Genomic DNA, 110,296 nt, shown 5'->3' with positions numbered 1-110,296 from the left:
GACGCGCTCCTGGATGTCCTCGCTGAGGATCTTCTGCTGGTCGGCCGAGTCCACCTTGGCCATCGCGCTGGCAGCCTGGTCGATCGCCTCGGCGGCCTCGAGGATCTGCTGGGTCGCCTGCTCGGTACCGCCGACGACGGCGCCGAGCTCGCCGTTGACCTTGGCCATCTCCTCGCCGTTGAAGCTCTTGGCATGGAGCGTCGCGATCTCGCCCTTGGTGCGGTTGATCGCGTCGTGGATCAGGTCCAGCTCGACCTTGAGCTTCTCGCATTGCTCGATCTGGGCGCGATAGGTCTCGAGCAGCGCACGCGCCTCGGCGACTTCCTTGGCGGCCGATTCCTGGATGGCGGCATTTGCCGTGTTGCTACCACCGCCACCGCCCCCGCGCATGGCGTTGGCCATCTGAGCCCGGATCGCCCGGAGCTCGTCCATGATTTCCTTGTGGTTGGGGCCGATCTCGCCGCCGACGAAGTCGGGCTCCGGCATATGGCCGACGATGGCTTCTTCGATACGGAAACGCTTGCGAACCGGCATGAGAGTATCCCTGACCTTTTACTCAAGCTACTTCTACTCGGATGCTATTTAACATCGCGTTCACGCCAGGAACCGCGATCCGCAACGCCTGCGTGCGCGTGCATCAACGATTAACCATGCGCCTGCCGCCTTCACGCAAAATAAACGCTAGCGATCAATTCCGCGGCGCTCTGCAGCAATGGTGAATCCCGGCGCCGTTCTCGTTTACCAAAGCGATCGAGTTTTGCTCTTTATTGACGATACGCGAGCCGCCTGGTGGCGTCGTGCGACGAACAGTCTCCAGACGAAACAGTACAGAGTACGTCGATGTTCAAATCATTCTCCACAGCGCTGCTGGCCGGCGCATGCATCTTCCATGCAGGTCTGGATCGGGCTGCGGCCCAAGGATATGCCCAAGGATCGGCCCAGGGGTTTCAGCAGCCGACCGTGATCTACAGCGGTCCGCCGCAACAGAGCGCGCCGGTGCGCACGGCCTATGTCGAACGATCGCGGATGGGCGGCGGCTTCATCGAATTCCTGTTCGGCGATCCGCAGGGCGGCCGCGGCGCGCCGCCGTCGGGACAGCCGATGTACCAGCAGCAGCCGTCCACCTATGAGCCGCAGCGTCCGGGACTTCCCGGGTCGGCGCCGCAGCCGCAGCCGGACGAGCAGGCTTACGAGCAGACGCAGCGTCCGCTCGATCCGAAATACGAGAAACAGATCGTTGACTATGACGGCAGAGAAAGGGCCGGCACCATCGTCATCGATACGCCCAACAAGTTCCTGTATCTCGTGCAGGGCGAGGGCAGGGCGTTGCGCTACGGCATCGGTGTCGGCCGTCCGGGCTTCACCTGGTCGGGCGTGAAGACAATCTCGGCCAAGCGCGAATGGCCCGACTGGACGCCGCCGCCGGAGATGCTGGCGCGCCGTCCGGATCTGCCGCGCCACATGGAGGGCGGGCCGGAAAACCCGCTCGGCGCCCGCGCGATGTATCTCGGCTCCTCGCTCTATCGCATCCACGGATCCAACGAGCCGTGGACGATCGGGACCAACGTGTCGTCGGGCTGCATCAGGATGCGCAACGAGGACGTCATCGATCTCTACAGCCGGGTGAACGTCGGGACGCGCGTGATCGTGCTCTGACGGGCAACGGTCCAGATGACCACCAGATTGAAGCGATGATTATGCAAGACGGCCGCCCGAATGGGCGGCCGTCTGATGTCGGATAGGCGCTTACGACGATTGTGCGTCAGGCGTAGTCGCTGCCGCCGTCGTCATCGTTGCCGCCGTCGGAATCAAAATCCGCCGGGTCGCCGTCATTGTCGCTGTCGTCATAGGAGGCCTGGTCGAACAGCCCGGCGCGGCCGCCGCCGTCGCCGGAGCGGCCGATGTCGTCGAGCCCGGCATCGCGCGCCAACGAGCCGCCGGACTGATCGCTCCACGGGCTGCCGCCGCCGCCACGCTCCTCGATGATGGTGGTGTCGCCGAAAGCCTGGTGCGAGCCGCCGCCCATCATCGACCGGATCCCGCCGAGCAGCAGCGAGCCGCCGACCATGCCGGCCGCCGCGGCTGCCGCCGTTCCGAGGAACGAGCCGCCGCCTCCGCCGAACATGCCGCCGCGCGGCTGGCCGAAGCCGCCCTGGTCATACGGACCAGGTTGAGGGCCGGGCTGGTTCTGGTAGGCCGGCGGCATCGCCTGGCCGCTGTTCCAGACCGGACGGCTGGCGGGCGGCGGGACGTTGGGAACCGAGCCGCGGCTGCTGCCTGACCCGAAGATGCTGTCACGCATCGAATCGAGGAAGCCGCCGGACTGGGCCTGCGGGGCCTGGGCGTGCTGGAGCTCCTCGATGCGGGCATTGGCGCGCCTCAGAGCCTCGTCCTGCACTAGCACCGTCTGGACCAGCGCATAGACGGCATTGGGGGCCCGCTGCAGCGCCTGCGAGATCGTAGTGGCGGCCTCCGGATCACGTGGCGCACTCTCCAACCTGGCGAGCCGGTCGAACAGATCGTCGATGAGTTGGCGTTCTTGCGGTGTCATGTGGTTCTCCTGCTGCCTGCCGGTTCCGGCGAAGCGCGGCCAAGACGTAGGGATACTTTGTGGTCGGGCCAGTCGGGCCGCGGATTAAATTTCCGTATGCGACAAAGCGTCGTCGGACGTGCGGCAATCGCGACGTCCATGCCGGGGTCGATTTGCAGATGAAACGCCGGCCGGGGGCATTTTGTTCGTTGCCGGCAGGAGCCGTTCAGGCCAGCGTCACCCGGCGGCGGTCGAGCAGGCCGGGAAAGTGCTCGCCGGCGAGATAAGCGTGCTCATGCTCGCGCTGCACCGTCAGAGGGTCGAGCTCGACCAGGACGTCGTCGACGAAGCCGGGATGGCACATCACGAGACCGTTCTCGGGCAGCTCGTTCAGGAAGCCGTCCATCAGGGCCCCGAAATCCGCCGTCTTGGTGAAGTCGTAGGCGCCGGCGAAAGCGGGGTTGAAGGCGATCCCGGCGCGCGCCGCATGACGGCGGAATTGCGAGCTCAGCGCATCGAGCAGCAGCGCCTTCGGCGCCGACAGCCGCTGCCGCAGCGGCAGATTGCGGCCGCCCTGGCGGACCCAGGCGGAGGGCGCAGTTTCCTTCACCGCGGCAAGGAAGCCCTCGCGCACCTGCGGATAGAGCTGCGCGTGCTGGTGGCCGTCGACGAAATCGGGCGCGCGGCCGAACAACTCGCCGAACGCTGCCAGCTGGACCTGCACCTCGGCACGAATCATTTCGGGATCGAGCCGCCGCGTCAGCCCGGCGCGCAGCAGCTTGGGAAACGGCAGGAACATGCCGCCTTCGGCGGGGCGAAAGTGCATCGTCAGTGGCCGGAACGGCGCCGTCAGCGTCACGTGCAGGCCGATGGCGCAGCGCGGACTGTCGGCGGCGACCTTGGTGAGCTCGGCGACCTCGTCACGGCCGATCGCCGCGCCCACCGTCATCACCGACGTCGCGTTCAGACGGCCGCGCGCGATCAGATCGCGGATCGCGTTGTTGACCCCGGGACTGATGCCGTAATCATCCGCGCACAGCCAGATGCGCCGGTGCGGCGCCTCGCTCATTCGGCGGCAGTCCTCTCGTCGCTGCGCGCTTCGAGCGCCGCGCGTTTCTCGCTGTGCTCGGCAACGAAGTAGATCGGCCGCGCCTTCAGCTCGGACAGGATCTTGCCGATATACTCGCCCATGATGCCGATCATGATCAGCTGCACGCCGCCGATCGTCATCAGGCCGACCATCAGCGACGGATAGCCGGGCACCGACTTGCCGCTCACGACGGTCTCCCACAGGATGGAGAGGCCGAACAGGAAGGCGGCCGTAGCCAGCAGGATGCCAAGCAGGCTGGCGAAGCGCAGCGGCGCCACCGAGAACGAGGTCAGGCCCTCGATCGACAGGCCGAGCAGGCTCGTCACGTTGAAGGTCGTGACGCCGTGCGCGCGGGCTGCCGGCTCGTAGTCGACGCGGATCTGACGGAAGCCGATCCAGCTCGCCAGGCCCTTGAAGAAGCGGTTGCGCTCGGGCAGCTGGCGTAGCGCGGCGACCGCGCGCGGCGAGAGCAGGCGGAAGTCGCCGGCGTCCTCCGGAATCTTCTGCCGCGCGCCCCAATTGATCAGCGAGTAGAAGCCGTGCACCGCGACGCGGCGCAGGAACGGCTCGTTGTCGCGATGCGCCTTGGCCGTGTAGACGACATCGTAGCCGTCCTTGATCCAGTGCGAGACCAGCTGCTCGACCAGGGCCGGCGGATGCTGGCCGTCGCCATCCATGAACATCACAGCGCCGCGCCGGGCATGGTCGAGGCCGGCCATCAGCGCCGCCTCCTTGCCGAAATTACGCGACAGCGAGACCAGCTGGATGTCGAGCGAATCCGCCTGCAGCGTGCGCGCAACCGCGAGCGTATTGTCGCGGCTGCCGTCGTCGACATAGACGAGCTCGCAAGTGAGGCCGAAGCGCTGCCGCAGGGTGCGTGCGAGATCGTTCAGCCGCGCGTGCAGCGCCGCCAGTCCCGCGCCCTCATTGTAGACGGGGATAACGATCGACAGTCCCTGCGACGCGGCATCGGCCGCGGTCGTGGTCAGGTCGGACACGTCAGTTCCCAGCATCGCTTTCGAGTCCTCGTTCTCATACCAACATATGGTAGCCGCAGCCGCCTGTCGCTACGATGAACGGCGATTTATGATCGCAGGAAGGCCTCGAGACGGGCAAACAGCGGATTCTCGCGGTCGAGCACGTAGTCGAGCGACGCGACGGACACCGTCTCGGCGCCAAGCGTTCGCAAGAAGCTGCCGAGCGCGTAGATCTGCGCCGGCGGGCAGTGCAGGGTCAGCATCCCCGACGACGTTGGACCACCGAACGGCGCCACCACGCCGAAGCGGTTGTGCGCCTCCGTCAGCATTGCTGCGTCGCACCCTTTGAAGCGGGTGCGGACCTCGCGGTATTTGCTGGCGCGGGCGCGCGCATGGATGTGGTCGAGAATGATACGGGCGCTCTCGCGCGGGCCTTCCGACCAGTCGGCATCGCGCGAGGCGACCAGATTGGCCTGGCTGCGCAGGATCACGCCGTCGTCCAGCACCTTCAGCCCGTTGGCAACCAGCGTCGAGCCGGTTGAGGTGATGTCGACGATCAGCTCGGCGGTGCCGACGGCCGGCGCGCCCTCGGTGGCGCCGGCGCTCTCGACGATGCGGTAATCGACGATGCCGTGAGATGCGAAGAAGGCGCGCGTCAGGGTGATGTATTTGGTCGCCACGCGCATGCGCCGATTGTGCTGGGCGCGGAAGCCGGTGGTGACGTCGTCGAGATCGGCCATGGTGCGGACGTCGATCCAGGCCTGCGGCACCGCGACCACGACATTGGCGCCGCCGAAGCCGAGCGAGTCGATCAGGAGCACGCGCTGGTCGGCATCGGCGATGCCCTCGCGCACGAGGTCCTCGCCGGTGACGCCGAGATGGACGGTGCCGCGCGCCAGTTGCGAGACGATTTCACTCGCAGAGAGATAGGCGATCTCGACATTGTCGAGGCCGGAAATCGTGCCGCGATAGTCGCGCGCGCCGCCCGGCTTGGAGAGGTTCAGCCCGGCGCGGCCGAAGAACGCCTCGGCATTCTCCTGCAGGCGTCCCTTGGAAGGGACGGCGAGGACGAGGGGGCCGCTCATGATGCTCTCCCGCGCAGGGTCTTGCCCGCGGCGCTGCTGTTGGCCAGGCCCTCGACCCAGATCGAGAAGCCCACCGCGGGAATAGGCTCCGCCGAGCCGAGCTGGCTCAGCAGCCCGTCATAGCGGCCGCCGGCCACCAGCGGCTCGTCGCCATTGTCCTTGCGATGCAGCTCGAACTCGAACCCGGTGTAGTAGTCGAGGCCGCGCCCGAACGATGTGGCGAAGCGCACTTTCGCGAGGTCGATGCCGCGCCTGGCCATCAATCCAGCGCGCGCGTCGAGCGCGTCGATCGCCGCGGAAATGTCCAGCCTGGCGTCGGCGGCGAGCGCGCGAAGCTGTTTGACAGCCTCCGGCGGCGTGCCGGCGATGAGCAGGAAGCGCTTGATCAGATCGAGCGCGTCGCGCGGCAGGGCGCCGCTCTTCAAGGTGGATTGCTCCAGGAAACGATCGGCGATCTCCGCGACCGTGCGGCCGCCGACCGCGGTCGCGCCGGCGATCGACATCAGGTCGGTGACGAGCGCGAGCGCCGCCTTGCGGTCGGAGCCGGCCAGCGCCGCGAGGACGCCCTCATATTCGTTGCGCGGCGCCACCTCGGCGATCGCCAGCCGCTCGAGGTCCTGCGCCAGCGTGCGCTTGCGGTTGAAGTCCTTGATCAGCCGGCGCCGCCAGACCGGATACAGCTCGAGCGCGTCGATCAGCGCGGTGAACAGCGCGACGTCGCCGGTGCGGATGTCGACCTCGGCGAGGCCCGCCGTTGCCGTCGCCTCGATCGCCAGGGCCAGCATCTCGGCGTCGGCCGCCGGATGATCCTTGCGCCCGAATGATTCGATGCCGGCCTGCTGGAACTCGCTGGGGCGACCGCCGCGGTAACGAAATACGGGGCCGAGATAGCTGAATCCGGCCGGCTGGCCCGCCCGGGATGACGCCAGATAGTCGCGGGCGACGGGAATGGTCAGGTCGGGGCGCAGGCAGAGCTCCTCGCCGCCGGGGTCCGTCGTCAGATACAGGCTCTTGCGGATGTCCTCGCCGGAGAGGTCCAGGAACGGCTCGGCGGGCTGCAGGATCGCCGGCTGGGCGCGTTCATAGCCGGCGTCGGCGAACGACTGCAGCAGCGTGTCCGCCCACGCGGCGGGTCCGGTCGGAGCGGGTCCGGTCATGTCGATGTCGGTTCCAAATGGGGATGCGCGCCGCCCCGGAGGGCAGCGGCAGCCCCCTTAGCATGGCCATTCCACGGTTTCGACTGGCAATGGGCGGGACGCGCCAGAATCGCTGCGGGGTCTTAACGGCCCGGTTCGCGCCAGTCCCCCAGGGTGGCCTGCACCACGGCAAGCGCTGCGACGGCGGCGGTGTCGGCCCGCAGGATGCGCGGTCCGAGCGCCAGCCGGACCACGCGCGGCTGGCGCAGCAGCAGGTCGCGCTCGTCAGCGGAGAAGCCGCCCTCGGGGCCGATCACGATGTCGATGCCGGCGTGTCCGGCCTCGACGCCTCTCAGCGCCTGCAGCGGGTCGGCGACGTCGGCGGCTTCATCGCAGAACACCATCAGCCGCGCCGGCGCGCGCTGGGCCAGAAAGCGCTCCAGCGGCATGGGTTCCCTCACCTCAGCAAGGCTGAGAATGCCGCATTGCTCGGCGGCCTCGATCACATTCGCGCGCATCCGCTCGCCGTTCACGCGGGAGACCTGGGTGTGGCGGGTGAGGATCGGGGCAAGGCACGACACACCCATCTCGACCGCCTTCTGCACCATGTAGTCGAGGCGCGCGTGCTTGAGCGGCGCGAACACATAGGCGATGTCGGCGAGCCGGTCCTGCGGCCGGACCTGGTGCTCGAGAATCAGGATGTCGGGCCGCTTGCGGCCGCCGATCACGCCCCGCCATTCGCCGTCGCGGCCGTTGAAGACGAGCACGTGATCGCCGGCCGCGAGCCGCAGCACGTTGCCGAGATAGTTGCTCTGGTTGCGGTCGAGCGCGACCGGGCTCGCGGCCTGCAGGGGCGCGTCGACGAACAGGCGCGGGGCGTTGAAATCATATTCGGGCATGGTGCGACGAGTGATCAGGGGACGACGAGCGGCGGAACGCACAAGTCGCGCCGCCGACTGCATTGGCGATGGCCGGTTTTGGTCGCGCTGTCGACAGATTTCACCGGTTGACTGCTGTCGACGTGGCGGCCGTCGGTTCGGGCGGGATCCGGGCGGTGCCGGAAACCTTCGCGAGGAGAACAGCCGTGATCGACAACAACAGGACCTGGGCGTGCGCCGCCGTCATCGCGCTGGCGCTCACGGGCGCATGCCTGGCCAATGACAAGGCCGCCGCACCGACTGCCGATCCGGTGTCGCCTCCCGCCGCCGGGACGGCTGCCGGCTTCAGGCCTCCCGAAAGCTGCCTGAAGGAGTTTACGCCGCTTCGCGACGAGACCACCCGCCGCGCCAAGCTGATCAAGGCGGCGAAGGAACGGCGCTTCGGCCCCGGCGAGGCCTGCCAGCTCGTCCACGACTATGAACTGGCTCAGACAAAGATGATCGATTACGCGGTCGCGCACGCCTCGATGTGCGGAATTCCCCCCACGATCACCGATCAGCTAAAGGTCCACCACGAAAACACCCTGGCGCTGATGCGCAAGGTCTGCACGGCGACCCACAACATTGACCGCTCGAATCGCCTGGGTCCGGGGAACGGGTAGAGATGAACAGGCGACGGAACCGCGCAGCAGGCTGCCGGCGCCGTTGCCATCTACTCGCATCAAGGTACGAAGACCGCCCGCGGGGCGCAGCCGCGGGCATTTTGAGGCAACGCTGCGTCCCTGCGCCGCAGAGGTGCCAAATTCCGCGGTTGTGCAGGACGGGCGGGAATCGTAAAAGCCCGTGATCGGATCGTGCTTTCGTCCGGAAGTGTTGATGAATCCCTGGTCTTGCCGGAGAACCAGCCTTGATCGTCCGTCATTCATTCTTGTCGCTCGCCATCGTGATCGGCCTCTCGTCGGGGCCGGTGCTGGCGCAAAGCGCGTTCCCGGCGCTGCCGGGTGAGAGCCGCGGCAACGCCTCCGCCTTTCCGCCGATGGGTGGCTCCGCGCCCACCGCTACCGCCGCGGCGCCAAGCGCCGGCTTTCCAGGTGCCAGCGCTCCGCCGCTCGGCGGCGGCGGTGGCGGTTTCGCGCCGCCGGCGATGGCCGCGCCCGGCGGCGGCGCGGCAGACGCCTGCATGAAAGAGTTCGTGCCGCTGCGTGAGGAGGCCGAGCGCCGCGGTAAGCGGCTTCAAGCCGCGGGCAAGGGAAAAACCACGCCGATTGAGGCCTGCAAGCTGTTCAAGAGCTTCAGCGAGGCCGAGGTCAAGATGATCAAATATGTCGAGGCCAACGCGGCACGCTGCGGCATTCCCGGTCAGATCGGCGATCAGATGAAGACGAACCACAAGGGCACCGAAGGCGTCCAGCAGAAGGTCTGCAACGCCGCCGAGCAGATGCAGAAGGGCGGCGGCCCGGCGGCTCCCAGCCTCAGCGATGTCCTGGGTTCGTCGGCCGCGCTGCCTGAGGCCAATACCGCCAAGAAGGGCGGCTCGGCGTTCGACACCATGACCGGCAACGTGCTCACCCGATGAGCGACACCGCCGTCCGCGTTGCTGACGCGACCGGCAATTGGGTCGACACGCTGGCGCCGGTCTGGAGCCGGCCCTATCTGCGGCTCGCCCGCTACGATCGCCCGATCGGATCCTGGCTGCTGCTGATGCCATGCTGGTGGTCGGCCGCGCTCGCGGCCGGCATCTCGGGACAGCTGTCCATGCTGCCGGCCTGGGTCGCGCTCTATTTCGTCGGCGCCTTTGCCATGCGCGGTGCCGGCTGCACCTGGAACGACATCACCGACCGTGACCTCGACGCCAAGGTGGAGCGCACGCGCTCACGGCCGATTCCGGCCGGGCAGGTCGGCGTCAAGCAGGCGCTGGCTTTCCTGGTGGCACAGGCCCTGGTCGGTCTCGTGGTGCTGCTGCAGTTCAATCGCTTTGCGATCGGCACCGGGATCGCCTCGCTGGTGATCGTTGCGATCTACCCGTTCATGAAGCGCATCACCTGGTGGCCGCAGACGGTGCTCGGGCTCGCCTTCTCCTGGGGCGCGCTGATGGGATTTGCCGTCGCGTTCGGCCGGCTCGACACCACCGCGCTGCTGCTCTACGCCGGCTCGATCTGCTGGGTGATCGCCTACGACACGATCTATGCGCATCAAGACGCCGAGGATGATGCGCTGATCGGCATCAAGTCGACCGCGCGGCTGTTTGCCGAGCGCACACACCTGGCGCTGGTCATTTTCTACGGGCTGGCCGTGGTCTTGATTGGAGCCGCGTTCCTGACGGCTCACGTGCATGTCGCGGCGTGGCTCGGGCTTGGCTGTTTCGCTGCCCATCTCGGCTGGCAGGTCCGCCGGCTGGATATCGCCGATCCCGCGCTGTGCCTGCGCATCTTCAGATCGAACCGCGACGCCGGACTGCTGCTGTTCGCTGCTCTTGTCGTCGATGCCGTGCTGCGCGCAACCTGATCAGTCGCGCGCGATGATCTCGCGCTCACCGCGATAGACCGATGCGGGATTGAGCAATTGGCCGACGCGGCGGCGCATCAGGAAACGCGGCCGGCGTGAACGGATTGCATTGCGCCGGCGGCGGCGCGGCGCGGCGTCGCGCTTGGGCTCTTGAAGCTGGGGCAGCGCAAAGGTCTCGCTCCACATCGCCCAGGTGGCAATGATCTCGTCATGGTCCTCGCTGACGCACAAGGGAATGCTCAGCGAAGGATCGCGGTGAAGCAGGATCAGCATCATCTGCGTGTCGTCGATCTCGCGCAGCGCGATGCCGAGGAAATCGCTGACGCGGAGGTTCAGGGCCATGCGCATGCCGCTGACGGCACGGCGCAGCACCACGCGCTCCCGGTGCAATTCGACCTGCCGGATTCCGCCATCGGCACGGGTGTCGTGCGCGCTGAACGAGACGGGCAGGGAAAGAGGGTCGAGCCGCACTGCGCGGCTCGACCCAGCGGAATTGCTTCCGCCTGTTGCTGTTTGACGCCTCACGGCCTGGTCTCCCCGCCGGGATTATGTGCCCGGTCGATACGTGAGACCTTGCCACGCGCCACGCCCGTATCAGCTTAAGAAGGCTGGTTAATCAGCCCTAACGCATGATCCTCTTACCGTCATGATTGACAATCGCTTGCCCCGCATGATTGACGAGACCTTGCCGATTTGCCGACAATCCAAGGCGCCTCAAATCCAAGGCGCCTCCGCCGTCCTGCTTGAAGTTGGCGTGAGCAGGTCACATTTCGTGTGGATTGAGCCGTCCTGCCGCCACCTGCCATCGATCGGAATCTGTTCGTGACATCCTCCCCCTCAGCTCCTGCTTCATCGACATCCGCCCATTCCGATCTTCTCGATCAATCCGCCCTCACCGCGCTCGCGGAGCGGCTGGTCGAAGCGGCACGCAAGGCGGGAGCCGATGCCGCCGATGCGATCGCAGTGCGCGGCATCTCTCAGGGCGTCGAGGTCCGCGACGGCCGCGTCGAGGAATCCGAGCGCTCGGAAGGCGACGATGTCGGGTTGCGGGTGCTGGTCGGCAAGCGCCAGGCGGTGGTCTCGACCAACGACGTCAGTGGTGACGGCGTGGCACGGCTCGCCGAACGCGCCGTGGCGATGGCGCGCGTGGCGCCCGACGACAACTTCGTCGGCCTCGCCGACCCGGCATTGCTGGCGCGTGAGATTCCCGAGCTCGACCTGCTCGATCCGAACATTCCCGCGACCGCCGAGCTGGAGCGGCGCGCGCAGGAGGCCGAGGCTGCGGCGATGGCCGTGAAGGGCGTCACCAAATCCGGCGGCGCATCGGCCTCGGCCGGCATCGGCGGCATGGTGCTGGTGACCAGCGGCGGCTTCCGTGGTGCCTATCTGCGCTCGAGCCAGAGCATCTCGACCACCGCGATATCAGGCGAAGGCACCGGCATGGAGCGCGATTACGACTACACGGCGGCGCCGCACGGCGCCGATCTGCTGTCGCCCGCGGCGGTCGGGCGCAGCGCCGGCGAGCGCGCGGTGGCGCGCGCCAATCCGCGCAAGGTTGCCACCTGCCAGGTGCCGGTGGTGTTCGATCCGCGCGTGTCGGGCTCGCTGGTCGGCCATCTGGTCGGGGCCATCAACGGCGCATCGATCGCGCGCAAGACGTCCTTTCTGAAGGACAAGCTCGGCGCGCAGCTGTTCGCCAAGGGCATCCGCATCATCGACGATCCGCTGCGGAAGCGCGGCCTGCGCTCGCAGCCGTTCGACGCCGAAGGCGTCAAGGTGAAGCAGACCGCCCTGGTCGATGATGGCGTGTTGACGACGTGGCTGCTGGATTCGGGCACCGCCCGCGAACTCGGCATGGTCACGACCGGCCACGCACATCGCGGCGTTTCTTCGTCGCCCTCGCCGGGTCCCTTCAACCTGCATCTCGAAGCGGGCGTCGTCACCGCCAAGGAGCTCATCTCGGACATCAAGCAGGGCTTCTACGTCACCGACCTGATCGGCTCCGGTGTGAACGGCGTGACCGGCGACTACAGCCGCGGTGCCTCCGGCTTCTGGATCGAGAATGGCGAGATCGGCTATGCGGTCAGCGAGGTGACCATCGCCGGCCACCTGTTCGAGATCTTCAAGTCGATGACCCCCGCGAGCGACCTGGAATTCCGCTATGGCGTCAATGCGCCGACGGTGCGCATCGAAGGATTGACGCTTGGCGGACGCTGAGATCGACAAACCGAGCACGACCGGCCCGGCGGCCGATGCCGGGCTTCTGAAGCAGGCGGTGCGCGAGGCGGGTGAGCTGGCGCATGCGATGTTCGGCACCGAGCTGCGCAAATGGACCAAGGGCGCATCATCGCCGGTGTCCGAAGCCGACATGGCCGTCAACGACCTGCTCGAGCGCCGGTTGAGATCGGCGACGCCCGCCTATGGCTGGCTGTCGGAGGAGAGTGCTGACGATGCCGCCCGGCTCGGCCGGTCGCGGACATGGATCGTCGACCCGATCGACGGCACGCGCTCCTATCTCGGCGGTCGCCACGACTGGTGCGTGAGCGTCGCGCTGGTCGAGGACAATGCGCCGGTGCTGGCCGCGGTCTATGCCCCCGTGACCGGCGAGTTCTTCTTTGCGGCGCTGGGCCAGGGGACCACGCTCAACGAGCAGTCCGTCCGCGCGGCCGAAGGGACGGCGTGGGACTTTTCCCGGGTGGCCGGACCCAAGCCGCTGATCGAACGGCTGGCACCGGATTCGACGGGGCTCGAGCTGCATCCGCGAATCGGCTCGTTGGCGCTACGACTGTGTCGTGTCGCGCACGGTGCGCTCGATGCCGCTTTTGCAGGCGGGCAAAGCCGCGATTGGGATCTTGCGGCGGCGCATCTGATCGTGCAGGAAGCGGGAGGTAAAATGACCGCGTTGTCCGGCGAGACGATCCTCTATAATCGTCCGGAAGTGGTGCACGGGGTGCTGGTGGCAGCGGGCCGCGACCGACATGCTGAGATCGTCGCGCAATACCGCAGATTGCCGCCGGCCTGAACGGTCCCCGATCGCCGCTTCACGTCGCCTGCAAGGCGCTGATTAGGAACGATACCGATGACAGAAAGCGCCTCGCAGCAGCTCCTTCACCTCGTGATCGGCGGCGAGCTGATCAACCTCGAAAAGAACGAGTTCAAGGATCTCGACAAGGTCGATATCGTGGGCGTCTATCCCAACTACGCATCGGCCCACGCCGCTTGGCGGGCCAAGGCGCAGATGACGGTCGACAACGCCCATATGCGCTACTTCATCGTGCACCTGCACCGGCTGCTCGATCCCGCTCACGACGTGAAGTAAGACGTAAAGCGCCCGACTTGAAACATTTCGTCCGCAATATGCTGCGTAGCGGCTGGTTCCAGCGCGCCGTCGGGTTCCTCGCGGCCGAGTACCTGCGCCTGGTGTGGCTCACCAACCGCTTCACCTATGAGCCGCCCGAGGTCTACGACATCGTCGAACCGCAGATGCCGGCGATCTTCGCGTTCTGGCACGGCCAGCATCTGCTGACGCCCTTCATCCGGAACAAGCCGAGCTACCGCGCCAAGGTGCTGATCTCCAGGCATCGCGACGGCGAGTTCAACGCCATCGCGGTCGAGCGGCTCGGCATCGGAACCATCCGTGGGTCCGGGGACCACGGTTCGGCATTCCACCGCAAAGGTGGGGTCGGAGCGTTCAGGGAGATGGTGCAGGCGCTCGAAGACAACTATAACGTGGCATCGACCGCCGATGTGCCGAAGCGCGCGCGGATTGCGGGTCTCGGCATCATCATGCTGGCGCGCGAGTCAGGACGTCCGATCATGCCGTTCGCAATGGTCACGAGCCGCTTCATCCGCCTGAAGAACTGGGACAGCACCACCATCAATTTGCCATTCGGCCGCGGCGCATTGGTGGGGATCAAGGAAATCAGCGTGCCGCGCGATGCCGACGCCGCTGTCATGGAGCAGGCGCGCCTCGACCTCGAGGCGACGCTGAACGAATGCATGCGCCGCGCCTATGAGATCGTCGGCCGTCCCGAGGCCTGTCCGCCACCGATCGCGGGAGCGTCCGGTGCCTAACACGCTCCCGATGGCCCTGCGCGTGTACCGCGGGTTGTCCTCGGCTGCGGTCCCGCTTGCGCCGGCCCTGATCCGGCAGCGGCTCAAGCACGGCAAGGAAGATCCGGAGCGCACCGACGAGCGGCGTGGTCTGAGCCATGACACGCGCCCGCTGGGGCCGCTGGTCTGGATCCACGGCGCGAGCGTGGGCGAGGTGCTGGCGGCGGCGGCGCTGATCGAACGGTTGCGCGCGCTGAACATCCGCATCCTGATCACCTCCGGCACGGTCACGTCGGCCGCGATTGTGGCCAAGCGCTTCCCGCCCGACGTCATCCACCAATACGTGCCGTATGACACGCCGCGCTTCGTGGAGCGGTTTCTCGACCATTGGCGGCCTTCGCTGGGGCTGTTCATCGAATCCGACCTGTGGCCCAACCTGATCCTTGCCGGCGCATCGCGGCGGGTGCCGATGGTCGTGATCAACGGCCGGATGTCGCCGCGCTCGTTTCCACGCTGGCAGCGGATGTCGGCCACGATCTCGGCGCTGCTCGGTCGCTTCGACCTCTGCCTGGCCCAGTCGCAGGCGGATGCCGAGCGGTTTTCGGCGCTGGGCGCCCGGGACGTCATCACCACCGGCAACCTCAAGCTCGATGTGTCCGCCCCGCCGGCCGATGCGGTCAAGCTCGAGCGCCTGATGGCGATGACGCGGGGCCGTCCTGTGATCGTGGCGGCCTCGACGCATCCGGGCGAGGACGAGTTGCTGATCGCGGCTCACAAGGCGCTGTCCGGTTCGTACCCCTCGCTTCTCACTGTCATCGTCCCGCGGCATCCGCATCGCGGTCCTGACGTCGCTGGCCTCGTCGCAAGCGCAGGGCTGCAGGCCGGGTTGCGTTCGCGCGAGGATCAGCCGATGGCTGCGACCGACGTCTATGTCGCCGACACGATGGGCGAGCTCGGGCTGTTCTACCGGCTCGCCTCGGTAGTGTTCATGGGCGGCTCGCTGGTCGAGCATGGCGGCCAGAATCCGATCGAGGCGATCAAGCTCGGCGCAGCCATCGTGCACGGCCCGCACGTCTTCAACTTCGCCGAGGTCTATGAGGCGCTCGACAAGGCGGCCGGGGCGAGGCTTGCCCACGATCAGGAGGCGCTGATCCGGCAGCTCAGGCAATTGCTCGCCGAGCCCGCGGCGATCAAAGCCGTTGCTGATGCAGGCGCCCGCGTGGTCGACCAGCTCGGCGGGGCGCTGGAGCGGACGCTCTCGGCGCTCGAGCCGTATCTCCTGCAGATCAGGCTGGAGATGGGGGCTGCCGGCGATGCGTGAGCCGGCCTTCTGGCATCGGCCTCTCTCCTGGCAATCGCGTCTGCTGTCCCCGCTCTCGATGCTGTACGGCGCGGTAGCCGCACGCCGCATGGCGCAGGGCGGCATCGGTGCCGGCGTGCCGGTGATCTGCGTCGGCAATTTCCACGTTGGCGGTGCCGGCAAGACGCCGACCGTGCTGGCGCTGACCGCCTTGCTGCGCGAGCAGGGCGAGCGTCCGGTCGTGCTGAGCCGCGGCTATGGCGGTCGGCTGCCGGGGCCGGTCCTGGTCGATCCGGCCGCTCACGCGGCGGCCGATGTCGGTGACGAGCCGCTGATGATGGCCGCGCATGTGCCGGTGGTGGTGTCGCGCGCGCGCGCCGATGGTGTCGGGCTCGCGAAGGCGCAGGGCGCCTCGCTCATCCTGATGGACGATGGCTTTCAAAATCCATCGATCACCAAGGATCTGGCGCTGATCGTGATCGATGGCGCACGCGGGCTCGGCAACGAACAGGTGTTTCCCGCCGGGCCGCTGCGGGCGCCATTGCCGCCGCAGCTGGCGCGCACGGATGCGCTGATCATCGTCGGCAGTGGTGACGCCGGCGATGCGGTCGCAGCGCGCGTAGGGGACGCAGGGAAGCCGGTTTTCAGAGCGCGGCTGCAGCCAGACGCGCAGGCCGTGGCCGCCCTCGCGGGACGGCCGCTGCTCGCCTTCGCCGGGATCGGCGATCCCCAGCGCTTCTTCCGGACGCTGCGCGCCAGCGGGCTCGAGGTCAAAGCGGAGCGGGCGTTTCCCGATCATCATCCGTTTTCGAACGATGAGATCGCAGCCCTGGCGGCGCAGGCCGCGCGCGAGGGCTTGACCCTGGTCACGACCGAGAAGGATCTCGCACGGCTACGCCGCGCTCCTTCGGGGCGGCACGAGGCTGCCGTTTCGGCCTTTCCGGTGACGCTGCAATTCGATGATGTGGCGGCGTTGCGCGGCTTCGTCGCGCAACGGCTGTCCGCAGCTCGAACGTCTTAGCCGTTCGTCTTCAGCGCGCCTGGATAGTGCCGCTGCAGCACGGCGCTCGGCACCGCATAGGCCTCCTGGAGGTCGACGCTCCAGTATTTCAGCTCGTCGAGCGGGATGCGCGCATCGGTCACCGCGCAGCGCACATAGCTTCCAGGAGAAATTACGCGGAAATCGCCATCCAGATACTGCACCTGCGCTTCCCCCTGACCCGAGGGACCGAACTTGTTGAGCACGTCCGCGATCTCCACTCCATGCACGCCGCCGCGCGCGCACCTGACGATGTCCGGCGGTTGCGTAGCATAGATAGGGGGGACTGTCCCCTCCGCAAACCCACTGATTTGTGATGCGGCGCGCCAAAGGACCGTGCTAGCTAGGATTTCAGGTCTCCGCCGCTTGTCTCCCGGCTGGTTTGATGCGCTTCCTCGCTACCGTCGCCGTCTTTCTGCTCTGCGCCACGGCATCGGCGGCCGCTACGGAGCCGTTGCCGATGCCGGTCGAGATTCCGGCTGGCAGCTACGTGCTGCACGCTCAGCTCTATTTGCCGGCAGCAAAAGGGCGTTTTCCAACCGTGATAGCGCTGCATGGCTGCGGCGGACTCGGTGGCCGCTCCGAGCCGGTACAGCCGCGCTACCGCGACTGGGCGTTGGACCTCCTCAAGGGCGGCAAGGCCGTACTGTTTCCCGACAGCTACGGCTCACGCGGGCTGGGGCCGCAATGCCGCGTCAAGGATCGTCGCATCAGCGGCCGCCGCGAGCGTGTCGCCGACATCGTTGCCGCGCAGAAATGGCTGACGCAGCAATCCTGGGCCATGCCGGACCGCGTCAGCCTGATGGGATGGGCCTCCGGCGCCAGCGCGCTGCTGTGGGCGGTACGACCGCAATTGCCGGACCATATTGCGCCGGACTTCCGTTCGGCGGTCGCGTTCTATCCGGATTGCCGGGCGTCATCGGGGCTCGGCTGGAGCGCGCGCGTTCCCACCCTGGTCCTGATCGGCGGCATGGACGACGTCTATTCGCCGCCCGCCTGCCGGCAGATGGTCGATGGCGCACGCGGCCGCAGCGCGCTGACGCGCATCGTCGTCTATCCCGACGCCTACCATGATTTCGATCGGGTCAATCTGCCGGTGCACGCGGTGGCGGGCGCCGATGCGGGGGCGCCCGAGCGCGGCCATGTCGGCTCCGATCCTGAAGCGCGCGCGGACGCGCAGAAGCTGGTGTCGGACTGGCTGGCGCGCTGACAAATCGTCAGAACAGGCTGCCCTGATCGGCGGGATCGGGCGTGCGCTTCGCGGCCGCCGGCTTGGTTTCGCGCCCGGCCTTCGGAGGCGTCGGCGCAGCCGTGGGAACAGGACGGCCGGCACCGGCCGTCGCCGCAACGGTGCCATCGGCGAACTCGATCGACAGCGCTGCATTCGGCCCGATGCTCGCCGCCTGGTGCAGCGGGTGACCGGCCTCGTCACGCACCAGCGCGAAGCCGCGCGCCAGCACGCTGCGATAGGACAGCGCGGCCAGCAACTGGCCGGCGTGATCGACGCGCGCCGACAGCCGCGAGATCGACGTCGCCAGCGCGCGGCTGGCGCGGTCCGCCAGCCGCTCGGTGCGATCCCGCTCGCGCGCGATCGCCTGCCGCTTGGCCTGCGCATAGGCGTGGCGCGAGGCCTTGAAGCGCGCATCGAGCGTCTCGAAGCGCTCGCGCCGCCGGCGCAGCAGCGCGCGCGCCGACAGCGACAGCCGCTCCGACGAGACGACGAGACGATGATCGGCCTGGGCGATCTGTCCGTGCAGCACGCGCAAGGTGAGCTTGGCGCTGGCCGCGGCGAACTGACGGAAATGCACGTGCGTGTTGGTCTTCAGCGCACGCGGCAGGCTCGCGCTCGCCGAATCCAGCCGCTGCCGCGGGATCGCCAGCAGTTCGGTCGCGCCGGGCAGGGCGCGCGCGGCGGCGCGCAGCTCGTTGCGGCGGCTCTCGTGACCGCGCTGCCAGCAGACGCTGACGCGGCGGGCGAGACTGGCGAGCTCCTGCATCAGCTCGCTGCGCACTGGCACGGCCATTTCGGCTGCCGCCGTCGGCGTCGGCGCGCGCTTGTCGGCGGCGAAATCGATCAGCGTCACGTCGGTCTCGTGGCCGACCGCTGATATCAGCGGGATCATGCTCTCGGCCGCGGCGCGGACCACGATCTCCTCGTTGAACGACCAGAGGTCCTCCAGCGAGCCGCCGCCGCGGGCGACGATCAGCACGTCGGGGCGGGGAATCGGGCCGCCTTCGGGCAGGTCATTGAAGCCGCGGATCGCAGCGGCGACCTGCTCGGCCGAGCCGTCGCCCTGCACCTTGACCGGCCAGACCAGCACGTGGCGCGGAAAGCGGTCCTCTAGCCGGTGAAGGATGTCGCGGATGACGGCGCCGGTGGGCGAGGTGACGACGCCGATCACCTCCGGCAGCCAGGGCAGCAGCTGCTTGCGGGCGGGATCGAACAGCCCTTCCGCGCCCAGCTTGCGCTTGCGCTCTTCCATCAGCGCCATCAGCGCGCCGATGCCGGCCGGCTCCAGCGCCTCGATCACGATCTGGTACTTCGAGGAGTTCGGATAGGTGGTGAGCTTGCCGGTGGCGATGACCTCCAGCCCCTCCTGGGGCTTGAAGCGCATGCGGCCATGCACGCCCTTCCAGATCACCGCCTCGATCTTGGCGCTCTCGTCCTTGAGCGCGAAATAGCAGTGGCCCGAGGAATGCGGGCCGCGAAAGCCGGTGATCTCGCCGCGCACGCGGACGTGGCCGAACTGGTCCTCGACCGTACGTTTCAGCGCGGAGGACAGCTCGGAGACGGTGAATTCGGGCGCGTTGGGCAGGGCTTCCGCAGGCGGCATCGCTGGCTGATTCGGGTTTGGGAGCAGCCGCCAAGGTAGGGGCTTTCCGCCGCCGCCGCCAATCAAGCCGTTGCCTTTTCGATAACTCTGTTATACAGAGTACTCTGTATTCGACTTGAGAGGCGGGAGGGAGCACCGATGACGGGTCTCAAAATCATGTTTCAGCTTGTGGGCTTGGGGCTCGGCCTCGCGGGAGCGCTGGCCCTGATCCTGGGAGGCATGCTGGCGACCCCGCTGGTGCGGCCGCCTGAGCTCAAATCGATCTCGGAGACCGTCGGCCGGGTCGACCGCAGCACCATGCCGGCCCTGCAGCGCTTCAGCGCCCGCGACGGCACCGAGCTCGCCTATCGCCACTACCCGGCGCGGACGGCGCCGGTCGGCAAGATCGCCATCCTGGTGCACGGCTCCTCGGGGTCCAGCGTGGCGGTGCACGCCCTCGCCGATGGGCTGGCCGCGCGCGGGATCGAAACCTTCGCGCCCGACATTCGCGGCCATGGCGGCTCCGGCACCCGCGGCGACATCGGCTATCTCGGCCAGCTCGAGGATGATCTCGCCGACCTCGTCGCCGAGGTCAGGAGGTCCTTGCCGACCCAGCCGATCGTGCTGCTCGGGCATTCGTCGGGAGGCGGCTTCGCGCTGCGCGCCACTGGCGCATCGATCCAGGATCTGTTCGCGCGCACCGTGCTGCTTTCGCCCTATCTCGGCTACGACGCGCCGACCAACCGCGACAATTCGGGCGGCTGGGCCAGTCCGGACATTCCGCGCATTCTCGCGCTCACGGTCCTGAGGCGGATCGGCTTGCCGTGCTGCGAGGCGCTGCCGGCGCTTGCCTTTGCGGTCCGGCCGAACTCGGAAAAATACGTCGCTTCGACCTACAGTTATCGCCTGCTGCGCAATTTCGCGACCGCCGGCTACAAGGCCGACCTCGCCGCCGCCAAGCATCCGGTGACCCTGATCGCGGGCGCAGATGACGAGCTGATGCTCGCCGACAAATATGCCGACGCCATGCGTGCGGTCGCGCCTGCAGTTGACGTGAAGCTGATCGCGGGCGTCAATCACATGGAGATCGTGTCGGCGCCTGCAGCCGTCAGCGCGATCGCAGAGGACGTGGCCACGCGCTAGAGGCTCAATCCCGCATGATCGACAGCCTGGAAGCCGCGCGCGCGCTCGATGACATCGAGGAGATGACCCGGCGCGTGCGCCAGTCGCAGATCTACCGGCTCTCCAGCCTGATGATGATCCTGTGGGGCGCGCTCGTCTTTGCCGGCAATCTCGTGACCTATCTGACGCCGCGCTATGCCGACAAAGCTTGGCTCTCGGTCTACGTGCTCGGCATCGCCGGATCCGTCGTCCTGGGCGCGGCGGAGAGGTCTCGATCGGGCGTGAGCAGCTTCGATCTGCGAACGGTGCTCGCCTTCGTCATGTTCTTCGCCTTCGGTTTCTTCGTCGAGACGATCGGCCATTTCGGGCCGCGCGAGATGGGGGCGTTCTGGCCGATCTACTTCATGCTGTTCTATGGCTTGGCCGGCCTGTGGTTCGGTATCGCCTATACGGTGTTCGGTCTCGGCGTCACCGCCCTCACTCTGATCGGTTATGCCTTCATCGACCCGGCGTTCCCGCTGTGGATGGCTTTCGTGAATGGCGCCGGCCTGATCCTCGGCGGGCTGTGGATGCGGCGGAGCTAGCGGCCTTGGCGGAGCTCGACGAGATCATCCATCAGCCGCTGCGGCTCAAGATCATGGCGGCCCTGAACGCACTCTCCGCCGGCGGGCTCGATTTCGCCCGGCTGAAGAAGCTGACCGGCGCCACCGACGGTAATCTCGGCGCCCATATCGAGACGTTGTCGCGCGCCGGCTACGTCGCCGTGGACAAGGCGTTCGTCGGCAAGAAGCCGCAGACCACCGTGACATTGTCCCCCGCCGGCCGTGCGGCGTTCGCCCGCCATGTCGCCAGCCTGCAGGAAATCATCGCCGGCGCCGCCGCGAAACCGCCCGAGCCATGATTTGACTCTGTTGCGAGGGCCGGGCAATTGGGGCCTCCGAATTGGCCCACCACCTTGCGACGGCGACGACGATGCACATTCTCCTCATTGGTTCCGGCGGCCGCGAGCACGCGCTCGCCTGGAAGATCGCCGGCTCCCCGCTGCTCACCAAGCTGTGGTGTGCCCCGGGCAATGCTGGCATCGCCAAGGAGGCGGAATGCGTCGCGCTCGACGTGACCAACCATGCAGCAGTGATTGAATTCTGTCGGGCCAACAAGGTCGATCTGGTCGTGGTCGGGCCGGAGACGCCGCTCGCGGCCGGGATCGTCGACGATGTCAGCGCCGCCGGGATCAAGATCTTCGGACCGAGCAGGCTCGCTGCGCAGCTCGAAGGCTCCAAGGGCTTCACCAAGGACCTGTGCGCCGAATACGGCATTCCGACCGGTGCCTATTGCCGTTTCGACAATGCCCCGGAAGCGCTCGCCTATGTCCGCGAGCACGGCGCGCCGATCGTGGTGAAGGCCGATGGCCTGGCGGCCGGCAAGGGTGTCGTCGTCGCCAAGACCCTGGCCGAGGCCGAGGACGCGGTACGCATGATGTTCGACGGCGGTTTCGGCGTGGCCGGCGCCGAGGTCGTCATCGAGGAGTTTCTCGAGGGCCGCGAGGTCTCGTTCTTCGCGCTGTGCGATGGCCAGACGGCGATTCCGCTGGCCTCTGCGCAGGATCACAAGCGGGTGTTCGATCACGACCAGGGTCCGAACACCGGCGGCATGGGCGCCTATTCGCCGACGCCGTTCGTGACGCCTGACATCCACGATCAGATCATGTCGCGGATCATCCTGCCGACCATCGACGGCATGAATGCGCGCGGCACGCCGTTCAAGGGCATCCTTTATGCCGGCCTGATGCTGACGGCGCAGGGGCCGAAATTGTTCGAGTACAACGTCCGCTTTGGCGACCCCGAATGCCAGGTGCTGATGCTGCGCATGATGTCCGATCTCGTGCCCGCGCTGCTCGCCGCCTGTGACGGCCAATTGAAGAATTTTGATCTGCGCTGGTTCCCGGACGCAGCCGTCACCGTGGTCATGGCCGCCAAGGGCTATCCCGGCGACTACCAGAAGGGCAGCGTGATCGAGGGTCTGGACGCCGCGGCCAAGGTCGAGGGCGCGGAGATCTTCCACGCCGGAACGGTGCTCAAGGACGGCGCCGTCGTCGCCAATGGTGGCCGCGTGCTCAACGTCTGCGCCAGCGGCAAGACGGTCACTGAAGCCCAGGCGCGGGCCTATCAGGCCGTCGATCGGATCACCTGGCCGGACGGCTTCTGTCGCCGCGACATCGCCTGGCAGGCGCTGGCGCAAGAGCAGGGGACGGGCTAGCTCAGCCGGAGCGGACTGCGGCGCTGCCATCGCCGGGCGCGGTTGGCCTTGGGTGATCGCGGCGTCTATCGTATCGTCGCGGATACCCTCGTCGTGGGAGCCGCCATGTCCGATCTCGCCGACCTGTTTCCAGGCTACGCGTCCGAATGGATCCACACCTCGGCGGGCCGCATCTTCGCCCGCGTCGGCGGCAAGGGACCGCCGCTGCTGCTGCTGCACGGCTTCTCCGAGACCCATGTCATGTGGCACCGCGTCGCTCCCGAGCTCGCGGAGCAGTTCACGCTGATCATCGCCGACCTGCCCGGTTACGGCTGGTCCGACATGCCCGACAGCGATGCCGACCATACGCCCTACACCAAGCGCGCGATGGCCAGTGTCATGATCGAGGCGATGGAGCAGCTCGGTCATGTCCATTTCGCACTCGCCGGTCACGACCGCGGCGGCCGCGTCGCCTACCGGCTCGCGCTCGATCATCCCGGCCGGCTGTCGAAGCTCGCCGTGCTCGATATCCTGCCGACCTATGATTATTGGGAGCGCATGAACCGCGCCTACGCGCTCAAGATCTATCACTGGGCATTCCTGGCGCAGCCGGCGCCGCTGCCGGAGACGCTGATCGCGTCCAATGGCGAGTTCTTCCTGCGGCAGAAGATGGCGAGCCAGACCAAGTCCAAGACGCTGGACGCGATCGATCGCCGCGCGCTTCAACACTATCTCGCGCCGTTCCGCGATCCCGCCCGCGTGCATGCAATGTGCGAGGATTATCGCGCCGGGGCCTCTGCCGACTACGAGATCGACAAGGCCGACTTCATTGCGGGCAGGAAGATCACGATCCCGATGCTCGCGCTGTGGGGCGACGCGGGCATCGCCAGCGCCGCGGCGACGCCGCTCGACACTTGGCAGAGATGGGCGACCAACGTTCGCGGCGCGCCGGTCGATTCCGGGCACTTCCCCACCGAGGAGAACCCGCAGGCGACGGTGAAGTTGCTGCGGGAGTTTTTCGTGGGCGACTGAGATCAACGGCGCGCCTTGAAGAACTCCCTCAGCATCTGCGCGGCCTGCTGCTCGCCCACAGCGGAATACACCTCCGGCGCGTGATGGCAGGTCTGCGCGGCGAAGAAGCGCACGCCGGACTCGACCGCGCCGCCCTTGGGATCGGCCGCCCCGTAATACAGCCGGCGGATGCGGGCGAAGGAGATGGCACCGGCGCACATGGTGCACGGCTCCAGCGTGACATAGAGATCGCAATCGACCAGCCGCTCGCTGCCGATCGCCTGTGCGGCCTGGCGCAGTGCCAGGACCTCGGCATGAGCGGTCGGGTCGCGGTCGGTCAGCGTGCGGTTGGCGGCCGTGGCAATGACCGCGTTGTCGCGGACGACGACGCAGCCGATCGGCACCTCGCCGGAAATTGCGGCCGATTCGGCCGCTTTCAGCGCCAAATCCATGAAAGAAGGGCTGTTCATGGCTCGTCATACCCGCCCAAGTCTGCTACTGCATCGCCCTTCAGCAAAACCGGACCCCGATTTCCCGCGTGACATGCGCTGCTCGAGAGCACGCGTATCACCCCGCGTCCTGCACCTCGAAGTGAGACCTTCATGCCCCGCGATACCGACAAAGACAACGATTCCCGCGGCCGCCGCGGCGGCGCCCCGCGGGGGCGGTCCGAGGGGGCCAAGGGGACCAAGGGACGCTCGGGCGCCGCGCGCGGGCCGGAGAAGAAGTTCGCCAAGCGCGGCTACGGCGACAAGGACGGCGGCGGCAAGAGCTTTGCCAAGCGCGACGGTGGCAAGCGCTCGTTCGATGAAGGCCGCGCCCCGCGCCGCCGCGAGGACGGCGATGCGCCGCGCAAATCCTATGGCGACAAGCCGCGCTTCAACCGCGACGAACGTCCGCGCGGCGATCGGCCGTATGCCGCGCGTCCTGCCCGGGACGGCGACGGCGAGAAGCGCGCGTTCAAGCCGCGTGGCGACCGGCCGAAATTCGATCGCGACGAGCGCGGCGGCGAGAAGCGTCCGTACACGCAGCGCGCCAGTCGTGATGACGCCCGTCCGGCCGGGCGGTCGTCGGAGCGCAAGTTCGGCGAGCGCAAGCCCTACGCGCCGCGCGAGCGCGATGGTGAGAAGCGCCCCTATACGCCACGTGGCGAGGGCGCGCGTGATCGTGGCGACCGGCCGCGGGCCGAGCGCAGCTTCGGTGACCGTCCGCCACGAACCGGCGATCGCCCTGAGCGCAAGTTTGGTGGCGAGCGCAAGTTCTCGCGCGGTGCCGAAGGCGATCGGGGGGAGCGCAAGTTCGGTGCTGGCCCGCGCGGCCCGCGCAAGGAGTTCGGCGATCGGCCGCCGCGGGGCGAGAGCAAGCCGTGGCAGAAGCGCGGCGCCGATGGCGATCGCGCCGAGCGCAGCCCGCGTCCGCCGCGCGAAGGCGGCCGCAGCTTCGACCGCCCGCGCGCCGAGCGCAGCGGCGAGGATCGCCCGAGATTCGACCGGCCCAAATCCGACAGGCCTAAATTCGACCGTCCGCGTGATCGCGGCGACGATCGCGGCTTCGACAAGCCGCGTCGCCGTCCCGAGGGCCGTACCGACTGGCAGGAGCATCCGCGCAGCGAGCGCCGTGGCGAGGGCTTCTCCGAGCGGCCGCGTCGTGACAATGAGGACGACAGCCAGATCTTCGCCAAGCGCCCGGCGTTCGGCGGCCGTGGTCCGTATCGCGAGCGCAAGCCCGAACCCGACAAGCGCAGCAAGCGCGTCGTGCCCGACGAGGCGCCGAAGCCGGGCAAGACCGGCGAGCGCATCGCCAAGGTGCTGGCGCGTGCGGGGCTTGCCTCGCGCAGGGATGCGGAGGAGATGGTGACGCAGGGCCGCGTCAGCGTGAACGGCCGCGTCATCAACTCGCCGGCGCTCGACGTCACCGAGAATGACGTCATCCAGGTCGACGGCGCGCCGCTGCCGGAGCGCGAGCGGACGCGGCTGTTCCTGTATCACAAGCCGCGCGGGCTGATGACCACGCACAGCGACCCCGAGGGGCGGCCGACGGTGTTCGACAATCTGCCCGAGGGCCTGCCGCGGCTGATCTCGATCGGCCGGCTCGACTTCAACACCGAGGGCCTCTTGCTGCTCACCAATGACGGTGGCCTCGCGCGCGTGCTCGAACTGCCGGACACCGGCTGGACCCGGCGCTATCGCGTCCGTGCCCATGGCGAGATCACGCAAGGACAGCTCGATCAGCTCGCGGCCGGCGTCGAGGTCGATGGCGTGAAGTATGGTCCGATCGAAGCGACGCTCGAGCGCGACCAGGGCGCCAATGTCTGGCTGGTCGTGGCGATCCGCGAGGGCAAGAACCGCGAGGTGCGCAACGTGCTGGCGCATCTCGGGCTCGAGGTGAACCGCCTGATCCGCGTCTCCTACGGACCGTTCCAGCTCCTGGAGCTGCCCGAGGGCGAGGTGCAGGAGGTCAAGACGCGGGTGTTGCGCGAGCAGCTTGGCGAGAAGGTGATCGCGCAGTCCGGCGCTGATCTCGGCCCGGCCGGCAAGGGCAACCGCGAGCCGCTTCCGGATCCGAAGCCCAAGCCGAAGCGCGAGGTGGTCGCCGACCGCAAGGGCCGGCGGGTGCTGGTGCAGCGCACCGGCAGCGAGGAGGCCCGCGAGCGTCACGAGGCCGAGGCGCGCTTCCCCGGCCCGCCGCGGCGGCCGAAGCGCGGCTATCACGGCAAGCGCGATATCACGCCGCAGGACGAGTAGGGTGCGGCGATGCGTGTCGTCGGTGGACGGCTGAAGGGCCGCAACATCGCTTCGCCTGCGTCGCGCGACATCCGGCCGACGCAGGACCGGCTGCGCGAGGCGCTGTTCAACATCCTCGTGCACGCTTACGACAATCCGATCGAGGGCGCGCGCGTGCTCGACCTGTTTGCCGGCACCGGCGCGCTCGGCATCGAGGCGACCTCGCGCGGCGCTGAGTTCACCTTGTTCGTCGACAACGGCGCCGAGGCGCGGGCGCTGTTGCGCAACAATGTCGAGGCGCTCGGGCTCGGCGGCGTCACCAAGGTGTATCGCCGCGACGCCACCGATCTCGGCCCGGCGCATCCGGTGGAGCCGTTCGCGCTGGTGTTCCTCGATCCGCCCTATGGCAAGGGGCTGGCCGAGACGGCGCTGGCGTCGCTGCGCGACGGCGGCTGGCTCGTGCCATCGGCGCTGCTGGTGGTCGAGGAGTCCAAGGCCGCCGCGTTCAAGGCGCCGGATGGGTTCGAAGAGCTCGAGCGCCGCGCCTACGACGACACCGAGTTCGTGTTCTTGCGCAGCTCTTGATCCTCGCTCGGTGTCGCCCCTGCGAACGCAGGGGCCCATAACCACAGGATCCAGTGAGGAGGCAGGCTGATCGCCACGCCGTTCTTGTCCCCCACGTCTGCTGCGGCGTATGGATCCCGGATCGGCGCCTCCGCGGCGCGTTGCGCCGCTGCGGCTTGTCCGGGACGACACCGGATTTGGAGCGCTCGTCGCTCGTGGCTCGTGAGATCGTAGCCTTATCTCCTCCCGAACAGCTTCTCGACATCGGCGAGCTTCAGCTCGACATAGGTCGGGCGGCCGTGGTTGCACTGGCCGGAGTTGGGGGTCTCTTCCATCTCGCGGAGCAGCGCGTTCATTTCCTCGGGCTTGAGGCGGCGGCCGGCGCGGACGGAGCCGTGGCAGGCTATGGTGGCGGCGACGTGCATCAGGCGGCGCTCCAGCGGCAGCGCCTCGCCCCATTCCTCCATGTGCTCGGCGAGATCGCGCAGCAGCGCGGAGGCGTTGATCTTGCCGAGCAGCGAAGGTGTCTCGCGCACCGCGACCGCGCCGGGACCGAACGACTCGATCGCGAGGCCGAACGAGGCGAGCTCATCACTCCGCGCGAGCAGCGACTCGACGGTGGCCTCGTCGAGCTCGACGATATCGGGGATCAGCAGGATCTGGCGCTGTACGCCATGCGCGGCGAGTGAAGCCTTGAGCCGCTCATAGACGATGCGCTCATGCGCGGCATGTTGGTCGACGATGACGAGGCCATCGCGCGTCTGTGCCACGATGTACGTGTCGTGGATCTGCGTGCGCGCGGCGCCCAGTGGACGGTCGAGCAGATCAGGCGCCGCCGGCTGCTCGTGCAGGCGCAGATCGGCGCGCGGACCGCCGACGTCGAACGCGGCCTGCATCGGCTCGGCGAAGGCCCGAGATGAGAAGGGCGCATCGGCGGGCATCGCAGCCGCGTCGTCATGGCGCGGCATCGGCGCAACGGGCGCCGACGGCGAGCGCTGCCAATCCCAGTTCATCGGACCGGGGTTGGGCTGCGGCGGCGTGAACGCCGGGCGGAAGGCGGCGATGGTCGCGCCGCCGTCATTGGCCGCGGTGCGGCGCCCTTCGCGCGCGAGGCCTTCCTTCAGCGCGTGGATGATCAGCGCGCGCACCAGGCCGGCATTGCGGAACCGCACCTCGGTCTTGGCCGGGTGCACGTTGGCATCGACCTCGCGCGGATCGAGCGTCACGAACAGCGCCACCACCGGATGGCGGTCGCGCGGCAGATAGTCGGCATAGGCGGCGCGGACCGCGCCGATGATCAGTTTGTCGCGTACTGGGCGGCCGTTGACGAACAGATACTGCCCGAGCGCATTGGCCCGCGTCAGCGCCGGCGCCGCGGCGAAGCCTTCGACCATCACATGCTCGCGCTCGCTGCGCACTGCGATCGCATGGCTGCGGAAGTCCGTGCCAAGGATGGCGCCGAGCCGCGTCAGCTGACCCGTCGCGCCGGGCAGCGTGGCGGCCCAGGTCACCGGCGCGCGCTCTTCGCCGGCGAGCGTGAAGGCGATGTCGGGCCGCGCCATCGCCAGCCGCCGCACCACCTCGCGGATCGCCTCGGCCTCGGTGCGGTCGGTCTTGAGGAACTTCAGCCGTGCCGGTGTCGCATGGAAGAGGTCGGCGACCTCGACGCGGGTGCCTTGATTCAGCGCCGCAGGCACGATCTGTGACTTGTCGCCGCAATCGACCGTGATGCCCCACGCATGCGGCTCGCTCTTGTGCCGCGTCGTGATAGACAGCCGCGCCACCGAGCCGATCGAGGGCAGCGCCTCGCCGCGGAACCCGAGCGTGCGGATCTGCAGGAGATCCTCGTCGTCCAGCTTCGACGTCGCGTGACGCTCGATCGCGAGCGCGAGATCGGCCGCGGTCATGCCGCCGCCGTCATCGGTGATGGCGATCTTCCGCCGCCCGCCGCCATCGGTGAAGATGTCGATGCGGGAGGCGCCGGCGTCGATCGCGTTCTCGACCAGTTCCTTGACCACGCTCGCGGGCCGTTCCACCACCTCGCCGGCGGCGATGCGGTTGATGACCTGTTCGGGAAGTTGGCGGACGGGCATGCGGGACCGGCTCGAAACGTTGAACGGCGGGCGCTGTCGCGGCGCCACAATCGTGGCCGGGAGAATAGGCGTTTTTTACGCAGTGCGGCAGGCGAATGCCGTGTTCTCCAACGGGATTGTGAGGCGGGCGGGGCCAGTATATCGTTTCTCCAAAATGACAATCAGCCGGAGGAAGCCCATGTGCCGTCTGTTCGCACACCAGCCTCAGCGCGATTATGCATCGCAGACCCGCTCGTTGCGGATCGGCGGGCACAGCACGTCGATCCGGCTCGAAATGGCGTTCTGGGACACGCTCGAGGAGATCGCCGCCAAGGAAGGCATGAGCCTCGCCAAGTTCGTGACCACGCTGTACGCCGAAGTCCTCGACCATCACGGCGAGGTGAAGAATTTCGCCTCCCTGCTGCGCTGCTCCTGCCTGATCTACCGCGCGAAGGCGACCGCGGCGATGCCGGACTTTGCTGCGGCGGCGATCATGGATGCGGCGGAGTAGCTTGCGGCCACACATCGAGACCCCCGCATGCGGCGGGCTCCTCAGGGTGTGGACCTTCTTCGCAGAGCCCCGATTGTTTGGACCCATAAGCCTCCGCGCCGTCATGGCCGGGCTTGTCCCGGCCATCCACGTCGTGCGGCATTCGCGGAAGCGCGTGGATGCCCGGGACAAGCCCGGGCATGACGAGCAACAAATTGATACGCGGAAGCTACGCGGCAAGCAGCCCTAGATCTCCTTCTTCTGCATTGCGCCGGCGATGTAGTCGGCCTGGCGGATCGCCAGGGCCACGATGGTCAGCGTCGGATTGCACGCCGCGCCGGTCGTGAACTGGCTGCCGTCGGAGACGAACAGGTTCTTGACGTCGTGGCTCTGACCGAACTTGTTGACGACGCCATCCTTCGCCTTCTCGCTCATCCGGTTGGTGCCGAGATTGTGCGTCGAGGGATAGGGCGTGGTCGGGTAGGTGACGGTGGCGCCGACCGCTTCGTAGATCGCCGAGCCCTGCTTGTAGGCGTGGGCGCGCATCGCGACGTCGTTGGGATGATCGTCGAAATGCACCGAGGCGACCGGCATGCCGAACTTGTCCTTGGCAACCGGATCGAGCGTGATGCGGTTGGTCTCCTGCGGCATGTCCTCGCCGACCAGCCACATGCCGGCCATGCGCGGATAGGTCTCCATCGCCGCGGTGAAGCTGCGGCCCCAGGCGCCCGGATTGAGGAACGCCGCCATGAACGGCAGGCCGAGTGACAACGTCTCCATCTCGTAGCCGCCGACGAAGCCGCGCTTCGGATTGAACGCCGCCTCGTCGCGGACGATGCCGGCCATCGTGGTGCCGCGATACATGTGCACGGGGTTTTCGAACGTCGCATAGACGCTGCCGGTCATGTGCCGCATGTAGTTGCGGCCGACCTGTCCGGACGAGTTGGCGAGACCGTCCGGGAACATGTTCGACGCGCTGTTGAGCAGCAGCCTGGGGCTCTCGATCGAGTTGCCGGCGACCGCGACGATGCGGGCCTTCTGCAGCTGCATCTTGCCCTGGCTGTCGGCATAGACGACGCCGGTCGCCTTGCCCGATGCGTCATGCTCGATCTTGATCGCCATGCTGCCGGACCGCACTTCGAGATTGCCGGTGGCCTCGCCCTTCGGGATCTCGGTGTACAGGGTCGACCATTTCGCACCAGACTTGCAGCCCTGGAAGCAGAAGCCGATCTGCTGGCACGCGCCGCGGCCGTCGCGCGGCTGCGAGTTGATGGCCATGTTGCCGGTGTGCACGGTCTTGTAGCCGAGCTTGCGGGCACCGGCCTCGAGGACCTTGAAGTTGTTGTTGCCGGGCAGGCCGGGGATGTCGTTGGTGCGGGTCACGCCCATCTTGAACTCGGCCTTGGCGTACCACGGCTCCATTTCGCTGAGCGTCACCGGCCAGTCCAGCAGGCTGGTGCCGGGCACGCCGCCATAGGTGGTGCGGGCCTTGAACTCGTGCTCGTCGAAGCGCAGCGAGGCGCCGGCCCAGTGCACGGTCGAGCCGCCGACCGCCTTGACGATCCAGGCCGGCAGATTGGCGAAGTCCTTGGCGACGCGCCAGGTGCCGGATGTGGTGCGCATGTCGGTCCAGGCGAGCTGGGTGAAGCTCTCCCATTCGTCATTGATGAAGTCGGGAATCTCGTAGCGATTGCCGGCCTCGAGAATGACGACCTTTATGCCCTTCTGCGCGAGCTCGTTGCCCAGGGTGCCGCCGCCGGCGCCAGAGCCGATGATGACGACGACGCTCGAATCGTTCTGATCGAATTTTGCCATGGTGGTTTCCTCCGTGTTCTCTTTGTTGTTCGCCGGCGTCAGGCTTTGGGTAGCCAGTCGATGTCGGAGAAGCCACGGTTGATGTAGCCGCCATGCTCGGCGGAGGAGCCCTCGTAGCCGAACTTCGGCCAGAGCTCTTTCTGATTGTAGAGCGACACCACGAGGTCGCCGCGGAGCGTCTTGAAGAAGGTGGTCTGCTCGATGCCCTGCAGCAGCGCGACGCGGTCTGTCTCCCACGGCACCTGCGCATACGGAACCTTGTGGCGGTCCTTCGCGTCCTGGTCGAGCCGGGCAACGCCATCCGTGATCATCGCCTTGACGGCGGCGTCCGCGGCGGCCTTGCCGTCCCACGGCTTGACTGCGGCGATGTAGTAACGGTCGGCGAGGAAGTCGTGCGGATAGATGTCGCGCGCGACCTTGACCAGGGTCTTCAGCGTCTCCGGCGTCAGCGCCTTGGCATCCTCGGCCCAGGCCTCGGTGATCCCGACGCCGGTCGCGGAGGCGACGGCGGCGGCCGGCACGGTCGCGGCCGCGCCCTTGAGAAAGATGCGGCGGTCGTATTTGTTGCGGCGATCGACTTCTCTCATGGCACTTTCCTCCGTGATTTTTGTTTGTGTCGTTGCGTCGTTCTGCGGCTCAGCCGAAGCGGCCGCCGCGCTGGATGACCTCGATCTTGTAGCCGTCGGGATCGCTGACGAAGAAGAAGCGCGCCAAGGTCGCGCCATTGTGATTGAAGTCGCGCAACGGTCCGGGCGCCAGCTTCTCGCGCTCGAAGCGGGCATGCTCGGCATCGAGATCGTCGACGACGACGGCGAGATGGCCGTAGCCGTCACCGAGTGTGTACGGCTCCTTGCGGTCGAAATTGACGGTCAGCTCGACCTCGAACGGCGACGACGGGTGACGCAGATAGATCAGCGCGAAGCCGTCGAAGCGCAGATTGTCGGCGATCTCCAGGCCGAACGCGCGCTTGTAGAAGTCCAGCGCCTTGGCCTCGTCGAACACGCGGATCATCGAATGCACGGGCTTTGCCATCTCAATTGTCCTTCAGATAGTTGATGATCGCGGCGCGAACGTCGGGCTTGGCCTGGCGGTAGGCCATCACGGCGCCGGGGATCAGCTCTTGCGGATTGCTCAGCCAGGCGTCGAGCTTGGCCTCGTCCCAGGTGAAATCGGCCTTGGCGAAGCCGGCCGAGTAGCGGAAGCCGTCGACCGAGCCGGCGCGGCGGCCGACGACCTTGGACAGCGGTGGCCCCTGCCGCACCGGCTCGCTGCTGCTCAGCGTGTGGCAGACGGCGCATTGCTGCTTGAACAAGGTCGCGCCATCGACGGGCTTGGGTGAGGGCAGCGCCATCTGCGCCGATGTCAGCGTGCTGCTCAGCACCGCGCAAGCCATCAGCCCGCAGACAACAAGCGCATATTGCGCCGCACGCCGTCCCGACATCTTTCCTCGCTCTCGTCGTTTTTCATGAGCGTAGGTCGCAGCCGATGCACGGTGGTAGTAGCCGGCTGTTTCAGCGAGAACAAAGCGGGCGCAGGTGGTTGCAGCGCGGAAGGTGCGTCAGCAACACAGACTGATCGTCGTGTGATCGATCGTCGAGCGCGCGGCACGAGATTTGAAGGTGATTGCGATCACGCGCTGGCTTGGGGGTGCCACGCGTCCCCTGTCAACGTTTTCGCTGGATCGCGATGATATCGATCTAATCGTCGAAACGGCGCGCGCCGCGTCCCGCCTTGACGTCGCTGCGGAGCTTCTTGCCTTCGAGGCGGCGCTGCTTGGAGCCGAAGGTCGGCTTGGTCGGACGGCGCACCTTCGGCCTGATCATCGCTTCCTTCAGCAGAGCCACCAGACGGTCGATGGCGTCAGCCTTGTTGCGCTCCTGGGTGCGGAAGCGTTCGGCCTGGATGACGATGACGCCGTTTTTGGTCATGCGCTGTCCGGCGAGACGGGCCAGCCGTGCGGCGGCATCCTCGGGCAGCGTGATGCGGCTGGTGTCGAAGCGCAACTGCGCCGACGTCGACAGCTTGTTGACGTTCTGGCCGCCGGGGCCGGAGGCGCGGACGAACGAGATCTCGATGTCGTTCTCGTCGATGGCAAGGTCGCGGGAAATCCGCAGCATGGGGCACCAGGGTGGAATCGAAAGCTGCGTGCACCATAGCGGGTTTGGCGGCGGAGTGCTCGGGGGTCTACATCCGGCCGCTACTGTCGGCCCGCGACGGCGACCAAAACCTCCGCCGTCATCCCGGCGAACGCCGGGATCCATAACTCCAGGGAGTGGTTTGGGGCAGGCTGGTCATTGACACCCTCCGCATCACTCCGGCTGCGGTGTATCGGTCCCGGATCGGCGCCACGCCGCGCTACGCGCGTCGCGGCTTGTCCGGGACGACAGCGGAGTTTTTAGTCTGTAGGGTGGGCAAAGCGGACGCCCGCAGGGCGGTAGCGTGCCCACCGCGCATCGGCGTACTCGGAGCTCCATGGTGGGCACGGCGCGGGATAGAGCCTGGCTCGCAACGCAGATCGGGGGCGCGCCTTTGCCCACCCTACGGCAGCGTCGCTTGTGGTCGGTTTCACATCTCAAACAGCACGGGACACGGCATCTCGTTCTCGCGGCACATTGCGCCCGAGGTCTGCTCTCAGCTCGTCCCTCGCAGACAGTGCAGAGGGCGCGGGGAATGCCGGGCGCTGGCCGCACCCATGGCCCGCCTGCGAAAAAAATGCAGGCGGCAGGTACCACAGGTTCAGCCGAGACATCCCGGCATTCCCCGCGCGATGGTTTTCACGCTTATACGCAGTCTCCCTGGTGCGCCGGGCTTGTTGGCCACCATCACCACGCGGCGCATCGGCGCCATGCGGCTTGATACCAGCGTCGGGGTATCAGGACCCTGCGACTTCACGTCCGCGCCAAGCCGTTCGTCGGCACGCTGGATCAGCATGCTGCGGCTCCATCGCGGCCATCGCATCCCCACCTCGCGTGTCGTGACGATCGCGCGCTGACGCCCCTCTGCGGTGAGGCGGGATGCGCGGAGATAATCATGATTTCCGAAAAATAGCAAGATATTTATTTTAATCAGAATTAGCGACGCTGCTCTCCGCTGTCGTCCCGGGCAAGCCGTCAGCGACGCGAAGCGTTGCTGACGGCGCCGACCCGGGACCCATACGCCGGAGCAGGCGTGACGAGCAAAATGCCAATGACCAGTCGGCCCCAAAACCACTTCCTGGGGGCATGGGTCCCGGCTCAAGGCCGGGACGACACCATCTTTGTGGCGGCTGCGGTCGTCGGCTACGATCGATCCGTCATCGTCGGGCTCGTGTCGCCTGCGCGGCAAAGGCCCAGGTATCGACGTCGATCAGGGACCCCAAACACGTGGATGCCCGGGACAAGCCCGGGCATGACGTGCAACTAACAGCGGTGACCTTGAAGCGGGACGCGCGATCCGACCGCTCAGTTCGTCTTCGTCACGGGCGCCGTCGCCGGCGCCTGGGACGGTTCGGCGGCAGCTTGCGGCGCACGTCCGACCACTGCTGTCAGGAGGCCCTGGCTCCAGAGCTGCTTGGCGGCCTTCTTCGCATCGTCGAGCGTCACGGCGTTGACGATCTCGCTGCGCTTCTCGATGTAGTCGATCGGCATCTTGTCGAGCTGGTATTGCAGCATCGCCTGCGCCAGCTTGGAGGAGGTGTCGAGCGCCAGCATCTGCGAGCCGTTGATGTAGGACTTGGCCTCGTCGAGCTCCTGCTGGGTCGGGCCTTCCTCGCCGATGCGGCGGATCTCCTGCTCGACGGCGGCGATGGTCTCGCCGGCGCGGTCGAAGCGGGTGGCGGTGTTGCCGATGAACAGCGCCGAATGATCCATCCACAGCAGCGCGTCATAGACCGAGTAGGCGAGGCCGCGCTTCTCGCGCACCTCCTTGTAGAGCCGCGAGGACAGCCCGCCGCCGCCGAGGATGTGGTTGACGACGTAGGCGGCCATGAAGTTCGGGTCGTGGCGGCGGATGCCGGGGCCGCCGAAGGTGATCACGGTCTGCGGCACGTCGAGCGCAACCTGCACGCGCTGCGGCGGCTTGGTGGCGACGACGTCGGGCACCGGCGTCAGCTGAGCCTTGGCCGGCAGGCTGCCAAAGGTCTGGTCGAGCAGCTTGCCGAGCGTCGCCGGATCGACGTCGCCGACGACGGCGACCTTCAGCGTGTCCTTGGCAAGGATGCGCTTCGTGTACTCCTTCAGATCGTCGACGGTAATGCTCGGCACGCTGTCGAGCGTGCCGTTGGCGGGACGGCCATAGGGATGGTTGGGGAAGGCGATTTCGAGGAACTTGCGCCCCGCCAGCGAGCTCGGATTGGTGGTCTCGCGGCGCAGGCCGGACAGCACCTGCGACTTGATGCGCTCAACGTCGGCACTGTCGAAATGCGGCGAGGTCAACGCTGTCCGCAACAGTTCGAACGCCTCGTCCTTGTTGTCGCGCAGCATCCGCAGCGAGCCGCGGAAATTGTCGCGCGCGATCTGGAACGAGAGCTCGATGGCGCGGCGATCGAGCCGCTCATGGAAGGTCTTGGAGTCGAGATCGCCGGAGCCCTCGTCGAGCAAATCGGCCACGAGATTGCCGACGCCGGGCTTGCCCTGCGGATCCTGCGAGGCGCCGCCCTGGAAGGCGTATTCCATCGCGATCAAGGGCACGGTCGCGTCCTGCACGAACCAGGCCTCGATGCCGCCCGGAGAAACCAGGCGCTGGATCTTGGTCGCGGCCTGGGCGGCCGGGGCGATCGTGAGCGCGGCAGCGGCGACGGCGAGGGTGCAGGCGAAACGGCGGGAGAAGCTCAGAGTGTTCATCACGACCGCTTCTCCTCGCGCTTGGCGGCATTGTCCTTGATCAGATAGCCGGTGACCGAGCGCTTCTTCTGCAGCCAGGTCTGCGCGGCCGCGCGGACCTGCTCGGCGGTGACGGCGCGGATGCGGTCCGGCCAGCTCCTGATGTCCTCGATGCTGAGCCCGGTGGTGAGGCCGCCGCCATACCAGCGCGCCATCGTGGCCTGGTTGTCCTGGGCGTAGATCGCTTCCGCGATCAGCTGCGTCTTGACGCGTTCGAGGTCCTCGGCGCGCACCGGATTCTGCGCGATCTCGGCGATGACACTGTCGACGACCGCCTCGACCTGGGCAAACTCGACGCCCGGCCGCGGCGACGCCGCGATCGAGAACTGCGTCGGATCGAGCGACGTGCCCTGATAGGACGCGCTGGCATTGATCGCGAGCGGCTTGTCGACGACCAGCGCGCGGTAGAGATAGGAGTTGCTGCCGCTGCCCATCAACTGCGCCAGAACGTCCAGCGCGGCCGACTGGCCGGGCGCGGCCGTCGTGGCCGAGGGCACCAGATAGGAGCGGCGCATCGAGGGCTGCTCGACATGCGGGTCCGCCAGGGTGACCGTGCGCGGCGCGACCGGCTCGGGCTCCTGCGGTCGCAGCCGGCGCGCGGCGATGTCGGGCTGCGCGGGGATCTTGGCAAAGGTCTGCTCGACCAGCGGCCGCACTTCCTTGGCGTCGGTGTCGCCGGCGATCACCAGGATCGCGTTGTTGGGCGCATAGAAGCGGCGATAGAACGCCAGCGCGTCCTCGCGGCCGAGCTTCTCGATCTCCGGCTTCCAGCCGATCACCGGCCGGCCATAGGGATGGTTGACGTACAGCGCCGCCATGATCTGCTCGTTGAGGCGGGCCTCCGGCGAGTTGGCGACGCGCATGTTGTACTCTTCGAGCACGACGTCGCGCTCGGGCAGCACGTTCTCGTCCTTCAGCACCAGGCCGGTCATGCGGTCGGCCTCGAACTCCATCATCTTCGGCAGCTGATCGCGCGGCACGCGCTGGAAGTAGCCGGTGTAGTCGACGGAGGTGAAGGCGTTCTCGTTGCCGCCGATCTTCAGCACGGTCTTGGAGAACTCGCCGGCCGGGTGCTTCTCGGTGCCCTTGAACATAAGGTGCTCGAGGAAATGCGCCAGCCCTGATTTGCCGGGCGTCTCGTCGGCCGAGCCGACCTTGTACCAGATCATCTGGGTGACGACCGGCGTACGGTGATCCTGGATCACGACGACCTGCAGGCCGTTGGGGAGGGTGAAGCTGGCCGGGGGCTCGGAGGCGAAGGTCGTTTGCGCCGAAGCGCCGGCCGTGAACGCGACGAGGGAGACGAGCGCGGCAGCGACGGAAAAGAACCGGTGCGAGGACATCATGATCCTTCTGAGGGCCCGGGGACGGGCGATCGGGTTTGGGCGCGGCATGCTACACCGCGCGTGACGGACCCCGGCGTCACAAAACGGCGACGGCATCGTGCCGCGACAAAACGTCAGAGCGTGATGCGCCTCCAGGGAGTAGCATCATGCTCTCGTCTTCTGCTGGAGCATGGCGGTTTCGGAAAGCCGGTTCCGACTTTTCCGGATCATGATCTCCGATCCGCTAACGCTGCCGCAGCGGACGATCCAGGTGAACAGCGGCCGGACGAGCGTCACCGTTCCTTGCCGGTCAGAACGTCGAACTGCTTGCCCCCCACTGGCTGCATGGTACCGCCAGTGCCATAGATCTGATTCGGCGACGGTGTCTGGTAGCCGGCGGGCGGTTGGACCAGGCTCTCGCGCGGCGGTTCGCTGGTGAAGGTGGCGACTTCCTTGTCGTTGCCGCCCTTGAACAGGCCGAACAGGGTCCCCTTAAATCCGAGCTGGGACGGGCTGAGCGTCGGGTTGTTGGGGGTGACGCCCGGCTGCTTCGTGTCGGTCGTCTTCGAAGACGCGACCCGGCCCGCCTTGAGCTCGGCCGGGGTCAGCAGCCGCGACGCCGCGACCGGGTCCTTGTTGTCCTTCTTGCGCGCGGCAGCGGCAGCGCGGCGCTGCTGCTCGTCGGGATCCCTCGGCCAGTTCGGCGCCTCGGCCTTTTCGGTGCCCGCCGGCGGCGGCAGATCGAGCTTGGGCGGCACGACCAGCGGCGAGCGCTCGCGGTAATTGATGGTCGGCGTCTCCATGTTGGTGCCGCCGAGGCCGCGCATCAGATTGTCGATGATCTTCTCTTCGAAGGTCTTGTCGTCCTCTTCGCCGTCCTCGGCACGGGCGACGCCGCCCGCCATGATCAGGCCGATGCCGAGCGCGACGGCGGACAGCCGCAGGGTTCGGAGGGCTACGTGGGTCACGATCCGGCCGCTGACATCGGTCTTGCGCATGGCTTTCCTGTCCTCGCTCGTCCAGTGCTCGTGTTCCGATCGGCGGCTTTCGATCCCACCGATTTCAGGCCCGCGCCCAGCGCGCCGTCGGGGGCTTGGCGCCGATCGCCAAAACGTGAACAACCTCAGGCTCTTGGCCGCAGATCGACAGCTGTCCGTATCGACCCCGATCAGGGCGCTTTTGCGGCATGGCTGCCGAAGAAGGAGTCATACAGCAGGCCCGCCACCCCGGCAACGATGGCCACGTCGGCCAGGTTGAAGATGTACCAGTTGTAGACGGTGCCGCCGACCTCGATGTGGAACAGCGCGAAGTCGACCACCGCGCCATAGGCCAGCCGGTCGATGCCATTGCCGATGGCGCCGCCGATGATCAGGCCGAGCGCCGCCGTCGCCAGCTTGGTCTCCGACCTGATCATCCAGATCGCCAGCGCCACCACCGCCACGACCTTCACCGCCATCAGCCCATATTGCGCCAGCGGACTGTCGTTCTGCAGCCAGCCGAAGCTGATGCCGATGTTCCAGGCGAGCACGAGGTCGAAGAACGGCGTGACCTTGACCGTGCCGCGGTTGGGCAGGTCGAAGCCGAACAGCAGCCACAGCTTGGAGACCTGGTCGAGCACCAGCGTGACGAGACCGGCGACGAGGCCGAGGCGGAGGCGGGGGGTCATTGCAAAGAGGCGATCATGCCGGGATGCCGGCGTTAAACACAGCTGTCGTCCCGGCGAACGCCGGGACCCATACCGCGTGATGCGTGTTGGCGGAGAAGGTCTGGGTCATCTTTCTTCGTCACCACCAAGGCCGGGGGCTATGGGTCCCGGCGTTCGCCGGGACGACATTTTTGAGTGTGGCGCGATCGCGCATCACACTCCCACTCCCAGCGCCTTCCACTCACGCAGCGCCTGCGCGTCGCGCGGGGAGACGTCGGGGTATTCGGCGTCCTCGCCGACGCTCTCCAGGATCTTCCAGGAGCGGGCGCACTTTTTACCCACCGCTTTTTCCACGACCACCGCGACACCCGGCACCGCATCGAGCCGGAACGCGTCGGCCGGCGCGTCGCCCTCGCGGACCTCGTAGTTCGAGGTGATGCAGACCTCGGCGAGATCCGTGTCGAACAGCGTGCCGAGCAGCGCGCGGTCGGCGACATAGATGACCGGCGACGCCTCGAGCGAGGAGCCGATGGTCTTGGCGGCACGCGCCAACTCCAGCGCGCCGGTGACGACGCGGCGGACGTTGCGGATGGTCTCCCATTTCGCGGCGAGCGCATCGTCGCGATAGCCGTCCATCGTGTCCGGGAACAGCGTCAGGTGCACCGACGGCTCGGCGTCGGGACGGTACATCCGCCACGCCTCGTCTGTCGTGAACGACAGCACCGGCGCCAGCCATTTCAGGATGGCGTCGCAGATCAGGTCGATCGCGGTCAGCGCCGCCTTGCGCGCCACCGAGGACGGCGGGTCGCAATACAGCGTGTCCTTGCGGATGTCGAAATAGAACGCCGACAGCTCGGTGTTCATGAACGCCGCGAGGCTCGCGATGACCGTCTTGTAGTCGAACGCGGCATAGGCGCGGCGGATCACCTCCGCCTGCTGGCTCAGCTGATGCAGCATCAGCCGCTCCAGCTCCGGCATCTCGGCGAACGCCACCGCGTCGCTGCGCTTGTAGTGGCCGAGCGAGCCGAGCATCCAGCGGATGGTGTTGCGCAGCTTGCGATAGGTTTCGATGGTGTTCTTCAGGATCTCCGGGCCGATGCGCTGGTCGTCGGCGTAGTCGGTGGCGCAGACCCACAGGCGCAGGATGTCGGCGCCGGAGTCCTTGATCACCTTCTGCGGCTCGACGGTGTTGCCGAGCGACTTCGACATCTTGCGGCCGTTCTCGTCGAGCGTGAAGCCGTGCGTCAGCACGACGTCATACGGCGCGCGGCCGCGCGTGCCGCAGCTCTCCAGCAGCGACGAGTGGAACCAGCCGCGATGCTGGTCCGAGCCTTCCAGATACATCACCGTATCCCGGCCGCCGTCGACCTTGCGCTTGATGCCGGCGAGGCCGGGGAAGTGCACGGGGTCCTCGAGCACGAACGCATGGGTCGAGCCGGAGTCGAACCAGACGTCGCAGATGTCGTCGACCTTCTTCCAGTCCTCGTTGGCCTTGGGGCCGAGGAAACGTTCGCGCGCACCGTCGGCGTACCAGGCGTCGGCGCCTTCCTTGGCGAAGGCATCGGTGATGCGGTCGTTGACCGTCTCGTCCTGCAGGATTTCGGCGGAGCCGTCACCCTTCTCGCGGACAAACACGGCGATCGGCACGCCCCAGGCGCGCTGGCGCGAGATCACCCAGTCCGGCCGGTTGGCGATCATGCCGTTGATGCGGTTCTGGCCGGCGGCCGGCACCCATTGCGTGACCGAGATCGCGCGCAGCGCGCGGGCGCGCAAGGTGTCGCCGGACTTGGCTTTCCCATCGTCCGCGATGTCCTTGTCCATCGCGATGAACCATTGCGGCGTGTTGCGGAAGATCACCGGCTTCTTGGAGCGCCAGGAATGCGGGTATTGATGCTTCAGCCGGCCGCGCGCGAGCAACTGGTTGGCGTCGGTCAGCGCCTTGATGACGGCCTCGTTGGCGTCGCCCTTCTCGCCCTTGTCGTTGATGACGCGCTTGCCGGTGAAGCCCGGGGCGTGATCGGTCAGCGCGCCGTTCTCGTCGACGGTGTAGGGGATCGTGGTCGCGATGCCCCTGCCGTCGAGTTCGCGCGCATTGGCCATCCATACGTCGAAGTCCTCGCGGCCGTGGCCGGGCGCGGTGTGCACGAAGCCGGTGCCGGTGTCGTCGGTGACGTGGTCGCCTGACAGCAGCGGCACGACGAAATTGTAGCCGCCGGCGAGACCCTTGAATGGATGCGCGCATTCGACCGCATCGAGTGTGTCGCCGGGGATGTCGCGCAGCTTGGTGTAGCTCGTCACGCGCGCCTGCTTGAACACGCTCTCGGCAAGAGCATCGGCGAGGATCAGCTTGTCGCCGGTCTTGGCCCAATTGTCGGCCGGCGCGTCGGTGACCTCGTAAAGGCCATAGGCGATCTTCGGCGAGAACGAGATGGCGCGGTTGCCGGGCAGGGTCCAGGGCGTGGTGGTCCAGATCACCACGGAAGCACTCGCGAGCGCGCCGTGCGCCGGCGAGGTCACCGGAAACTTTACCCACACCGTGTCGGACTGATAGTCCTCGTACTCGACCTCGGCCTCGGCCAGCGCGGTCTTCTCGACCACGCTCCACATCACCGGCTTGGAGCCGCGATACAGCGTACCGTTGGCGGCGAACTTCATCAGCTCGCGGGCGATCTGCGCCTCGGCCGGATAGGTCATGGTGGCGTAGGGATGATCCCAATCGCCGATCACGCCGAGGCGCTTGAACTCCTCGCGCTGCACGTTGAGCCAATGCTCGGCATAGGCGCGGCACTCCTTGCGGAACGCGACCATGGCGGCGCTATCGCGGAAGTCGGGCTTGGTCTTGCCCTTCTTGCGATAGTTCTCCTCCTCGATCTTCCACTCGATCGGCAGGCCGTGGCAATCCCAGCCGGGCACGTAGTTGGAATCGTGGCCGAGCATCTGCTGGCTCTTGGTCACGACGTCCTTGAGGATCTTGTTCAGCGAATGCCCGATGTGGATGTTGCCGTTGGCATAGGGCGGGCCGTCATGCAGGACGAATTTCGGTCTGTGCTTGGCGGTCTCGCGCAGCTTGCCGTAGAGGTCGATGTCGCTCCAGTACTTCAGGAGCTCCGGCTCGCGCTGCGGCAGGCCGGCGCGCATCGGGAATTCCGTCTGCGGCAGATAGAGGGTTTTCGAATAATCGTTTGCGTCGGCCTTTTGGGCGTCGGATTTTTGCGGCTTCTCGGACATCGTGATCTGGCTTGCTGAGCTAAAGAGGGCGCGGGGGCGCGATTGGAATCGCGGGCGGCGGAACGAGCAGAGACATCCCGGTCTTGCGCCGAGCTCGAAAAGCTCAGGCGGAAGCCGGGCCGCTAATGCCGATGGTGCGCCGTATCAACATGGGGCTCCCTCTTAGCAGGGGGCCTGCGGAATCGCAAAGCGATCCTGCGGTCGCACGGACTAGCCGATTTCGCCGAGCCGGGGGAAGAGGCCGGGATTGGCCGCCAGCAGGGCCCGCGCCTGGGCGCTGTCGTCGTCCATCTGCCGGATCAGGGCCTCGATCGAGGAGAATTTGGCCTCCTCGCGGATGAAGCCGATGAAGGCGACATCCAGCACCTCGCCATACAGGCTGTCCTTGAAGTCGAAAAGGAAGGTTTCGAGCAGCGGCGCGCCGTTGTCGAAGGTCGGGCGGCGGCCGAAATTGGCGACGCCGTCGATCAGCACCCGGTTCGCCCCGCGGCCGCGGCCGACCCGGACGGCATAGATGCCGTGGCGCAGCCCGCAATCGCGGTCGAGCCGCATGTTGGCGGTGGGGTAGCCGAGGTCGCGGCCGCGCTTCTCGCCGTGGATCACTTCCGACGACACGAACCAGGGGCCGCCGAGCATGGCCGTGGCTTCCGCAACCTGGCCCTCGGCCAGCGCCATCCGGATCGCGGTCGAGGACACTGGCCGCTCGTCGATGTCGACATGGGCCTGGACGTCGACCTCGATGCCGAGCTTGGGCGCCTCGCTGGCGAGCAGGCTGGGCGAGCCGACGCGGCCCTTGCCGAAATGAAAGTCGTAGCCGACGGCAATCCCGGACACGCCGAGCCGGCCGATCAGGTCATGGTGAATGAAGTCCTGCGCCGAGGTCTGGGCGCGGCCCTTGTCGAAGGTCATCACGACGGCGCCGGTGAGCCCGGTTCCCGCCAGCAGCCGCAGCTTGGCAGTCTCGTCGGTCAGCCGGAACTGCGGCGTGCTCGGGCTGAAGAAGCGCCGCGGATGCGGCTCGAAGGTCAGCGCCAGCGCCGGCCGGCCATGGGCCCGGCCCATCTCGATGGCCGCCTCGATCACGGCCCGGTGGCCGAGATGGACGCCGTCGAAATTGCCCATCGCCACCACCGCGCCCTTCAGGATGTCCGACGGCGGGGTGGAATCGCGGATCACGGTGAAAGCAGACATGTTACGGAAATATCTCGCAGATTTCTCAAGACCGGCAACCGGCCCGTGTTGCCCCTGACCGTGTGCGGCCGGCCCCGTGAAGTCAAGCCAAAGGGGCGCCTCGCCGCATGCAGCGCAGCAATAGCGACATGCGGCCGCAGCGCAGTTAACGCGCTGTTTAACGGCTGATGCTACTTCTGGACGCGGATGGCGGAGGTCGTTCCGACCTGAGCCGAAAAGAGCGTTTTGGGTAACAGTCTGCGCGTCGTGTTCGCGTGTGGGGGAGTCAAGATGGCGGTTGATTTGACGATGTCGGTGCTGGTCGTCGACGATTACAGCACCATGATCCGAATCATCAGGAATCTTCTGAAGCAGATCGGCTTCGAGCACATCGACGATGCGAGCGACGGCTCCATGGCGCTCAACAAGATGCGCGCCAAGAAGTACGGCCTCGTGATCTCCGACTGGAACATGGAGCCGATGACCGGCTACGACCTGCTCCGCGAGGTCCGCGCCGATCCGAACCTGGCGACCACGCCCTTCATCATGATCACGGCGGAATCCAAGACCGAGAACGTGATCGCGGCCAAGAAGGCCGGCGTCAACAACTACATCGTCAAGCCGTTCAACGCTGCGACCTTGAAGACCAAGATCGACGCGGTGTTCCCGGACATGGCGACGGCCTGACCGGCCGCACATCGCCTCTCGAAAAAAATACGCCCGGCACTGCCGGGCGTTTTCATTTCAGGGCTTCGTCACCACTTCAATTCGCGCATCAGCGCGCGCGGCGGGTGGCCGAACAGCTCCTTGACCGACGCCGGATCGAGCTGGTCGACGCCGGCGAATTCCTCGGAATGGATGCCGCGGGTGACGAACAGGCAGTCGATGCCGAAGCCGTGCGCGCCGGCGAGATCGGTGCGGACGGAATCCCCGATCGCCAGCACCTGGTCGCGGGCGACCGCATGGCCCGCATGCTGCTCGGCCAGCGCCATGGCCCGTTCGTAGATCGGCCGGTGCGGCTTGCCGTAGAAGATCACCTCGCCGCCGAGCTCGCGGTAGAGTTCTGCGATGGCCCCGGCGCAATAGATCAGCCGGTCGCCACGCTCCACCACGATGTCCGGGTTGGCGCAGATCAGCGGCAGCTTGCGCGCCAGCGCTTGCAGCAGCATCGGACGGTAGTCCTCGGCCGTCTCGGTCTCGTCGTCGTAGAGGCCGGTGCAGATGATGTAGGACGCGTCCTCCAGCGGAGACAGCGTCACGTCGAGGCCGCGATAGATCGAATTGTCGCGCTCGGGGCCGAGCCAGAACACCTTGCCGCCGGGATGATCGGCGACGTAGTGGCGGGTCAGGTCGCCGGAGGAGACGATGGCGCTGTAGACCTCGTCCGCGACGCCGAGCTTGCGCAATTGCCGCTGCACCGAATCCGCCGGCCGCGGCGCATTGGTGATCAGGATGACCGTACCGCCCTGGCTTCGAAACCGGTGCAGCGCCTCGCAGGCCTCGGGGAAGGATTCCAGCCCGTTATGGACCACGCCCCAGATGTCGCTCAGCACGACCTGCTTGCGGCCGACGAGATCGCGCAGCCGCTCTTCGAAGTGCAGGGCCGTCATGACAGGCGTCGCGGATCAGACCGGCCCGGCGACGCGGCGGGCCAGCGCAGCGTTGCCGACGCTGCGCGGTGCGCTGGCGGAGGAGGCATCGGATGCATGGGGACCGGCGGCATTGGGATCCTGAATCTTGATGTCCTGCCCGCCTCCGGGCGAGGGCGCGGCGGTCCCGCCGGTAGCAGATGGGCCATCGGGCCGCAATGGCCGCGGCGGAGCGAACAGGAAGCCCTGGCCGAAGCGGACGTCGTAATCGAGCAGGTCGATGACGCTGCGCTCGCCCTCGATGCGCTCGGCGATCAGGTCGATGCCGAAGCGGCCGAGCAGGTCGGACAGGTCGGTCGGATGGATGTCGGAGACCGAGCCCTGCCGGGGATCGAGCAGCAGCGCGGCGGGCACCTTGATGAAGCGGACGCCGCGGTCGGCGAGCTCGCGCGGCTCGAACCTGAGGTCGGTGACGTGATCGATCGAGAAGCGGTAGCCGCGCTGGGCTAGCGCGGCGAGATGCTCGGTCTCGGTCGGCCCGAGGCCGCGCAGGGTCGCCTGCTTGAACTCAAGCACGAACGAGGGCGCAAGCGCGCGGTTGGCCTCGAGGAAGTCCAGGCAGTGCGAGAAGTTCGACGGGCTGCTCAAGGTCGCGGCCGAGACGTTGCAGAAGATCCCGACCTCCTTGTTGCGCACCATCAGCCGGCGCAGCACCTGCACGCAGCGGAGCATCACCATGTGGTCGATACGCCCGACCAGGCCGGCGGCCTCGGCCGTGCCGATGAAGTCCTCCGCCGCGAGCACCTGGTCGCGGTCGTCACGCAGCCGGGTCACCGCCTCGTAGAACCGCACCTTGCGTTGCGGCAGCGTCACCAGCGGCTGCAGATAGATGTCGAGGCGGTTCTCCTCGATCGCGCCCTTCACTGCGGCCAGGATCTGCGGCTGGCTGCGCGGAACCGCCGGGGCGGCAGCGGGCGCTGAGGCCGTGATGACCGGCGCCGGAGAGAAGCCCGCATTCAACGCCCCCGCACCCGCCTGACCGACGGGCGGCAAAGCGGGGCTCATGGACATCGTCGGCCCGGGGGCGATGGCGGCGCTGGTCGTCGGCGCCGGAGCGGGCCTCGGTTCGGGGACCTTGATGTCCGGGACCTGCGGCGCCGCAGCCTTGATCTCCGGCGGTGCGATCGGCGCCACGGGCGCCTGCGCCGGGCGTGCGGGTTCAACAGCCGCAGCCGTTGTTGGCTGGGCGGGGATCGCCGCGATCAGATCCTCATGCTGCGCCACCGTCACGGCGAGCTGCTTCATCAATCCGCCGAGCTCGTTGATCTCGCCGATGACACCCTGCAGGCGGTCGGCGCTGACCGAGTTGGACGAGACCACGCGGCCTTCAATGGCGGACAGCCTGCGACCGAACTCGGCGACCTGGCGTGCGAGATCGGCGGTGCCGCGCGACAGATCGGCGATCTGGCTGCCGACGTCGGAGCGGTCGCGCAGGCGCATCGAGACGGCGTTGTAGAGGATGAGGAAGGTGAGGGCGGCCAGCGCCACGATCGCTGATTCCGAGCCGCTGATGCCGGCCATCGAATACAGGATCAGGCCGAGCGACGCTGCGACCAGAACCATGCAGATGGCGATGAAAATCGTGGAGATACGAATCATTCGGCGCGACGCTCCCAACCAACGCAACCTTAGCACTTCTGTTGATTCGCGAGGATAGTCGGCAGGATTCAAATACCGGGACAGGCCGACGAATTCCCTGCCGCGTGTCATTTACGCAATTTCATGCGGACAGGCGGAGTGTCATCGTACTTTATCGATCCCGTATAACAACGGATGGGTCTCGCCCCTCAGACACGTTTGGACATGAGGGATGCGCGGACGATCTTGGAGGGCAGGCGCGAGCTGATCAGCACGTGCCGGAGGCCGTGCGTGGCCTTCGAACGGCTGTTCGCGGAGACCTTGATGTCACGGTTCGATGAGCGTCGAACTGAGGCGCCGCTGTCAGGCCGGCTTTACGCCTCGGCGTCGCGGCGGTGACGCCGGCGCAGCGCTGCGACCCCGACCAGGAGGGCGGCGACGGCCACGCCGACCGGGATATTGACGCGACCGAGTCCGCCATTGTTGTGCGCCGCCGTCGGCGCGAGAGGAATCGTGTCGGGATCGATCTGATCGGCGTCGGGTTCCCGAGCCACCGGCGCGGCGATCGCCACGCGCAGCCGGCTGCCGAGCGAGGGATAATGCGGTGCTGGACTGCGCAGCTTCATCGCCGCGACGACGGCGCAGATCACCGCCACTCCAACCAGGATGCCGCCGACGACGGCGAACGCGGTGAACAGGCCGTAGGTCATCTCCACCCAGCGGAACAGCGCCGTCAGTCCAACGATGCAGGCCGCGATCAGGAAAATGCCCGCCGTCGCGAACAGGCCCGCAGCTACGGCATAAGATGTCACCGTGCCCGTGGCCTGCCGCGCGCGGTCGCGCATGTAGGCTTGCGTGGCGCGCCTGACGCGGTTCAGCCTCTGCTCGAGCCCCAGCCGCAACAGCTCTCCCGGCGGTGCAAGCATGTGCGTCCTCCAAAGATCATGTGCCGCACGCGAACCGCCGGCTCGCGAATTGAACGTGGAGGATTTGCGAAGGTTCCCGAGTCGTGGCCGGTCCGGATTGGTGATGCTTGCCAGTGGAAGGCCAGCGCAACCAACCTCGTGGAGGTGCCCCCGCCCGTAATGGCAATCTGTACCGAGTGGAGTTTTTGGATTTCCCGTATTAGAATCGGTCGAGGTGAGCCATGTCGATCCGACCTGCCACCGCCAAGCCCGGCTACACTGCCGGCGTGATCCAGAGGCTCGCAAGGACCAACAAGGTCACGGCCGTTACGTCCGCGAATGATGTGTTCACCCATCACGTCACGCGCCTTTCCGGCGATCACGTCATTTTCGATCCAATCGAGAACACCATCGTAGCTTTGCAGAGGGCGGGCATTCTCGATCGCGTTCAGGCGGTCCGGCTTCACGCCCGCTACTTGCGCGAAGTCGTCCGTGACCTTTGATTCTTCCGCATCTCGCGATGGAGTGGCTCCGTCTACCAGGAGGCTTTGCGACGGCCGTTAAGATGAAGGAACTTCGCTGTTGGGGCGCCGCGCGATCGATCCGTCAAGGGCGGCGGCAGCGACCCAACCGACAGACGCTCGCCATCAAGCCCGCCGCGCCGAGATCAAGGAATGCTCTATCTCATCGTCGAACAGGCCATTAGCAGAGAGCCGCGACAGCCGCGCGCGCAGGTCCATCTCGAAATTCGCGGCATTGTCGCCGAGAATGGCCCGCGACGCGAATGACGTCGAATACAGGTAGCCGATGAGACTGTCCGTTGTCCAAACATAGGACTGAACGAAGGTCGCTTCCGTGAGCGCCCGGAAGGGGGTCTGTTCGAGGCACTCTTGATGCAACGGCCGCGCTGAATAGGTTCCGGCGCCGGCTCGCCGCTCATGGCCCAGCCAGCGCTTGATGGTGTCGAGCACGACGCCCTTCCATTCGAACTCCCGCCCGGACCAGAAGCTGCCGGGGGACAGGATGACGATCGCACCGTCGGGCTCGATCAATCTGTCGAGACGCCGCGCAACCGCAATGCGGTCGGTCCAATGAAACGACGCTCCAAATGCGGCGAGGCGTAGCGGGCCGATCGCATCGGGGATCGTCTCGGCACGACCAGGCATGAAGGTGATCGATGCGATCCGCTCGACGGCGGCCGTTGTCTTCGCCGCGGCCAGCATCTCGGCGTCCGGGTCCATGGCGACAGTCTGAGAGAACCGCTTGGCCAGTCCAACGAACACGTGCCCGGTGCCGCATCCGCAGTCGAGCAGCCGTCCGGTGCCGTCGAGCCTGTGCTGGGTGACGATCCAGTCGAACACGTCTTGCGGATAGGGCGGACGAAAGCGTCGATAGTGGTCTGCAGTGCCGGCAAACAAATCGGTCATGATGTCTCGCCGCGGTCATCGATCGTCAGCTCGGGCCGTCATATCCAGAAGTCGTGCCCGGGTGCCAGAGGTGTCGAGCCTCCCGCCCGCAATGAATCAAGCAGCGCAAGCGCCGGTTCCGGGGCGGCGTCCGAGAGCGATGGTTGCGAGGACAAAAAAATGGCGGCCACGCGAGCCGCCATTTTCGTTGGTGCAATCCAATCGCCGCTTTGCTTACGCCACGGCCTTGATGACCTTGCCGACCTTGTCGATGATCTCGCCGATCTGGTCCTCGTTGATGATCAGCGGCGGGGTCAGGGCCAGGGTGTCGCCGGCGATGCGCAGCATCAGGTCGGTGTTGTGGAAGGCGTGCTCCATCGCGGAGTAGCCGCGCTTGCCGACGGCGTCGGGGAGCGACGCGAGGTCGATGCCGGCGGTGAGACCCACCGTGCGGATGTCGAGCACGTTGGGCAGGCCCTTCAGCGACATCACGGCGTCGGCGAACTTCGGCTCGATGCCGCGGGCATGCTCGAACAGCTTCTCATCGCGATAGATGTCGAGCGTGGCGAGGCCGGCGGCGCAGGCGATCGGATGCGCCGAGTAGGTGTAGCCGTGGGTGAACTCGACCAGATGCTCCGGGCCGCTCATGAACGCGTCATGAATGGTGTCGCGCACCAGCACGCCGCCCATCGGGGCGGCACCATTGGTGACGCCCTTGGCGAAGGTGAGCAGGTCGGGCGTCACGCCGTAGCGCTCGGCGGCGAAGGCGTGGCCGAGGCGGCCGAAGCCGGTGATGACCTCGTCGAAAATCAGCAGGATGCCGTGCTTCTGGGTGATCTCACGCAGCTTCTTGAGATAGCCCTTCGGCGCCGGGATCACGCCGGTCGAGCCGGCCATCGGCTCGACGATGACGGCGGCGATGGTGTTGGCGCCATGCAGCGCAACCAGGTTCTCCAGCTCGTCGGCGAAATGCGCGCCGTATTCCGGCTCGCCCTTGGTGAAGGCCTGCTTCTCGCGGTCATAGGTCGCCGGAATGTGGTCGACGCCGGTCAAGAGGGTGCCGAACAGCTTGCGGTTGTTGACGATGCCGCCGACCGAGGTGCCGCCGAAGCCGACGCCGTGATAGCCGCGAACGCGGCCGATCAGGCGGGTGCGGCTGCCCTGGCCGTTGATCTGGTGGTAGGCGAGCGCCATCTTCAGCGCGGTGTCCGCCGCCTCCGAGCCGGAGTTGCAGAAGAACACGTGGTCGAGACCGGCGGGAGCGAGGTCGGCGATGCGGTTCGCCAGTTCGAACGCCTGGGGAATGCCGAACTGGAACGGCGGCGCGTAGTCGAGCGCGGCGGCCTGCTTGCCGATGGCTTCTGCGATCTGGCTGCGGCCGTGGCCGGCGTTGCAGCACCACATGCCGGCGGCGGCGTCGATGATCTTGCGGCCGTCGACGGTGATGTAGTGCATGCCTTCTGCGCCGGCGAGCAGCCGCGGATTCTTCTTGAACGCGCGGTTCGCGGTGAACGGCATCCAATGCGCGGCAAGATCGTTGGGGACGGTGACGGCGGGGCGGGGGCTCTTGTCCAGCATGGGGACCTCTCGGGGCGGTTGAGGCAGGTTGTGCGACGGCGGCAGCATGATCCGGAAAAGTGGCGAACCGGTTGCCAGAACAGCTCGCCGAACGGATCGTGCCTGAGGGGCCTGAATGCGCGCGCCGACGTCGTCAGCCGATGATCCGGGCCGGCGGCAAGCTATCAGTTTCGCGGACGGACGGAAACGTCAAAGGTCCCGGCGTTCCCGCTGCCCTGGTGAGCGGTTTCTGCACAGCAGCAGTGAAGGGTGCCGGATATTGGAAGTCGCTGCGTCAATTCGCGCCGACGCGCCGTCAGACCAGATCGCGCGCGGTGATCCAGAACACCTCGCCCTCGGAGTCCTCGGTGTCGAGCCACAGCAGCGGCAGGTCCGGGTAGGCGGCTTCGATCTGCGGACGGTCGCGGCCGACCTCGCACAGCAGGCCGCCCTCGGCGGTCAGATGGTCGCGGGCCTGGCTGAGGATGCGGTGGATGATGTCGAGCCCGTCGTCGCCGCCGTCGAAGGCGAGCGCGGGCTCGGCACGGCATTCCCTGGGCAGCGCCGCCATGCCCTCGGCATCGACGTAAGGTGGATTGGTGATGATCAGGTCATAGCGGCGCTGGCTGAGCGGCGCGAACAGGTCACCGCGGTGCAGCGAAAGGCGCTCGGCGAGGTCGTAGTCGGCGACGTTCTTCGCGGCGACCGCGAGCGCGTCCTTGGAGATGTCGACGGCGTCGATCACGGCGTTGGGGAAGTGGCGGCTGGCCAGGATCGCGAGGCACCCCGAGCCGGTGCAGAGGTCGAGCACGCTGTCGACCGCAAGGGGATCGTCGATCAGCGAAGTGCCGTCGCCCTCGGCGCCGCCGAAATGCGTCTCCAGGAGCTCGCCGATGAACGACCGCGGCACGATGACGCGCTCGTCGACATAGAACGGCAGGCCGCGCATGTAGACCTTGTTGACCAGATAGGCCGCCGGCTTGCGCGTGGTGATTCGGGCCGTGACCAGGTCGAGAATCTGCTTGCCCTCGGCGGCGGTGACCCGGGCCGTGACGAAGGTTTCGAACTGGTCGGGGCGCAGATGCAGGGCTTCGCCGATCAGGAAGGCGGCCTCCGAGACCGGATCGGTGGTGCCGTGCGCGAACACCAGCTCGGCGTCCTGGAAGCGGCTCACCGCGTAGCGCAGGTAGTCGAGCAGGGTGACCAGCTCGCCGGCATTGACCTTCGGCAGCTTCGGCGGGGCCGCCTTGCGCGGCGCAGCCGCCTTCGCTTTCTTCGTCATCACTTTGTCCAGCGCGCCGCGGCGGCATCGTCGTGGCTCTTGGCCTCGACCCAGCTGCCGCCGTCGTCGGTTTCCTCGCGCTTCCAGAACGGCGCGTTGGTCTTGAGATAGTCCATCAGGAATTCGGCCGCCTCGAACGCCGCCCTTCGGTGGCTCGACGCTGTCACGACCAGCACGATGTTCTCGCCGGGCGTGATGCGGCCGAAGCGGTGGATCACGGTGAGGCCCTGCAGCGGCCAGCGCGCCATCGCCTGCTCGGCATGGCGCATGATCTCGGCTTCCGCCATGCCCGGATAATGTTCGAGCGTCAGGGCTGAGATCGGCGTGTCGTGGTCGTTGCCGCGGCACAGGCCCGAGAAGCTGACGATTGCGCCGATGTCGCTGCGGCCATGGCTGAGCGCCGCGATCTCGGCGGCGGTGTCGAAATCCTCGCGCTGCACGCGCACGGTGACGATCGCGGTCATGGATGGTCTTCTGTGGCTTCAGCCGCCGGTCATCGGCGGGAAGAACGCAATCTCGCGGGCGCCGGCGATGGCGGCATCCGCCTGCACATGGGACTGGTCGATCGCGGCGCGGATCACCTTCGGCTTCTCGAACGCATAGGCGTAGCCCTCGCCGCGCTCGGTCAGCCAGGCGATCAGCTCGCCCACGGTGCGCACGCTCTCGGGCGGCTCGACCGTCTCCTCGGCCTTGCCGATGCGCTCGCGCACCCAGGCGAAATACTTCACCTTCATCGCGAGTCTTCCTCGATGAGGTGGTGGATGCCGGAGCGGAAATAGTCGTAGCCGGTGTAGATCGTGAAGATCGCCGAGGTCCACAGCAGCACGATGCCGATCATCGTCACCACCGGGACCAGCTGGTCGCCGGCCTCGCCGGCCAGCAGGAAGCCGATCGCGATCAGCTGCATCGTGGTCTTCCACTTCGCGAGCTTGGTCACGGGCACGCTGACCCGGAGCGCGGCGAGATATTCGCGCAGGCCCGAGACCAGGATCTCGCGGCACAGGATCACGATCGCCGCCCACAGCGTCCAGCCATGGATGCTGTTGTCGGCGGCCAGCATCAGCAGGCAGGAGGCGACCAGCAGCTTGTCGGCAATCGGGTCGAGCATGCGGCCGAACGCCGATTGCTGGTTCCAGATGCGGGCGTAGTAGCCGTCGAGGTAATCAGTGACGCCGGCGGCAATGAACACGGCCACTGCGACCCAGCGCAGCCACAGCGGATAATCCATGATGGACTGCGCGTAGATGCAGCCGACAACGACCGGTATCGCGGCGATGCGCGTATAGGTCAGGATGTTCGGCAGGGACGTCGACGTCTTGCTGGGCACGCGTGTGGTCGCAATATTCATCCGGTGTACCAATACTGCCGCCGTTCGAACGTCAACCTCCGAGCCGATCAGCCTGGGCAGGATGACGCAGATATGACGCTGTTCGCAACGAAGTCTTTGCGCAGATGGGAACTCTCCTGCCGGGAGCAAGAAGAGCGCTAACGCTTCCTTAAGCAACGATACGTGCTCGCGCCAGTGCCGAGATCGGCGGGCGGCGCTGCATGGCCGGCCGATCATATTGCGACGCAATGACAGATGCGCGATGGACGGTCGTGAATGGGCTCAGATCGCCTCCGCGTTGTGGACCGCGCACCAATGCGCCTGGCGCTCCGCGAACAGGCGGTCGCGGACATAGGCCAGCGCCTCCTGGTCGAAGGTCTCGATGACCTCCAGGCTGAACGCGCTCTCGCCATGGGCGGTCCAGGCCGCCTGCAGTCCGCCGCGGCGGTGGCCGCCCTGGCGCAGGGTGAACCAGAGGCGGTTCTGGATCTTGTCGAGGTCGGGTGCAGAGCCGATCCAGCGCGCACCGGTGGCCGCGCAGGTCACCGCGTAGATGCCGGCCGGCGTCTTGCGCTCCTTGTAGGCGGCGACGGCCGCCTTGCGCTGATCGGGGGTCATGGGAGGCTCCTGAATTTCGCCCGGGTCTATATTGGATATTTGTGTCCGGGTAAAATACTTTCTGCGTGCGGTCTGCGCCGCCCTTTTGGGGAGCCCGATCAGGCCCACCGCTCTCCGTCATTCCGGGGCGCGCGCAGCGCGAGCCCGGAATCCATAACCACGATCATCAATTTTGGAGCGAGATGCCGCTACGGCCTGTCCCATCCCCCACGCCTGCCTGTGGCTATGGATTCCGGGCTCGCGCTGCGCGCGCCCCGGAATGACAGCGTGGAGAGAGCAGGGCCCAAGCTGTACCCGGGAAGCCGGTTGGTCGTCCGGTCCCCTCAACCCGCGTTGCTGTGGAAGTACTCGAAGATCTTGCGCGCGCTCTCGGCGCTCACGCCGGGGACCTTGCCGAGGTCGGCGATCGAGGCGCGCTCGATTTCCTTCAGGGTGCCGAAATGGTGCAGCAGCGCGCGCTTGCGCGACGGGCCGATGCCGGGGATCTCCTGCAGGCCGGCTTCGCGGATGTCCTTCTTGCGCAGCTTGCGGTGCGAGCCGATGACGAAGCGGTGCGCCTCGTCGCGCAGGCGCTGGATGAAATACAGCACGGGGTCGCGCGGCTCGAGCTTGATTGCTTCGCGCTCGGGAATGAACAGCGTCTCGCGGCCGGCGTCGCGGTCCGGGCCCTTGGCGACCGACATCAGCGCCACCTTGGTGACGCCGAGCTCGGTGAAGATCTCGCGGACGGCATTGAGCTGGCCGCGGCCGCCGTCGATGATGACGAGATCGGGCCATTGCGGCACGTCGTCCTCCTTCGCCGCGCGCGCGAGGTCTTTTTCCGAGGGCGCGACCAGCCGCTTGAAGCGGCGCTGCAGCACCTCCTTCATCATCGCGTAGTCGTCGCCGGGCGTGAGCCCTTCCGACTTGATGTTGAACTTGCGGTACTGGTTCTTCATGAAGCCGTCGGGGCCGGCGACGATCATCGCGCCGACCGCGTTGGTGCCCTGGATGTGGCTGTTGTCGTAGACCTCGATGCGCTTCGGCGTCTGCGGCAGGCCGAGCGTCGTCGTCATCGCCTCCAGCAGCCGGCTCTGCGTCGCGGTGTCCGCGAGCTTGCGGCCGAGCGCCTCGCGCGCATTGGTCAGCGCGTGCGTGACGAGGTCCTTCTTCTCGCCGCGCTTCGGGCAGGACACCTCGACCTTGTGGCCGGCCTTCACGCACAGCGCCTCGGCGAGCAGCTCGGCTTCTTCGATCTCGTGCGACAGCAGGATCAGCTTCGGCGGCGGCTTGTCGTCGTAGAACTGCGACAGGAAGGCGGACAGCACCTCCTCCGGCAGGTAGCTCTTCTCCGCGCGCGGAAAATAGGCGCGGTTGCCCCAGTTCTGGCCGGTGCGGAAGAAGAAAACTTCGACGCAGGAGAAGCCGCCTTCCTGATGGATGGCGAACACGTCGGCCTCTTCGACCGTGCGCGGGTTGATGCCCTGCTGCGAGGAGATCGCCGACAGCGCCGCGAGGCGGTCGCGATAGACCGCGGCGGTCTCGAATTCGAGCTCGCCGGACGCCTTCTCCATCTCTGTCGCGAGCAGCGCCTTCACCGCCTGGCTGCGGCCGGACAGGAAGTCGGTCGCCTCGCGCACCAGCTCGGTATAGCCGGGGAAGTCGATCTCCTGGGTGCACGGACCGGCGCAACGGCGGATCTGGTGCAGCAGGCAGGGACGGGTGCGGCTCTCGAAGAACGAATCGGTGCAGGAGCGGATCAGGAAGGCGCGTTGCAGCGCCGTGATGGTGCGGTTGACCGCGCCGGCCGAGGCGAACGGGCCGAAATAGCGGCCGGGCCGCGATTGCGCGCCGCGATGCTTGAGGATCTGCGGCGCCCAATGGTCGCCGGTGATGAGGATGTAGGGGAACGACTTGTCGTCGCGCAGCTGCACGTTGAAGCGCGGCTTGAGCTGCTTGATGAGGTTTGCTTCCAGCAGCAGCGCCTCGGTCTCCGTACCGGTCGAGACGATTTCGACGGTCACGGTGGCGGCAATCATGCGCAGGATGCGCGCCGGCAATGGCGCATTGGCGCGCGCATAGGACGACAGGCGCTTTTTGACGTTCTTGGCCTTGCCGACATAGAGCACGTCATGCGCCGCATTGAGCATGCGGTAGACGCCGGGCGAGGTCGGCGCCAGCCGCACCGCGTTCTCGATCGCGGCATGGCCGATCGCGAGCGGGCCTTCGCCGACCGCCTCCGCGCTCTCCTCGGTCAGCTCCGGCAGGCGGCCGTCATCATCCTCGTCCGTCGCGGCGGCAGGATCCAGATCGGGCGTGTCGATGGCCTCGGGTGGCAGGTCGGCCCCGGCGCCACGCCGGCTTGCGGGCGCTGGCGCCTTGGGTGGATCGGAGCTGTGGGTGGTCATGTCCGACAAATTAAGCGCTGCGGCGCCGTCCCGCCAGCATGCGCTGGCGCCATGCACAGGGCAGGGCAGACAAGGGGGGCGGTAACGCTTCGTTAAGCACATTAATCGATCGCTAACCGGGCTTAACAACGGCTTAACCTAAAACTCTCGATAAATGCTCACGAAAAAAGACGGAGTTCCGTAACCATTCCGGCCCGCGCAGCGCATCGCGCGGCGCAGGTCCGGCTGGCAGCGGCGAGTGCGTGGGAGTGAGCGATGAACAGGTTCTTGGTCGGTGCTGCCGCCGCGGCGGGCTTGGGCGCAGCGGCTCTCGGATCGGTGGCGGCGCAGGCGGCCGATCTCGGCTACGGGCGCCAGGCGCCCTATACGGTGAACCAGCCCCTCAACGCCTACAGCTGGGCCGGCCCCTATCTCGGCGGCACGCTGGGCTATGAATGGGGCACGGTCGGCAACAACCCGACCAAGCCGTCCGGCCTCACCGGCGGCATCACCGCCGGCTACAATTGGCAGAACGGCCCGTGGGTGTTCGGCGCCGAGGGCGACTTCAACCTGACCGGCGCCAACGACACCTTCGCGCCGTGGAAGTTCTCGAACCCCTGGTTCGGCACCTTGCGCGGCCGCGCCGGCTACGCCTTCAACAACATCCTGTTCTACGGCACCGGCGGTCTCGCCTTCGGCTCGCTGCGCGCCGAGACGTTCGGTCTGTCGGAATCGCACACGACTGTCGGCTGGACGCTCGGTGTCGGCACCGAGTTCGGCCTGGCACAGAACTGGAGCGCCAAGATCGAGTATCTCTATGTCGATCTCGACAGCAGCAATTTCGTGATCACGGGGGCGAAGAACGACTATCGGTCTGGATTGATCCGTGCAGGCATCAACTTCCACTTCTGATAGCAACAAAAATTAGGAAGAAGAAACGTCGAACGACGACCTTCCGGCCGCTCACGCGGCCGGAATTTTTTTGTCGTGACGAGTCGCGCGACCTGACGTGACGAGCCGACGCGACAAGCTGACCTCACAAGCTGACCGGGAGGCGTGCGCCATCACGCGCAGGACGCGCGCGCCGATCAGCAAAGGCTGAGCACGCGAGCCGACTGCGCTGCCGGCAGCTTCCAAACCACTCAGTGAATGACGTCGGCACGCCCGCTGGAGCAAGTCACGCTGCTGCGTGCCTTCCGCGGGCTCGCGCTATGACGACAGGACCAGGTTCACCGCCTTCGGGCCTTTGCCCTTCTTGTCCGGCTCGACCTCGAAGCTGATACGCTGTCCCTCGGTCAGATCCTTCAAGCCCGCGCGCTCCACCGCCGTGATGTGCACGAACACGTCGCGTCCACCGTCGTCCGGCTTGATGAAGCCGTAGCCGCGCTCACCATTGAAGAACTTGACTGTCCCAGTCATGGCCATCGGGAAACTCCTCCCCCGCAATGCTTCCTCCACTGCGCGCCCTGCGCAGCGTCCGACCGGTCATCACTTCAATCGGAAAGCGTTGGCCACCTTAACGCCCAGCGCTCGCCACGCCGGATCGTCGGATCTTGTTAGGCCTTGATCACCCCGCCGCAACCATTCGCGGAAGCGGAACGTAAAGCCAGTCTTACAGTCAGACACAATAATACGGTTCCGCGCCGATTGACTACGGCTTTTCGATGCGCGCCCGCTTCAAGCTTTGGGGATGTCCAGCCTGAAGCGTGCAGTGCCGCCCTGACCGAGCGGCCGCTGCAGTTCCTGCAGGATGAGCTTGAGCTCATCATGCAATGTCCACGGCGGGTTGACGATCAGGAGCCCGGTCGAGGTCAGCGCCTCGCCTTCGATCTGGGGGGCGACGCTGAACTCGACCCGCAGCACCTTGCCCGGCGGCTTCGCTGCAGCGGCGAGATGCGCGACGCGATCGGCCAGATCCTCGGTCGCACGGCGGCTCTTGGCCGGATACCAGAGCACGTAGATACCGGTCGGCCACTTCGCATAGGCGGCAGCGAACCGCTCGGCGAGCCGCTCGAACTCGTCCTTCGCCTCGAAGGCCGGATCGATCAGCACCACGCCGCGCCGCTCGTTCGGCGGCACGAAGGCGGGCAGGGCGACCCAGCCGTCGAGATCGACGACGCGGGCCTGCGTATCGCGGCGCAGCGCGTCGATCAGTTGTTTGCGCGGCACCGGGGCGAGCTCGCACAGGGTCATGCGGTCCTGCGGCCGCAGCAGCGCCCGCGCGATCAGGGGCGAGCCGGGATAGGCGACCAGCTCGGCGGTCGGGTTGAACGACCGGACGATGTCGAGATAGGGCGCGATCAGCGCGTAGGCCTGGTCCGACAGCCGCGCCTGCAGCAGCCGGGCGATGCCGGTGAGAAACTCGCCGCTGCGGGTCGCCTCGTCGCCGGTCAGATCGTACAGCCCGGCGCCGGCATGCGTATCGATGACGCGAAACGCCGCCGGCTTGTCCTGCAGGTAGACCAGGATGCGCGTCAGCACGATGTGCTTGATGACGTCGGCGAAGCCGCCGGCGTGAAAGGCGTGTCGGTAGTTCATACCGCAGGGGTTACGCCGTTCCGCGACAAAAGGGTACCCCGTCGTGCGGTCGCGCGGGCGGCCGCCGGGCCCGCGGCGCTAGCCGCCGCGCACCGGCGGCATGTTGATCTCGTCGCGCCGGCAGGCCTGGCGATCGACCTCGTCGCAGCTGCGGAACTCGAGGTCCTTGGACAGGCAGATCCGCACCTCGCTCAGCCGGGTGCGGTTGCAGGTGACGGCGATGGCCGATGTCGTCAGCTTGGGGTTGACCTTAATGAAGGCCTCCTCGATGGCGGCCGGCGACGCGGTCTTGGCCGGCGACAGATCGAGGAACTCCGGAGGAATCTTGACCGCGGCGCGGGCCTTGCGGATGGCCTCGAAATAGGCTTTCGCCGACAGGCCCGAGCAGGTGCCGTGCTTGTCCCACTCGTTGTAGATCAGCCCCGGCGCCGGCATCAGGTCGAGCATCGAGGTCATGATGTTGCGCGGCAGGCGCGGCGAAGGCTGCTCGCAATATTCAGGATAGCCGTTTTCATATTGCGGCCACAGCCCGTGCACGACGAAGGAATAGGGTCGGCCGCTGCATTGCTGCGAGCCCCGGCCGCGACCACCGCGCTCCTCGGCCTCGGCGCAGAAGGACGGCGACCAGGACAGAGACAGGACATAGAAGTCGAACGCGCCCGGCGCGTTCTGGCGGCGGTCCTGCGCCCCGGCGGGCGCGCACAGCAGCAGGGCGAAACCGGCGATCGCGGTGACAATGGCGGCAGGTCGGCGCAGGCAATCGAACATGGCAAACTCCCCGGACAATGCCAGGAACTTAGCAGTCGGCCGGAACATTACAAGAACAAAAACGGCTGCCCGGAGGCAGCCGATAACCGAAGATCAGGAATTCGCCGTGTGACGGCCGAATCAGGGCTTGGCGGCGCGGCAGGCCGGATTGAAGGCCCAGTTGCGGTCGAGCCCGACCACGCAGAACTCGACGCCCTGGTCGTAGCCGGCGAAGCCGCCATCCTCGATGATGGAGTAGTTGACGGTGCGGACCTTGCCGTCGCTGACCATGACGCTGCCGGTGCAGTAGCGGCGCGGGATGTTGTCGGACTGCCAGGGCCGGAAGGCGATCTCGCGGACATTGGCGATGCCGGTGATCGTCAGCGACGAATTCCAGAAGGTGCTCTCCTTCTCCTGGAAGCGCGACACGATGGTCGGCACGGCGGCCTCGCAGGGCGCGACCCGGCCCTCATATTTCGGACCCGACAGCCAGAAGTTCATTTCCAGCGGGTTGGCGGCGTGGGCCGGCGCGGTGGCGACGAGAGCCGCGAGCAGCGCGCCGCAAGCAGCGCCGAGCGTCTTGATAGGGTTGCCGAAGTCGCGCATGGGCCGTCCGCAAGGTCTGATCCGGGAACGTGGACCGTGCCGCGGCGGCCACAGGAGGTCAAGTGCAACGCGGCAACACTCCACGATTAGTCCTGTTAACCCGGGGCCGGTGTTCTTTTCTTGACGGGACAGGACCTTTAGGATGGCGCCAGCGCTAAGGAGACTCCAATGCGGATGCTGAAGGTCGGGATCGCGAACACCCGATTCGTGAAGATGGCTGGTGTGATGGCCGGCTTAACGGCCGCTTTGGCGGTGCTGGCCGCCGCGCCGGCCCGGGCCGACTGGGTGCCGCCGTTCAAGGGCAACGACACCGGCGGCATCATCGCCTATCCGCTGGCCCAGACGGCGGACGCGCGCCAGATGGCGGTCGACCACTGCGCCTCCTACGGCAAGGTCGCGAAATTCCGCGCCGTCGATGCGCGCTATGGCGGCTACGTGTCGTTCTCCTGCCGCTGGGTGCCGTATGGCTCGGCGCAGCGACCGCTGCGGACGCTGTACTGAACCGGACTGAACCGGGACTTGGGCCTGACTACACTAACGCCATGATTCGGCGTCATCGGTCCGCCGATCGACATCAAGCCGGAACACGATCATGACACGTCACCGCCTCGTCCTCGGACTCCTCTGTTGCGGCATGCTGGGCGTCACGGCGAGCGCGGCCGCGCTCGAGCTTCCGGTGCGCAAGGCGGGGCTGTGGGAGTTGAAAATGATCAGATCCGGCGGCCAGCTGCCGGAGATGACCATGCAGCACTGCACCGACGAGACCACCGACAAGGACATGAACAACATGGCCTCGCCGATGGCGCAGCAGGTCTGCTCCAAGCAGGACATCCAGAAGACGGCGACCGGCTATGTCAGCGATTCCGTCTGCAGCTTCGGCGGCATGAGCACGACCTCGCATGCCGACATCACCGGCGATTTCAACTCCGCCTACACGGTCAAGACGACCTCGAAGATCCAGGGCGGCGCCGCGGGGACCAAGGACACCGCGATGACCATCGAGGCCAAGTGGCTCGGCGCCTGCAAGGCGGACCAGAAGCCCGGCGACATCGTCATGCCCGGCGGCATGAAGATGAACGTCAAGGACATGGCCAAGCTGAAGAACCTGATCCCGGGCGTGAAGCAATAGGCCGGCGGTCGTCGCGCGCGGCGGCCGCAGAGCCGCCGGTTGGCGCTCATTCGCGGACGCGAAGCACGATCTTCCCGATGTGTCGGTTCGTCTCCATGCGTTCGTGCGCGCCGGCTGCCTCGGACGGGCGATAGGTGCTGTCGATTGGCGGCCGAATCGCTGTCCCGAGCAGGGGTGCGATGCGCTGCTTCAGGTCGGCTGCGATCCGCCGCTTGAGGTCGAGCGGCGTCGAACGCAACAACGCGCCGGTGATGCTGGCGCGGCGCGCCATCAGGCTGCGCAGCGGCACCGCCAGTTCCTTGCCCTGTCCTGCCGAGAGATGGGCGATCCGTCCGCCCATGGCCAGCGCCGCAAGGTCCTGTACGATGTGAGCGCCTGCGGAGGTGTCGAGGATGCAGTCGACGCCGCGCGTCCCTGTCGCGGCGCGGATCTGCGCGGCGAGATCCGGAGCGGCATAGTCGAACACGGCGTTGCAGCCGAGCCCGAGCGCTGCGGCGCGCTTCTCCGCGGTGCCGGCCGTGGCAAAGACCGGATGACCCAGCGCGCGCAGGAGTTGGATCGCGATCGTGCCGACGCCGCTGCTGCCACCATGAATCAGAGCCGTCTCGCCGGGCGCCATGCGCATCAGCTCGAAGAAGTTGAACCAGGTCGTGAACAGCGCCTCAGGCAGCGCGGCGCCCTCGATCCAGTCGAGGTCGTCCGGCAGATCCAGAGCAAGATGCTGATCGGTGGCGACGTATTGCGCGTAGGAGCCGCCATCGGTCAGCGCGATGACCGCCTTCCCCAGTCGTTCCGGGGCGACGTTGGCGCCGCAGGCAACGATGCGTCCAGCGGCTTCCAATCCCGGGACGGGATTGGGCTCCCGCGACGGACCGGCGGCGCGCTGGTTGCAGTCGTGACGGTTGATGCCAGCGGCCGCGACCTCGATCAGCACGTCATCGGGGCCAAGCCGCGGGACCGGCCAGTCCTGACGCTCCGACAGAACCTCCGGTCCGCCCGGGGCGGTGATGATGACCGCGCGCTGATAGTCCGGAATCATGCTGGCTCGCTCAAGTGCTCACTTGCCGATCAGGCTGCACTTGCTGCGGTCGAGCGGACGAAACGCCTGATCGGGCGCGATCTTCGTCACCAGCTTGACGAAGTCCCACGGCGCCTTCGATTCGGCCGGTGTCTTGACCTGGACCAGATAGAGGTCGTGCACCATGCGCTGGTCGTCGCGGATCTGGCCGTGCTCCGCATAGGCGTCCGAGACCGGCGTGGCCTTCATCTTCGCCATCACCGTTGCGCCGTCATCGCTGTCGGCATCCTTCACCGCCTGCAGATAGTGCCGCACGGCCGAATAGACGCCGGCCTGGATCTGTGACGGCATCGCCTTGCGGCGCGCGTAGAAGGCATCGGAGAAGCGTCGCGCGGCGGGCGAGGCATCCTCGAAGAAGCTGGTGACGATGAGATCGCCCTGCGTCGCCTTGAGGCCGATGGCTTCGATGTCGACGTTCTGGAACGACATCGGCACGATCTTCATGCCCTGCGCCGCCAGCCCGAACTCCTCCGCCTGCTTGATCGCGGTGGCGTTGTCGCCGGCGACGTTGAGCGCCAGGATCTTGGCGCCGGAGGCCTGCGCCTGCAGCAGGAACGAGCCGTAGTCCGGCGTGCCGAGCTGCGCCTTGACGCTGCCGGCGACCGTGCCGCCGAGCTCGGCGATGCGGGCGCGCGCGGTCGCCTCGACCGAATGGCCGAACGCGTAGTCGCCGGTGATGAAGAACCACGGCTCCTTGCTGGTCTGCATGATGCCTGAGACGACAGCGGTCGCGGTCGAATAGGCGTCGTGCGTCCATTGCACCGAGGTCGGCGCGCACGCTTCCTCGGTCAGCTGGTTGGCGCCGGCCCCCGAGATCAGGAAGACCTTCTTGTTGGCGCGCACCAGCTCCTGCACGCCGAGCGCCGCGCCGGAACTGCCGCCGTCGGCGATCGCCTGCACGCCGTCCTGCTCGAACCAGCGCCGGGCGAGCGACACCGCGATATCCGGCTTGTTCTGATGGTCGGCCTGCAGGATCTCGATCGGCCTGCCGTTGATCTTGCCGCCGAATTCGTCCGCGGCCATCCGTGCTGCTTCCACCGAGCCGGGGCCCATCGCGGTTGCGAAGATGCCGGTCATGTCGGTGAGCACACCGATGCGTATGGCTTGCCCTTTGATGTCCGCCTGCGCGGATGAGCCTGCAAGCAGCAACAGCGCGGCGATGCCGGATGTGAGACGGCGCGACATGATGATCCTCCCCGGATTCAATGATCTTGTTTGTTATGTCGTGTTTGGTTGGTACGCCCAGCGGTTGTCCGCGAGGCGAAGACGTCAGGCTGCCGCTTCGGCCATCACGGAATTGCGCAGCACGCCGATGCCGGAGATCTCGACCTCGACCGTATCGCCCGGCTTCATGAACAGCGGCGGGGTGCGCTTGAAGCCGACGCCTCCCGGTGTGCCCGTGACGATCACGTCGCCCGGCAGCAAGGTCATGATCGTCGAGCAGTAGACGATGAGATCAGGCACGTCGGTGATGAGCAGATCCGTGGTGGTCTGTTGCACGGTCTCGCCATTGAGGCGGGTCTGCAGCGTCAGCTCGGAGGGATCGGGAATTTCATCGGCGGTGACCAGCCAGGGGCCGAAGGCGCCGGACTTGTCGAAGGTCTTGCCCGACAGGAATTGCGACGTATGGCGCTGCCAATCGCGGATGCTGCCTTCATTGTAGCAGGAATAGCCGGCGATGTGCGTGAGCGCATCCTCGCGCCGGACATGCCGGCCGGCCTTGCCGATCACGAGCGCAAGCTCGCCTTCGTAGTCGAAATGATCGGAGACATCGGGCCGAACGATCGGCTGCAGATGTCCCACGTGGCTCGTCGGAAAGCGCGCGAACAGCGCAGGCTTCTCGGTGACGGTCCGTCCGGTCTCGGCGACGTGGTCGCGATAGTTCAGGCCGACGCAGATGATCTTGCCGGGATCGGCAATGACGGGCGCGAAGGTGATCGCACTGAGTGGATAATCGGCCTGTTCAGCGGCGAGAAGCTTGGCGGCGTCGCCGAGCGCACCCGCTTCCAGCAGCGCGCGCAGGCTCTTCGACGGCAGCCGCCGGCCGAGGTCGACGACACCGTCGCCCTTTACCGCGCCGTATCCGGCGCGGCCATCCATCACAAAGGAAACCAGCTTCATACGTGAACCCTCTCAAGACAAACGGTAACGATCAGGCCGCGCGCGGCGGCGGTGCAAGGCAGGCGAGGCCGGGCAACAGCGTCGCGGGATCTTCGCCGGTGCGGACAGCACCCATGATGTATCGGTCAGGACGCATCAGCACGGCGTCGAAGCCGTGCTGATCGAGCCAGGCATCGAGGCCGCAAGCTTCCTCGCCGCAGATGATCGCGACGTCGGCGGCCGACAGGTCGGCATGATGCTGCTCGATCACTGCGGCGCCGCGTCCCGACCGGCACAACAGCGTAAAGCGATAGCCGACGCGGTCGTCGCTGCGGCCGTGATCACGGCTGCGGAATTGCGGCGCCAGCTTTCCCGTCAGGCTGCGATCGCCGCAGGCCGGGCCGGGGCCGAGCAGCGGCTTCTGCACGTCGAGCTTGAGCTGGCCGTCGCCCTGGGCCGTGCCGGTCGCGAGCGCCGCCGCGACCGCCTTGGTGTTGATGAGACCGCCGAGCCGGATCGCGATTTCGATGAACTCGCGCACATGCGGGGCGCGCTCGCTTTGATAGCTGTCGAGAAGATCGGGCGTTGCCTTGCCGGCCATCACATAGGCGAGTTTCCACGCGAGGTTGGCTGCGTCGCGAATGCCGGCACACATGCCCTGGCCGAGGAACGGCGGAGTCTGATGCGCGGAATCGCCGGCGAGCAGCAGTCGTCCACCGCGCCATTGCTGCGCGACCGCGGAGTGGAACGTGTAGACGGCGGCGCGTTCGATCTCGGCCTCCGCGGGCTGGAGCCAGGGCGACAGCAGCTCCCATACGCGCGCCGGCTGGGTGATCTCGACCGCGTCCTCGTCGGGACGAACGGTGATCTCCCAGCGCCGGCGGTTGCCGGTGCCGCGAATGTAGGTCGCGGGACGCTGCGGATTGCAGTGCTGGACGCTGAAATCGCCGAGATCAGGCCGGTCCGCGCTGAGCAGCACGTCGCAGACCAGCCAGCGCTCGTGAAAGCCGAGATCGTCCAGCCCGGAGCCGATGAAGCGGCGCACCAGCGAGCGTGCACCATCGCAGCCGACGACATAGGCGCAGGAGATGTCGACGAGCCGGCCGGTGGCGAGGTCCTCATAGCGCACGCGGGCGCCGTCCTGGTCCTGCTCCAGCGCGAAGACATCGCAGCGCGTGCGCAGCTCGACATGAGGCCAGCGCTCGAGCCCATTGTTGAGCACGGCTTCGAGATCCGGCTGGTGAAAGCGGTAGCTCAGATTCCAGCCCATCGCCGTCGGCTCGCGCGTACGCGGCCAGTCCAGCAGCAACCGGCCCTCGGCATCGACGAAGCGCATGCCCGGACTCAAAGTGAGGTGGGGCAGGATGGCCTCGGCGAGGCCGATGGTCTGGAACACGCGCATGCACTCGTCGTCGAAATGCACCGCGCGCGGCAGATGATAGGTTTTGGCCTCGCGCTCCAGGATCAGCGTGCTGATGCCGCAGAGGCCGAGCAGATTGGCGAGCGTCGAGCCGACGGGGCCGCGACCGACGATGACGACGTCGAAGTTCTGGGAGTGTGCGGCCGTGTTGCTCATGGCCGCATCTGATCCGCAACCGCCTCGCACCTTCAAGGAGCGGTCGCGAACTGTCCGCCCTGCGGACGCTCAGGCGTGGACGGGAATGGCGGCTGCGGTGTCGCGCAACGGCGCAGCATACTGGGCAACCGCCTCCTCCAGGGTCATGGCGGAGCGGATCCAGATGATCGAGATGCAGCCGAACACGATGTCGTCGCGCACGATCGGCACCGCGATCGACGACGTCTTCGGATTGAATTCGCCCTCGTCGCGGATCGCGTAGCCGCGCTGAGCCGTTTCAATCATCATGCGTTGCAACCGCTCGGGCGCCAGGAAAGGAACGTCCTCGGCATCCTCGATGCGTCGCAGGTGGTTGATGATGAGGTCCCGCTCCGCTGGCGAGCAGGCCGCCAGATAGGCGCGGCCGGCCGAGGTTCGCAGCATCGGCAGGCGCTTGCCGATCATGCTGCGATCGATCGAGAGCGGGCTGCGCGCATGCGTGGTCTCCTGGATGACCATCGCGCCGTTCTCATAGGTCGACAGATCGACCGGCCAGACCAGGGTGCGGCTCAGCTCCGCGAGATAGGAGGCGGCGGCCTGGCAGATGACGATGCCGGGATCATAGCCGTCGCCGAGGCTCAAGGCGTGGCGCGTCACCCGGAAGCGGTCATCGCTGGCGCTGCGCGCGACATAGCCGAGTTCCTCCAGGGTCTCGAGCAGGCGATAGACCGTGGGCCGCGGCAGATCGAGCTGGCGGGCGACGTCGCCGGCGCGAATGCCGCCGGACCGGTTGACCGCGCGCAGCACGTCGAGGCCCCGCTTGAAGGCGCGGACACCCTCCGCAGGACGGGCTTGCGGAGCTCGCGTCCGTTGCTTGGACACCTGGAAAATCCTCCCTGTTCTTCGTTTGCGTCCGCCGATACCGTCTTGAGAACGCGAGCCGGATGCAGGGGCGGCAGTCTACTGCAGGACCGCGCGGAGCTGATACCAAATTCGGCCCGCGCCTTTCGGGAGAACACACCATGGAAATCACGGCGCTCGGCTACATCGGCATCAAGTCGTCGCAGGCGGAGCAGTGGGGACGGATGGCGACCGAGCTGCTGGGAATGCAGCGCATCGATCGCGCCGCCGGGATGCAGGCCTATCGCATGGACGACCGCAAGCAGCGGCTGATCGTCGACGGCAGCGGTGATGACGGGCTCGCCGTCATGGGCTGGGAGGTCGGCGATGCCGCCGCGCTCGCGCGCCTCGCGGGCCGGCTCGAGAACAATGGCGTGAAGGTTATCAGCGGTTCGCAGGCGCTGGCCGACGAGCGTCATGTCACCGAGCTGATCTCGTTTCAGGATCCGGCCGGCCACACCATCGAGGTGTTCTGGGGCGCGGCCGTCGCCTCCGATCCGTTCAGGCCGGGACGGCCGATCTCGGGCTTTCGCACCGGACCGCTCGGCATGGGACATGTCGTGCTCAACGTCGAGGAGGTCGAGCCGCTGCTGGCGTTCTATCGCGACCTGCTCGGCTTCCAGGTGTCCGACTTCGGCCTGACGCCGTACAAGCTGTATTTCTTCCACGTCAACGGCCGCCATCATAGCTTCGCGATGGTCGGCTCCGGCCGCCGCACGCTGCATCATTTCATGGTGGAGCTCGGCAGCCTCGACGACGTCGGCCAGGGCTACGACCTGGCGCAGCTCGACGACGGACGCGTGGCCTACACGCTGGGCCGTCACACCAACGACCACATGACCTCGTTCTACGTCAACACGCCCTCCGGCTTCTTCATCGAATATGGCTGGGGCGGCCGGGTGATCGATCCCGCGACCTGGCAGCCGCACGAAACGTTCGACGGCCCGTCATTGTGGGGACATGAGCGCTTGTATTTGCCGGATGAGCCACGCAAGCGCATGCGCGACATGCGGCTGTCCGCCGCCGCCCGCGGCGTCCGCGTGCCGGACCCGCGCGTTCCGCCGCTGAACTGCGCCTGGCTCGACGCCGTCATCGCGCAGGAATGAGCTGAGCCGGCCGGAGCTAGCGCGCGCTGAGTTGAGAATGCCTGGCCTATGCTGGGCCGATCTCTCGCAGTCTCCATCGCGGTCATGCTCCGCGAAGGCGGAGCATCCAGTATTCGGAGGCAGAAATTATCGACCGAAACGCCACGGCGTACTGGATCGTCCGCCTGCGCGGACGATGACAGCGGGATCTACATGTCCATATCCCCCTGCACCAAGACTATGAAAACGGTCGACTATACCGGAATCCGCACGCTTGCGCGCAGGCCGCCCATCGGGCTGTCGCCGAGCGTGATGTCGCCGCCGTGCGAGCGGGCGATGTCGCGGGCGATGGCAAGGCCGAGGCCGGTGCCGCCTTCGTCCTGGTTGCGCGCGTCGTCGAGGCGCAGGAACGGCTTGAACACCTCCTCGCGCATGTCGGCGGGAATGCCCGGGCCGTCATCGTCGACGGTGATGGTGAGATAGCGATGGTCGCGATGGCCTGTGATGGCGATCGCATCGGCATGGCGCGCGGCGTTGGAGACGAGGTTGCCGAGGCAGCGCTTCAGCGCCTGCGGCTTGACGGTGACCACCGGCAGGCCATGGAACGACACCGTGGCGGAATGGCCGTTGCGCTCGGCGTCGCTGCGCAACTCCTCGAGCGCGTTGGAGATGTCGGTCGGCTGCGCAATCTCGCCATTGTCGCCGCGCGCAAACGCCAGATAGTCCTCCAGCATGTGCGACATCTCGTCGACGTCCTTGCGCATGGCGTCGATCTCGGGGCTGTCGCCGAACAGCGCCAGCTCGAGCTTGAAGCGCGTCAGGATGGTGCGCAGATCGTGGCTGACGCCGGCGAGCATCGCGGTGCGCTGCTCGAGCGTGCGCTCGATGCGCGCCTTCATCTCCAGGAAGGCGTGCGCCGCGCGCCGCACCTCGCTCGCGCCGCGCGGCCGGAAGTTCGGCACCTCGCGCCCCTTGCCGAAACTCTCGGCGGCATCCGCGAGCCGCAGGATCGGCTTGATCTGGTTGCGCAGGAACAGCACCGAGACGATCAAAAGGATCGACGACGTGCCGACCATCCAGAACAGGAAGATGTCGGTGTTCGACGCGTAGGCCGCGCCGCGTTGCGCGAACACGCGCATCACGGCGTCATCGAGCGCGATGCGGATCTCGACCAGGTTGGAGCGGCCGACGGTGTCGATCCAATAGGGGCGGCTGATCTGGCGGCCGATCTGGCTCGACAGCGACTGGTCGAGCAGATTGAAGAACGGCTTCGGCCCCGGCGGGGGCATGTCGCCGGCGGGCAGGAAGTCGACGACGAGGTTGAGCCGCTGCTGCGCGATCCGGCGCAGCATGGTGCGGTCCTTGTCCTGCGGATAACCCTTGTAGATGTCGATCAGCGCCGCGACGTCCTGCACGACAGCGGCGGACAGGCGCCGCGTCACCGTGTTCCAGTGCCGCTCCATGAACACGCCTGCGACCACCGTCTGCAGGATCACCATTGGCACGATCATGATCAGCAGCGCGCGGGCGTAAAGCCCGGTCGGCATCCAGCCCTTGAAGGCATTGCCGACCACGCTGTTGACGCGCGACACGCGGCGCGAGGCGGTGCGGATCAGGGTGAGTCCGGTGTCGAGCGTGGTCATGAGGAGACACGTCCCCGATAACGGTTATCGTGTGAGAGCTCGAGCGGCTTGCTCGGTGCACCCTCTCCCCTTGTGGGAGAGGGTGGATCGCATGAGCGCAGCGAAATGCGAGCCGGGTGAGGGGTCTGTCTCGGCAGATGAGATCGCGGAGGCAGACCCCTCACCCGGTTTCGAACTTCGTTCGAAACCACCCTCTCCCACAAGGGGAGAGGGTGCACCGAATGTGCCGCAGCATATGCGCTAAGCCTGGTGCGACCTAATAGAGTGCTGTCGCGGTGCTCGCGGCTCGTCATCAACCCGCTCATCTCACCCCGTCACCATCAGCCGATAGCCGATGCCGCGCACGGCTTGCAGGAACAGCGGATTGGCCGGATCGATCTCGAGCTTGCGGCGCAGGCGGTTGATCTGGACGTCGACGGCGCGCTCGTTGACGGTGCCGTTGCCGGTCAGCGCGCCGCGCGGCACGGTCTCGCCGCGGGCGTTGGCGAGGATGCGCAGCATCTCGCGCTCGCGGTCGGTCAGGTGGACGATCTCCTCGCCCTGCTTCAACTCGCCGCGCGCCAGATGATAAACGAACGGGCCGAACGCGATCTGCTCGACGACCTCCTGCGCCGGCGGCGGCGCCGCGCGCTTGAGGATGTTGCCGATGCGCAGCGCCAGCTCGCGCGGCTCGAACGGCTTGGCGACGTAGTCGTCGGCGCCGAGCTGCAGGCCTTCGATGCGGCTGTCCGGCTCGGCACGCGCCGTCAGCATCACGATCGGCACCGAGGATTGCGTGCGGATGGAGCGGGCGAGATCGAAGCCGCTCTCGCCGGGCATCATCACGTCGAGGATCAGGAGATCGAAGTGCAGGCCGGTCAGCTTGGCGCGGGCGTCGCTCGCGCTGGCCGCCGTCGTCACGCGGTAGCCTTCGCCGCGCAGGAAGCGCGACAGCAGATCACGGATGCGCCGGTCGTCATCGACGAGCAGGAGATGCGGCGCGTCGTCGGCCGGGGTCTGCGGATGATGCGGCGTGATGGCGGCGATCGTCACGGTCACTCCTTGGCAGCGGCGACGGGCGTCCTGAAGATCGCTTCCAGCACCTTGTCCGGATCGTCGCGATCGATCATGGCGCGCAGGAATTGCCGGACCTTCTCGGCACCGGCCGGTCCGACCTGCTCCAGCGCGCGGTCAATGCGCCGCGTCTGCAGCCCGGCCAGCTTCACCACCAGCGCCTCGCCCTTGGGCGTGGCGAAAAGAAGGCGCTGTCGGCGGTCGTTGTTGCCGGTCTTCTGCACGATGTAGCCTTCGTCGAGCAGCTGCTTCAGCACGCGGCCGAGCGACTGCTTGGTGATGCGCAGCACGTCCAGGAGATCGGCGACCTTCAGGCCGGGATAGCGTGTGACGAAATGCATCACGCGATGATGCGCGCGGCCGAAGCCGAACGCCTCCAGTTCGTGGTCGGCATCACCGACGAAATCGCGATAGGCGAAGAACAAGAGCTCGATGATGTCCCAGCGCAGCGGCTCGCCATTGGCGGCCGCAGGGGGCTCGGCCGCGCGCAAATCGGGGCTCAACGTCGGAGACGAGAAATTTATGTCAGCCATATTGACGTTTCTGCGGTTCAATGTTACAAAACAATCGCCCGCCACGAAATTTTAGATCGTTTCATTGGCGGGTGATGGTCTCGAGGCGTGTCTTAGCGGGCCGTGAGCAACCCGAACGGGCAGCTTGGGCCACGCATCGAACAACCGTGTGATGTCGAGCGGCATTTCGGCAAACCATACTGGACTTCCGCGGGGCGCAAAAGCATGTCCTGTGGTGGCATGCTTGCCCGTCGACCGGCCCTGAGACCGGCCGGGCAGGTCCGAAAATCAAAAAGCCGACTGGCCCCGGATGGACGGGTCGGCGTCAGAACTCGCGCAGGCGACCAGAGCGGGGGAAACAAGGACATGACTTTGACATTCGACATCAGGCCTTCGACGAACCCGACCTCCGACCAGGAGCGCGCGGCCAAGCTCGCCAATCCCGGCTTCGGCCGGGTGTTCACCGATCACATGGCCGTGGTCCAGTACAGCCAGGACAAGGGCTGGCACAGCGCACGGGTCGAATCCCGCGCCAACTTCCCGCTCGATCCGGCCGCGGCCGTGCTGCACTACGCGCAGGAGATCTTCGAGGGACTCAAGGCCTACAAGCGCGACGATGGCGGCGTGAACCTGTTCCGCCCCGATGCCAACGCCAAGCGGTTCTGGAATTCGTCCGAGCGTATGGCGATGGCGCAGTTGCCGCCGGAAGTCTTCATCGAGGCGGTCGAGCAGCTCGTCCGCATCGACCGTGCCTGGATCCCAGGCGGTGAGGGGAGCCTGTATCTGCGGCCCTTCATGATCGCCAGCGAGGTGTTCCTCGGCGTGAAGCCGTCGGCGGAATACATCTTCGCCGTGATCGCCTCGCCGGTCGGCTCCTATTTCAAGGGCGGCCCGGCGCCGGTCTCGATCTGGGTCTCCGAGAACTACACCCGCGCCGCGATCGGCGGCACCGGCGGCGTCAAGTGCGGCGGCAACTATGCCGCGAGCCTCAAGGCGCAGGCCGAGGCGATCGCGAACGGCTGCGACCAGGTCGTGTTCCTGGATGCGGTCGAGCGCCGCTATGTCGAGGAGCTCGGCGGCATGAACGTGTTCTTCGTGTTCGCCGACGGCTCGCTGTCGACGCCGCCGCTCGGCACCATCCTGCCCGGCATCACCCGCGATTCGATCATCGCGCTGGCCCGCGACGCCGGCCGCGAGGTGCGCGAGGAGGCGTATTCGATCGACCAGTGGCGCGCCGACGCTGCGAGCGGCAAGCTGAAGGAGGCATTCGCCTGCGGCACCGCCGCGGTGATCTCGCCGATCGGCAAGGTCCGCTCGACGAGCGGCGATCTCCTCATCAACGGCGGCGAAGCCGGCCCGGTCGCCATGGGCCTGCGCAAGCAGCTCGTCGACATCCAGTACGGCCGCGCGGCCGATCCGCATAACTGGATCAGGGATGTGAAGTAGGGCAGGGCAGGGCTTCCCTTGAGCTGAGATTTTGGGCACGCCCAGCCGCGATGACGGTCTGCTCCCCTCCCCCTTGCGGGCAGGGCAATCGCATGTGGAATTTTTCGATTCTTTTCGTGCTTCCAAAGAGCAGTCTGGATTCGAAAATTTCCTCCCGTCGGCCTTCGCGATTCCAATATTTCGTTTGGGCCGCGTTGGAGAGCCATATGCGATTGCCCTGCCCTTGCGGGGAGGGTCGGGGGTGGGGGTCCCAGCAAAGACTGCCCGTGTGGACCCCCACCCCCAACCCCTCCCCGCCTAGCGAAGCTTCGCTTCGAGGGGGGAGGGGGGGCGCACCGCATGGGCTGAGGGAGCTCGGCTCTCACTGTCACGGGTGAGCTGGTGCACGACACCCCCCGCGGGTTGCCGCACCCCGACGCGGCTGCTACCAAAGCCAGCAACGCATTCCATCCCGTAGGGTGGGCAAAGGACCGCGACAGCGGGCCGTGCCCACCGCTTCGGCGTTTATCAGCAATGGTGGGCCCGCTGCGCTTGGCCCACCCTACGTTCCGGTCCCCATGTCCGACAAACCCAAGAAACCCCAGAAGCTGAAGGCGCGGCTGCCGCGCGGGCTGGAGGATCGCGGTCCCGCAGCGATCGCCGCCACGCGCGAAATGGTCGAGAAGATCCGCGCCGTCTATGAGCGCTACGGCTTCGAGCCGGTGGAGACGCCGGCGTTCGAATACACCGACGCGCTCGGCAAGTTCCTGCCCGACCAGGACCGTCCGAACGAGGGCGTATTCTCGTTCCAGGACGATGACGAGCAGTGGATCTCGCTGCGCTACGACCTCACCGCGCCGCTGGCGCGTTATGTGGCCGAGAATTTCGACGCGCTGCCGAAACCGTATCGTTCTTATCGGGCAGGCTACGTGTTCCGCAACGAGAAGCCCGGCCCCGGCCGCTTCCGCCAGTTCATGCAGTTCGACGCCGACACCGTCGGCTCCGGCTCGCCGGCGGCCGATGCCGAGATGTGCATGATGGCGGCGGATACGATGGAGGCGCTGGGGATTGCGCGCGGCGACTATGCGGTCAAGGTCAACAACCGCAAGGTGCTCGACGGCGTGATGGAGTCGATCGGCCTTGGCGGCGATGACAACTTTGGCCGCCGGCTGACCGTGCTGCGCGCGATCGACAAGCTCGACCGTCTCGGCGAACGTGGCGTGCGCGAGCTGCTCGGCCCGGGCCGCAAGGACGACAGCGGCGACTTCACCAAGGGCGCGGGGCTCGACGAGACGCAGATCAGGAAGATCGAGACCTTCGTCAATGCGCGCGCGCTGGTCGCGCCGCCGCTGCTCGCCTATGCCGGCGACAAGGACGTTGCGCAGCGCCTCGCCGGCGATGCCGATCGCAAGGAGAGCGAATACGATATCGCGCGCCGCATCGCCGATATGCTGCGCGAGACCTTCGCCGACTCCAAGCTCGCCGTGGATGGCCTCGACGAGCTCGTCGAAATCGCCCGCCTGGTCGATGCCTCGGGTTATCACAGCCAGATCATGGTCGATCCGTCGGTGGTGCGTGGCCTCGAGTACTACACGGGCCCGGTGTTCGAGGCGCAGCTGCTGGCGGCGATCCCGAACGAGAAGGGCCAGCCGGTGGTGTTCGGCTCGGTCGGCGGCGGCGGGCGCTATGACGGCTTGGTCTCGCGCTTCCGCGGCGAGCCGGTGCCGGCGACCGGCTTCTCTATCGGTGTGTCGCGGCTGCAGGCGGCGCTGACCCTGCTCGGCAAGCTCGACACGCGGCCGGCCTTCGGGCCCGTCGTCGTCACCGTGTTCGACCGCGACCGCGTCGCGGACTATCAGAAGATGGTTTCGACCTTGCGCGGCCATGGCATCCGCGCCGAGCTCTATCTCGGCAATCCCAAGAACATGGGCAACCAGCTCAAATATGCCGACCGCCGCAACGCGCCCTGCGTCATCATCCAGGGCAGTGACGAGAAGGCGCGCGGCGAGGTGCAGATCAAGGATCTGATCGAGGGCGCGAAAGCCGCCGCTGCGATCGCCTCCAACCAGGAATGGCGCGAGAGCCGCCCGGCGCAAGTCTCCGCCAAGGAGGACGAACTCGTCGCCGCCGTCCGCGAGGTGCTCGCGCGCCATGACGTGAGCTGGGGGTAGGGCAGATCGTCATGCGCGGGCTCGACCCGCGCATCCATCACTTCACAACGGCCGGTCATTTGCGAAGATGGATTGCCGGGTCAAGCCCGGCAATGACAACTAACAAACCAGGTCACAACAGGGAGCAACCAATGCCTGAGATCACCGTGAGCATGGCCGCCGGCCGCACCGACGAGCAGAAGGCCAACATGATGCGCGACATCACCAAGGCGCTGGTGACGCATCTCGGCGTCGATCCGGAAGCGGTGGTGATCCAGATCAACGAGGCGCCGCTGGCGCACAAGATGAAGGGCGGCAAGACCTTCGTCGAGCGCGCGGCCGAGCTGAAGAAGTAGCCCGCCGTCGTCCCGGCGAAAGCCGGGACCCATACCCCCAGGGAGTGGTTTGAGGCAGGCTGGTCATTGGCCTCCTGCCCATCACGACCGCCGCGGCGTATGGATCCCGGATCGGCGCTCCGCCGCGCTGTGCGCGCCGGAGCTTGTCCGGGACGACAGCGGTGGATATGGACGCATCTCCAGCTACAACCACCGCCGTCGTCCCTGCGAACGCAGGGACCCATACCCCCAGGGAGCGGTTTGAGGCACGCTGGTCATTGGCATTTTGCCCGTTACGACCGCCGCGGCGTATGGGTCCCGGATCGGCGCTTCGCCGCGCTGTGCGCGTCGGAGCTTGTCCGGGACGACAGCTGAACTCGGAGCCACCATGGACGCACGTGAGATCATCAAGCCGGGGATGCGGGCCGAGCGGTTGCTGGTGGTGCCGCCGGAGCGCACGGTCGGGCACTTCGTGCCGCACATGCCGATGGTCTATGCGACGCCGATGATGATCCTGGAGATGGAGATGACGTCGGGCGACGCCATCAACCCGGTGCTGCCGCCGGGCTGGGTGACGGTCGGCACCGAGGTCAACGTCCGTCATCTGGCGGCCGCAGCCGTCGGCGCCACCATCCGCACCGTCGCCGAGGTGATCGAGGTCGAGCGCCGCGTCATCCGCTTCTCGGTCGAGGCCTATCATGGCGAGCAAAAGATCGGCGACGGCCGCCACGGCCGCGGGCTGATCAATGTCGAACAGTTCAAGAAGCGGTTCGCGGTACCGTAGCGGCGCCTGGTGCGGATGACCCGCGATCGGAGCGTAAAATACGCTCGTCATGCGCGGGCTTGACCCGCGCATCCATCATCTCATCAAGCCGTTCTTGCCAAGAGGATGGATTGCCGGGTCAAGCCCGGCAATGACGGCGGAGCGCGTTGCGGCTACTTCGCCAATTCCTTCGACCGTGCCGTTGCGGAGGCCACCGCGCGCTCCAGCAGCGGCTGGAAGCCATCGGCGCCCATCAGCACCGACAGCGCCGCCGCGGTGGTGCCGCCGGGGGAGGTGACGTTCTGGCGCAACGTTGCGGATGGCAGCTCCGAACGATGCAGCAGCTCGCCGGCGCCCGACACGGTGTCGCGCGCGAGCTTCGTAGCCAGCGCCTCGGGCAGGCCGGCGGCAACGCCGGCGCGGGCGAGTTCTTCGGCGAGCAGGAACACGTAGGCGGGGCCGGAGCCGGACACGGCGGTCACCGCATCCATCAGCGCTTCGTCATCGACCCATTCGACCGCGCCGGTGGCGCGCAGCAGCGCATCGGTCAGCGCGCGCTGCTCAGCGCTGACATTGGCGGCGGGCACCGCCACGGTGATGCCGCGGCCGATCGCGGCCGGCGTGTTGGGCATGGCGCGCACAACGGCGCCGCCGACCACGTCCCGCAGGCCCGCGATCGTCGTCCCGGCCATGATCGACAGCACCAGCGTCGTGTCGCCGACCCACGGCTTCAGCGCCGGCCCGGCCTCGCGGAACATCTGCGGCTTGACGGCGAGGATGACGACCTCGGCGGCCGCGGCCTGCGCCGGATTGAGCCGGACGCCCTTGGCCACCAGCGCCGTGATCTCGGCCGACGGCATCGGCTCGATCACCACCACCCGAGCCGGATCGAGGCCGCCGGCCAGCCAGCCGGTCAGCATCGCCCCGCCCATCTTGCCGGCGCCGGCAAGGACGATGGTGCCGGTGGTGTGTTGGAGTTCGGAAACGGTCGTCATCAAGCCACCACCCGTCATGGCCGGGCTTGACCCGGCCATCCATCGATCAAGAGAAGCGGCTTTTTGATGTGAGATGGATGCGCGGGTCAAGCCCGCGCATGACGAGAGGAGGCGGTTTACGCCTCGCCTTCCGTATCGAACAGCGCCGCGGCCATCGCGTCCTGGGTCGACTTGCCGGCCCAGACCACGAACTGGAAGGCCGGGAAATAGCGCTCGCAGGCGTGGATGGCGCCGGCCAGCATGCTCTCGCATTGCGGGCCTGAGGCGGTGATGCCGCCAGGAAGCACCAGCGCTTGGCGGTGCATCACCATACCGGTGTGGGTCCAGATGTCGAAGTGGCCGAGCCACAGCTGCTCGTTGATCGCGGCGATCAGCCGCTGCACCTCGGCGCGGCGGGCTTCCGGAATCTTCATGTCGAAGGCGCAGGCCAGATGCAGCGCCTCGATCTCCGCCATCCAGGTGAAGGAGATCTGATAGTCGGTCCACTGCCCCTTGGAGGCGATCGTGATCTCATCGTCGCCGGAGCGCTCGAACATCCAGTTGTTGTCGGACGCGATGTTCTCGACCACGCTCAGCGGATGATCTCCGGAATCGATAGTGCTTTCGAGCAGGGACATGCCGTCTCGACCTCGTCTTCTTGATTTCGTTGGTACTTACGCGGCGACCCGGCCCGCGCCCTCCTGGCGCTTCGAGACCCGGCTTGCAGCCCCGGAGGTACCCCGGGCGTGCGAGGACAAACTGATGTGATTTGCGGAATCTGCGCAACGGGGGGGTGAGTCCGTCCACAACGAAACACCGCTTCGTCCACAACTCCTGTTCGGCCTGTGGAATCATGGCCGAACCAGAACAAAACGGAATCGGATCAGCCCCCCGATCCGGGCCGAATGGGTGCCGGCCGCGCTGGCACGCGGCGCATGGCCGCCCTCCGTGGATCGCAGGTGTGAGCTCTTGTCGGGGCTGTAGCGTCCCTGCATAGTTCGTTCGGGCCGTCCAGCCGGGCGGCTCATGTTCTCAGGGCGGGGTGAAATTCCCCACCGGCGGTAAGCGTTCTCGGTCGAGCGCGCGAGCCCGCGAGCGCCTTCGCTGCAAGGGGTAATCCGGAGAATCCTGTTCTTCGGATCGCATCGAACAGAGAAGGGTCAGCAGATTCGGTGCAACTCCGAAGCCGACGGTCACAGTCCGGATGAAAGAGAACGGGTCCCGGCACCCCGCGCATGTCAGCGTGGGGGCGTCGTCGTTCCGTGTGCCCTGATTCTGGCGTCTTACGAGGACAACCATGAATCAGATGTTGCAAGACTCCATCGAAGCCACTTCCACCGAAGCTCCCACTCCCGAATCTGTGGCGACAGCGGACACGCCGGTTGCGTCTCCGCCCGCCCCGTCGCATCCGCGCTTCACCAAGCCGCAGCGCGTCGCCTTCGTGCAGGCGGCCTGGCATCGCGACGTCGTCGCCGAGTGCCGGATCGCATTTCTCGACGAGATCGAGGCGCGCCACATCCCGCGTGACCGCGTCGACATCTTCGAGGTGCCGGGCTCGTTCGAGATCCCGCTGCATGCGCAGCTCCTGGCGAAGACGCGGCGCTACACCGCGATCGTCGCCGCCGGCCTCGTCGTCGACGGCGGCATCTACCGCCACGAATTCGTCGCCGACACGGTGATCAAGGCGCTGATGGACGTGCAGTTGCGCACCGAGGTGCCGGTGTTTTCCGCCGTCCTGACGCCACAGCAATTCCACGAAACGCAGGCGCATTTCGAGTTCTTCCGGAAGCATTTCGCGACCAAGGGCATCGAGGTGGCGACCGCCTGCGCGGAAACCTTGCTGAGCCTGGAGCGCCTGCGCAGCCAGGTGGCGGCGGGGATCGTCTGACCAACCATGCTCGCTTGATTGAGGCAGAAGCCACGCAATCGGTGCACCCTCTCCCCCTGTGGGAGAGGGTGGCATGATCGAGCGCAGCTCGATCATGCCGGGTGAGGGGTCTGTCTCCGCAAAGACGGTCGAGCTTGTGGAACCAGACCCCTCACCCGAGTGAGGTTGGCGCTGCTAGCTGTGTAGCCCTCTCCCACAAGGGGCGAGGGCGCAGTCATACGCACCGCGGATTCAGTGTCATTCCATGACTTCGTGGGATAGAGCGCTGCTGTCGTCGGATGAACCAAGGTCAAGCGTCCAGCGACAGGCTGATCTGGCTGATTGCCCTGACTTTCCAATCGCTCTCCCAGCGACAACACGCCCGCGTACGCTCGCCGCCTTGTGTTGTCATTCTGCGCACGACGTCTATAAAATAATACCCGGAGGAGGCTGGCCCGTGGCGACGGGCGGCCGGCAAGGATGATCGAAGGATACGATCCTTATCTCGTCGCGCTCTCGGTCGTGATCGCGAGCCTGGGTGGCTATACCGGATTCAGTCTGACGGCGCGCATCCGCAGCGGGCCGGGAGCGAATCCGCGTGTGCTGCTGTCCGGCGCGGCGGCGATCCTGGCGGTAGGCATCTGGACGATGCATTTCGTGGGCATGATGGCCGCGCCATTGCCCGCCGATGCCGTCTATCTGGTGCTGCCGACCATCATCTCGTTCCTGATCTGCGCGCTCGTCGTCGGCATCTCGCTGTTCTTCGTCAGCATCGGAGATCCTTCGCCCCGGCGCGTCATCCCCTCGGCGCTGCTGCTCGGGGCCGGCATCGCCAGCATGCATTATGTCGGCATGCACGGGCTCGCGGGCAGTTTTGGATTGACGCATGATCCGCCGCTCGTGGCGCTGTCGGTCGGCATCGCGATCGTCGCCGCTTATGGCGGCCTGCGCATTTTCCTGGCGCGGCAGGATGGATTGCGGCTCGCCATCAGTGCGGTCGCGTTCGGCATTGCTGTTTCTGGCATGCACTATACGGCGATGCTCGGCATGCATGTCGAGCCGCAGGGCGAGGGGCATCGCCATGCGGCCATCGGCCTGGCCGCGTCGCCGCAAGCGCTGGCGATCGTCGTCGCCGTGCTGTGCTTCGTGATTGCCGCCGGCTTCCTGTTGTCGCTGGTTCCGGACCGCCGTCAGCCCCAACCGGCACCCGTGGTCGCCGACGCGGCGCCGCAGCTCGCACCGGAGCCGCCCGCGGTCCCCGCGACTGCCGAGCCGCCGGTCGAGGCCGTTCTGCCGAACCGGGTCATCGCTGCGCCGCTCGGCGGCATCGGCCAGCCGCCGCGGGTGACCGCGGCGCGGCTGCCGATCGAGGGCGCCAATGGAACCCACTTCATCGACGCCGGCGACGTCCGCAGCCTGCGCGCCGATGCCCATTATACAAGGGTGCATGACGGCACCCGCGAGCGGATGTGCCCGTGGTCGATCTCCGAGGCCGAGGCGCAGCTCGATCCCGGCCGCTTCATCCGCGTGCATCGCAGCCACATCGTGGCGATCGAGCACGTCACCTTCGTCGGCAAGGAGGGCGAGGGCGCCATCATCGAGCTCGACGGTCCCTCCAAGCCGCGCGTGCCGGTCAGCCGCGCCAAGGTCGCCGAGGTCAAGGCGCGCCTCGGGCTGCGGCGGCCGGCCTGATCCGTTCGTAGCCGCGAACCCAAATCCTGCGCGCAATGGTTTTTGCATCGCACAGATGCGTCGCCGACTCTCGCCCATGATCCAGTTCAGCGCGCTCGCATTGCCGCTTTGAACTTCAAATCATCCTGTCTTCACATCGTCATGCCCGGACGTGTCCCAGGCATCCACGTCTATCCAAGGATGCCGAACGATTTTGATGGCCGCGACATGCCCGGGCATGCCGGTGGGGAGGAAACCGACCTCAAGCTTGGACCATCCCGGTACGCCGCGGCCGGGCGCGATGGGTCGCGCTCGCTGACGCAATTCGTGCGCGGTCGACCGCAGTTCGTGCGAATTCGCCGCTCTCCGTGCCCGGTTCGTTGCGCAACTGGCGATCCCGATCGACGCTCACCGCCAACCGCGATGCGACCGCGCGCACTTCGCTCACGCAGCATGAAGTCCGCCGCAGCAGCGCAAACGGCCAAGCCGACAAGGCACGCCAGGCAGAGGAGGGGAAACGACATGATTCCTGGTCCGTTCGACTATCACCGTCCCGCGAGCGTCGGCGATGCGATCAAGCTGCTCGCCGATCTCGGCGATGAGGCGCGTCCGCTCGCCGGCGGCCACAGCCTGCTGCCGATGATGAAGCTGCGGTTGGCGACCCCGGCGCATCTGGTCGACCTGCACGGCATCGCCGGCCTCAAGGGCATCTGCCGTGATGGCGACCGCATCGTGATCGGCGCGATGACGACCCAGGCCGAGCTGCTGGCGTCCGCCGACATCGGAACCAGCCTCCCGATCCTGCACGAGGCTGCGCTGCTGATCGCCGATCCGCAGGTGCGCTACCGCGGCACGCTGGGCGGCAACGTCGCCAATGGCGATCCCGGCAACGACATGCCGGCGCTGATGCTGGCGCTGGACGCGAGCTATCGCTTGGAAGGGCCGAACGGTGCGCGCGAGGTTGCGGCGCGGGAGTTCTATCAGGGCGCCTATTTCACCGCGCTGGAGCCGGGCGAGATCCTGACCGGAATCAGCATTCCCGTCCCGCCCGCAGGGCACGGCTACGCCTATGAGAAGCTGAAGCGCAAGGTGGGCGATTATGCGACGGCGGCTGCCGGCGTCGTGCTGACGATGGCGGGCGGCAAGGTTGCGAGCTGCGTGATCGCGCTCACCAACCTGCACGAGACGCCGCTGCTGGCGACGGATGCAGCAAAAGCCGTGATCGGCATGACGCTGGATGATGCGGCCCTGAAGGCCGCCGCGACGGCGGCGCGCGCGATCATGCAGCCGGCGTCGGACGCGCGCGGCCCGGCCGAATACCGCACCCATGTCGGCGGCATCATGGTGATGCGCGCCCTGCAGCGCGCGGCAGCGAAAGCGAAGTAGTTGTGAACCGATACCGTTGCCGCGCACGCGGTGCACCTCGCCCCGCTTGCGGGGAGAGGTCGGATTGCATCGATAGATGCAATCCGGGTGAGGGGGTACAGGTCTATCCAATTACACCACCCGTGCGTCTGCCCCTCACCCCAACCCTCTCCCCGTGAAGAACGGGGCGAGGGAGCGCACCGAGATCGCGGCTGACTGCCCGGCAAAAAGATCAAAGAACTCTCAGGGAGCACCGAATGCCCAAAACACACATCACGATGAAGGTGAACGGCAGCGAGGTCGAGGGCCTCGCCGAGCCGCGCACGCTTCTGGTCCACTTCCTGCGCGAGCAGGCGCAGCTCACGGGCACGCATATCGGCTGCGAGACCAGCCATTGCGGCGCCTGCACCGTCGATATCGACGGCATGAGCGTGAAGAGCTGCACCATGCTCGCGGTGCAGGCCAATGGCGCCGAGATCACCACGATCGAGGGCATGGCCAATGCCGACGGCACCTTGTCGCCGCTGCAGGAAGGCTTCCGCATGATGCACGGCCTGCAATGCGGCTTCTGCACCCCCGGCATGATTCTTCGCGCGCATCGGCTACTGAAGGAGAATCCGTCACCGACCGAGGCCGAGATCCGCGCCGGCATCTCCGGCAACATCTGCCGCTGCACCGGCTATCAGAACATCGTCAAGGCGATCCAATACGCCGCCGCCAAGATCAATGGCGTTGAATTCCAGGAGGCCGCGGAATGAATGACCTCACTCCCACGCGGGAACAACGCGAAGCCGCCCTCGAAGGCATGGGCTGCCGGCGCAAGCGCGTCGAGGACATCCGATTCACGCAAGGCCGCGGCAACTACGTCGACGACGTCAAGCTGCCGGGCATGCTGCATGGCGATTTCGTGCGCTCGCCGCATGCGCATGCGCGCGTCAAGGCGATCCATACCGAGGAAGCGCTGAAGGTGCCGGGCGTGCTGGCCGTGATCACCGCGGAGACGCTGAAGACCGTCAACCTTGCCTGGATGCCGACGCTCGCCGGCGACGTGCAGATGGTGCTCGCCGACGGCAAGGTGCTGTTCCAGAACCAGGAGGTCGCGTTCGTCGTCGCCACCGACCGCTACGCCGCCGATGACGGCGTCGCCAAGGTTGTGGTCGAGTACGAGGCCCTGCCGGTGCTGGTCGATCCGTTCAAGGCGATGGACCCGGATGCGCCCGTGCTGCGCGAGGATCTCGCCGGCAAGACCTCCGGCGCGCACGGCCCGCGCAAGCACCACAACCACATCTTCGAATGGACCGTCGGCGACAAGGAGCTGACCGACGCGGCCTTCAAGAAGGCGGATGTGACGATCAAGGAGATGATCTCCTATCACCGCACCCACCCGTCGCCGCTCGAGACCTGCCAGTGCGTCTGCTCGTTCGACAAGATCAAGGGTGAGCTGACGATCTGGGGCACCTTCCAGGCGCCGCATGTGATCCGCACCGTGGTGTCGCTGATCGCAAAACTGCCGGAGCAGAAGATCCACGTCATCGCGCCGGACATCGGCGGCGGCTTCGGCAACAAGGTCGGCGCCTATCCCGGCTACATCTGCGCCGCCGTCGCTTCCATCGTCACCGGCAAGCCGGTGAAATGGGTCGAGGACCGCATCGAGAACCTCACGGCCACGTCGTTCGCCCGCGACTATCACATGACGACCGAGATCGCGGCGACCAAGGACGGCAAGGTCACCGGCCTGCGCGTGCACGTGCTGGCCGACCACGGCGGCTTCGATGCCTGCGCCGATCCGTCGAAATGGCCGGCCGGCTTCTTCAACATCGTGACCGGCTCCTACGACTTCCCGGTCGCGCATCTCGCCGTCGACGGCGTCTACACCAACAAGGCGCCGGGCGGCGTCGCCTACCGCTGCTCGTTCCGCGTCACCGAGGCGGCCTATTGCATCGAGCGCGGCATGGACATTCTGGCGCAGAAGCTGGGCATGGATCCGGCGGAGCTTCGCCTGAAGAACTTCGTCAAGCCGGAGCAGTTTCCGTATCACTCGGCACTGGGCTGGGAATACGATTCCGGCGACTACCACACCGCCATGCGCAAGATGATGGAGCGCGTGGACTACGCGGGTCTCCGCAAGGAGCAGGCCGAGAAGCGCGCCGCGTTCAAGCGCGGCGAGACCCGGGAGATCATGGGCATCGGCGTGTCGTTCTTCACCGAGATCGTCGGCGCCGGCCCGTCGAAGAACTGCGACATCCTGGGCATCGCGATGTTCGACTCCTGTGAGATCCGGCTGCACCCGACCGGGGCCGGCATCGCGCGCGTCGGCTCCAAGAGCCAGGGCCAGGGCCACGAGACCACCTGGGCGCAGATCATCGCCAGCGAGATCGGCATTCCCGCCGACAACATCATGGTCGAGGAGGGCAACACCGACACCGCGCCCTATGGCCTCGGCACCTACGGCTCGCGCTCGACGCCGGTCGCTGGCGCTGCCATCGCGATGGCGGCGCGCAAGATCAAGGCCAAGGCGCAGATGATCGCGGCCTACAAGCTCGAGGTCCACGAGGACGATCTCGAATGGGACATCGACGGCTTCCGGGTCAAAGGCCTGCCGGAGAAGGCGATGTCGATGAAGGACATCTGCTGGGCGGCGTACAACTCGGTGCCGCCGGGCATGGAGCCGGGGCTGGAGGCGGTGAGCTACTACGATCCGCCCAACATGACCTATCCGTTCGGCGCCTATCTCTGCGTGATGGACATCGATGTCGATACCGGCGTCTACAAGGTCCGGCGCTTCTACGCGCTCGACGATTGCGGCACCCGCATCAACCCGATGATCATCGAGGGTCAGGTTCATGGCGGCCTGACCGAGGCCTTCGCCATCGCGATGGGGCAGGAGATCCGCTACGATGCCGAGGGCAATGTCGTCACCGGCTCGTTCATGGACTTCTTCATGCCGACCGCGGTCGAGACGCCGCATTGGGAGACCGACTTCACCGTCACCCCGTCGCCGCATCATCCCATCGGCGCCAAGGGCGTCGGCGAAAGCCCCAATGTCGGCGGTGTGCCGGCATTCTCCAACGCCGTCAACGACGCGTTCGCGTTCCTGGGTTCGACGCACATCCAGATGCCCCACGACTTCTGGCGCAACTGGCAGGCGGCGAAGAAACTGGGGGCGGTTGCGTAGACGCGAGCGAAGCCAATATCACCGGTGTCATTGCGAGGAGCGAAGCGACGACGCAATCCAGAGTCCCACCCGAGCCCCTGGATTGCTTCGCTTCGCTCGCAATGACGCAGAAAGAGTCGAGCTATAACGGCATCGGCAGTGCGCTCCCTCTCCCCGTTCTTCACGGGGAGAGGGTCGGGGTGAGGGGCCGCCGCACGGGAAGTGTGTGTGGAGAGACCAGTACTCCTTAAGACGATAAAGCGCTGGCCGTCCCGAGAGGCACAAACGTTACGATGACAACCCGCGACGACATCGCGAAATCCCTCGCCGCCTGCGGCTACATCGCCGATGGCGAGCTGGCGACGGCGATTGCGCTGATGCAGTTGTTGAAGCGGCCGCTGCTGCTGGAGGGCGAGGCCGGCGTCGGCAAGACCGAGGTCGCGAAGGCGCTGGCGGCGGTGCACGGCACCGAGCTGATCCGCCTGCAATGCTATGAAGGCCTCGACCAGAGCGCGGCACTGTACGAGTGGAACTACCAGCGCCAGCTGCTGGCGATCGAGGCGCATCGTGGCCAGCCCGATACGATCGAGGACCAGATCTTCTCCGAAAAATATCTGCTGGAGCGGCCGCTGCTGGCGGCGATCCGCCGCACCACGCCGCCGGTGCTGCTGATCGACGAGATCGATCGCGCCGACGACGAGTTCGAGGCTTTCCTGCTGGAGCTGCTCTCCGACTTCCAGGTCTCGATCCCCGAACTCGGCACCATCAAGGCCACCAGCATCCCGCATGTGGTGCTGACCTCCAACGGCACCCGCGAGCTGTCGGACGCGCTGCGCCGGCGCTGCCTGTATCACTATGTCGACTATCCCGACGTCGACCGCGAGGCCCGCATCATCTTGGCGCGCATCGACGGCGCCTCCGCGTCGCTCGCTTTGCAGATTGCGCGGCTGGTGGAAAGCCTGCGCAAGGAGGAGCTGCGCAAGCTCCCCGGTGTCGCCGAGACGCTCGACTGGGCCGCGGCGCTGGTCGGGCTCGATGTGCGCGATCTCAAGGACCAGCCGGAGGTCGTGCATGACACGCTGATGTGCCTGCTCAAGACCCACGAGGACCGCTCGCGGATCACGCGCGAGGTCGCGGCGCGATTGCTGGGGAAGGTCGCATGAGCTGCTGTGGCGCCACGCCCGACCATGAGGATCTGAATGCGGCGGCGCAGCTCGTGGCCGGCCGGCTCGGCGCCTTCCTGCGCACGCTGCGCGACAACGGCTTTGCGATCGGCCTGCCGGAAGGGCAGGACGCCGCCGCAGTGATGGCCGCCGGCTATGCCGGCACGCCCGGCCTGCTGCGCTCGGCGTTCAAGCATCTGTTCTCCGCGCGCAAGAGCGAGTGGGACCGCTTCGACGGATTGTTCGATGCGTTCTGGCTCGGCAAGCGCGTGCGCTCGCGCTCACTCGTCTCCGGCGCTGCGCCGGCCGCCAACAGCCCGTCGCTGAAGAGCCTGCAGGACGCGGGCGCTGGCCAGCGCGGTCCGCAGGGGGCGACCGATCAAATCATCTCCGACGGGAGGCCAGGCGATGCCGGCGGCGAGGGCGTACGCGAGGGCGCCTCGCGCGTGGAATCGGTCGGCGAGACCGACTTTCGCAAGCTCGCCGATCCCGACCAGGTCGCGCTGGCGCATGAGGCGGCAGCGCGGCTGGCGAAAGCGATGCGGACGCGGTTGACGCGGCGTGATCAGATCAGGCGCAAGGGCGAGCGTCTCGACCTGCGCCGTACCATCCACCGCAACATCAGCCATGGCGGCGTGCCGATCACGCTGGTGCATCGCCGCCGCAAGGTGAAGCCGCTGCGGCTGGTGGTGCTGCTCGACGCGTCGGGCTCGATGAGCGCCTACACCGCGGTGTTCCTGCGCTTCATTCACGGCGTGCTCGACGCATTCTGCGAGGCCGAGGCGTTCCTGTTTCACACCCGGCTCGCCTACGTCTCCGACGCGATGAAGGAGCGCGACGCGGCGCGCGCGCTCGACCGGCTCTCGATGATGGCGCAGGGGGCCGGTGGCGGCACGCGGATCGGCGAGAGCCTGCAGACCTTCAACCGCTGGCACGCCGCGCGCGTCATTCATTCGCGGACCTGCGTGATGATCGTCTCCGACGGCTACGACACCGGCGATCCCACGCTGCTTGGCCGCGAGATGGCGCAGCTGTCGCGCCGCTGCCGCCGTATCGTCTGGCTCAACCCGATGCTCGGCTGGGACGGCTACGCGCCGGAGGCGCGCGGCATCAAGGCGGCACTGCCGCATGTCGATCTCTATGCGCCCGCGCATACTCTGAGCTCGCTCGCGGCGCTCGAGCCGTATCTGGCGAGGCTATGATGGTGATGCCGCAAAGGGGGATCAGCCGATGACCGCGTCCGTCGAATTGCTCGATCTCGCCGCGCAGCTCAAGGCCAGGGACGAGAGCTTCGTGCTCGCCACCGTGGTCCGCACCGTGTCGGTGACGGCGGCCAAGGCCGGCGCCAAGGCGATCATCCGTCCCGACGGCACCATCGTCGCCGGTTGGATCGGCGGCGGCTGCGCGCGTGGTGCGGTGTTGAAAGCCGCACGCGAGGCGCTCGGCGACGGCGTGCCGCGCATGGTCTCGGTGCAGCCGGACAATCTGCTCGCCGAGCTCGGCGTCAGTCCAGGCGAGACCAAGGAGGGCGTGCGCTTCGCCGCCAACATGTGCCCGAGCAAGGGCACGATGGACATCTTCGTCGAGCCGGTGCTGCCGCATCCCTCGCTGGTGATCCTCGGCGCGAGTCCGGTGGCGCTTGCCCTTGCTGCGCAGGCGCGCCCGCTCGGCTATCACGTGACGCTCGCCGCCCCCCTGGCCGATGTCGTCGGCACGCCGGAGGCGGATCGCGTCGTCGACGGCTTCTCGCTGGACGACCTCGCCGGTGGCCGCCGCTTCATCGTGGTGTCCACGCAAGGCAAAGGCGACGAAGCGGCATTGCGCGCGGCGCTGTCATGCGACGCCGCCTATCACGCCTTCGTCGGCAGCCGCCGCAAGATGGACAGCCTGCGCGAGAAGCTCATCAAGGACGGCATCGACGCGGCGCTGCTGGACCAAGTGAAAGCGCCCGCCGGGCTCGATCTCGGCGCCATCACGCCGGAGGAGATCGCGATGTCGATCCTCGCCGAGATCACCTTGACCCGCCGACGCGGCCAGCGCGGCTGAGATCCGTCACGACGCCACCGGCAGGTCGAACCCCACCTTGAGGCCGTCGGTGGCGAAGTCGCGCGTTACCTCGCCCTTCAGCGCTGCGCCGAGGATGCGCTCGAACAGCAGCGAGCCGAAGCCGTTGCGCGTCGGGGGCGTGACCGGCGGGCCGCCGTTCTCGTGCCAGGACAGCCGCAGTCGGTCGTCAGCATGGCTCCAGCTCAGCGCCACCCGGCCGTCATCGGTCGACAGCGCGCCGTATTTCACCGCGTTGGTGACGAGCTCGTGCAGGCCCATCGAGAGATACAGCGCGACGCCCGGCGCGAGCTGCACAGCGGGGCCGTCGACGGCGACACGGTCGGGTTGCAGCGGCGCCAGCTCGGCACGGACCAGCTCGTCGAGCGCGATCGCCTCGCGGCCGCGATCCAGCGCCAGCGCGTGGCTGCGGGTCAGCGCGGCGATGCGGCCGCGCAGCACCTCGCCGAACTCGGCGAGCCCTGCATCGGCACGGATGCTGAGCGCGATGACGCTGTCGACCAGCGCCAGCGTGTTCTTGACGCGGTGATTGAGCTCGTGAACCAGCACGCGCTGGTGCTGCTCGATCGTGCGCCGCCGGGCGTTCTCGGTGCGCAGCGCGATCTCGTCCATCACGATCTCGCTCAGCTCGGTGAGCTGGGCGATGTCGTCGTCGGTCCAGGTCCGAGGCACGTAGTCGATCGCGCAGAGTGCGCCGATGACTTCGCCGTTGGGCAGCCGCAGCGGAACGCCGAGATAGGCAATGACACAGAGGCTGGCGGTCGACAGACTGTCGCGCACCAGCGGCAGCTGGTTGGCGTCGTTGACGACCAGCGGCTCGGCCGTGATCACGACCTGCTGGCAGAACGAATGGCTCAGCGGCGTCTCGCGCAGCGAGGCCCACGGCTCGCACAGCCCGACCGAGCTCTTGAAGAATTGCCGGTCGCGATCGACCAGCGCAATGATCGAGGCCGGCGCCTGCAGCAGCCGCGACGTGAGCCGCGTGACGCGGTCGAAGCCCGGCTCCGGCGGCGAGTCGAGCAGCTCCGTCTGCAACACGGCAGTCATGCGGTCGGGCGCGGAGGGATCGCGATCGGACGTCATGAAGCCTTCGTCGGTCGGGCGTTCAGCCGGTGACAGGGGTGCACGACGAACCCGGCCGGGCACCAATCCGGGCCGGGCGATCGTGCGGTGTAGTGGAATTCGGCTGAGACGAAGCCGGCACGGACACGAGATGGAACCGTTTCAAGCGGTTGCTGGCCCGCTTTTGCGACGGAGGCGAATCCCGGTTCCATGCAGGTAACCAAGGGGCAGACTGTGGCTTGACCAAGGCAAATCTGGCATTCCGCCGCAGGTTATACTGGAATGCATTATACCGAACAAAACGCCGAAATCGCCTCGGCGTCAGCCGCCTTTCACGGCACCCGCGGTCAAGCCGGCCACGATCTGCTGCTGCGCAAACACTGTCAGCAGCAGCACCGGCAGCGTCACGATCAGCGCCGCCGCGGCGAGCGGGCCCCAGCTCAACTGGTCGAACGAGATCATGTTGTAGACCGCAACCGGCAGCGTGCGTGTCTCACGGCCGGCCAGCACGATGCCGAAGACGAAATTGTTCCACGAGAAGATGACCGCGAGGATGAAGGCCACCGCGAGGCCGGGCTTGGCCACCGGCAATGCCACGTGGCGGAAGACCTGCCAGCGCGTCGCGCCGTCGATGCGCGCGGCCTCCTCGAGCTCGATCGGCGTCGTCTCGAAATAGCCGATCATGATCCAGATCACGATCGGCACGGTCACGACGAGGTGGATGATGATCTGCGGCCACAGCGTGCCGAGCAGGCCGAGCCACTGGAACAGCAGGAACAGCGGGATCAGATAGGACAGGCCGGGCGTGATGCGCGCGATCAGGATCACGATCGCCGATTTATGCGCGGCCATCCGCGCGATGCCATAGCCGGCGGGCACGCCGACCAGCATGGCGAGCGCCGTCGCGCCGCCGGTCACCAGCAGGCTGTTCTTGAAATAGGTGAAGAAGCGGTTCGACGACAGCACGTCGGTGTAATTCTTCCAGGCGAAATGCTCCGGCCAGAACACCGGCGGATAGGCGGCGTTGTCGACCTCGAGCTTGACCGACAGCGAGATCATCCAGAGGAAGAACAGGATCGCCGGCGAGACGATGAGGAAGACGCCGAGCGCCAGCCCGAGCCGGCCGAGAATCGTGTTCACGCTCATGTCTCGCTCCCCAGCGCATTCCACTGCGCGCGCCGGCGCAGCACCAGGAGCAGCGCGGTCAGCGCGACGATCAGCGCGAAGAAGATCACCGCGATCGCCGAGGCGTAGCCGAGGTCGTAATACACGAAGGCGACGCTGTAGAGGTAGAGGTTGATGGTCTCCGACGCTGAGCCGGGGCCACCTTGGGTGATCGCGAAGATGATGTCGAAGCTCTTCACCGCGTCGATGCCGCGGATCATCGCGGCGATGAACAGGAACGGCATGATCAGGGGCAGGGTGATGTAGCGGAACATCTGCCAGGTCGAGGCGCCGTCGATCTGCGCGCTCTCATACGGCTCGGTCGGCAGCGAGGCGATGCCGCCGAGCACGATCAGCATGACCAGCGGCGTCCATTGCCAGGTCTCGACCAGCACCAGCGAGGGGATCACGGTGCCCGGGTGGAACACCCAGAGCTGAGGCGGCAGCCCGACCAGCGACAACAGATAGTTCAGAATGCCGAGCTGCGGGTGGAACATCATCGTCCACACCAGCGCGATCGCCACCGGCGTCGCCATCATCGGCATGATGAACAGCGCGCGCAGCAGGCCGCGCCCGGGAAAGCGGGCATGGAAGACGACTGCGGCCAGGGTGCCGAGCACGAGCGGCAGCAGCACCGACAGCGCGGTGTAGGACAGCGTATGCCCGACCGCCTCGACGAAGCGCGGATCGGCCGGCAGCCGCAAATAGTTCGACAGCCCGACGAAGGTCGTGGGCGTGCCGACCTTCCACTCCTGGAAGCTCATCCAGATCGTGAACAGCCAGGGAAAGATGATCACCGCCAGCACGGTGACCAGCGCCGGAATCACGAACGGCCAATAGGATGGCGGCCGCAATGCACGCTCTGGCGCAGCAGCGTCCGCAGCTGCGCCAGCCTGTTCGACAATCGTGCTCACGCTTTTTCGCTGCGCTCCAGGATCGGGCGGAACTGCTCGTGGGCCTTCTTCAGCTCGGTGGCCGGATCGGCGCCCGACAGCGTGGCGGTCAGCGCAGCACCGACGAGATCGCGGAATTCGGCGACCGGGATGATCACGGGCAGGCCGAGCTTCGAGATCTTGCCGGAGTCGATCGCCGACTGCAGCCATTCCTTCGGCATCTTGACGCCGCCCTGGACCTCGGCGTCGTTGAGCACGGAGTTGCGGAACGGCACGCCGCCGCCGGCCTGTACCAGGCGGGCACCCTGCGCCTTGGAGACGATCCACTGGCACAACAGCCACGCCGCCTCCTTGTTCTTGCTCGCCGCGGCGATGCCGATGCCGTCGCCGTAGGTGGCGGAGAACTGCCCCTTCGGCCCGGACGGCACCAGCGTGTATCCGACCTTGCCGGCGATGCGCGAGGCATTGGGGTCCTCCAGCGGCGGCGCCCAGCCGACGCCGTCGATCCACATCGCCGAGCGGCCTTGCGTGAACGAAGCCATCGACTCCATCCAGTTGAAGCCGGCCACGCCGGGCGGCGCGTAGGTCGTCAGCAGCTTCTGGTACATCTTGGTGGCCTCGACGGCCTCGGGACCGTCGGTCAGGATGTTGCCCTTGGCGTCGAGGAACTCGCCGCCATAGTTGAGGAAGAAGTTCGTCCACAACGTCATGTTGGCGTTGCGCAGGCCGCGGCCGACGAAGCCGAAGGTGCCGTCCTTGGGATCGGTGAGCTTCTGCGCCGCCGTGACCATTTCGTCGAGCGTCTTCGGCACCTCGACGCCCTTCTTCGCGAACAGCTCCTTGTTGTAGTAGAGGATGAAGTAGTCGACCGACCACGGCAGCGAGAACATGCGGCCCTTGTCGTTGCTGGCGTAAGTGCGGCCGGCGGCGGAGAAATCGCTCGCCATGAGGTCCGGCGCCGTCAGGTTCGGATCCTTCATGAAGTCGGTGATGTCGGTGAGCCAGCCGGCCTTCTCGAACTGCCGCTTCTGCACGTGATAGCTGAGATGCACCACGTCGAAGCTCGGCTTGCCCGACGACAGCTCGATCACCACCTTCTGCCGCTGCTGCTGCTCGGGGACCTGCTCGGATTCCACCTCGATGCCGGTCAGCGCGGTGAATTCCTTGATGTTCTTCTGCAGATTGTCGCCGCGCGGCCCCTTGGCCAGGATCACCTCGAGCTTGGTGCCGGCATATTTCTTCCACTGCGGCTCCGACCAAGCCGGCTGGCCGGTGAGCGCCAGCGCGCCTGCTGCTGCCGTTCCCGCAAGCATGTTGCGGCGCGTGATCGCAGTCATTCGTATCCTCCCAGGATCAATTCAGAGTGCATTGTTCTTGTTCTGGAAGTGTAGCGCGATCCAGCGGCGCTGCAACAGGGCGTTGTCCGTTCGGCTGGGGATGCGGCGACACGGCGTGGTGCGGTGCGGCAACCTGCTCAGGCGCTGGACGCTGCCGCAAAATCCGCCCGCTCCAGCAGCCACGAGATCGCGAAGCCCGCGACGAGGCCCCAGAATGCGGCGCCAATGTTGAGCAGCGGCACGTCGGCGACGGTCACGAGGAAGGCGACCAGCGCGCCGAGCGAGAACCGCGTCTTGAACGCGGTGACGAACGCCGTCTGCAGCACGCGCAGCATGGCGACGCCGGCAAGCGTCGTGATCAGCGATTTCGGAGCGATGAGCAGCAGCGTCGTGAAGGTCGGCGCCAGCAGGCCGAATCCGAGCGCGAGCAGGCCGACGACCATCGCTGCGGTATAATGGCGCTTCGGCTCGCCGCCGGAGACGACGATGGCGTTGGTCGGCCCGGTGAGGCAGGTCGAGACGCCGCCGACGATCGCTGATAAGGCCGAGCCGAGGCCGCAGGCGACGGTGACCAGGTTGACCGGCGGCTTGTGGCCTGCCGCGGTGAGCACCGCAAAGCCCTGGCCGTTCTGCACCACCAGCACGGTGACCGCGAGCGGCACCACGAGCTCGATCAGCGCCGCGAGCGACCAGGACGGCGTCGGGATCACCGGGGTGATCAGCGCGAGCTGCAGCGATGCGCCGTGATCATATTTGCCGAACATGATGGCGGCGAGCGTGCCGATCGCCAGCGCGCCGATAATCGGCGGGCAGCGCCGCCCGAGCGCGGGCAGCGCGGTCAGCACCAGCCACACGGCGACCATCGGCCCGGCAATGGCGAATTCGCCGAGCACGGCGCGAACCAGATCGAGCCCGAAGCGCAGGAACACGCCGGCGACCATGCCCATGACGATCGGCATCGGCACCAGCTGCATCGCGCGCTTCACCCAGCCGGACAGCCCCAGGATCAGCATCAGCAGTGCCGTGCCGTAGAACGCACCGACCACCTGCGCGAAGCCGAGATGCGTCAGCGACTGCCCGACGAGGACGGTCCCCGGAATGGTCCAGAACAGCACCAGCGGCTCGCGATAGCGCCACGACAGCAGAATCGTGATCAGCCCGTTGATGAAGAACACCCCGAAGATCCACGACGCGATCTCGCCCTGCGACAGCCCGCCATTGGCGCCGACCGACAGGATGATGGCGACCGGCCCGGTGATCGCGAACAGCCAGCCGATGAAGCCGTGCGAGGCATAGAGTGGACCGAAATCATCGGCGATCTGGCTCAAGCCGGGCGGCGGGCCCGCGGGGCGTTCGATGGCGCTGAACATGGCGGGCAGGGCTCGTGGTGTTCTTGTTGTTGTCATTGGGTTGGGGATGTTGTGGCCGAATGAGGCGAGCTGTGCAAGGCGAGGTGATGACGGGATGCCGGCCGGATCCAGTGTCCCGTTGGCCCTTCGATCCATCCGCGCGTCATTCCGGGGCATTCGCGTTCGCGAAATGGCAAAGCCATTGCGTGAACGCGAATGAGCCCGGAATCCATAACCACAGGCAGTCATTTTGGAGATGACACTCGCGGCGTTCAGATATCTCGATTCACCGCGAGCGATCGTGGATATGGATTCCGGGCTCGCGCTCACGCGACTTCGTCGCTCCGCGCGCCCCGGAATGACGATCGAGAGAGCGCCGGATTCGATTCACCTTTCTAGGCCGATCAACGGTATGATCGATCATGAACTGGTTCATGAGAAAACGCCTCCGCGCCGTTTTTGGGGACTTCTTGTCCAAGGAGGCGCTGGATACGATCGCGCAAGGCAATGCGCCCATGCCGCCGCTCGAGCGGTCGATGGTCTGTCATGTGCTTCTCCAGGTCCGCGATGACACGGCCGAAGATGTCTCGCAGAACGTGTCGGATGTAAGTGAGCTCCTCGTGCGCGAGGGCGCCATGATCGAGAACATCCTGTCCTCGCTGGTCTCTGCAGCCTTCCCACTGCAGGCGAGCCGACTGGACGCGATCGAGGCGGCTCTTGGTCGGCTCGGCCCAAATGTCAGGGCTGTGTATCAGGCCGGCGAATATCCGCGCGGCATGTTCGGCTCATCCAGCCGCTTCGCCTACGGCACCGTCGTTCCGCACATGAGCATGGCGATGGAGAGGCTGTTGCGCCTGGAGTTTGGTCGTGCCGAGCGGCTGGAGAGATGAAACGGAATTGATGTAGTCCGGGTTTGCGGTATTGCACGCGGATGTTTTCGCGACGTCACGCCGAAGCTGGCGGCGACGCGCGTGAAACCAGCTCGAGATCCGGGTCTGCCACCTCAAAGTGGATCAATCCGTAAGTCGGAAACGTGACGAGAGCACCTTTCCCGAGATACGCCCATTCCGCTTGCGGATAGTCGGCGCTGTATTCGTTCGCATCGATGTGTGCGACGACGAGGCCGCCGTCATCCATGCCGAGGCGGACCCGATCTCCCAGCGTGATCGTTTGCCCGTCGGGATATCTCATCGTTCATCTCCGCAACGCGTGCGATCCAGATTTTTTAATGATCCATGCCCGCCGGGCAAATCAGCTCAACCGTCGCAGATCCTGTCCATCCCTTCGGATAAAAATAAATTGCTTGCTGCTTTCGCCAAATCAGCATTATGGTCCCGCTCGTTCCGTTGCGTCGGAGGGGACGTATCGCGGTCGTCATGGACGTCGGCAGCGGAATGCGGTGGGCGTGTGGGGTCGCAGCGTGATTCAGTTTGCGCCGACGAACGATCCGGCACGCACGGTCAAGTCGCGCGGTCCTGGCACCCCGAAGCTGGTGTCACGCTTGCGCCGACGCTCACGCGTCGCGCAGGCAACGGTGGCCAAAAGCCGGTGCACCGAGGAGAACGCGAAGCAGCCGTCAAAACCATCGCGCAGGGAGGGCCGGGCGTTCTCGGCCAGACCTGTGGTTCTGCCGCCTGCATTTTTTTCCGCAGGCGGGCCACGGGCGCGGCCAGCGCCCGGCTCTCCCTGCGCCCTTCATGTGGAGGGCGGATGCTTGATCAAAGCTCGGACGCGAGACGCGCCGCGAGAGCGTGGAGGTGCGTTCGCGCCTAGTGCGACAAAGGCTGGCGATGGCTAAGTGACGCGCGGGCTGCCGACCCTCGCCTGGAGAGGGAGGGCTATCGCATATAGAGATACGGGGCTGTCGCGACGAACAATCCTGACAGTTAGTTACTCCGTCATGCCCGGGCTTGTCCCGGGCATCCACGTGGTTCTCAGTGCGCTGAACGACGTGGATGGCCGGGACAAGCCCGGCCATGACGACGTGGAGGAACGCGAGCGCACCACTCCGATCGTCAATGCGGTCACCCTGCCTGGAGGGGGAAGGCAAAGTCAGATCGAGATATCAAAGCGAGAAGAGGGACCGCGGTGATGTCCGCGCGACAACGCAATCAGTCGAACAGGCTCGACACCGACTCTTCCGCGGCCGTCCGTCCGATGGCTTCCGCGATCAGCGGGGCGATCGGCAGCGCACGGATGTTGGGGGCGTTGCGCACGGCTTCCGTCGGCATGATGGAGTCGGTGATGACGAGCTCCTTCAGCCGCGACGAGCTGATGCGGGCTGCGGCGCCGCCGGAGAGCACGCCATGGGTGATGTAGGCGTAGACGTCCTTGGCGCCGTATTTGAGCAGCGCATCGGCGGCGTTGACCAGCGTGCCGCCGGAATCGACGATGTCGTCGATCAGGATGCAGGTGTGGCCCGAGACCTCGCCGATCACGTTCATGACCTCGGACTCGCCGGGACGCTCGCGGCGCTTGTCGACGATGGCGAGAGGCGTGTTGATGCGCTTGGCGAGGCCGCGCGCGCGCGCCACGCCGCCGACGTCGGGCGACACCACCATGACGTTGGAGAGATCGAACCGCTCCTTGATGTCGCGCACCATCAGCGGCGAGGCAAACAGGTTGTCGGTCGGGATGTCGAAGAAGCCCTGGATCTGGCCGGCATGCAGGTCGAGCGTCATGACGCGGTCGACGCCGGCATGGGTGATCAGATTGGCGACCAGCTTGGCCGAGATCGGCGTGCGCGAGCCGGACTTGCGATCCTGCCGGGCGTAGCCGAAATACGGAACCACGGCGGTGATGCGGCGGGCCGAGGAGCGGCGCAGCGCGTCGGTGATGATCAGCAGCTCCATCAGGAGGTCGTTCGCCGGATAGGACGTCGACTGGATGATGAAGACGTCGGAGCCGCGCACGTTCTCCTGGATCTCGACGAAGATCTCCATGTCGGCGAAGCGCCGGACGACGGCCTTGGTCAGCGGCAGGCCGAGCTCGGCGGCGATACCTGCGGCAAGAGCCGGGTTGGAGTTGCCGGCGACGAGTTTGATGGAGCCGTTCTTGGCCGACATCGTGAATTCTCCTCGCGGGTCGCTGGAGACCTTGTTCAGCATATCGGACTATCCGTGGAACCGGCGGTTTTGTACGGGCGAGGTGATATCAAGGACACCAAGCGGCTGGCAACCCGCCGCAGCTGTTTTCCCGGTCAAAAAACGGCGCAAAATGCGCCGCTTTGCCTAATGGTCGGTGTAGCCGAGGGCGGCGACGCTGCTGCCGTCGGACATGTCAGATGCAGATTTGGGCGATGCAGGCTCGGCGGCTGCAATCGCAGGGCCGCGCGTGGCCGGGGCGGCGGGGGGCGTGGTGCCGGCGGGCGTGCCGTTCAGCATGTTGGAGAGGCCGCTGAATCCCGCTTGCGCGATCTTTCGCAGAACCATGTCGTCGACGGCATTCCAGGGATCGCGGCCGCCGCGTCCGATCGGCTCTTCGCCCGACAGGCGCAGCGCGCGCTGCTGATTGCGGTCATAGACGTCGAACACCCAGGCGATCACGCTCTTGCCGCCGACGACCTGCGCCGAGAGGTAGGTGCGGACGCGGTAGGCGGCCGGCGCTTCGCGCGACACGATGGCGAGGCTGCGCAGCTTGGATTCGCTGTCGAGCACGCTCACCATGCGATCGAAGATCTGCGGCGGCGGGCCGTCGATCTGTTCGAAGGCGATGGTCGCGCCGTCGGACGATGGCGCCATGGCATAGGCATTGGCGGGGCCGCCGCTGCCGCTGCCGGCGCATCCGCCGAGCGTGGCTGCAGACAGGATCAGCGCGGCGGCAACGCAGGCGTGCTGCGTGGCGCGGCTGATCAGTCGAAGTGGTGTCGGCGCTCCCCTCATCGTCGGGAGCGATATCGTTAAAATCGATTAACGTCTAGGTCGCGGCTGCCACAGATCGGGACAGAACGTCGTCAGTTGTAGAGAAACGGTTAAGCAATCCCCATGTGGCCACAATGGCGCCCCGCTTCAGCCTTCGAGCATGATCGCATGCACGTGGCGACCGTAGTCCGGCTCTTTCCGGTGCACCGAGCGGCGGTAACTGAAGAAGCGTTGGTCGGCATAAGTGTCGAGCCCGAGATCGTCGACCAGGAGCACGCCGGCCTTGTCCAGCCGCATCCGGATGAAGCCGCCGAGGTCGAACATCGCGTGTCCCTGGCGTTCGGCCGCCACGAAGAAGCGCGCATGCTCGGCATCGGCATCGACGAAGCGGGTGACGAATTCGGGCCCGACCTCGTAGCTCGATTGCCGGATCAGGGGACCGATGGCGGCGATGATCTGCCCGCGCTCGGCGCCGAGCTGCTCCATCGCCTGCAGCGTGGCTTCGAGCACGCCGGTCAGCGCGCCCTTCCAGCCGGCATGGGCGGCGCCGATCACGCGGCGCTGCGCATCGACGAACAGGATTGGTCCGCAATCCGCCGTGGTGACGCCGATCGCCAGATTGGGGGTGGCGGTGACGAGCGCATCCGCCTTCGGCCTGACGGTGCTGTCCCACGGACCGGTCGCAACCACGACATCGGGCGAATGGATCTGATGCACGCTGAGGAACTGGTCCGGCCCGACGCCGAGATGCTCCGCCATGCGGCGGCGATTTTCCCGGACGTTCTCCGGCACGTCGTTCGATCCCAACCCGCCGTTCAGCCCGGCATAGATGCCATCGGAGACGCCGCCCTCCCGGGTGAAGAAGGCATGGCGCAGACCCGGAATCGCGGACATCACATCCGATGACACCAGCATCATGCGCCTCCGCTCGTCGCGCTCGTATGCTCGTCGCTGATTCCGGCGAGCACGGGAATTTCGGAATCGGAGATGCCGAGCACCTTGAACATCGAACCCATGCCGCTGCGGCCGCCTTCGATCAGGCGCTTCAGCCCGCTTGCAATGTCCTCGGAGACCTCGGGCGCCGCCTTCTGCATCAAGGTCAGTGCGCGCGTCTCGATGCCGAGCCGGCGCAGGAATTCGCCCTGTGTGACCGGGCCGTGGACGCGGGCGCCGACGGCGTCGGCCGTCCGCGACAGCGCGTCGAAATCGACATGGGCCGTGATGTCGGCAAGCCCCGGCGTTTTCAGGGGATCGGCGAAGCTGTGCCGCGCGATCGCCTGGAAGGTGTCGCCGACGTCGCTGCGGACATGACCATAGTCGATGATGACCGCTGCGCCGCGCTGCTCGCGGATGCGCTTGGCGATCGCCATCATCTCGGTGTTGGGGCGCCATTCGAAGATCGCGCCGACGGGGGCGGCGCGCACCAGCGGCGGCAGCAGATGCTCGAAGCCGGGGGTCGGATCCGGCGCCGCGGCGTAGACGAAGTTCTCCTCCTCGTCGAGCTCGACCACGCGCTCGTGCCAGCCGGTCTCCCGCCTCAGCATCTGGTGCACCGGCAGCACGTCGAAATACTCGTTGGCGAAGATGACGCTCGGCCCTTCCGGCACCTCGTCGAAGCTGTCGTGCCAGGTCACGTTGCGCAGGCCGGTCAGCGTCTGTTTCTGCTTTTCGCGCAGAACCGGATTGATCTCGACCAGGTGCACCGAAATGGTCTGGTACAGCGGCGGCAGCACGCGCAACGCGCGCAATGCATCCGACATCATGGTGCCGCGGCCGGGCCCGAGCTCGATCAGCCGGAACTGCTGCGGCGAACCGGTCGCCTTCCAGATCGAGGCCGCCCACAGCCCGAGCAGTTCGCCGAACATCTGGCTCACCTCCGGCGCGGTGGTGAAGTCGCCTTCGCGCCCGAGCGGATCGCGCGCGATGTAGTAGCCGTGCTCGGGGTGCGTGAGGCACAGCTCCATGTAGCGCCAGACCGGCATCGGGCCGGACGCCCTGATCAGCCGCTTGATCTCGGTGTGCAGCGCAGACAGTTCGATCACGGATGGGCCTGCAGCGAAGGAGTGGCGTGATGGATGTCAGGCTTGCGCAGCGCCCGGGCGACCAGGATGGCGCCGACGATCAGCATCGGCACCGACAGCAGCATGCCCATGGTCATGCCGCGCCACAGGAAACCGAGTTGCGGATCCGGCTCGCGGAACAGCTCGCTGACGATGCGGGCTGTGCCATACAGGCCGATGAAGCTGCCGAGGATGAAGCCGGGTCGTTTCAATGCTCCGAACCGGACCATGGCAGCCAGGATGCAGAACAGCAGCAGGCCCTCGAGGCCGGCCTCATAGAGCTGGCTCGGGTGACGCGGCAGCTGGGTGGGATCGGTCGGAAAGATCATGGCCCAGGGCAGATTCGGATCAGCCTCACGGCCCCACAATTCGGGTTTGATGAAGTTGGCGATGCGGCCGAGCAGCAGGCCGATCGGCGCAACCGCGGTGGTGATGTCGCCGAGTGAGAGGATCGGCAGGCCGTTGCGGCGGGCGAACAAGATCACGGCGACTACGCAGCCCATGAAGCCGCCATGAAACGACATGCCGCCGTTCCACAGCTGGAAGATATCCAGCGGGTCCTTGATGAAGTGCGGGAGGTTGTAGAACAGCACGTAACCGGTGCGGCCGCCCAGAATGATGCCGAGCGTGACCCACAGGATGAAGTCGTCCAGCTGGACCAGCGACACCGGCGCCGGGCCGCCCCACAGCCGCTCCTTCTTCAGGAGCGAGCGGGCATAGAGCCAGCCGAGCACGATGCCGCAGATATAGGCCAGCGCGTACCAGCGGACGGCGAACGGGCCGATCTGGACCGCGACCGGATCGAAGACGGGGAAGTCGACGAGGAGGGGCGTCATTCAGGGCTTTCGTGGGCACGGCGTTCCGGCTCGGGACTCACGCGGGCGATGCGGGCTTCGAACGGGCCCCGCCACATGAACAGCTGCGGCGCGCCGTCGATCTGGGCCGCTTATGCCGCACAGCGCGGCTGCCTCACAAGTACGATGACAAGGAAACCGCCGCGTGACAAGACGAGCGCATCTTGAAGCCGGCGGGCCGGATCGCCATTGTGTGATCGAGCGCGTCGCGCCAGCGGAGTTTGAGCATGACCCAGACCAACAACCGGTTTTTCGACGAGATCGGCCGCCTGATGAACGACGCTGCCGGCGCCGCCCAGGGCATGAAGCGGGAGGTCGATTCGGTCATCCGCAACCAGGCCGAAAAGATCCTGAACGACCTCGACATCGTGAAGCGCGAGGAGTTCGAGGCGGTCAAGGACATGGCCCGGCTCGCCCGCGAGGAGAACGAGGCGCTGAAGGCACGGATCGCCGCGCTCGAGGCCAAGCTCGGCGGCGCCGCCGGCGGTCAGCCGGGGACCGGCACCGCGGACGGCTGACCCCGCGCGCGAAATACCTTCGGAGAGTTGGTGGGATGAAGGGGCCGTCGGTCCCTTCATTTCCTTGTCATTTCCCGGGTTTGCCGCTAGAACGCCGCCACGTCCGCGGCCCCCGCACCCCTGGAGGCTTGCCGAAGGACGTCCAGCAACGGGCCGCATTGCGGCCTTTAACTTTTTAAAACAAGGACTTAACACGATGGCGACCGTCAGAGAACTGAAGGCGACCGCCCGTCCGTCAGTCGGCAAGGGGGCCGCACGGGCAGAGCGTCGCGCCGGGAGAGTGCCCGGAGTGATTTATGGAGACAACCAGCCCCCGCTGCCGATCTCGGTGGACGACCGCGAACTGCGCCAGCGCATCCTGGCGGGCCGGTTTCTGACCACGATCTTCGACGTCAGCCTCGACGGCAAGAAGCATCGCGTGATCCCGCGCGACTTCCATCTCGATCCGGTCAAGGACTTCCCGATCCATGTCGACTTCATGCGGCTCGGCCAGGGCGCGACCATCCGCGTCAGCGTGCCGCTGCACGTGGTGGGTTCGGAAGGCGCGCCGGGCGTCAAGCGCGGCGGCACGGTCAACATCGTGACCCATACGCTCGACCTCGAGTGCCTCGCGGAGAACATTCCGCAGTTCATCGAGGCCGACGTCAGCGCGCTGGAAATCAACCACTCGCTGCACATCTCCGACGTCAAGCTGCCGACCGGCGTGAAGACGCTGTCGCGCGATGACGCCACCCTCGTCACCATCGTCCCGCCGTCGGGCTATGGCGAGGAGCAGAAGGCCGCCGCTGGCGCCGCCGCGGCTCCCGCTGCTGCTGCCGCTCCGGCTGCCGGTGCCAAGGCGCCTGCCGCCGCCGCGAAGGCTCCTGCTGCCGCGGCCAAGGCCCCCGAGAAGAAGAAGTAAGCCGATCCGCTGTCGGGGCGCGCGGGCTGGTCTCGCGCGTCCCGGAGCGACGGCAGGTCCCGGTGCCGCGCCATGCTGCTGTTCGTCGGTCTCGGCAATCCCGGCGCGAAATACGCGCGCAACCGGCACAATATCGGCTTCATGGCCGTGGACGAGATTTCGCGGCGGCACCGCTTTGCGCCCTGGCGCCGCAGGTTTCAGGGCGAAACCTCGGAAGGCACGCTGGACAATGAGCGCGTCATCCTGCTGAAGCCCACGACCTTCATGAACGAGTCGGGCCGAGCCGTGCAGGAAGCAGCCAGCTTCTTCAAACTCGGTGTCGGCGACGTCACGGTGTTTCAGGACGAACTCGAATTGCCTCCGGGCAAGCTGCGCGTGAAGGTTGGCGGCGGCATCGCCGGGCATAACGGGCTGCGCTCGATCTCCGCGCATCTCGGCAACGACTACCGCCGCGTCCGGCTCGGCATCGGCCATCCCGGCGTCAAGGAGCTGGTGCACGGCCACGTGCTGTCGGACTTCGCCAAATCCGATATGCCCTGGGTCGAGGCGCTGTGCGAGGCGGTGGCCGACAATGCCGGTTTGTTGACCGGCAAGCGCGACGCCACCTTCGCCAACAAGGTGCATCTGGCGCTGCAGGCCAAGGGTTTTCTGGACAAGGGCGACGCCGGCGCCGCGTGAGGCGCGCGCGGTTGTTGCCTTGAGAGGATGCGAGACGGGTCATGGGATTCAAATGCGGGATCGTCGGGCTGCCGAACGTCGGCAAATCGACGCTGTTCAATGCGCTGACGGAGACGGCCGCGGCACAGGCGGCGAACTATCCGTTCTGCACGATCGAGCCGAATGTCGGTGAGGTCGCCGTGCCCGATCCGCGGCTGGATAAGCTGGCGGCGATCGCCAAGTCCGGCCAGATCATCCCGACGCGGCTGACCTTCGTCGACATCGCCGGCCTCGTGCGCGGCGCCTCTAAGGGGGAGGGGCTCGGCAACCAGTTCCTCGCCAATATCCGCGAGGTCGACGCGATCGCGCATGTCGTGCGCTGCTTCGAGGATTCCGACATCACCCATGTCGAGGGCAAGATCGCCCCGCTCGCCGACATCGAGACCATCGAGACCGAGCTGATGCTGGCCGATCTCGACAGCCTCGAGAAGCGTGTCGACAACCTCGCCAAGAAGGCCAAGGGCGGCGACAAGGACGCCAAGGAGCAGCACGATCTCGTCAGCCGCGCGCTGGTGCTGCTGCGCGAGGGCAAGCCGGCGCGGCTCTTGGAGCGTAAGCCGGAGGAGGAGCGCGCCTTCGGCATGCTCGGCCTGCTGAGCTCGAAGCCGGTGCTGTACGTCTGCAACGTCGAGGAAGGCTCGGCGAAGGACGGCAACAGCTTTTCGCAGGCGGTGTTTGCCCGCGCCAAGGAAGAGGGCGCGATCGCCGTCGTGATCTCCGCCAAGATCGAATCGGAGATCGCGACCTTGTCGCGTGAGGAGCGCGTGGATTTCCTTGAGACGCTCGGTCTCGAAGAGGCCGGCCTCGATCGGCTGATCCGCGCCGGCTATCAGCTGCTCGACCTGATCACCTATTTTACCGTCGGTCCGAAGGAAGCCCGTGCCTGGACCATCCATCGCGGCACCAAGGCTCCGGCGGCTGCAGGTGTCATTCACACCGATTTCGAAAAAGGCTTCATCCGCGCCGAGACCATCGCTTATGCCGACTACGTCGCACTCGGCGGCGAGGCCGGGGCGCGGGAGGGCGGCAAGCTGCGGCTCGAGGGCAAGGAGTATGTCGTCGCCGACGGCGACGTGATGCACTTCCGCTTCAACAACTGACGCGATGCGGGGGCGGACTACATCCGCCCCTGCTCGCGGATCGCGCCGAGGTGCTCGTTGATGCGGAAGACGATCAGCACGAACTCGGCGATGATGCGCGAGAACACCATGCCGACGATGATGCCGGCGAGCGAGGACAGCAGCATCAGGAAACCGCCGAACGGGCTGATCGCCATTTCCGACAGGCCCTGGAAGATCCCGCGGATTCCCGAGAGAATGATGAGCGCGACCACGAGCCAATAGAACGTCTTGATGATGGTGGGCGTGATGAAACGGTCCCATTGGAACAAATCGCGAAATTCCAACATCCTGATCCCCCAGCAAATTCCGAATCGCAGGCAAATCGTCTTTAAGTGGTGCTCTGATCTTACGCCAGATGACGAACAGGCCCGCCGACCTCGTTCTCGGCTTCTGCAGCCGTCAGAATGAGATCAGCGACCGCAACGGGCAGCCATGCGAGGGCCCCAGTTGTGATTGCCGCAAAGTGCGGCCACAATCGGGCTTCTACAGCCATTCCCGGTGTTCATGACCCTCAGCTTCGAAGATTTTCCGCAAGGCCATTTCGGCAGCTTCGGCCCGCGCCACGTCACCCGCGACGAGATCATTGCCTTCGCATCCGAGTTCGATCCGCAGCCGATGCATCTGGACGAGCAGGCTGCCTTGCAGTCGATGCTCAAGGGCCTCTCCGGATCTGGCTGGCATCTCTGCTCGCTGATGATGCGCATGATGTTCGACGGCTTCATCGGCCGCACCGCCTCGCTTGGCTCACCGGGGGTCAACGAGGTGCGCTGGCTGTCGCCGCTGCGCCCCGATGATGAGCTCATGCTCGATGTCGAAGTCGTCGAAGCGCGCGAATCACGCACTCGGCCGTCGACCGGAATCGTGACCTTCAAATGCAGCGTGCGCAACAAGGCCGGCGATCGGCTTTGCGAGATGGTGTCCCCGATCATCGTCGAGCGGCGCGCCGGCGGGCAGGTGAGCTGATGCGGTTCTTCGAGGATCTTCAGGTCGGCCAGCGCCGCGAACTCGGCTCCCACACATTCACGGCCGACGAGATCAAACGCTTCGCCCGGCAGTTTGATCCGCAGCGCTTTCATCTCGACGAGAAGGAAGGCCGCAACTCGTTGTTCGGCGGGCTCGCTGCTTCGGGTTGGCACGTCGGTTCGGTCTGCATGAAGCTGATCGTCGCCGACAATCAACGGCTCGCAGAGATCGCGCGCTCGCGCGGAGAGCCGGTCGCGCTCGGTGGGCCGTCGCCGGGCTTCCGGGAGCTGCGCTGGCTGAAGCCGGTGCTCGCCGGCGATACAATTACCTTCTCCAGCGAAATTGATTCGCTGCGCGCATCGGCGTCGCGACCGCAATGGGGCCTGCTGCAGGCGCGCAATACCGGCGTCAATCAGCGCGGCGAACTGGTGTTCTCGGTGCTTGCGTCGGCCTTTGTGCCACGACGGAACAATGGTTGAGGCGAAAAGGTCACGCTGCGTAGGATTGTCTTTGCGGAACGAACTTCCCGCTAACGCATTTTGAACCCGGACTCTATAAGACAGCCCATCAGGGATCAGGATGTGGGGGATGAGTATGGCAGATCGCAGTGGTCTGAAACTCCTCGGCTTTATCTTTGCCAGTGTGACGCTTGCGGTGATGCTCGCGACCGGAATGGTCGTGAAGGGTTACGCCGACGGCTCGTATTCGCTTGAGAGCTCTGCTTCCATCAGCGAGTGACGGTTTAACTGTTCGTTAACGAAGGCGGGCAGCGCGGGCGCTGCTCGAGCGGGTCTAGCGGCTCCAGATGAGCACCATGACCGCGATGGCAATCACCAGCAATCCCAAGAAGCGGACCATGATGGTCCCCACCCGCTGAGGCTCCTGCCTGAGCGGAATCGGATCGGTGTTCTCAGGTCTAATCGTTTCCATCAAAATGACAGCCCCTGACGCAACGGACCCGTAAGTAAAACGGGCACGTGTTGGTCGCGGGGACGCCGCAACGCGTTCAAAAATGTAGCGATGCAAAGGCGAAACCGCCGCGCGATGTCATCGCGCGACGGCTTCGGAATGCATCCGGCAACCAGGTCAGTTGTTGCGCAGCCCGTCGGCGGCGCGCTTCCACTGGGTGACGTTCTCGGCGATCGCCCGGGTCGACTTCATCGCAGCCTGGCTCAGCTGGGCATAGCTCGCGATCTCGCGCTGCACGCGCTGACCCTCGGCATGCAGCAACTCGCGCAGGTTCTCGAGCTCGCCGATCAGGTTCTCGATCTCCGACAACGAGGTGCCGGCGACGCGCTGGATCAGCGTGGTGACGCTGTTCACGGCTGCATCGGCATCGATGACGGCCTCGGCGGTGGCGGCCGCATTGGGGCGGCGCAGATAGGCGATGTCATTGCGGACGAAATCACGAATGCCGGCTTCGACCTCGGAGACTGCGGCGAGATCTGGATCCAGCTCGGTTTCAGTTCCTTCGATCTTGTCCGGACGAATAGCATTCATCGGCTCATTCCTCATTTCGCGTTCATATGAGCGCGGTGTCCCCGCACGACGAAATTCTCAAAGCCTATCAGTGCGGCGAAATTGGGCCGCAACGCGGCGAAGCTGCGGCGACCGTTCGATCATTCGTGGCGGGCCGCCGCAATCGTTAAGCCTCACCAGCTGCGTTTGAAGCCGGCCGAGATGCTCTTGCTGGTGCCGCCTTGCGCGGTTTCGCCGATCGCGCCGGACACGCTGAGACCATCATACAGCTTCTGCTCGGCACCGACCTTGCGCAGCCATTTCTCCTCGCTCGACGACATCGTCTGACCTGCGGTGACGCTCGTGCCCGTATCCTTGACCGAAAGCTTCGCCGATTGCTCGGTGTCGAAGCTGCGGCTGGTGCGCGTCGTCCCGCCGGGGATCGGCACCATTCCCTGCTGCGTGACGTTGTAGCCGTTCTGTAAAGTCAGATTGTAATGATCGAGCGGCACGGCCTTGGTGATGGTGGTGCCGAGGCGGCCCTGGTCCGAGCCGGGATCGACGCGAGCCTCGATCGCGGTCGTGTCCCAGATCGTGCCGGCGCCGGGCGCCGTGACCGCGGCCCAGGCCGAGCCGCCGGATTGCGGCGTGCTGCCGCCGTTCTCGGCCTTCTCCGCCAGCAGTTCGGACATCGTCGTCGGCTGGCGCGTGACGGTCATGTCGGCGCCGACGCGCGCGTCCCAGAACGGCGACACCGACTGCTTGACCGAGACCCCGGACGCGGCGCTGCCCTTGTTCTGGTTGGACCAGTCGAGCGCCGCCTTCTCGGCGGCTGCCCTGCGCTTCGCCGCCGCCGCTTCGGGGCGATCGAGAAAGGTCGTCTCGTCGATCGCAAGCTGGCTCCAGTCGAGCTTGTCGACATCGATGCCCTTCATCGGATCGGCCGCGGATGCCTGCGCCCCCGCCTCATCCTCATCGCCGTCCTGTGGCGCGATCTGTTGCCACGGGGTCGATTGCGTCGGCTGCGGCGCCTGCATCAACGTCTGGGCTTGCGCCGCGGAGACAAGGCAACCAAGGCCGGCCGTGAAAACCGCCAGCACGCAACCATACGATGTCATGAGAGCAACCCCCGCCGCCCGAACTTGCCGGTCGAAATATGGTCGAATCTTGGCGCGAAATTATGACCGCGCCAATCACGATGTGTTGGCTTGTCGCGATCCGACCCACAGCCCCGTGCGCCGGCGGGCATCATCCGGCCATCATGCGAAATTGCCGATCCGCGGCAGGTGGATCGGACGGCCCAGCGTCTGCTCCACCAGATCGAACGTGTCGATCAGGATGCGCAACCGCGCCAGCTTGCCGCCGCGGAACTGCATGAACTGCGCCAGCCGGGCGGTGATCGGCTTGTCGGAATCCTGCGCCGTCATCGCGCAGCGGACCATCGTGGCGGCGCCGCTCTCGTCCAGCATCAGCGTTTCGCGCTCCAGCCTGCGGATATGCACGGCATTCCCGATCTGCCGGATGGCTTCGAGCACCGCGGCTTTGCCGTGGCGCGCGCCGAGAAACGGGAACATGTCGATCGGGCCGTAGATGGCCCAGTCCACGTCGTCGTCGAGCAGCTCGGCGAGCGCGTCGAAATGGTGGTCGTTGATCGCGCGCCGCAAGGCACGCGACAGACGCCAGAGGCTGTGCTCGGTCATGTCCGGTGATCCCTGATCTGGCTCGCAAGATGACGCACCAGCCTTCAGGCCACGCCACCGATGCCGAATCTCGGCCGCTGGCCGCGGGGTTGCAATCTCAGCGCACCTCTCTCAGCACGCGCTGCCGGGCGACGGCGACCTCGTGCTCGCGAAATGCCGCCATGCCGAACAGGGTGGCGCCGGCGAGGCCGCCGACCAGGGCGCCCAGCGGCATGAAGGTGAAGAACACGAGCATGCCCGCATAGCCCTCGAATTCGCTGGTGTTGCACAGCTCGATCCAGGCGAGGCCGATTCCGATCCCGATCGTGGCGCCGCCGACGACCCCCATCACCAGCCCTGCCATCGCCAGGAATGCAATCTTCATCTCGCCAATGCCCCGCATGCCGCCCGCAAATGGGTTCGGGGCGTCGAAGCGAGGTTCAAAGCATTGCGGCGGAATTCGGTGACGTTTCCGTGATCAGCCCCTGGCGGGCAACGCTTGCTGTGTCAGCGGGGAGAGTCGGCGATCAGCAGCCGGCCGAGGTCGCATTCGAGCACCTGCTGCACCAGGTCGAACGTGTCCATGATTTCCCTGATCCGGCAGATGCGGCCGTCGCGCAGGGTATAGAAGGCTGCGAGGTCATATTGCACGATGCGGTCATTGTCGCGCTTGCGCAGGAAGACGCGGAGGTCGGCGGCGACCTGATCCCCCTCGCAGATCATCGCCTTGATCTCGTGCCTGACGTCGGCATAGCGATTTCGCGTGGTTTCCCACATCTGCCGCACCTCCGCCTTGCCGGTGCGGCGGCCGAGATGCGGGAAGATGTCGATCGGCGCCGAGGCGAAGTGCTCGACGTCGTCGCTGCAGCTGGCCAGCACGGCGTCGAAATCGCCGGCGGCATGGGCCTCGAGCAGCTTGCGCACCCGCTGCTTGTTGATGTGCTCGATCATCCTGTCTCCACTGACTGGAGGGCCCGCATCGGCTCTGACCTTGTTGGAGAGGTCGGTGCACGGCCGTCAATCACCTGTGGGAGTCCCGGCCGGTACAATACATCGGCAGGGTGAATGGAATCTTGGCGGCGGATCGCGTCGCGATGATGTCCGAGCCGTGAGTTTTGAGTCGGAGGTCACCGCTTCGGGCCATGAGGTTCGCGTAGGTGGGACGCGGGAACCGCACCGCCGCGCCGACGTTACTCGGCAACATCCATTTCGGAGTCTCATCATGAAGATCATGATCGCCGTTTCCGTCGCAGCGCTCACGCTGCTTTCCACGCAGGCCGCCGAGGCCAAGGGCTGCATCAAGGGCGCCATCGTCGGTGGCGTGGCCGGTCATTATGCCGGTCACCACGGCGTGCTCGGCGCCGCCGCGGGCTGTCTCTATGGACGTCACCGCGCCAAGCAGGAGGATCGTCGGGAGCAGCAGACCCAGGTGAACGGCCAGGGCCGGATGTAGTCGAACCCGGCGTCGCCTGCTCTTGACGCGACCTCATGTCAGCCGGCCGCGACGCGGCCCGGCGTGATGGGGCTCACGGTCACCACGGTAGCCGCCAGCTACACGGATGCGGTCTGGTCCTCGCCGAGGACCGCCGCAACCGGATGCCCGTGTCATGCTCGCCGTATCCTCCCCCAGCATATCGACGCCGAAGCCGGCGTCTCTCAACCTGCTCGAAGGCATGGCGCTGACCGCGCTGTTCCAGGCCATTCCGACCTATGCCGGGGCCGCGCTGATCCTGAAGCTCGCGCACAGCACCGCGCTGCGGCCCGGCATCCTGGGCTTCGTGATATCGGCGACCATCGTCCACGTGCTGATGGTCGCGGCGGCCGGTCCGCGCTTTCAGCGCCTGCTCAAGCAGGCCTATGCCGCCGTGTTCTACGATGCGACGCTCGGCTTCGCCGACAAGGTGCTGCGCTGGTGCACGCAGCCGGAAACATCGCTGCAGCTCTTGAGCACGACCGTCATGCTCGCCCTGCTCTCGGTGGCCGCGCTCGCGATCGGATGAGACACGCATCTCGCGCAACAAACACCGCCGTCGTCCCGATAAACGCAGGCACAGTCCGTAGAGCCCGTGAGCCAATTGAGTTTTTGGGCTCATTGATGGCGAAGATTGTGACAGCCGCAGGATGACCGTG

At 66.5% G+C, this 110,296-nt stretch carries 114 protein-coding genes and 1 riboswitch (1 of these 115 cut by a window edge); of the genes, 48 read left to right on the top strand and 66 right to left on the bottom strand.

The features are described from left to right. Positions 1-534, bottom strand: the 5' portion of a protein-coding gene (locus ACQR07_RS28665; protein WP_434905441.1) for a protein phosphatase CheZ. Its footprint begins 255 nt before the window's first position; only the first 534 of its 789 coding nucleotides appear in the window; the start codon lies at positions 532-534; the stop codon falls past the left edge of the window. Between the two features lie 306 nt (positions 535-840). On the opposite strand from ACQR07_RS28665, the gene ACQR07_RS28660 reads away from it, so the two are divergent. Further along, positions 841-1,656 (top strand): L,D-transpeptidase family protein, encoded by an 816-nt coding sequence (locus ACQR07_RS28660; protein WP_434905440.1) that lies wholly within the window; start codon positions 841-843, stop codon positions 1,654-1,656. Positions 1,657-1,762: 106 nt separating this feature from the next. Here ACQR07_RS28660 and ACQR07_RS28655 read toward each other — a convergent pair whose 3' ends face one another. The 6 genes from ACQR07_RS28655 to ACQR07_RS28630 all read right to left on the bottom strand — a co-directional run bounded on the left by ACQR07_RS28655 (position 1,763) and on the right by ACQR07_RS28630 (position 7,717). Further along, positions 1,763-2,551: a DUF2076 domain-containing protein gene (locus ACQR07_RS28655; protein ID WP_434905439.1), complete on the bottom strand. Its 789-nt coding sequence runs from the start codon at positions 2,549-2,551 to the stop codon at positions 1,763-1,765. Between the two features lie 205 nt (positions 2,552-2,756). After that, positions 2,757-3,599 (bottom strand): ChbG/HpnK family deacetylase, encoded by an 843-nt coding sequence (locus ACQR07_RS28650; RefSeq protein ID WP_434905438.1) that lies wholly within the window; start codon positions 3,597-3,599, stop codon positions 2,757-2,759. Further along, the gene (locus tag ACQR07_RS28645) at positions 3,596-4,633 is read right to left on the bottom strand and encodes a glycosyltransferase family 2 protein (protein ID WP_434905437.1); all 1,038 of its coding nucleotides are present in this window, start codon (positions 4,631-4,633) and stop codon (positions 3,596-3,598) included. Before ACQR07_RS28645 ends, ACQR07_RS28650 begins: the two co-directional genes overlap by 4 nt. A gap of 71 nt (positions 4,634-4,704) precedes the next feature. Further along, positions 4,705-5,682: an ATP phosphoribosyltransferase gene (gene hisG / locus ACQR07_RS28640; RefSeq protein ID WP_434905436.1), complete on the bottom strand. Its 978-nt coding sequence runs from the start codon at positions 5,680-5,682 to the stop codon at positions 4,705-4,707. After that, complete coding sequence (locus tag ACQR07_RS28635) at positions 5,679-6,839, bottom strand: ATP phosphoribosyltransferase regulatory subunit (protein WP_434905435.1); 1,161 nt, start codon at positions 6,837-6,839, stop codon at positions 5,679-5,681. Before ACQR07_RS28635 ends, hisG begins: the two co-directional genes overlap by 4 nt. A gap of 122 nt (positions 6,840-6,961) precedes the next feature. Next, entirely contained in the window at positions 6,962-7,717 is a 756-nt protein-coding gene (locus ACQR07_RS28630; RefSeq protein ID WP_434905434.1) for a 16S rRNA (uracil(1498)-N(3))-methyltransferase, read from the bottom strand. A gap of 107 nt (positions 7,718-7,824) precedes the next feature. On the opposite strand from ACQR07_RS28630, the gene ACQR07_RS28625 reads away from it, so the two are divergent. The 3 genes from ACQR07_RS28625 (at position 7,825) to ubiA (ending at position 10,201) form a co-directional block, all read left to right on the top strand. Beyond that, positions 7,825-8,358, top strand: coding sequence for a hypothetical protein (locus ACQR07_RS28625; protein ID WP_434905433.1), 534 nt, complete (start codon positions 7,825-7,827; stop codon positions 8,356-8,358). Between the two features lie 245 nt (positions 8,359-8,603). Continuing rightward, positions 8,604-9,272 carry a hypothetical protein gene (locus tag ACQR07_RS28620; RefSeq protein WP_434905432.1) on the top strand — a complete coding sequence of 223 codons (669 nt, stop codon included), beginning with the start codon at positions 8,604-8,606 and terminating at the stop codon, positions 9,270-9,272. After that, positions 9,269-10,201 (top strand): 4-hydroxybenzoate octaprenyltransferase, encoded by a 933-nt coding sequence (gene ubiA / locus ACQR07_RS28615; protein ID WP_434905431.1) that lies wholly within the window; start codon positions 9,269-9,271, stop codon positions 10,199-10,201. The genes ACQR07_RS28620 and ubiA overlap by 4 nt, the downstream gene beginning before the upstream one ends. Here the strand turns inward: ubiA and ACQR07_RS28610 are convergent, their stop codons facing one another. Further along, positions 10,202-10,726 (bottom strand): DUF6101 family protein, encoded by a 525-nt coding sequence (locus ACQR07_RS28610; protein ID WP_434905430.1) that lies wholly within the window; start codon positions 10,724-10,726, stop codon positions 10,202-10,204. 297 nt (positions 10,727-11,023) lie between these two features. On the opposite strand from ACQR07_RS28610, the gene ACQR07_RS28605 reads away from it, so the two are divergent. From ACQR07_RS28605 to lpxK, 6 genes are read left to right on the top strand one after another with little or no spacing between them, the layout of a single operon-like run. Continuing rightward, positions 11,024-12,418: a TldD/PmbA family protein gene (locus tag ACQR07_RS28605; RefSeq protein WP_434905429.1), complete on the top strand. Its 1,395-nt coding sequence runs from the start codon at positions 11,024-11,026 to the stop codon at positions 12,416-12,418. Then, positions 12,405-13,223, top strand: a complete 819-nt coding sequence (locus ACQR07_RS28600; protein WP_434905428.1) for a 3'(2'),5'-bisphosphate nucleotidase CysQ — start codon at positions 12,405-12,407, stop codon at positions 13,221-13,223. Before ACQR07_RS28605 ends, ACQR07_RS28600 begins: the two co-directional genes overlap by 14 nt. Before the next feature lie 57 nt (positions 13,224-13,280). Then, a complete protein-coding gene (locus ACQR07_RS28595) occupies positions 13,281-13,520 on the top strand; it encodes a DUF4170 domain-containing protein (protein ID WP_434905427.1) in 240 nt (79 codons plus the stop codon). A 17-nt stretch (positions 13,521-13,537) separates the two neighbouring features. Next, positions 13,538-14,275 (top strand): lysophospholipid acyltransferase family protein, encoded by a 738-nt coding sequence (locus ACQR07_RS28590; protein WP_434905426.1) that lies wholly within the window; start codon positions 13,538-13,540, stop codon positions 14,273-14,275. After that, a complete protein-coding gene (locus tag ACQR07_RS28585; RefSeq protein WP_434905425.1) occupies positions 14,214-15,575 on the top strand; it encodes a 3-deoxy-D-manno-octulosonic acid transferase in 1,362 nt (453 codons plus the stop codon). The genes ACQR07_RS28590 and ACQR07_RS28585 overlap by 62 nt, the downstream gene beginning before the upstream one ends. Beyond that, positions 15,568-16,575 (top strand): tetraacyldisaccharide 4'-kinase, encoded by a 1,008-nt coding sequence (gene lpxK / locus ACQR07_RS28580; RefSeq protein WP_434905424.1) that lies wholly within the window; start codon positions 15,568-15,570, stop codon positions 16,573-16,575. The genes ACQR07_RS28585 and lpxK overlap by 8 nt, the downstream gene beginning before the upstream one ends. On the opposite strand, the gene ACQR07_RS28575 is transcribed toward lpxK, so the two are convergent. Continuing rightward, complete coding sequence (locus ACQR07_RS28575; protein ID WP_434905423.1) at positions 16,572-16,799, bottom strand: DUF2093 domain-containing protein; 228 nt, start codon at positions 16,797-16,799, stop codon at positions 16,572-16,574. The genes lpxK and ACQR07_RS28575 overlap by 4 nt on opposite strands. Before the next feature lie 179 nt (positions 16,800-16,978). Between ACQR07_RS28575 and ACQR07_RS28570 the strand changes: the two genes are divergently transcribed. Continuing rightward, positions 16,979-17,803, top strand: a complete 825-nt coding sequence (locus ACQR07_RS28570; RefSeq protein WP_434905422.1) for a dienelactone hydrolase family protein — start codon at positions 16,979-16,981, stop codon at positions 17,801-17,803. Between the two features lie 7 nt (positions 17,804-17,810). Here ACQR07_RS28570 and xseA read toward each other — a convergent pair whose 3' ends face one another. After that, positions 17,811-19,427, bottom strand: a complete 1,617-nt coding sequence (xseA, locus tag ACQR07_RS28565) for an exodeoxyribonuclease VII large subunit (RefSeq protein WP_434905421.1) — start codon at positions 19,425-19,427, stop codon at positions 17,811-17,813. Positions 19,428-19,565: 138 nt separating this feature from the next. On the opposite strand from xseA, the gene ACQR07_RS28560 reads away from it, so the two are divergent. The 5 genes from ACQR07_RS28560 to ACQR07_RS28540 all read left to right on the top strand — a co-directional run bounded on the left by ACQR07_RS28560 (position 19,566) and on the right by ACQR07_RS28540 (position 23,795). After that, positions 19,566-20,549, top strand: a complete 984-nt coding sequence (locus tag ACQR07_RS28560) for an alpha/beta hydrolase (protein ID WP_434905420.1) — start codon at positions 19,566-19,568, stop codon at positions 20,547-20,549. Between the two features lie 14 nt (positions 20,550-20,563). Next, positions 20,564-21,112 (top strand): hypothetical protein, encoded by a 549-nt coding sequence (locus ACQR07_RS28555; protein ID WP_434905419.1) that lies wholly within the window; start codon positions 20,564-20,566, stop codon positions 21,110-21,112. A 5-nt stretch (positions 21,113-21,117) separates the two neighbouring features. Next, complete coding sequence (locus ACQR07_RS28550) at positions 21,118-21,429, top strand: winged helix-turn-helix domain-containing protein (RefSeq protein ID WP_434905418.1); 312 nt, start codon at positions 21,118-21,120, stop codon at positions 21,427-21,429. A gap of 71 nt (positions 21,430-21,500) precedes the next feature. Continuing rightward, positions 21,501-22,784 (top strand): phosphoribosylamine--glycine ligase, encoded by a 1,284-nt coding sequence (gene purD / locus ACQR07_RS28545; RefSeq protein ID WP_434905417.1) that lies wholly within the window; start codon positions 21,501-21,503, stop codon positions 22,782-22,784. A 105-nt stretch (positions 22,785-22,889) separates the two neighbouring features. Beyond that, the gene (locus ACQR07_RS28540) at positions 22,890-23,795 is read left to right on the top strand and encodes an alpha/beta fold hydrolase (RefSeq protein WP_434905416.1); all 906 of its coding nucleotides are present in this window, start codon (positions 22,890-22,892) and stop codon (positions 23,793-23,795) included. A gap of 2 nt (positions 23,796-23,797) precedes the next feature. Here the strand turns inward: ACQR07_RS28540 and ACQR07_RS28535 are convergent, their stop codons facing one another. Continuing rightward, positions 23,798-24,244 carry a nucleoside deaminase gene (locus ACQR07_RS28535; protein WP_434905415.1) on the bottom strand — a complete coding sequence of 149 codons (447 nt, stop codon included), beginning with the start codon at positions 24,242-24,244 and terminating at the stop codon, positions 23,798-23,800. A gap of 132 nt (positions 24,245-24,376) precedes the next feature. Here ACQR07_RS28535 and ACQR07_RS28530 point away from each other — a divergent pair, with 132 nt between their 5' ends. Both ACQR07_RS28530 and rsmD read left to right on the top strand, forming a co-directional pair. Further along, a complete protein-coding gene (locus tag ACQR07_RS28530; RefSeq protein ID WP_434905414.1) occupies positions 24,377-26,518 on the top strand; it encodes a pseudouridine synthase in 2,142 nt (713 codons plus the stop codon). A gap of 9 nt (positions 26,519-26,527) precedes the next feature. Next, positions 26,528-27,082 (top strand): 16S rRNA (guanine(966)-N(2))-methyltransferase RsmD, encoded by a 555-nt coding sequence (gene rsmD / locus ACQR07_RS28525; protein WP_434905413.1) that lies wholly within the window; start codon positions 26,528-26,530, stop codon positions 27,080-27,082. A gap of 215 nt (positions 27,083-27,297) precedes the next feature. On the opposite strand, the gene mutL is transcribed toward rsmD, so the two are convergent. Then, on the bottom strand, positions 27,298-29,154 hold the full coding sequence (gene mutL / locus ACQR07_RS28520; RefSeq protein ID WP_434905412.1) for a DNA mismatch repair endonuclease MutL: 1,857 nt from the start codon (positions 29,152-29,154) through the stop codon (positions 27,298-27,300). Positions 29,155-29,332: 178 nt separating this feature from the next. On the opposite strand from mutL, the gene ACQR07_RS28515 reads away from it, so the two are divergent. Then, the gene (locus ACQR07_RS28515) at positions 29,333-29,644 is read left to right on the top strand and encodes a ribbon-helix-helix domain-containing protein (protein WP_434905411.1); all 312 of its coding nucleotides are present in this window, start codon (positions 29,333-29,335) and stop codon (positions 29,642-29,644) included. 225 nt (positions 29,645-29,869) lie between these two features. Here ACQR07_RS28515 and ACQR07_RS28510 read toward each other — a convergent pair whose 3' ends face one another. The 12 genes from ACQR07_RS28510 to ACQR07_RS28455 form a co-directional block, all read right to left on the bottom strand. Beyond that, positions 29,870-31,438, bottom strand: a complete 1,569-nt coding sequence (locus ACQR07_RS28510; protein WP_434905410.1) for a GMC family oxidoreductase — start codon at positions 31,436-31,438, stop codon at positions 29,870-29,872. Positions 31,439-31,476: 38 nt separating this feature from the next. Continuing rightward, positions 31,477-32,025 (bottom strand): gluconate 2-dehydrogenase subunit 3 family protein, encoded by a 549-nt coding sequence (locus ACQR07_RS28505; protein WP_434905409.1) that lies wholly within the window; start codon positions 32,023-32,025, stop codon positions 31,477-31,479. 49 nt (positions 32,026-32,074) lie between these two features. After that, positions 32,075-32,470 carry a VOC family protein gene (locus tag ACQR07_RS28500; RefSeq protein WP_434905408.1) on the bottom strand — a complete coding sequence of 132 codons (396 nt, stop codon included), beginning with the start codon at positions 32,468-32,470 and terminating at the stop codon, positions 32,075-32,077. Position 32,471: 1 nt separating this feature from the next. Continuing rightward, the gene (locus ACQR07_RS28495; protein ID WP_434905504.1) at positions 32,472-32,789 is read right to left on the bottom strand and encodes a c-type cytochrome; all 318 of its coding nucleotides are present in this window, start codon (positions 32,787-32,789) and stop codon (positions 32,472-32,474) included. 346 nt (positions 32,790-33,135) lie between these two features. After that, entirely contained in the window at positions 33,136-33,555 is a 420-nt protein-coding gene (gene arfB / locus ACQR07_RS28490; RefSeq protein ID WP_434905407.1) for an alternative ribosome rescue aminoacyl-tRNA hydrolase ArfB, read from the bottom strand. 619 nt (positions 33,556-34,174) lie between these two features. Then, positions 34,175-34,369, bottom strand: a complete 195-nt coding sequence (locus ACQR07_RS28485) for a hypothetical protein (RefSeq protein ID WP_434905406.1) — start codon at positions 34,367-34,369, stop codon at positions 34,175-34,177. A 509-nt stretch (positions 34,370-34,878) separates the two neighbouring features. Next, a complete protein-coding gene (locus tag ACQR07_RS28480; RefSeq protein WP_434905503.1) occupies positions 34,879-36,258 on the bottom strand; it encodes a M16 family metallopeptidase in 1,380 nt (459 codons plus the stop codon). Beyond that, on the bottom strand, positions 36,258-37,643 hold the full coding sequence (locus ACQR07_RS28475; protein WP_434905405.1) for a M16 family metallopeptidase: 1,386 nt from the start codon (positions 37,641-37,643) through the stop codon (positions 36,258-36,260). The genes ACQR07_RS28480 and ACQR07_RS28475 overlap by 1 nt, the downstream gene beginning before the upstream one ends. Positions 37,644-37,915: 272 nt before the next feature. Then, positions 37,916-38,620, bottom strand: coding sequence for a hypothetical protein (locus ACQR07_RS28470; RefSeq protein WP_434905404.1), 705 nt, complete (start codon positions 38,618-38,620; stop codon positions 37,916-37,918). Between the two features lie 170 nt (positions 38,621-38,790). Next, the gene (gene lspA, locus ACQR07_RS28465; RefSeq protein WP_434905403.1) at positions 38,791-39,288 is read right to left on the bottom strand and encodes a signal peptidase II; all 498 of its coding nucleotides are present in this window, start codon (positions 39,286-39,288) and stop codon (positions 38,791-38,793) included. 192 nt (positions 39,289-39,480) lie between these two features. Continuing rightward, positions 39,481-42,495, bottom strand: a complete 3,015-nt coding sequence (gene ileS / locus ACQR07_RS28460) for an isoleucine--tRNA ligase (protein ID WP_434905402.1) — start codon at positions 42,493-42,495, stop codon at positions 39,481-39,483. A gap of 210 nt (positions 42,496-42,705) precedes the next feature. Beyond that, positions 42,706-43,686: a bifunctional riboflavin kinase/FAD synthetase gene (locus ACQR07_RS28455; RefSeq protein ID WP_434905401.1), complete on the bottom strand. Its 981-nt coding sequence runs from the start codon at positions 43,684-43,686 to the stop codon at positions 42,706-42,708. Positions 43,687-43,956: 270 nt separating this feature from the next. Here ACQR07_RS28455 and ACQR07_RS28450 point away from each other — a divergent pair, with 270 nt between their 5' ends. Next, positions 43,957-44,352 carry a response regulator gene (locus ACQR07_RS28450; RefSeq protein WP_434869381.1) on the top strand — a complete coding sequence of 132 codons (396 nt, stop codon included), beginning with the start codon at positions 43,957-43,959 and terminating at the stop codon, positions 44,350-44,352. Positions 44,353-44,420: 68 nt separating this feature from the next. Here ACQR07_RS28450 and ACQR07_RS28445 read toward each other — a convergent pair whose 3' ends face one another. From ACQR07_RS28445 to ACQR07_RS28435, 3 genes are all read right to left on the bottom strand, one after another. Beyond that, a complete protein-coding gene (locus tag ACQR07_RS28445) occupies positions 44,421-45,275 on the bottom strand; it encodes a TIGR01459 family HAD-type hydrolase (protein WP_434905400.1) in 855 nt (284 codons plus the stop codon). A gap of 15 nt (positions 45,276-45,290) precedes the next feature. After that, positions 45,291-46,913: an EAL domain-containing protein gene (locus ACQR07_RS28440; protein ID WP_434905399.1), complete on the bottom strand. Its 1,623-nt coding sequence runs from the start codon at positions 46,911-46,913 to the stop codon at positions 45,291-45,293. A 353-nt stretch (positions 46,914-47,266) separates the two neighbouring features. After that, a complete protein-coding gene (locus tag ACQR07_RS28435) occupies positions 47,267-47,818 on the bottom strand; it encodes a phage holin family protein (protein ID WP_434905398.1) in 552 nt (183 codons plus the stop codon). A 221-nt stretch (positions 47,819-48,039) separates the two neighbouring features. On the opposite strand from ACQR07_RS28435, the gene ACQR07_RS28430 reads away from it, so the two are divergent. Beyond that, complete coding sequence (locus ACQR07_RS28430; protein WP_434905397.1) at positions 48,040-48,300, top strand: hypothetical protein; 261 nt, start codon at positions 48,040-48,042, stop codon at positions 48,298-48,300. Between the two features lie 144 nt (positions 48,301-48,444). On the opposite strand, the gene ACQR07_RS28425 is transcribed toward ACQR07_RS28430, so the two are convergent. The 8 genes from ACQR07_RS28425 to uvrC all read right to left on the bottom strand — a co-directional run bounded on the left by ACQR07_RS28425 (position 48,445) and on the right by uvrC (position 56,374). Beyond that, a complete protein-coding gene (locus ACQR07_RS28425) occupies positions 48,445-49,224 on the bottom strand; it encodes a class I SAM-dependent methyltransferase (RefSeq protein WP_434905396.1) in 780 nt (259 codons plus the stop codon). A gap of 213 nt (positions 49,225-49,437) precedes the next feature. Continuing rightward, a complete protein-coding gene (locus ACQR07_RS28420; protein ID WP_434905395.1) occupies positions 49,438-50,781 on the bottom strand; it encodes an aspartate aminotransferase family protein in 1,344 nt (447 codons plus the stop codon). Positions 50,782-51,076: 295 nt separating this feature from the next. After that, positions 51,077-52,042: a 50S ribosomal protein L3 N(5)-glutamine methyltransferase gene (gene prmB / locus ACQR07_RS28415; RefSeq protein WP_434905394.1), complete on the bottom strand. Its 966-nt coding sequence runs from the start codon at positions 52,040-52,042 to the stop codon at positions 51,077-51,079. After that, positions 52,042-52,506: a molybdenum cofactor biosynthesis protein MoaE gene (locus ACQR07_RS28410; RefSeq protein ID WP_434905393.1), complete on the bottom strand. Its 465-nt coding sequence runs from the start codon at positions 52,504-52,506 to the stop codon at positions 52,042-52,044. The genes prmB and ACQR07_RS28410 overlap by 1 nt, the downstream gene beginning before the upstream one ends. A gap of 18 nt (positions 52,507-52,524) precedes the next feature. Next, a complete protein-coding gene (gene moaD, locus ACQR07_RS28405) occupies positions 52,525-52,776 on the bottom strand; it encodes a molybdopterin converting factor subunit 1 (protein WP_434905392.1) in 252 nt (83 codons plus the stop codon). Next, entirely contained in the window at positions 52,773-53,390 is a 618-nt protein-coding gene (pgsA, locus tag ACQR07_RS28400) for a CDP-diacylglycerol--glycerol-3-phosphate 3-phosphatidyltransferase (protein WP_434905391.1), read from the bottom strand. Before pgsA ends, moaD begins: the two co-directional genes overlap by 4 nt. A gap of 261 nt (positions 53,391-53,651) precedes the next feature. Then, positions 53,652-53,987 carry a GIY-YIG nuclease family protein gene (locus ACQR07_RS28395; protein ID WP_434905390.1) on the bottom strand — a complete coding sequence of 112 codons (336 nt, stop codon included), beginning with the start codon at positions 53,985-53,987 and terminating at the stop codon, positions 53,652-53,654. Positions 53,988-54,310: 323 nt separating this feature from the next. Continuing rightward, positions 54,311-56,374 carry an excinuclease ABC subunit UvrC gene (gene uvrC, locus ACQR07_RS28390; RefSeq protein WP_434905389.1) on the bottom strand — a complete coding sequence of 688 codons (2,064 nt, stop codon included), beginning with the start codon at positions 56,372-56,374 and terminating at the stop codon, positions 54,311-54,313. A 255-nt stretch (positions 56,375-56,629) separates the two neighbouring features. On the opposite strand from uvrC, the gene ACQR07_RS28385 reads away from it, so the two are divergent. Then, positions 56,630-57,265 carry an outer membrane protein gene (locus ACQR07_RS28385; protein ID WP_434905388.1) on the top strand — a complete coding sequence of 212 codons (636 nt, stop codon included), beginning with the start codon at positions 56,630-56,632 and terminating at the stop codon, positions 57,263-57,265. Positions 57,266-57,562: 297 nt separating this feature from the next. Here the strand turns inward: ACQR07_RS28385 and ACQR07_RS28380 are convergent, their stop codons facing one another. The 4 genes from ACQR07_RS28380 to ACQR07_RS28365 form a co-directional block, all read right to left on the bottom strand. Further along, positions 57,563-57,778, bottom strand: coding sequence for a cold-shock protein (locus ACQR07_RS28380; protein ID WP_006612991.1), 216 nt, complete (start codon positions 57,776-57,778; stop codon positions 57,563-57,565). 252 nt (positions 57,779-58,030) lie between these two features. Then, positions 58,031-58,891 (bottom strand): 23S rRNA (adenine(2030)-N(6))-methyltransferase RlmJ, encoded by an 861-nt coding sequence (locus tag ACQR07_RS28375; RefSeq protein ID WP_434905387.1) that lies wholly within the window; start codon positions 58,889-58,891, stop codon positions 58,031-58,033. Positions 58,892-58,969: 78 nt separating this feature from the next. Further along, positions 58,970-59,659 (bottom strand): ribonuclease T2 family protein, encoded by a 690-nt coding sequence (locus ACQR07_RS28370; RefSeq protein ID WP_434905386.1) that lies wholly within the window; start codon positions 59,657-59,659, stop codon positions 58,970-58,972. Between the two features lie 120 nt (positions 59,660-59,779). After that, positions 59,780-60,244, bottom strand: coding sequence for a hypothetical protein (locus ACQR07_RS28365; protein WP_434905385.1), 465 nt, complete (start codon positions 60,242-60,244; stop codon positions 59,780-59,782). Positions 60,245-60,412: 168 nt separating this feature from the next. Here ACQR07_RS28365 and ACQR07_RS28360 point away from each other — a divergent pair, with 168 nt between their 5' ends. Beyond that, a complete protein-coding gene (locus tag ACQR07_RS28360; RefSeq protein WP_434905384.1) occupies positions 60,413-60,745 on the top strand; it encodes a hypothetical protein in 333 nt (110 codons plus the stop codon). Positions 60,746-60,836: 91 nt separating this feature from the next. After that, complete coding sequence (locus ACQR07_RS28355; protein ID WP_434905383.1) at positions 60,837-61,373, top strand: DUF3617 domain-containing protein; 537 nt, start codon at positions 60,837-60,839, stop codon at positions 61,371-61,373. Between the two features lie 46 nt (positions 61,374-61,419). On the opposite strand, the gene ACQR07_RS28350 is transcribed toward ACQR07_RS28355, so the two are convergent. The 5 genes from ACQR07_RS28350 to ACQR07_RS28330 form a co-directional block, all read right to left on the bottom strand. Continuing rightward, entirely contained in the window at positions 61,420-62,412 is a 993-nt protein-coding gene (locus ACQR07_RS28350; RefSeq protein ID WP_434905382.1) for an NAD(P)H-quinone oxidoreductase, read from the bottom strand. A gap of 18 nt (positions 62,413-62,430) precedes the next feature. Then, on the bottom strand, positions 62,431-63,636 hold the full coding sequence (locus ACQR07_RS28345) for an ABC transporter substrate-binding protein (protein ID WP_434905381.1): 1,206 nt from the start codon (positions 63,634-63,636) through the stop codon (positions 62,431-62,433). An 84-nt stretch (positions 63,637-63,720) separates the two neighbouring features. Then, complete coding sequence (locus tag ACQR07_RS28340; protein ID WP_434905380.1) at positions 63,721-64,572, bottom strand: fumarylacetoacetate hydrolase family protein; 852 nt, start codon at positions 64,570-64,572, stop codon at positions 63,721-63,723. Positions 64,573-64,603: 31 nt separating this feature from the next. Further along, entirely contained in the window at positions 64,604-66,127 is a 1,524-nt protein-coding gene (locus ACQR07_RS28335; RefSeq protein WP_434905379.1) for a bifunctional 3-(3-hydroxy-phenyl)propionate/3-hydroxycinnamic acid hydroxylase, read from the bottom strand. A 69-nt stretch (positions 66,128-66,196) separates the two neighbouring features. After that, complete coding sequence (locus ACQR07_RS28330) at positions 66,197-66,988, bottom strand: DNA-binding transcriptional regulator (RefSeq protein ID WP_434905378.1); 792 nt, start codon at positions 66,986-66,988, stop codon at positions 66,197-66,199. A gap of 140 nt (positions 66,989-67,128) precedes the next feature. On the opposite strand from ACQR07_RS28330, the gene ACQR07_RS28325 reads away from it, so the two are divergent. Beyond that, positions 67,129-68,112: a VOC family protein gene (locus ACQR07_RS28325; RefSeq protein WP_434905377.1), complete on the top strand. Its 984-nt coding sequence runs from the start codon at positions 67,129-67,131 to the stop codon at positions 68,110-68,112. Between the two features lie 233 nt (positions 68,113-68,345). On the opposite strand, the gene ACQR07_RS28320 is transcribed toward ACQR07_RS28325, so the two are convergent. The 3 genes from ACQR07_RS28320 to ACQR07_RS28310 form a co-directional block, all read right to left on the bottom strand. Next, entirely contained in the window at positions 68,346-69,734 is a 1,389-nt protein-coding gene (locus ACQR07_RS28320) for an ATP-binding protein (protein ID WP_434905376.1), read from the bottom strand. Positions 69,735-70,040: 306 nt separating this feature from the next. Then, on the bottom strand, positions 70,041-70,772 hold the full coding sequence (locus tag ACQR07_RS28315; RefSeq protein ID WP_434869406.1) for a response regulator: 732 nt from the start codon (positions 70,770-70,772) through the stop codon (positions 70,041-70,043). Then, positions 70,769-71,320: a MarR family winged helix-turn-helix transcriptional regulator gene (locus tag ACQR07_RS28310; RefSeq protein WP_434905375.1), complete on the bottom strand. Its 552-nt coding sequence runs from the start codon at positions 71,318-71,320 to the stop codon at positions 70,769-70,771. Before ACQR07_RS28310 ends, ACQR07_RS28315 begins: the two co-directional genes overlap by 4 nt. Positions 71,321-71,665: 345 nt before the next feature. On the opposite strand from ACQR07_RS28310, the gene ACQR07_RS28305 reads away from it, so the two are divergent. The 4 genes from ACQR07_RS28305 to ACQR07_RS28290 all read left to right on the top strand — a co-directional run bounded on the left by ACQR07_RS28305 (position 71,666) and on the right by ACQR07_RS28290 (position 75,993). After that, complete coding sequence (locus tag ACQR07_RS28305; protein WP_434905374.1) at positions 71,666-72,745, top strand: branched-chain amino acid aminotransferase; 1,080 nt, start codon at positions 71,666-71,668, stop codon at positions 72,743-72,745. A gap of 557 nt (positions 72,746-73,302) precedes the next feature. Further along, positions 73,303-74,895, top strand: coding sequence for a histidine--tRNA ligase (gene hisS / locus ACQR07_RS28300; RefSeq protein ID WP_434905373.1), 1,593 nt, complete (start codon positions 73,303-73,305; stop codon positions 74,893-74,895). A gap of 92 nt (positions 74,896-74,987) precedes the next feature. Then, a complete protein-coding gene (locus ACQR07_RS28295; RefSeq protein WP_434905372.1) occupies positions 74,988-75,230 on the top strand; it encodes a tautomerase family protein in 243 nt (80 codons plus the stop codon). Between the two features lie 367 nt (positions 75,231-75,597). Continuing rightward, positions 75,598-75,993 (top strand): thioesterase family protein, encoded by a 396-nt coding sequence (locus ACQR07_RS28290; protein ID WP_434905371.1) that lies wholly within the window; start codon positions 75,598-75,600, stop codon positions 75,991-75,993. Between the two features lie 152 nt (positions 75,994-76,145). Here ACQR07_RS28290 and proC read toward each other — a convergent pair whose 3' ends face one another. Beyond that, positions 76,146-76,967, bottom strand: coding sequence for a pyrroline-5-carboxylate reductase (gene proC, locus ACQR07_RS28285; protein WP_434905370.1), 822 nt, complete (start codon positions 76,965-76,967; stop codon positions 76,146-76,148). A 116-nt stretch (positions 76,968-77,083) separates the two neighbouring features. Further along, positions 77,084-77,584, bottom strand: a complete 501-nt coding sequence (locus tag ACQR07_RS28280) for a YbjN domain-containing protein (RefSeq protein ID WP_434905369.1) — start codon at positions 77,582-77,584, stop codon at positions 77,084-77,086. A gap of 386 nt (positions 77,585-77,970) precedes the next feature. Beyond that, positions 77,971-78,166, top strand: a riboswitch (FMN riboswitch). 77 nt (positions 78,167-78,243) lie between these two features. On the opposite strand from ACQR07_RS28280, the gene ACQR07_RS28275 reads away from it, so the two are divergent. The 8 genes from ACQR07_RS28275 (at position 78,244) to ACQR07_RS28240 (ending at position 88,212) form a co-directional block, all read left to right on the top strand. Continuing rightward, a complete protein-coding gene (locus ACQR07_RS28275; RefSeq protein ID WP_434905368.1) occupies positions 78,244-78,834 on the top strand; it encodes a 6,7-dimethyl-8-ribityllumazine synthase in 591 nt (196 codons plus the stop codon). 459 nt (positions 78,835-79,293) lie between these two features. Then, positions 79,294-80,505 (top strand): MHYT domain-containing protein, encoded by a 1,212-nt coding sequence (locus ACQR07_RS28270; RefSeq protein WP_434905367.1) that lies wholly within the window; start codon positions 79,294-79,296, stop codon positions 80,503-80,505. 501 nt (positions 80,506-81,006) lie between these two features. Further along, positions 81,007-81,870 (top strand): FAD binding domain-containing protein, encoded by an 864-nt coding sequence (locus ACQR07_RS28265; protein ID WP_434905366.1) that lies wholly within the window; start codon positions 81,007-81,009, stop codon positions 81,868-81,870. Between the two features lie 236 nt (positions 81,871-82,106). Next, a complete protein-coding gene (locus ACQR07_RS28260; RefSeq protein ID WP_434869417.1) occupies positions 82,107-82,607 on the top strand; it encodes a (2Fe-2S)-binding protein in 501 nt (166 codons plus the stop codon). Further along, a complete protein-coding gene (locus ACQR07_RS28255; RefSeq protein WP_434905365.1) occupies positions 82,604-85,024 on the top strand; it encodes an aerobic carbon-monoxide dehydrogenase large subunit in 2,421 nt (806 codons plus the stop codon). Before ACQR07_RS28260 ends, ACQR07_RS28255 begins: the two co-directional genes overlap by 4 nt. 272 nt (positions 85,025-85,296) lie before the next feature. Continuing rightward, positions 85,297-86,166: an AAA family ATPase gene (locus tag ACQR07_RS28250; protein WP_434905364.1), complete on the top strand. Its 870-nt coding sequence runs from the start codon at positions 85,297-85,299 to the stop codon at positions 86,164-86,166. Then, a complete protein-coding gene (locus ACQR07_RS28245) occupies positions 86,163-87,368 on the top strand; it encodes a vWA domain-containing protein (RefSeq protein WP_434905363.1) in 1,206 nt (401 codons plus the stop codon). The genes ACQR07_RS28250 and ACQR07_RS28245 overlap by 4 nt, the downstream gene beginning before the upstream one ends. A gap of 28 nt (positions 87,369-87,396) precedes the next feature. Then, a complete protein-coding gene (locus ACQR07_RS28240; RefSeq protein WP_434905362.1) occupies positions 87,397-88,212 on the top strand; it encodes an XdhC family protein in 816 nt (271 codons plus the stop codon). A gap of 6 nt (positions 88,213-88,218) precedes the next feature. Here the strand turns inward: ACQR07_RS28240 and ACQR07_RS28235 are convergent, their stop codons facing one another. The 5 genes from ACQR07_RS28235 to ACQR07_RS28215 all read right to left on the bottom strand — a co-directional run bounded on the left by ACQR07_RS28235 (position 88,219) and on the right by ACQR07_RS28215 (position 94,056). Continuing rightward, positions 88,219-89,313, bottom strand: coding sequence for an HWE histidine kinase domain-containing protein (locus ACQR07_RS28235; RefSeq protein WP_434905361.1), 1,095 nt, complete (start codon positions 89,311-89,313; stop codon positions 88,219-88,221). Between the two features lie 300 nt (positions 89,314-89,613). Beyond that, complete coding sequence (locus ACQR07_RS28230; RefSeq protein ID WP_434869423.1) at positions 89,614-90,438, bottom strand: carbohydrate ABC transporter permease; 825 nt, start codon at positions 90,436-90,438, stop codon at positions 89,614-89,616. Then, complete coding sequence (locus ACQR07_RS28225) at positions 90,435-91,370, bottom strand: carbohydrate ABC transporter permease (RefSeq protein WP_434905360.1); 936 nt, start codon at positions 91,368-91,370, stop codon at positions 90,435-90,437. The genes ACQR07_RS28230 and ACQR07_RS28225 overlap by 4 nt, the downstream gene beginning before the upstream one ends. Beyond that, entirely contained in the window at positions 91,367-92,686 is a 1,320-nt protein-coding gene (locus ACQR07_RS28220) for an ABC transporter substrate-binding protein (protein ID WP_434905359.1), read from the bottom strand. Before ACQR07_RS28220 ends, ACQR07_RS28225 begins: the two co-directional genes overlap by 4 nt. Before the next feature lie 137 nt (positions 92,687-92,823). Next, positions 92,824-94,056 carry a benzoate/H(+) symporter BenE family transporter gene (locus ACQR07_RS28215; protein ID WP_434905358.1) on the bottom strand — a complete coding sequence of 411 codons (1,233 nt, stop codon included), beginning with the start codon at positions 94,054-94,056 and terminating at the stop codon, positions 92,824-92,826. Positions 94,057-94,457: 401 nt separating this feature from the next. On the opposite strand from ACQR07_RS28215, the gene ACQR07_RS28210 reads away from it, so the two are divergent. Next, positions 94,458-94,925 carry a hypothetical protein gene (locus tag ACQR07_RS28210; RefSeq protein WP_434905357.1) on the top strand — a complete coding sequence of 156 codons (468 nt, stop codon included), beginning with the start codon at positions 94,458-94,460 and terminating at the stop codon, positions 94,923-94,925. Between the two features lie 55 nt (positions 94,926-94,980). On the opposite strand, the gene ACQR07_RS28205 is transcribed toward ACQR07_RS28210, so the two are convergent. Together ACQR07_RS28205 and ACQR07_RS28200 are read right to left on the bottom strand one after the other, a co-directional pair. Then, positions 94,981-95,226 carry a hypothetical protein gene (locus ACQR07_RS28205; protein WP_434905356.1) on the bottom strand — a complete coding sequence of 82 codons (246 nt, stop codon included), beginning with the start codon at positions 95,224-95,226 and terminating at the stop codon, positions 94,981-94,983. 920 nt (positions 95,227-96,146) lie between these two features. Further along, a complete protein-coding gene (locus ACQR07_RS28200; protein ID WP_434869429.1) occupies positions 96,147-97,100 on the bottom strand; it encodes a ribose-phosphate pyrophosphokinase in 954 nt (317 codons plus the stop codon). Between ACQR07_RS28200 and ACQR07_RS28195 the strand changes: the two genes are divergently transcribed. Further along, complete coding sequence (locus ACQR07_RS28195; RefSeq protein ID WP_434905355.1) at positions 97,090-97,269, top strand: hypothetical protein; 180 nt, start codon at positions 97,090-97,092, stop codon at positions 97,267-97,269. The genes ACQR07_RS28200 and ACQR07_RS28195 overlap by 11 nt on opposite strands. On the opposite strand, the gene ACQR07_RS28190 is transcribed toward ACQR07_RS28195, so the two are convergent. From ACQR07_RS28190 to lgt, 4 genes are all read right to left on the bottom strand, one after another. After that, positions 97,266-97,916: a hypothetical protein gene (locus ACQR07_RS28190; RefSeq protein WP_434905354.1), complete on the bottom strand. Its 651-nt coding sequence runs from the start codon at positions 97,914-97,916 to the stop codon at positions 97,266-97,268. The genes ACQR07_RS28195 and ACQR07_RS28190 overlap by 4 nt on opposite strands. Positions 97,917-98,042: 126 nt before the next feature. Beyond that, entirely contained in the window at positions 98,043-98,789 is a 747-nt protein-coding gene (pgeF, locus tag ACQR07_RS28185; RefSeq protein ID WP_434905502.1) for a peptidoglycan editing factor PgeF, read from the bottom strand. Between the two features lie 20 nt (positions 98,790-98,809). Next, positions 98,810-99,937, bottom strand: coding sequence for a class I SAM-dependent methyltransferase (locus tag ACQR07_RS28180; RefSeq protein WP_434905353.1), 1,128 nt, complete (start codon positions 99,935-99,937; stop codon positions 98,810-98,812). Then, on the bottom strand, positions 99,934-100,791 hold the full coding sequence (lgt, locus tag ACQR07_RS28175) for a prolipoprotein diacylglyceryl transferase (RefSeq protein ID WP_434905352.1): 858 nt from the start codon (positions 100,789-100,791) through the stop codon (positions 99,934-99,936). The genes ACQR07_RS28180 and lgt overlap by 4 nt, the downstream gene beginning before the upstream one ends. A gap of 245 nt (positions 100,792-101,036) precedes the next feature. Here lgt and ACQR07_RS28170 point away from each other — a divergent pair, with 245 nt between their 5' ends. The 4 genes from ACQR07_RS28170 to ychF all read left to right on the top strand — a co-directional run bounded on the left by ACQR07_RS28170 (position 101,037) and on the right by ychF (position 104,045). Then, on the top strand, positions 101,037-101,327 hold the full coding sequence (locus tag ACQR07_RS28170; RefSeq protein ID WP_434905351.1) for an accessory factor UbiK family protein: 291 nt from the start codon (positions 101,037-101,039) through the stop codon (positions 101,325-101,327). 196 nt (positions 101,328-101,523) lie between these two features. Further along, positions 101,524-102,228, top strand: coding sequence for a 50S ribosomal protein L25/general stress protein Ctc (locus ACQR07_RS28165; protein ID WP_434869434.1), 705 nt, complete (start codon positions 101,524-101,526; stop codon positions 102,226-102,228). Between the two features lie 72 nt (positions 102,229-102,300). Then, positions 102,301-102,906, top strand: a complete 606-nt coding sequence (gene pth, locus ACQR07_RS28160) for an aminoacyl-tRNA hydrolase (RefSeq protein ID WP_434905350.1) — start codon at positions 102,301-102,303, stop codon at positions 102,904-102,906. A 41-nt stretch (positions 102,907-102,947) separates the two neighbouring features. Then, on the top strand, positions 102,948-104,045 hold the full coding sequence (ychF, locus tag ACQR07_RS28155) for a redox-regulated ATPase YchF (protein WP_434905349.1): 1,098 nt from the start codon (positions 102,948-102,950) through the stop codon (positions 104,043-104,045). Between the two features lie 17 nt (positions 104,046-104,062). Here ychF and ACQR07_RS28150 read toward each other — a convergent pair whose 3' ends face one another. Further along, positions 104,063-104,353 (bottom strand): DUF4282 domain-containing protein, encoded by a 291-nt coding sequence (locus ACQR07_RS28150; RefSeq protein WP_434869437.1) that lies wholly within the window; start codon positions 104,351-104,353, stop codon positions 104,063-104,065. A 217-nt stretch (positions 104,354-104,570) separates the two neighbouring features. Here ACQR07_RS28150 and ACQR07_RS28145 point away from each other — a divergent pair, with 217 nt between their 5' ends. The 3 genes from ACQR07_RS28145 to ACQR07_RS28135 all read left to right on the top strand — a co-directional run bounded on the left by ACQR07_RS28145 (position 104,571) and on the right by ACQR07_RS28135 (position 105,767). After that, on the top strand, positions 104,571-105,029 hold the full coding sequence (locus ACQR07_RS28145) for a MaoC family dehydratase (protein ID WP_434905348.1): 459 nt from the start codon (positions 104,571-104,573) through the stop codon (positions 105,027-105,029). Next, positions 105,029-105,508: a MaoC family dehydratase gene (locus ACQR07_RS28140; RefSeq protein ID WP_434905347.1), complete on the top strand. Its 480-nt coding sequence runs from the start codon at positions 105,029-105,031 to the stop codon at positions 105,506-105,508. The genes ACQR07_RS28145 and ACQR07_RS28140 overlap by 1 nt, the downstream gene beginning before the upstream one ends. 109 nt (positions 105,509-105,617) lie before the next feature. After that, positions 105,618-105,767, top strand: a complete 150-nt coding sequence (locus tag ACQR07_RS28135; protein ID WP_434869561.1) for a hypothetical protein — start codon at positions 105,618-105,620, stop codon at positions 105,765-105,767. 348 nt (positions 105,768-106,115) lie between these two features. On the opposite strand, the gene ACQR07_RS28130 is transcribed toward ACQR07_RS28135, so the two are convergent. From ACQR07_RS28130 to ACQR07_RS28110, 5 genes are all read right to left on the bottom strand, one after another. Next, positions 106,116-106,529 (bottom strand): hypothetical protein, encoded by a 414-nt coding sequence (locus tag ACQR07_RS28130; protein ID WP_434905346.1) that lies wholly within the window; start codon positions 106,527-106,529, stop codon positions 106,116-106,118. A 152-nt stretch (positions 106,530-106,681) separates the two neighbouring features. Continuing rightward, entirely contained in the window at positions 106,682-107,605 is a 924-nt protein-coding gene (locus tag ACQR07_RS28125; RefSeq protein ID WP_434905345.1) for a hypothetical protein, read from the bottom strand. A 141-nt stretch (positions 107,606-107,746) separates the two neighbouring features. After that, positions 107,747-108,187 (bottom strand): nuclear transport factor 2 family protein, encoded by a 441-nt coding sequence (locus ACQR07_RS28120; RefSeq protein ID WP_434905344.1) that lies wholly within the window; start codon positions 108,185-108,187, stop codon positions 107,747-107,749. 97 nt (positions 108,188-108,284) lie between these two features. Then, complete coding sequence (locus ACQR07_RS28115; RefSeq protein WP_434905343.1) at positions 108,285-108,551, bottom strand: hypothetical protein; 267 nt, start codon at positions 108,549-108,551, stop codon at positions 108,285-108,287. 122 nt (positions 108,552-108,673) lie between these two features. Continuing rightward, on the bottom strand, positions 108,674-109,117 hold the full coding sequence (locus tag ACQR07_RS28110; protein ID WP_434905342.1) for a nuclear transport factor 2 family protein: 444 nt from the start codon (positions 109,115-109,117) through the stop codon (positions 108,674-108,676). Between the two features lie 271 nt (positions 109,118-109,388). Here ACQR07_RS28110 and ACQR07_RS28105 point away from each other — a divergent pair, with 271 nt between their 5' ends. Then, positions 109,389-109,619 (top strand): hypothetical protein, encoded by a 231-nt coding sequence (locus tag ACQR07_RS28105; RefSeq protein WP_434905341.1) that lies wholly within the window; start codon positions 109,389-109,391, stop codon positions 109,617-109,619. 154 nt (positions 109,620-109,773) lie between these two features. Continuing rightward, entirely contained in the window at positions 109,774-110,166 is a 393-nt protein-coding gene (locus tag ACQR07_RS28100) for a hypothetical protein (RefSeq protein WP_434905340.1), read from the top strand. Positions 110,167-110,296 lie beyond the last annotated feature (130 nt).

Origin of the sequence: Bradyrhizobium sp. HKCCYLS20291 (assembly GCF_051167715.1) — a bacterium.
Taxonomy (GTDB): Bacteria; Pseudomonadota; Alphaproteobacteria; order Rhizobiales; family Xanthobacteraceae; genus Bradyrhizobium.
The sequence above is the reverse complement of the archived record's forward strand: the minus strand, read 5'-3'. Positions and strand labels throughout refer to the sequence as shown.

Bases quoted from the DNA above. Each gene is read 5' to 3' on its own strand.
- ACQR07_RS28455 (WP_434905401.1), bottom strand. From the start codon at position 43,686: ATGTCTGCTTTCACCGTGATCCGCGATTCCACCCCGCCGTCGGACATC.
- ACQR07_RS28595 (WP_434905427.1), top strand. From the start codon at position 13,281: ATGACAGAAAGCGCCTCGCAGCAGCTCCTTCACCTCGTGATCGGCGGC.
- ACQR07_RS28240 (WP_434905362.1), top strand. From the start codon at position 87,397: ATGACCGCGTCCGTCGAATTGCTCGATCTCGCCGCGCAGCTCAAGGCC.
- ACQR07_RS28450 (WP_434869381.1), top strand. From the start codon at position 43,957: ATGGCGGTTGATTTGACGATGTCGGTGCTGGTCGTCGACGATTACAGC.
- mutL (WP_434905412.1), bottom strand. From the start codon at position 29,154: ATGCCCGTCCGCCAACTTCCCGAACAGGTCATCAACCGCATCGCCGCC.
- ACQR07_RS28530 (WP_434905414.1), top strand. From the start codon at position 24,377: ATGCCCCGCGATACCGACAAAGACAACGATTCCCGCGGCCGCCGCGGC.
- ACQR07_RS28360 (WP_434905384.1), top strand. From the start codon at position 60,413: ATGCGGATGCTGAAGGTCGGGATCGCGAACACCCGATTCGTGAAGATG.
- ACQR07_RS28445 (WP_434905400.1), bottom strand. From the start codon at position 45,275: ATGACGGCCCTGCACTTCGAAGAGCGGCTGCGCGATCTCGTCGGCCGC.
- ACQR07_RS28505 (WP_434905409.1), bottom strand. From the start codon at position 32,025: ATGAGAGAAGTCGATCGCCGCAACAAATACGACCGCCGCATCTTTCTC.
- ACQR07_RS28105 (WP_434905341.1), top strand. From the start codon at position 109,389: ATGAAGATCATGATCGCCGTTTCCGTCGCAGCGCTCACGCTGCTTTCC.
- ACQR07_RS28140 (WP_434905347.1), top strand. From the start codon at position 105,029: ATGCGGTTCTTCGAGGATCTTCAGGTCGGCCAGCGCCGCGAACTCGGC.
- ACQR07_RS28410 (WP_434905393.1), bottom strand. From the start codon at position 52,506: ATGACCGCGATCGTCACCGTGCGCGTGCAGCGCGAGGATTTCGACACC.
- ACQR07_RS28250 (WP_434905364.1), top strand. From the start codon at position 85,297: ATGACAACCCGCGACGACATCGCGAAATCCCTCGCCGCCTGCGGCTAC.
- ACQR07_RS28120 (WP_434905344.1), bottom strand. From the start codon at position 108,187: ATGACCGAGCACAGCCTCTGGCGTCTGTCGCGTGCCTTGCGGCGCGCG.
- pgeF (WP_434905502.1), bottom strand. From the start codon at position 98,789: ATGTCCGCGATTCCGGGTCTGCGCCATGCCTTCTTCACCCGGGAGGGC.
- ACQR07_RS28230 (WP_434869423.1), bottom strand. From the start codon at position 90,438: ATGAGCGTGAACACGATTCTCGGCCGGCTCGGGCTGGCGCTCGGCGTC.
- ACQR07_RS28355 (WP_434905383.1), top strand. From the start codon at position 60,837: ATGACACGTCACCGCCTCGTCCTCGGACTCCTCTGTTGCGGCATGCTG.
- ACQR07_RS28650 (WP_434905438.1), bottom strand. From the start codon at position 3,599: ATGAGCGAGGCGCCGCACCGGCGCATCTGGCTGTGCGCGGATGATTAC.
- ACQR07_RS28150 (WP_434869437.1), bottom strand. From the start codon at position 104,353: ATGTTGGAATTTCGCGATTTGTTCCAATGGGACCGTTTCATCACGCCC.
- ACQR07_RS28115 (WP_434905343.1), bottom strand. From the start codon at position 108,551: ATGAAGATTGCATTCCTGGCGATGGCAGGGCTGGTGATGGGGGTCGTC.
- ACQR07_RS28495 (WP_434905504.1), bottom strand. From the start codon at position 32,789: ATGGCGCTGCCCTCACCCAAGCCCGTCGATGGCGCGACCTTGTTCAAG.
- lgt (WP_434905352.1), bottom strand. From the start codon at position 100,791: ATGACGCCCCTCCTCGTCGACTTCCCCGTCTTCGATCCGGTCGCGGTC.
- ACQR07_RS28500 (WP_434905408.1), bottom strand. From the start codon at position 32,470: ATGGCAAAGCCCGTGCATTCGATGATCCGCGTGTTCGACGAGGCCAAG.
- ACQR07_RS28135 (WP_434869561.1), top strand. From the start codon at position 105,618: ATGAGTATGGCAGATCGCAGTGGTCTGAAACTCCTCGGCTTTATCTTT.
- ACQR07_RS28385 (WP_434905388.1), top strand. From the start codon at position 56,630: ATGAACAGGTTCTTGGTCGGTGCTGCCGCCGCGGCGGGCTTGGGCGCA.
- ACQR07_RS28375 (WP_434905387.1), bottom strand. From the start codon at position 58,891: ATGAACTACCGACACGCCTTTCACGCCGGCGGCTTCGCCGACGTCATC.
- ACQR07_RS28210 (WP_434905357.1), top strand. From the start codon at position 94,458: ATGAACTGGTTCATGAGAAAACGCCTCCGCGCCGTTTTTGGGGACTTC.
- ACQR07_RS28470 (WP_434905404.1), bottom strand. From the start codon at position 38,620: ATGCGCAAGACCGATGTCAGCGGCCGGATCGTGACCCACGTAGCCCTC.
- hisG (WP_434905436.1), bottom strand. From the start codon at position 5,682: ATGAGCGGCCCCCTCGTCCTCGCCGTCCCTTCCAAGGGACGCCTGCAG.
- ACQR07_RS28260 (WP_434869417.1), top strand. From the start codon at position 82,107: ATGCCCAAAACACACATCACGATGAAGGTGAACGGCAGCGAGGTCGAG.
- hisS (WP_434905373.1), top strand. From the start codon at position 73,303: ATGTCCGACAAACCCAAGAAACCCCAGAAGCTGAAGGCGCGGCTGCCG.
- ACQR07_RS28220 (WP_434905359.1), bottom strand. From the start codon at position 92,686: ATGACTGCGATCACGCGCCGCAACATGCTTGCGGGAACGGCAGCAGCA.
- ACQR07_RS28645 (WP_434905437.1), bottom strand. From the start codon at position 4,633: ATGCTGGGAACTGACGTGTCCGACCTGACCACGACCGCGGCCGATGCC.
- ACQR07_RS28100 (WP_434905340.1), top strand. From the start codon at position 109,774: ATGCTCGCCGTATCCTCCCCCAGCATATCGACGCCGAAGCCGGCGTCT.
- ACQR07_RS28370 (WP_434905386.1), bottom strand. From the start codon at position 59,659: ATGTTCGATTGCCTGCGCCGACCTGCCGCCATTGTCACCGCGATCGCC.
- ACQR07_RS28130 (WP_434905346.1), bottom strand. From the start codon at position 106,529: ATGAATGCTATTCGTCCGGACAAGATCGAAGGAACTGAAACCGAGCTG.
- ACQR07_RS28290 (WP_434905371.1), top strand. From the start codon at position 75,598: ATGGACGCACGTGAGATCATCAAGCCGGGGATGCGGGCCGAGCGGTTG.
- ACQR07_RS28335 (WP_434905379.1), bottom strand. From the start codon at position 66,127: ATGAGCAACACGGCCGCACACTCCCAGAACTTCGACGTCGTCATCGTC.
- ACQR07_RS28560 (WP_434905420.1), top strand. From the start codon at position 19,566: ATGACGGGTCTCAAAATCATGTTTCAGCTTGTGGGCTTGGGGCTCGGC.
- lpxK (WP_434905424.1), top strand. From the start codon at position 15,568: ATGCGTGAGCCGGCCTTCTGGCATCGGCCTCTCTCCTGGCAATCGCGT.
- ACQR07_RS28435 (WP_434905398.1), bottom strand. From the start codon at position 47,818: ATGCTTGCACCGCCGGGAGAGCTGTTGCGGCTGGGGCTCGAGCAGAGG.
- pth (WP_434905350.1), top strand. From the start codon at position 102,301: ATGCTGCTGTTCGTCGGTCTCGGCAATCCCGGCGCGAAATACGCGCGC.
- ACQR07_RS28295 (WP_434905372.1), top strand. From the start codon at position 74,988: ATGACAACTAACAAACCAGGTCACAACAGGGAGCAACCAATGCCTGAG.
- ACQR07_RS28270 (WP_434905367.1), top strand. From the start codon at position 79,294: ATGATCGAAGGATACGATCCTTATCTCGTCGCGCTCTCGGTCGTGATC.
- ACQR07_RS28510 (WP_434905410.1), bottom strand. From the start codon at position 31,438: ATGGCAAAATTCGATCAGAACGATTCGAGCGTCGTCGTCATCATCGGC.
- xseA (WP_434905421.1), bottom strand. From the start codon at position 19,427: ATGCCGCCTGCGGAAGCCCTGCCCAACGCGCCCGAATTCACCGTCTCC.
- ACQR07_RS28380 (WP_006612991.1), bottom strand. From the start codon at position 57,778: ATGGCCATGACTGGGACAGTCAAGTTCTTCAATGGTGAGCGCGGCTAC.
- ACQR07_RS28555 (WP_434905419.1), top strand. From the start codon at position 20,564: ATGATCGACAGCCTGGAAGCCGCGCGCGCGCTCGATGACATCGAGGAG.
- ACQR07_RS28275 (WP_434905368.1), top strand. From the start codon at position 78,244: ATGAATCAGATGTTGCAAGACTCCATCGAAGCCACTTCCACCGAAGCT.
- ACQR07_RS28340 (WP_434905380.1), bottom strand. From the start codon at position 64,572: ATGAAGCTGGTTTCCTTTGTGATGGATGGCCGCGCCGGATACGGCGCG.
- ACQR07_RS28125 (WP_434905345.1), bottom strand. From the start codon at position 107,605: ATGACATCGTATGGTTGCGTGCTGGCGGTTTTCACGGCCGGCCTTGGT.
- ACQR07_RS28655 (WP_434905439.1), bottom strand. From the start codon at position 2,551: ATGACACCGCAAGAACGCCAACTCATCGACGATCTGTTCGACCGGCTC.
- ACQR07_RS28165 (WP_434869434.1), top strand. From the start codon at position 101,524: ATGGCGACCGTCAGAGAACTGAAGGCGACCGCCCGTCCGTCAGTCGGC.
- ACQR07_RS28480 (WP_434905503.1), bottom strand. From the start codon at position 36,258: ATGAACACTCTGAGCTTCTCCCGCCGTTTCGCCTGCACCCTCGCCGTC.
- ACQR07_RS28245 (WP_434905363.1), top strand. From the start codon at position 86,163: ATGAGCTGCTGTGGCGCCACGCCCGACCATGAGGATCTGAATGCGGCG.
- arfB (WP_434905407.1), bottom strand. From the start codon at position 33,555: ATGCTGCGGATTTCCCGCGACCTTGCCATCGACGAGAACGACATCGAG.
- moaD (WP_434905392.1), bottom strand. From the start codon at position 52,776: ATGAAGGTGAAGTATTTCGCCTGGGTGCGCGAGCGCATCGGCAAGGCC.
- ACQR07_RS28265 (WP_434905366.1), top strand. From the start codon at position 81,007: ATGATTCCTGGTCCGTTCGACTATCACCGTCCCGCGAGCGTCGGCGAT.
- ACQR07_RS28535 (WP_434905415.1), bottom strand. From the start codon at position 24,244: ATGAACAGCCCTTCTTTCATGGATTTGGCGCTGAAAGCGGCCGAATCG.
- ACQR07_RS28255 (WP_434905365.1), top strand. From the start codon at position 82,604: ATGAATGACCTCACTCCCACGCGGGAACAACGCGAAGCCGCCCTCGAA.
- ychF (WP_434905349.1), top strand. From the start codon at position 102,948: ATGGGATTCAAATGCGGGATCGTCGGGCTGCCGAACGTCGGCAAATCG.
- prmB (WP_434905394.1), bottom strand. From the start codon at position 52,042: ATGACGAAGAAAGCGAAGGCGGCTGCGCCGCGCAAGGCGGCCCCGCCG.
- ACQR07_RS28345 (WP_434905381.1), bottom strand. From the start codon at position 63,636: ATGTCGCGCCGTCTCACATCCGGCATCGCCGCGCTGTTGCTGCTTGCA.
- ACQR07_RS28190 (WP_434905354.1), bottom strand. From the start codon at position 97,916: ATGAGGGGAGCGCCGACACCACTTCGACTGATCAGCCGCGCCACGCAG.
- proC (WP_434905370.1), bottom strand. From the start codon at position 76,967: ATGACGACCGTTTCCGAACTCCAACACACCACCGGCACCATCGTCCTT.
- rsmD (WP_434905413.1), top strand. From the start codon at position 26,528: ATGCGTGTCGTCGGTGGACGGCTGAAGGGCCGCAACATCGCTTCGCCT.
- ACQR07_RS28200 (WP_434869429.1), bottom strand. From the start codon at position 97,100: ATGTCGGCCAAGAACGGCTCCATCAAACTCGTCGCCGGCAACTCCAAC.
- ACQR07_RS28485 (WP_434905406.1), bottom strand. From the start codon at position 34,369: ATGCTGATCCAGCGTGCCGACGAACGGCTTGGCGCGGACGTGAAGTCG.
- ACQR07_RS28320 (WP_434905376.1), bottom strand. From the start codon at position 69,734: ATGACCACGCTCGACACCGGACTCACCCTGATCCGCACCGCCTCGCGC.
- ACQR07_RS28540 (WP_434905416.1), top strand. From the start codon at position 22,890: ATGTCCGATCTCGCCGACCTGTTTCCAGGCTACGCGTCCGAATGGATC.
- ACQR07_RS28350 (WP_434905382.1), bottom strand. From the start codon at position 62,412: ATGATTCCGGACTATCAGCGCGCGGTCATCATCACCGCCCCGGGCGGA.
- ACQR07_RS28215 (WP_434905358.1), bottom strand. From the start codon at position 94,056: ATGTTCAGCGCCATCGAACGCCCCGCGGGCCCGCCGCCCGGCTTGAGC.
- purD (WP_434905417.1), top strand. From the start codon at position 21,501: ATGCACATTCTCCTCATTGGTTCCGGCGGCCGCGAGCACGCGCTCGCC.
- uvrC (WP_434905389.1), bottom strand. From the start codon at position 56,374: ATGACCACCCACAGCTCCGATCCACCCAAGGCGCCAGCGCCCGCAAGC.
- lspA (WP_434905403.1), bottom strand. From the start codon at position 39,288: ATGACCCCCCGCCTCCGCCTCGGCCTCGTCGCCGGTCTCGTCACGCTG.
- ACQR07_RS28630 (WP_434905434.1), bottom strand. From the start codon at position 7,717: ATGCCCGAATATGATTTCAACGCCCCGCGCCTGTTCGTCGACGCGCCC.
- ACQR07_RS28440 (WP_434905399.1), bottom strand. From the start codon at position 46,913: ATGATTCGTATCTCCACGATTTTCATCGCCATCTGCATGGTTCTGGTC.
- ileS (WP_434905402.1), bottom strand. From the start codon at position 42,495: ATGTCCGAGAAGCCGCAAAAATCCGACGCCCAAAAGGCCGACGCAAAC.
- ACQR07_RS28570 (WP_434905422.1), top strand. From the start codon at position 16,979: ATGCGCTTCCTCGCTACCGTCGCCGTCTTTCTGCTCTGCGCCACGGCA.
- ACQR07_RS28420 (WP_434905395.1), bottom strand. From the start codon at position 50,781: ATGCTGGACAAGAGCCCCCGCCCCGCCGTCACCGTCCCCAACGATCTT.
- ACQR07_RS28170 (WP_434905351.1), top strand. From the start codon at position 101,037: ATGACCCAGACCAACAACCGGTTTTTCGACGAGATCGGCCGCCTGATG.
- pgsA (WP_434905391.1), bottom strand. From the start codon at position 53,390: ATGAATATTGCGACCACACGCGTGCCCAGCAAGACGTCGACGTCCCTG.
- ACQR07_RS28325 (WP_434905377.1), top strand. From the start codon at position 67,129: ATGGAAATCACGGCGCTCGGCTACATCGGCATCAAGTCGTCGCAGGCG.
- ACQR07_RS28395 (WP_434905390.1), bottom strand. From the start codon at position 53,987: ATGACCCCCGATCAGCGCAAGGCGGCCGTCGCCGCCTACAAGGAGCGC.
- ACQR07_RS28310 (WP_434905375.1), bottom strand. From the start codon at position 71,320: ATGGCTGACATAAATTTCTCGTCTCCGACGTTGAGCCCCGATTTGCGC.
- ACQR07_RS28280 (WP_434905369.1), bottom strand. From the start codon at position 77,584: ATGTCCCTGCTCGAAAGCACTATCGATTCCGGAGATCATCCGCTGAGC.
- ACQR07_RS28305 (WP_434905374.1), top strand. From the start codon at position 71,666: ATGACTTTGACATTCGACATCAGGCCTTCGACGAACCCGACCTCCGAC.
- ACQR07_RS28145 (WP_434905348.1), top strand. From the start codon at position 104,571: ATGACCCTCAGCTTCGAAGATTTTCCGCAAGGCCATTTCGGCAGCTTC.
- ACQR07_RS28425 (WP_434905396.1), bottom strand. From the start codon at position 49,224: ATGACCGATTTGTTTGCCGGCACTGCAGACCACTATCGACGCTTTCGT.
- ACQR07_RS28635 (WP_434905435.1), bottom strand. From the start codon at position 6,839: ATGACCGGACCCGCTCCGACCGGACCCGCCGCGTGGGCGGACACGCTG.
- ACQR07_RS28475 (WP_434905405.1), bottom strand. From the start codon at position 37,643: ATGATGTCCTCGCACCGGTTCTTTTCCGTCGCTGCCGCGCTCGTCTCC.
- ACQR07_RS28585 (WP_434905425.1), top strand. From the start codon at position 14,214: ATGAGATCGTCGGCCGTCCCGAGGCCTGTCCGCCACCGATCGCGGGAG.
- ACQR07_RS28430 (WP_434905397.1), top strand. From the start codon at position 48,040: ATGTCGATCCGACCTGCCACCGCCAAGCCCGGCTACACTGCCGGCGTG.
- ACQR07_RS28235 (WP_434905361.1), bottom strand. From the start codon at position 89,313: ATGACGTCCGATCGCGATCCCTCCGCGCCCGACCGCATGACTGCCGTG.
- ACQR07_RS28110 (WP_434905342.1), bottom strand. From the start codon at position 109,117: ATGATCGAGCACATCAACAAGCAGCGGGTGCGCAAGCTGCTCGAGGCC.
- ACQR07_RS28365 (WP_434905385.1), bottom strand. From the start codon at position 60,244: ATGCGCGACTTCGGCAACCCTATCAAGACGCTCGGCGCTGCTTGCGGC.
- ACQR07_RS28660 (WP_434905440.1), top strand. From the start codon at position 841: ATGTTCAAATCATTCTCCACAGCGCTGCTGGCCGGCGCATGCATCTTC.
- ACQR07_RS28205 (WP_434905356.1), bottom strand. From the start codon at position 95,226: ATGAGATATCCCGACGGGCAAACGATCACGCTGGGAGATCGGGTCCGC.
- ACQR07_RS28515 (WP_434905411.1), top strand. From the start codon at position 29,333: ATGTGCCGTCTGTTCGCACACCAGCCTCAGCGCGATTATGCATCGCAG.
- ubiA (WP_434905431.1), top strand. From the start codon at position 9,269: ATGAGCGACACCGCCGTCCGCGTTGCTGACGCGACCGGCAATTGGGTC.